Consider the following 115343-nt stretch of genomic DNA (forward strand, 5'->3'; position numbering starts at 1 on the left):
TGCACCCACCACCCGGTGGCCTGCGGGACCAACTGAACACGGAACGAAATCACCTGGGCTCAATTCCGGGTGGTCTCGTCATCGGGGACCGCTCACGCCCACAGCAGGCGCCTCTTGACAGGTCAACAACTAGTTGGTTGAATGCCAGCAGCCCTTCCCCTGGTCCGCGAGGGTGCTCGCGCCGACCAGGAGCTACATATGGAACGATTTCCGGGGAAACATGACGGGTTGAGACGCGATGTCCCCGCCTTATCTGTTCGGGCATCCAACGGCGGAAAGTGTGACACAGTTCTACGAAAGACCGGATAGCCCCACCGACTATCGCAAGTTCTAGAAATCTCACAGCCTTCGTATGAGCTGACGATTCGGCAAATTCTCGCGAACCGACCTGTATCAGTACAGTCCCGGGACCGGCTGATAACGCGCATACAAAACCGAACGTAGCATCGGCTATACAATTTTCGATCCTACAATTGCCAATAACGGCGAAACAGGACCCTTATGCCTACAGGAGAATCGCGATGACTCAAAGCCGAGGGAAGGCGTCCCTGGGTCAGAGTATTCGCCGAGTAATGCGGCGTCCGGTAACGATCCGTTCCCGTGTGCTTGCGATCGCGCTCGTGCCGGCCGTGACACTTCTGGTCGGCGGTGCCGGATTTGTCGGTCTGCAAATCGACGAAGGCCTTGCGGCGCGTCGTTGGTCTGAGAGGGTGAGCCTCCAGATCGATCTGACCCTCGATTTAATCGCCGATGTGCAAGCAGAGCGCATCGCCAGTCTTCGGGCTCTCGTCGGCGATGCGGAAGCCCTGGCTACACTTCCAGCCCGACGGATGGAGACGGATGCCAAACTGCTGAAGATCAGTGAAGTAGCTGATCTTCTCACAGAGTTGAATCCGGCCGCGATGGAGTCGGCGCGTATTTTCGGAGCCCTGATGAGTCAGATATCGACTCTCAGACGTACCGTCGACAGCGGGCAAGCCACCAGCACAGATGTCGACGACTTCTATACCCGGCTCGTCGGCACCGCACCAATAGGCATCGTCGACACGGCCAAGAGTTCGCCACAAGGCCGCACTGCCGCCGACGAGATCGTTGTTGCCGACCTGATTCGTGCGGCTGATCTCCATTCGCGTGCGGTCGGCCGCGCGTGGGTGGCGCTGACGAGCGACGTAACGATGACACCGGCCGATCGTCAGCTGTACGCACGTCTGGTCGGAGCGTTCCACAGCCGACTCGATGCGGCTGTGGAACAGGTCTCCGACGTCGACAAGGCGCGATTCGACAAGCTCGTCCTGAGCAAAGAATGGCGCGCGATGACGGCAGCCGAGGACTCCTTGACGCTGGTCGGACGGCTTCCTATCGAGTTCGGCGAGTGGTTGCGGGTCCAGGAAATTGTGAGCGCGGAGCTTCAAGCGTTGGTACGGAGTCACTTCCGCAACTCGGAGCAGGTCGCGAAGGAGTCTGCCGAGGCTCAGCTCCGCAGAAGTATCGTGGTGGGCGCCGGCGTGCTGCTCATGGCTCTGGCCACATCTGTTGTCGCGATACGACTCGCCAACCGACTCATTCGTCGCCTGCGCGCTTTGCGTGCCAGAACCGTGGAGATGACGGAAATGACCCTTCCGTCCATCGTGGAGCGACTGGACGACGGGCAAGCGGTGGACGTCGATGCCGAACTTGCACTGGCAGATGACGGTGCGGACGAAATCGGCGATGTTGCGCGAGCTTTCAACAACGCGCAGCGCATGGCCATCGCAGCCGCTGCGGCCGAGGTCCGCACGCGAAGCGGCGTCAACCGAGTCTTCTCGGATATCGCACGGCGGAGCCAAATCGTCGTCCACCAACAACTCAAGGTGTTGGATGTAGCGGAAGCCAAGCAGAACGATCCCGAACATCTCGAGTTGTTGTTCCAACTCGATCATCTCGCGACTCGTGCTCGGCGCAATGCCGAAAACCTGCTGATTCTCGGTGGTGGTCAACCGGGGCGGAGGTGGCGCCAACCGGTTTCGGTGGAGGAAATCGTTAGGAGCGCCATCTCCGAGACCAAGGACTTCACCCGGGTAAGCGCAGTGCGCTTGCCGGAAGTCCATGTGGCCGGGGCCGCGGTGGCTGACCTCATTCACCTGCTGGCCGAACTCATCGACAACGCGACCGCCTTCTCACCGCCTGATTCCCCGGTGACGGTGCGGGGAAATCTCGTCGGCAAAGGTCTGGTGATCGAGGTCGAGGATCAAGGGCTGGGTATCCGATTCGAGGAGCGCGAGCGCCTCAATCAAGTTCTTCGTGAACCGTCGGGCTTCCAGCAGATGGCGTTGACTGGGCATCGCAATCTCGGGTTGTTCGTCGTTGGCCACCTGGCTGGACGGCATGGTATCGGTGTCAACCTACTGGAGTCCGCCTATGGCGGAGTCAAAGCGATCGCGCTGCTCGCAGATACCCTGCTTGTTCATGGCGGGGGAGGTATGTCTGATATACCTGACAGCCCCAGTAGCCTCAGCCGCAGTGACCCCTTTACTCCTCAGCTCGCTGTCGATCACGTACCGCAGTGGACCGAAATCGGCGAGAAAAGCAATGGAGCGGCTCCGCCTTTCGAGGTGCAGCGAACGGACTCGCTTCTGCCTTCTCCGCCGATTACTGCCCGCCAGGAGATCGGCCGCGCGGTCAGGGCGGCGCCTGCGTTGGGGAAAACCCCGCTTCCTCGACGCGAGCGCTTGACCCACCTCGCTCCGCAGCTGCGACTCACGGACAACAGTGCGGAAGCCGAGGCTCCATCGCGCGGCGCAGCACGCGGTCGTAGCGCCGATGAAGTGCGTAATTCGATGACTGCGTTCCAGAGTGGAACTCGGCAGGGGCGCGGCTCGGGTCGCGGTCCGACGTAGGAATATGGATGGTCGTGATAATGAAGGAAGAGTCCGGATTCGGGTCGACGAGACGCCAGCTCGATTGGCTGCTCAACGATCTCCTCGAGAGGTTGCCCGACGCTGAGAACGCGATCGTGCTGTCAGCAGACGGGCTTGTTATGGCTCGATCCAAGGATTTAGCCCGGGAGGAATCAGAGCATCTTGCGGCCATGTCTTCCGCGCTGGGGAGCCTGGCCCGCGGGGTCGGCGAACAGTTCGGCAAAGGGTCTGCGCAACAGACCGTCGTCGAACTCGAGTATGGCTATCTGGTAGTGACCGAAGCGGGAGAAAACGCCTGCCTGGCGTTGCTGGCTTCGGAGCGTGCGGACCTCGGCCTTGTGGCCTACGAGATGAACGTGATCGTCGGCAAAGTCGGCGCCAGCCTATCTGCCGATCCGCGGCCGACAATGGGATATGCGTCGGGGCGCTGATACGCCATGCCGAACAACCCATGGACCGATGACGAGTGGATCGATGATGAGCCAGGTCCGCTGGTACGACCTTTCGCTGTCACCCGCGGCAGGGCCGGACGAAACCTGTACGACCTCGACATCCTGACTCTGGTCGTCGCGATTCGTCCGGAGGGCGACGCGGCCGGCTTGGACTCGGAATGTGCCAGGATCCTTCGAATGTGCCAAGGCAGGCCACTGTCGATCGCTGAAATATCCGCTGAGTTGAAGCTCTTGATGGCGGCAGTGAAGGTTCTCGTCAGCGACTTGATTATGTCGGGACACGTGATATTCAGATCCCCCACGAAATATGTCGGCCGTCCCGACATACAGCTACTGCAGGCGGTACTCGATGGCGTTCGAAAAATCTGACGAACTCGGCATTTCGGAGTTGCGCGATATCGAAGTGATTAAACTTCTTGTCGCAGGCGGATTCGGCGTAGGAAAGACAACTTTCGTCAGTACGATTAGTGAGATCACGCCACTGCGGACTGAAGAGCGCCTATCCGATATCGGGTCCACCGTGGATGACCTCACCGGTGTAGAGGGCAAGAAGACGACAACGGTCGCCCTGGACTTCGGGAGAATTACACTCAGTCCGCGCGTCGTGCTTTACCTATTCGGGACCCCGGGCCAGAATCGGTTCTGGTTCCTGTGGCGTGAATTGTCTGTCGGTGCACTCGGTGCGGTTGTGCTGGCCGACACGCGGAGGATGCAGGACAGCTTCGCGGCAGTGGACTTCTTTGAATCCCGAGACATCCCGTTCATCGTCGCGGTCAACTGCTTCGATGGCGCGGAGATTTATGACGAAGACGAAGTCCGCGCTGCGTTGGACATCGGCTCGTATGTTCCTGTTCAACTCTGTGATGTGCGGAATCGTGATTCTGCCAAGCTGGTCCTGGTCCGCTTGATCGAGCATCTGATGGTCCAGACGACCAGGGGCACTACGAGTGCCTGGTAACCAAAGTATCCAAGCGTTCCCACCGTGACCGCGAGTTGTTCCTGTCCGACCTGTCGAAGGTGGCACCGGTGCTGTCGCAGGATGCTTCGGCTCACGGCGGGGCCGACCACTGCTCCGCTGCCGCGGAGCTGGCTCCCCACCGCGACGAGGTAAAGCGAGGCAATGGATCTCGGCGATCGCGTCCTGAGCCCGGCGCTTCGGGCGGAAACCATACGACATCACCCAATCCAGGAGTTCCACGTAAGCCAACGCTTTCCGGGTGCGCGCTGCTATCCAGGCCAGATCCGCCAGGTTCGAGCTGGTGGCTCTCTTGAGGGGCTTTTAGCCGCTGGTTCCTCACGTACACCTTTCCGTCTTGCTTGCCGGACCCGGGCCATCTGGCAGTACTGGCCCGTCCCGTCGTTGTCGGGACTGCTTCCACCCGCACCCGTCATCCCACGAGCCGAGCTTTCCTCAGCTGCAACCGGTCGGCTGCGACCGACCAGCGGCGGCGTCCTTCCACGCAGTAGGGTTCAGGAACACCTCGTGGCGCTCGATATCGGTGCACCACAGTTCATTGAGACGAGCGACGGTGAACGCGCGGTTCACCAAGTCCGCCGGCGTGGCGGCACCCAGCAGCGGGTGACCGCGGCGTTTGCGTTTGGGCAGGCCAAAGAGCCCTGCTCGGACATGAGGGCGCCAGCTTGTGGTTCACGATCATTTCGCACTCGGCCAGCAGCGCGGCCTTGATCCGCCGTTTTCCATAACTTCCGCGTGATTGCGTGTGAATCCGGGAGATCTCGTCGGCGACCACGATCCTGCGGATTCCCCTGTTGGACAACGGCTGGTGCCGCTGGCGCAAGAATGCGGACCTGTGCATACCGGCGACTCGGCATGCTGACCGGCCGGAATGTCCGAGTGCGATCAGCCCTTCGACGCCCGCGATCCGCCTTTTGGGAATACCACCGCTTGCGGGTCGAACAATTCGTACGCGTCGCGTGTGAGTTTCAGTTCGGCTTCCAACGCCGCTATCCGCTTCTTCGCTGAGGCCAGCTCGTCGGCCTCCACGCTCGGCACGCCTTCTCGAACTCATGCATCGACGAGAACCTGCGCCTTCCAGCGGAACAATGTGGCAGGTGAAATCCCTGTTTCGGCTGCTATTACAGCGACAGGTCCACCGGCTCGCGGCCGAGCACACACCTGCCGACGCATCGACGGCGTAAAGGATTTCGGCATCGTGACCAACTCCGGGTCAGTCTGCTCCAACTCTCACAACCGCGGTCCCTCAGCGGGGGCCAGATCAGCAGTGGGTGCGTGACTTCAGCAGGTATGAGACAGCTCCCGATGCCTCACTCCGTAGCTGGTCTTTGGCGATGTTGCGCCGAGTTCGGGTGCAAACGCTCGGCGCCGTCAGTGAAGGACACCTGGCGGCGACGGCGTGGGGCCAGCATTCAGGCGCCGAGAATCCGTTCCACCCAGTGCGCCCGGGTGCGGCGGGAGATATCAGAGACCGAGGCATCGGGGGAGAGGAACTCGTAGCCGCGATGGCAGCCTCTCCAGATGTGGACCTCCGCCGATACTCCGCTTGCCCAGAGCAAAGAACCATAGGCTACGGCCTCGTCGCGAAAGGTTTCGGCGTCGCCGGCGTCGATGTACGTCTGAGGCAACCCTGACAAGTCGGTTGCCCGCGCCGGCACCGTGCTCACGGTCATACCGCCGCCGTGGGCCTGGTACATCGCCGGCCGTCCGGACTGCTGAGCATCGCTTGGGTCGTCTTCTGACGAGCCGTTGGTAGATCGCCCGGACGTGAGTGACCGGTTCGTTCTCGATTTTGCCGGGTCAGTGGCCCACGACGGGGCACTTCGACGAGTCGCCGCCTCCATCGTGGATGCGATCGGACACCCCCACCGCAGGTAACATCTGCACTGCCGCCATGACTTCACGGGCATGGTCGATCGCAAACTGCCGGATGACCGGATTCGTTGCGACGATGTAGTCCCCTCTCAGCAGACCCTCGACCGCGAGTCGGGCGACTTCGTCCGTGTCCTGGACGTACGGCTCGATGGCCTGGGCGATTTCGGAGTTACCGTTCAAGAGTTCCTGGACCTTCTCCGTACGCACCCAGCTCGGCGTCACGAGAGTGACGGTGACGCCTGTGCCCTCGAAGTCTCGCCGGGCCGTGTCGACCAAACCCAGAGTCGCGTACTTCGAGATGGTGTACGCACTCACGGGAACGACATGCGGTGGAACGCCGAGCGAGTGCTCCGAACCCACGATGAGCAGGCGGGCCGGTTTGCCCTGTGCGGATGTCTCGATGAGGGCAGGGCCGAAGGTGTGCACGGTGACGAACGACCCGTAGACGAGCACGTCGAACAGGCCGCGTGTCACGCTCAGGTCGTGCTCCCAGACCTTTCCGCCTGCACCGGCCCCCATGACATTGGCGACCGCGATGGTCACCGGCCCGAAAGTACTGGTGGCCACCCGCAGCACTTCCTGTAGTTCGGTTGCGTCGCGTACATCCGCGTGAACGAATGCGGCATTTCCTCCGGCCGCGGTGATCGCTGCGGCGGTCGCCTGTCCGGCATCGTCATCGATATCGGTGACCACGACACCGATACCGCGAGATCCGAGTTCGAGCGCGATTCCCTTACCGACGCCGCTGCCAGCGCCGGTGATGATCGCGACTTCGTTGTTCAGCTCACTCACTTTTCGACTCCTTCGATCCGTGAGACTGGAAGAGAACGGATCTGGTTCATGAACGTAGATAAGCCGCGCGCCGGGTTCGATTCGATCTCGACGATATCGGCGAAGCGGGTGACTGCCCAGAACCCCCCGTTCGCTGTTCCGTGTTCAGTCGCTTGCCAGTGCAGGCCGGGCAGTTGGCGGATCCGCGCGAAACCTTCGTGTGGCACGCTTGGTGCGAACGTCGCAGGGTCGGTCAGATCCAGCAACTGCCGGGTTTCGAGAATGGGGGTCACCGGTTCCTCCTTGAACGGTTCTATCTGCGATCGTGTGCCGCCTGCGAAGACTGTATGCCAACTAGTCAGTTGAGATCAAGGCCGCAACGGGGGTGGGCTGGGGCCAGCTACTGTGGCTCGGGCGTGTTATGGCCACAAACGGGCTGGCCGGAGCAACGCGGTCACGGAGCATGAGGTGGCGGGATCTTCGCGAGGTTCGAATCGACTGCCTCGACGGCGCTGGTCGCACAAACCGCCGCGGTACCTGTTTCGAGCGGGTGAGCGAATTTTGCCTGCGGGCGAAATCCCGGAGGTAATCGCGGAACGTGTATCGTCGCTCTACGGGTGCAGTGCTTCGAGAATGTGATCGAGGAGGGCGTGCCACCCCTGCGCGAATTCGGGATCCTGCACGTTTCGGCCGACGATTATGTCGGTGACCTGCGGCAAGATGGCGGGCGCGGTGGTGAGCAGCACGATGAGCAGCCCGAAATAGTCAGCGGCCATGTTCGTCGGGAGCCTTCCGGCGGATTGTTCAGCCTTGACCACAGCGACGATCTTCTGCAGATCGGCCGCGCGACGCGGTCCGATGGGGAAGTCGGAACTGTGCTCGTTCGCGTACTCCTGACCTTCCCACACCAAATGGGCGACTCCCTCGCTCGCCTTGACGCTTCGGTCGATCGCAGCGTGGCAGATCTCGGACAGAGTCGAGGTAGGGAACATCGCCCATAGACCAGCGGCGTCGTCGTTCGACTTCTCGAGAACGGCCCGGGCAAGCTCCACCTTGCTGGGGTAGTAGTAATAGATGACCTGCTTCTTCACTCCCGCGAGGCGCGCGATGGACTCCATCCGTGCGCCAGCGAATCCGGCGCGCGCCAGCTCGGTGGACGCAGCCGCCAGGATTCGCTCCCGCGTAGTGCGCGCCGGCGCACCGTCGCTCGCTTGTGCTGTATCCATCGGCAATTACTCTAGAACACGGCTTCGAGCACAGAACAGCCAACACACTCGGCGCCGCGTGGTAGGGAAGCGTCCGTCCGCCGTTCCTCCCGACTGTCCCGTACATCTGACCGGGTGGCTCGGTGGCCCATCGGCCGATACGTTGTGCGTCGACTGCGCAGGGCAGGCCGCAGCGCTGCGGTTCACTCAGTCCAGGCCCAGCCAGACCGACTTGGTCTCCGTGTACTCCAAGAGCGCATCAGGACCGATCTCCCGGCCGATTCCGCTGTGCTTAACCCCGCCAAAGGGAACGTTGGTGCTGAATGCGCGCCACGTATTGATCCAGACGACGCCGGATTCCAGCCGCTTGGCCGCCCTGTGTGCCCGGGACACGTCCCTGGTCCACATCCCCGCGACAAGACCGTACGGGGACTCGTTGGCAATGCGAACCGCTTCGTCTTCGTCGTCGAACCGGATGACGGCGCCGACGGGTCCGAATATTTCCTCGCGCCTGATGCGAGATTGTGAGTCGGGTGTCGCATAGAGCGTCGGCTCAACAAAGCGGCCTGTTGTCACGCCGCTGATCTGCTCACCTCGACGCCCGCCAACGAGAAGCTCGCTCCCTTCTTCTTCGGCGAGATCGAGGTAGCCTGTCACCTTTTCGTACTGCGGACGTGACGCCAAGGGGCCGATGGCCGAGGTAGGTTCGAGCGGATCGCCGATCCTCACCTCCGGGATCAGCGTGCGGAGCCTGTCGATCACCTCGTCATACACGGAGCTGTGAACGAGGAGCCGCGATCCGGCATTGCACGCTTGTCCGGTGCCTGCGGTGATACCGGTGACCAGCGATGCCGTGGCGCGATCGAGGTCGGCGTCGGCGAAGACGATCTGCGCGCCCTTACCGCCGAGTTCCAGTGTCGTTCGGAGGAAACGTGCCGCGGCACGCTGGGCAATGACGGCACCGGTGCTCGTCGAGCCGGTGAAAGCGATCTTGTCGATGCCCGGACTGTCCACCAGTGCCGCGCCGGTCGGCGCTGCCCCGGTGACGACATTGAGCACTCCGGCGGGCAGTCCGGCCTCGAGGCCGAGTTTCGCCAAGAACAATGTCGAAACCGGTGTTACCTCTGAGGGTTTGACGACGATCGTGTTGCCCGCAGCGAGGGCCGGGAACAGTTTCCAGGAGAGCAACCCGAGCGGGTTGTTCCATGGGGCGATGGCTGCTACGACGCCGATAGGTTGGCGCACCGTCCATGCTTCATGGTTCGGCATGAACGGCTCGATCGTCGAGCCGACCGGCCCGAGGGCAAGGTGACCGAAGTAGTCCGCGGTCTGCGGGAGCGACCCGGTCGCGGCGCGCATCTCGGTGATGGTCTTGCCGTTCTCGTGCACCTGAAGGCGCGCGAGTGTTTCGGAGTTCTCGTCGATGAGTTGCGCCCAGCGCGAGAGGACAGCGCTGCGGGCGAGGGCGGGAATCCGGCTCCATGTGGCGAACGCGTCGCGCGCGGCGGCGACCGCGTGGGCGACATCATCCGCTGAGGCGACGGGAATGTGTCCCCATTCCTCGTCGTCATACGGGTCGAAGCAACGGAAGGACTCGCCGCACGACGCCTGCACCCAGCTCTCACCGATCAGCATGTCGAAGCACTGTTCGGGGTCGATCTCGGCGAATCGGCGGGGCGGTGTTTTCGTGTCAGTCATCGTCGACCATTCTCCAGGGTGCTCAGCGGGCGTATTAGCATCGGCGCAATACTAACCAACTGGTTAGCGAAAGTCCAAAATCGGCGAGGGCGGCGTGTTTCGCCACTGCAAAGGTTCTATTGTTCGTATTGACCAACTAGCTGGTTAACGTATGATGACCTTAATGCGGTGCGACCGGGGCGACCGGGGCACGTACGGGGACAATTCGGTGGCCGACGGCCGCCAGGAAGGGTTAAGCAGGTGACGGCAATATCCAACGGCAAGAGCACGGAGACGAATGCGCCTGAGCGCTGGGCGGTGATCGCTGACGGCGACGATCGTTCGGCGCGCGGACGTGCATGGTTGCCGGAAACCGGACCCGTCTCGTGAGCGCGAGCCAGCCTCTCGCTGGGGTTCGGGTAGTCGAGACGGGTTCATCGATCGCACTCGCGATGTGTGCGAAGTATCTTGCCGAATTGGGCGCGGAGGTCAGCCTCTACCGGTCGGGCCGCGGCAACGCGGGACAGCGAGCGGCCGACTGGCCGGTGCATCTCTCCGCCTACCTGGACAACGCGAAGTCGGAAACCGTAGCGGAGACTCTCGACCTCGCGGGAATCGACATCCTGCTCGAGGACGGATCTGGCGCACCATCGTCCGACCGTCTGCCGTCGCTCATCGTGGGCAGAGTGACCGAGCTGGGCGGACACGGACCACAGGCGCGATGGCAAGGTGGTGAGCTTATCGCTCAAGCCGCATCCGGGCTGCTGGCGGTGATCGGCGACAGCAAGAAGGCGCCCCTCTCGCTCGGTGGTCATCAACTCGCCTACTCTGCGGGATTGGCCCTGTTCACCGGACTGATGATCGCACTGCGCCACCGGGCTGCGACGGGGGTCGGCCAACAGGTCGAGACCTCGCTTCTCGAAACGGCAGCGTACATCGAGTGGAAAGGGCGGGTGTATACCCAGACTGGAGGCGATCTTGCCCGCGGAGATCTGTCGGGCCCCTTCGTCTCCCGCTGTTCCGATGGCCCCTTCGGCTTCTACTACCGGCCGGCCGACTGGCCCGCGGTGGTAGCGGTCCTCGGCTCCGATCGGCTGGACGCGCCGCAGTTCGCAACGCATGCTCTGCGTCTCCGGAATCATGACGAGCTCTGTCGAGTCATCAATGAACTGTGCGAATCCACCACCCGCGACGAGCTGTATCACCGGCTGCAAGCAGCAGGTGTGCCAGCTGGACCGGTCTATGACGCGCACGATCTGCTGTATTGCGAGCAGTACAGCGAGCGCGGGTTCATCGTGCCAGTGCCCGGCGGCGAGACGGGAGCGCGGCAGCCGGCGCTGCCGGTGCGGTTCAATGACCAGCGACCGCAGCGGCCAGCGGCGTAGCTACCTGATCGCGTCGAGACCACACAACAGAACGGAATACGATATGGGACAGCAACCCGACGACCGGTTCTGGTCGGACTCGCGGACGGCCGGGCATGCGAATGATGTCGGCACCCAGGGGGTCGGCTACGACATCCCGATGTCGTCGGCGTGCCGGGACATCCTATGACCGCGGCTCTCGAGGGTGTCCGCGTGCTCGATCTGGGCATAATCACCGCCGGCGCCGCGACATCCCAGGTGTTCGCCGACTTCGGGGCCGACGTCATCAAGGTCGAATCCACCACGTACACCGACCCGTTCCGGAACTGGTCACAGATCTCGGCGGCAGGCTCGCAAGACCTGAACCAAAGCCCGCCGTTCTGGAGCGTCAACCGGAACAAGCGGGGGGTGGCCATCGACCTGAAAAAGCCTCAGGGGCGTGACCTCTTTCTTGCCCTCGCTGCCGAGGCCGACATCGTGGTGGAGAACTTTCGCCGCGGAGTGCTCGAACGGCTCGGCATCGGATTCGACACTCTGAAGACTATCAATCCGACCATCATCCTGCTGTCGCTCAGCAGCCAGGGGACCAGCGGGCCGGACAAGAACTACATTTCGTTCGGCTCTCCCCTTGAGGGGCTCGGCGGTGGGATGGCCATCACCGGGTACGCCGCCGGCGACCCGACCTGGACGAGCAACAACGTCAACTTCCCCGACCAACTCGTGTCGATCCTCGCCCCCGGTATGGCACTGGCGGCCCTGCACGACCGGGCCCGCACCCGCGAAGCTGTCCATATCGATCTGGCGCAACGAGAAGCGGTGACCAGTGTGGTGGGGGAGACCCTGCTCCAGGCCAGCTCCAGTGGAGAGATTGCCGAACCGAAGGGTAATCGGCACGATTGGTTTGCTCCGCAGGGGGTCTATCCGGCGGCGGGCGAGGACCAGTGGGTCGCGATCTCGGTGCGCAGCGATGAGCAGTGGGCCAGCTTAGTCGAGATTCTCGAACTGGCGCCCGATCTGACCGCCATTCCGGCGGCGTCGCGGCGAGAGCGGCACGATGACCTCGATCTCGTTCTGGCGGAGCGGACCGCTTCCTTCGATAAGCGGGTACTTGCCAGGGCGCTGCAAAAGGCCGGCGTCGCCGCAGCCGCTGTGCTGACCTCGGCGGAGGTGCTCGACCACGAGCAACTGACCGCTTTGGGCTTCGCTCAGGAAGCGCCCGGTGACCCGATCATTCAGCGGGGCTTCGTGGTACGCATGTCGGAGACGCCAGCCGCAGTGGTGCGAAGGGCGCCCCGCCTGGGCGAGCACACGGCCGAAGTGCTGCGGCAGGTGCTCCACCGGAGCGACGACGAACTCGCGGGTCTGGAGACGAGTGGCGTCGTCTTCACCGACGGCCCACAGTCTGTCGGCGCGAAAGACTAGGCGCCACATCGAATGGGCAGGAGGAATGCGGGACGCGGCGCTGATGGGACAGTGAACGCCGTTCCATCCGAGACTTCCAAGATCAGGACCGATCGACGTGCCCGCATTCTCCGCATCGCCGCCGAGGAATTCTCCCGCCGCGGCCGCGCGGCCGTCCGAGTCGACGAAATCGCTCGCCGGGCGAAGGTCAACAAAGCTCTCATCTACTACTACTACGACTCGAAAAACGCACTATTCACCGCTGTGCTGGAGTGGATGGTCGAGCAGAGCGCCCCGCTCTGGGGGACCGTGCAGCAGGCGCGACTTCGAGACGGCATCAAGAGGCTCCTCGACGGCCCGGAAGACAACGGCGTAGATTTCCGGCGGCTACTCGTCTGGGAAGGGCTCGAACATGGGAGTCCCGACGTCAACGAGGTCGATATCGTTCTGCAACAACGGCGAACACGCGCTTACCAGGTCGAGGTTGATTTGATCCGTCGCGCACAGAGCAACGGCGAACTGGACGAAGGTGTCGATGCCGAGGCGCTGGCCCTGACGGTGACCCTACTAGCGATGAGCAGCCGGATTTTCCCCCAAGTGGTGACTATGATCACCGGCCTCGACGCGGACAGCCCCCAATATAAGGCGAAGGTGGAGTCGTTCGTCGCCTACCTCCTGGACCGTTGCGGCAAGGGGCCCGAGGTCTGACCATGCGTCCGGATCTCGTCGATGTTTCGGGGCTGAGCCGGGCGACGAAGCGGCGGACGCCGCACGATCAGGAGGAGAAGTGACGGACGCCAAGTAATGCCGGATCTCGACCGGGGACAGGTGCGTATCGTGACCTTGGGGCTCGGCCCAGCGTCGCCGGATGACGCTGGGCATGTCCAGCAGATCGCCCAACACCTCGACATCGCCGTAGTTTTGGTCATCCGGCGGCTCGAGCTCGGTGCGGGGGACAGGCGCCTCAGCGTTCCTTGCTGGGGCGCGGGGCGAGCCCAGAGCTGTTTTCCTGCGTGGAGGAGGGCTGCAAGCTCACACCGGGGAGGGGGTTCTTCTGCGGAGAACATTCCAGCTCTGGTGGTCGACCTTCCCGGCCACGGCGAATCCGTTGGTGCCGGAACCGACAGCACCGGCAAAGCGTGTCTGATGTGGGCGCGGGTAAAGGGCGAAACGGAAACGCGCTATGTCCGACGAGACTTACATGTTCCGGCCCGCGTTCATCGGCCCCTTACCCGGGACCAAGGCGAGGTCCAAGACCCTACGTCGCATTGTATAGGGTGGTCAGGCCGTTGTATCCGCTGTTGCGACGGTGCATATCCGGTCACGTCACGACCAGTGCAACTGGGGCGGGCCACGCTTGCCGTGGCCAAAGCCGACGCCCCGGAGCGGGTACTGGACACCGTCGCCATCAACACTGCCGCAGGCTCCTGATACTGGCACTGTGGATCGGCCGTGGGGGCCGCCGGTTCGTTGCACCATCTTCTTGAGGTGCCCGTATTGCGAGGGAGCCATGGGGGTCGACGGGTGGTCCCGTCGACCGCCACGGCTCGGGCTCGGCGGTTGCTCCCTGTGTGGTGCGGCCTATCCGGTCAGAGTGGGCTCTTGCTGAGGATGGCTCCAGAACCGAGGTTCATCAGGCCGCTCGCCACGGCGACGTGATCAGCCTTCTTTATCTGGCGCTTTCCAGCGCGTCCCTGCACCTGCAAGGCGGCTTCGACCCAGTGCCCCATTCCGTGCAGGCGGCCCTCGCTCAGGTTTCCGCCGAACGTGTTGATCGGAAATTCACCGTCGATCTCCATCCGCCCGTTCTGGATGAATTCGAAGGCCTCGCCCTTCCCGCAGAAGCCCAGTCCTTCCAGCCAGAAGTAGACGTCGGGAGCCCATCCGTCGTAGAGCATCGCAGCATCGATATCGCTCGGGCGCAGTCCGGATGTGCTCCACAGACTTTCGCCGATGGTTTCCGCGGTGTGCTCCATCTGCTCGAACATCCGAGGACCGATACCGCTGACGAGACCGCTGATCGATCTGGGCTCGATCCCCTTCTTGATGCCGGATTGTCCGAGGCCGGTGATGTAGGCCGGTGGATTCGGCAGATCCTTCGCGCGGTCGGCCGTGGTCATGATGATGGCGGCCACTCCATCGACCGGAATGTCGCAGTCGAACAGACACATCGGGTCGGCGATCATCCGCGCGCTCATGTACTCGTCGAACGTCAGCGGAGTGTCGCGGAAGTGGGCGTTGGGATTGAGATTGGCGCCCTTGCGCTGGGCTACCGCGAGAGTCGCGAGATGCTCGCGCTTCGCGCCGTACAGCTTCATGTATCGCATATAGGCCGGTGCGAACTCGGCGATCGCGCTCGCCTTGCCGTATGGAAGCGTGTAGGCGAGGTTCCCCTGCGCCTCGAGGTCGTTGTGCATGGGCTGGTAGCTACCCCCGGCTGCGAACGACATCGCTCGCCACACCACTGCGTAATTACACCGGTTGTGGGCCAAGGCGTGGGCGGCCTGCTCGATGGCTGTACTCACGTTGCCGGTCTGGGTCTCGGCCCACCACCGGACGTTGTCGAAGCCGAGGTTGTGCACCAGCCACGCCATGCTGATGAATTTCGTGCCATCAGTGGGTCCCTCGGGGTACGCCGGAAATGTCGCGGCGCCGTCGACATCTTCCGGCCGGATGCCTGCGTCTTCGATGGCGGTCAGCACGGCATCCTTGGCGAGGAGGCCGAGGGGCCGCGTGAGGTAGCGCCCCACCTGGGAGTGCCCGACGCCGATGATGGCGACGGGATTGTCAGGACTGAACATCGTCGGCTCCTTGCAAGCGAAACTGCAGCAGAACCTCGCTACCGCATGGTTCGAAGTCGGCAACCACTGGTTGGCCGATCTCCAGCGACTCGAAGTCGTATTCGCCGAGGAGGTTGGTCACGAGGATCAGCGAGGGCTGCTCCTCGATGGCAACCGAAACCAGCACGTAGGGCACGTGATCCTTGAAGGCGGTGACCCAGGTCTGGTGTACTGCCGTGAAGGAGTAGATCGTGCCGCGCCCCGAGATCTCGGCCCAGTCGAACTCTTCGCTGTGGCACTGCAGGCACATCATCTTCCGCCGCTGGCTGAGCCAGCCGCACGCGACGCAGCGCGAAAGTACTACACGATGCTCGCGGAGTGCGTCCCAGTAGGGCCTGTCTGCTTCGGTGGGGATCGGGATCGGCTTCTCAAGGCTTGCTGTCATGCGTTGCCACGCTCTCATAAGGGTCGGATAAGTCGTCGGTCTGTGCGGGCGTAGTTATTTAGTGGCAGATTAACTAACTAGTTGATTGTTAGTCAACCCACGCCTGTCGGGAAGGTATCTGCGCCGGTGTGGAGCCTTCTGGAAGGGCTTCGTGATTTGACAATTAGCCAACCAGTTGGTCAAGATTGGTTGGCCTCTCGGCCTTCGTTGTCACTGACGCGCTTGGATCCGAGTCGCTGATCGAGGGCTTCGGCAGACGGCACGGGGCCCGCCCAGCACGATAGGAGAGATCTGATGTCGGAGATCGATCAGTCATCGCCTCCGGGAGTCAGTACCGAGCGCGAAGGCCCGATCCTGGTCGTCCGAATCGATCGGGAGAAGGTGGCCAACGCGCTCGATCCGGATTCGATGGTGTTGCTGCGCCAAGCACTCGAAGAGTTCCGTGACGACAGCTCGCTCGCGGTCGCGATCGTGACTGGAGCTGGGCAGCGCGCGTTCTGCGCGGGATCGGACCTGGGTCGCACTCCGCCTGCCGGGAGACCTTTCGCCGCCGCCCTGCTGGCGCCATGGGAGGAGGGGGTCGGCGATGGAGGATATGTCCGGGCCATCACCTTGAGCGAGGTCGCCGCCGGTAAGCCGCTGATCGCAGCGGTCAACGGTCACGCGGCGGGTGGAGGGCTGGAGATCGCCTTGGACTGTGATCTACGGATCGCCTCCACCACGGCGACCTTCTCGCTCCCGGAAGCTCGCTGGGCCAGCATCCCGGCCGTCGGCGGGCTGTCCCATCTGCTACGAGCGATCCCGCCGGCTGTGGCGATGAAGATGCTGTTGACCGGGCATCGGATCGATGCCCACGAGGCGCTACGCCTCGGGTTGGTCAGCGATCTACACGAGCCGGATGAACTCTTGGACGCCGCACTCGAGCTGGCACGCCGGATCGCGGCGAACGGCCCCCTTTCGATTCGTGCCATCACGCAGCTGGCCCGGCGCAGCTATGAGGTCCCGCTCAGTCAGGCGATTGCCATGGAACAGGCGATGTGGGGCCTGCTGCGGGACACCAGTGACCGTGCCGAGGGCCGCCGGGCCTTCAGCGAACGACGTGACCCCTCATACGGAGGCGAGTAGATGCCCATCGAAACCGACTCGGCGGCTAAGGTCGTCGCCGAAAACTTCTTCACCCACGACGAAACCGGGGTGCGGTTGCGCATCACCGAATGCCAGGACTGCGCCAGTCGCTGGTTCCCACCGGTCGCGATCTGTTCGCAGTGTGCCGGAGCGAATGTGGTCGTCATCGAGAGCGGGACAACCGGGGTGGCGTACGCCTCGACTGTGGTGAGGGTTGGACCGCCCGGATTTCCGGCGCCGTATGTCCTCAGCTACGTGGACATCGATGGCGTGCGGTTGCTCGCCCACACCGAGGCGCCAGAGGCGCTGGAGCCGGGCTCCCCGGTGGAGCTGGCGGTGGGAGAGATCGGGAACGCCGATGGGCGCCCGCTCGTGTCCTATGTAGTTCGCCCGCACCGCGACGGTGCCAAAGTCAGCTCGGAAGGTGATCGGTCATGAGAAACGTTCATATCGCCGGTGCCGCGGTGCATCCGTTTGGGAAGCACAAGAATACTTCGGCAACCGACCTCGGTGTCTCAGCGGCCGCGATGCTTCTCGCTGACACAGGCGTGGCACCGGAAGCGATCCAGGCCGGCTTCGTCGGCTCTGTGTACGGCGGCTCTCTCATCGCGCAGCGGGTTCTGCAGCGGGTGGGGGTGTCCGGCCCGCCGGTCTTCACCGTCGAGAATGCCTGCGCCAGCGGCGGATCGGCCGTCCACCTCGCGTGGCAGGGGGTGGCGGCTGGCCAGTACGACTGCGTGCTGGTGGTCGGCGTGGACAACCTGTCCGCATTCGGCGGCGGGACGCTCCCGCTCACCACCGCCGATATCGAGATCGACCAGGGCGTCGTCATGCCGGCGACCTACGCCATGCGCGCGCAGCGCTACCTGTACGAGACCGGAGCGACCGTCGCAGACCTGACCAATGTGGCGGTGAAGAATCGCGGTAACGGCGCACGCAATCCTCGCGCGCACCTCCGCGCGGCGGTCACGGCTGAGGACGTCGACCAGTCGCGCCCCATCGCCGACCCACTCAACCTGTTCCACTGCTGCCCCAACAGCGATGGCGCCGCGGCGCTGCTGCTGTGCAGCGACGAGTTCGCCAAGGACCTGGGCCGGCCGACGACGAGGATCAGGGCCAGTGTGGTTCGCTCAGGTAGTTTCCACACCACCTTCCGCGACATGGCCTGGCCGGACATCACCGAACGCACCGTCACGGCAGCCTACGAGATGTCGGGAATCACTCCCGCTGACCTCGACCTGGTCGAGTTGCACGACGCGTTCGCGGTCGCGGAATTCCTGCACGCCGAGGCTCTAGGTCTAGCGGAACGGGGCACAGCATACCGGGCGGTCGCGGACGGAGAATTCGCTCTCGACGGCCGGGTGGCGGTCAGCCCGAGCGGCGGTCTGCTCTCCCGGGGGCACCCGGTCGGTGCCACCGGCGTGAGTCAGCTGGCCGAGAGCCACTGGCAGCTCACCGGAACCGCGGGAGATCTGCAGGTTTCCGGTGCGGAGGTCGCACTGACCCATACGACCGGCGGTGGGATCTTCGGCGTCGACAACGGTGCCTGCTCCGTCCACATCATCACCGCGGAGGCGTGACATGCCTGTCGTACTGATCGGATCAGAGCCGACACCGCTCACCGATGCCGTTCTCGCGCAACTTCAGGACTCCGGATGGCAGGTCGCCGCAGACGAGGACAGCCCGGTCGATGCGGTTGTGGTGGATGCGGGGCTCCTCGGTGGCGGCAAGGTGAACGGGGACGCCGTGGCAGAGCTGCTCGCCGGTGTGCGGCGATGGCAGTTCCGCGCCGGTGAGGCGGGTGGTGGCGCAATTGTCGTCGTGAGCAGCCGAGATCAACTCGGCAGTGCTGATCGGGTCGAGGCCGCGGCTGTCGCCGGTGCCCTGGCGTCCGCCGTGCGGAGCTTGGCGCTGAAACTGGCACCGCAGCAAATCCGGGTGAACCTGATCGCACCCGGTGACCCGGCCGCAGGGGATGTGCGGAGCCTCCTGCCGAAGCCTGTTGCGGTCGAGGATGTCGCCGCCACCGCCGCCTTTCTGGCGGATCCGCGCAGCAGCTACATCACCGGCCAGATCCTCTTCTGCTGCGGTGGCTCCAGTCTGCTGTCCAGCCTGAGCGTCTGAGGAGATCACTGTGAAGCTCGAAGGAAAGACCGCCATCGTGACCGGTGCGGCACAAGGGATCGGACTTGCGATCGCTGCGGAACTCGCTGCGCAAGGCGCGGCGGTCACGATCGCCGACAGGTCCGTTGAGAGTGCCGAGCACGCGGCGGCGGAGCTTACCGCTGCGGGCTTGACGGCTTCCGCCGTCGCCGCCGACATCACCTCCGCCGATGCCGCCGAGGCCATGGTGGCGGAAAGCGAAGCGCGCTACGGGCCGCTGGACATCCTCGTGAACAATGCGGGCATCAGCATCAACAGCTCGATCAGGAAGCTGACGGACGAAGTCTGGAATCGCACCCTCGCGGTCAACCTGACCGGGGTGATGAACTGCTCGCGCGCGGCCGCCCGGGTGATGGCCGACCGTCGATCTGGACGGATTGTCAACATCTCCTCCCGCGCGTGGCTCGGCTGGTTCGGGCAGTCGGCGTATTCGGCGTCGAAGGGCGGCGTGGTCTCGTTCACGCGGTCCCTGGCTATCGAGCTGTCCCGATTCGGGATCACCGTCAACGCGATCGCACCCGGATTGATTGACACACCTCTGATCCGTAACGAGTCGCCGGAAGTCATGAAGCGGCTTCTCGCCGCCCAGCCGACCGGTGTGATCGGCACTCCCGAGGATGTCGCCTGGGCCGTATCGTACTTCGTCGGGCCTGCCGGCGGATCGACCACCGGCCAGCTTCTGTACGTGTGCGGTGGAAAGAGCCTGTACAACCGGCCGTCTTGAGCCGAAGCTGTTGATCGCGGCCGGCCGCCGATTCGGCCCCGCCTATAGGGAGCCCCTGGATCGGGTCCGAGGCAGAAGCGCGCTCGGCGCAGGCATGCGCAGTGGCGTCGGCCCGGCGACCGCCCAGCGGCGGTGATCATCGTCCAGGCGGTCACGGGCTCGTCGGTGAGTCCGTTGCGGGAGACGGCGCTCGCCTTACGACATCGTCCACGACCAGCCGGGAGGGCAGGTGTGCTCGGGCCAGGACGTCGTCGAGCCCGTTCAGGTCCCAGGTGACCCCTGTACTAGCTTGGGTTTTAACTAGTACGGCGTGGTCGGGTCCCGGCTGGAGTTGGTCCTCTGGCATTGCCTGCGGTACCGAGATGCACGTTCGTGGCGAGGAGCGGGCCGCTGGTTTCGCTTTCCTGCTGGGCGGCCCAGCCAGGGGGCGGGAGGGTTTCGGTGCAGCGGCCGGACAGGCGATGTTCGGACGGAAGTGCCGAAACCCCCGCCGGACGCGTGCGCGTGTGAGTCGTTGTGCAGCAACAGGTTTCTCCCACGGCCGCCGCGAGTCCGCGGGCCAGGCTCAGTGGGGTGTAGGCGGCCAGAAGCAGCCAGGTCCACCTCCCGGGGCAGGCGGTCGACATCGAGCCGGATCACGGTGCCCTCGATCACTGGTAGTTCCCGGGCCGCAGCGATCCAGGACGAGCGGTGGGTCAGCCGGGGATGCAGCCGGTCCATGATCGTGCGTGCGCGGGCCCGTAGAGCCTGGTCTCGGTAAAGGTTTCGGTGGCGGGTTCGCCCCAGGTCGATTGGTCACCGAACGCGAACTCCCCACCATGGCGCGGCGGGCGGCTGGTGGTGCCGGGCAACCACGGGGGTGCGGGCCGGCGCAGGACACGGTCCGAGCGCATCCGGGCGAGCACCCGCACCGGCAGATCCGACAGCAGGAACGCCAACCGGGCCCGTCGTAGCCGGCATCGCCGACGATCCAGATGTCGGGATCGTCGGACCGCCACCGTCCGGCGGCGATCAGATTTCCGACCACCGTCCGCAGTTGGGCCGCGGTCACATCGGCGGCATCGTCACCGCGGCCGACCTGGAGCGCCCGGCTGGCCGGCCCGACATCGCCGAGGTCGCGGCCGGCCTCCATCACATCCCGGTCGAGCCGGCACAGCGGCAGGACCGCACCGCGGTCCGCACCCGTGCGCGCTACCCCCAGATCCACGCATTGCCGGCCGACCGCGAGACCATCCGCGGCATCGTTATCCGGCTCGGGCTGGCCCGCGGCACGGTCCGCCGGTTCGCCCGCGCGGAGTCACCGCAGGAGTTGCTGGTCAACAACCGCACCGGCTATCGAACCGGACTGCTCGAAGAATTCAAGCCCTACCTGCATCAACGCTGGAACGAGGGCTGCACCAACGCCGCGCGGCTGTTCGAAGAGATCCGATCACGAGGCTACCGAGGCCGAGCCAGCCAGATTCGCGCCTACCTGCAGCCGTTCCGGACCATCGCACACATCCCGGCGCCACCGCCGAAACCACCCACGGTCCGGAAGGTCAGCGCATGGATCATGACTCATCCAGCCAATATCGATCCCGATGACCAACGTCGCCTCGCCGCGATCCTGGAGGCCAGTCCCGAGCTGGAATCGCTCGCTGCCCATGTCCGCGCGTTCGCCACGATCATGACCCAGCGGCGCGGCCGGGAACTCGAAAACTGGATGACCAGTGTCGATGCCGATGACCGCCCGGCCTTGCACTCGTTCGTCCGCGGCTTACGCACCGATCAGGACGCGGTCACCGCAGGCCTCACCACCCGCTGGAGCAGCGGGACGGTCGAAGGGCACGTCAACCGAATCAAGATGCTCAAACGCCAAATGTTCGGCCGCGCCAAACCGACCTGCTCCGGAAGCGAATCCTGTTGAGCCACTGAACAACACGACGCCGAATTAACGCAATCGGCACGCGACCTGCACCGGTAAACCCTGGGACGCCATGGTGGCTGTGGCCGCGTATCGCCTTTTGGGTCGCCTCCCAGTTCTTTCAGCAGCTCACGAGCCGTTCAGGATCGCGAGCTCATGCTCGAGTTCCCGGATCCGCCGTTTGGCGGTGGACAGTTCGGCTTGCTCGGCGCGACATGCGCCGGGTAGCTGGCCGGTGTCGATCAGTTCTTGCTTGCGCCAGACATAGATCGTTTGGTCACTGATGCCGAGATCGGCGGCAACCTGCTCGACCGATCGACCTGCAACGACCAGATCCAGAACCTTGCGGCGGAACTCTTCGGGATAACGCCTGGGCACGAACGAGTTTCCTTCGACGGTGTCGTGACCAAGAAAGTCAACCAAACCGACTCCGAAAAACCCGAGGAACATCACGGTGCGCACGAAACCCGGGGAGCTTCAAAGTGAGCACTTCGACCTTGATGACGTCGGCGCCGAAGTAGGCGAACACCTGCGAGGACGCGGCTCCCCGCGGTGATGATGCCGAGATCGAGCACACGAAGCCCGGATAGTGGACCGTCATCGGCGATCCGCCAATCGGGGATTCGTCGCTGCTCGGGTCGCAGCGAGGAAGGAGGTCGACCAGGAACCGTGCAGCAAAGCGTCATCCCACTCCATATGCTGCTCAGCGCGGATCGACTTCTTCGCGACATCTAGCGTGAGCGCATCGTACTGCGCAACCTTGGCCGCCAGTTCTTCTGCCCGGGCGAGTACCTGCTCCGGCGCGACAACCTCGTTCACCAGTCCGATTTCGAGCGCCTTCGCCGCGTCGATGCGCTCGCCGGTGAAAATCATCATGGATACGTGCTTGGGCGCGATGCGCTGGACTGTGCTCGGACCCGCCAGCGATGCGTAGACCCCGAGAGCTATCTCCGGAATACCGAAAGTTGCTGTAGCGGAAGCGATCGCGAGGTCTGCGTTGTTCACCAAGGTCAGGCCACCGCCCAGGGCGTAGCCGTTGACGGCCGCAATAATCACTGCGGGATGCTCGGTGATCGCCTGCTGGGTCCCCATCCACGAGGTGGGCGCCTTCGCTGTCGCGGGGATCTCCGGCGAAGTGTCCCGCAGGTCTGCACCGGCGCAGAAGCTGATCTCACCTGCTCCGGTGATCACGATCGCCTTGGCGCCCTTTGCCCGTGCTTCCTCAAGTCTTTCCTGGATCTGTATCTGTGCGATCCGGTCGACGGCGTTGCGTTTTTCGGGGCGATTGATGGTCAGGACGGCATATCCGCTGTCCTTGACGTCTAGGAGAATGCGAGGTTCCTCGGGAATGGTCATGAGTTCGTCATCCTCATTCAGCTACGTTGGTCGGGCGCCGTTGAAGCACACCGGCAGGGCGGGTTGACGTGCGTCGTCGCCGGGCAAGGGCACGATGAACTCACGTCTGAGGACCGGAACTGGCTTGGGTCGCTCAGTCGGGAACAGTCGATGAAGAGTCTGCTGGTGAAGGTCCGGCGTGCCGTCCGAATGGCGGATGCCTCGACGATCTCGGGCGGTGACGGCTCATCGTTCGTACGGGCACGAATCTGTCGTTCACTACAGCGCCCTTGATGGCCACCGCGACCCGTGTCGGTGGACCTACGTAGGCGAATTTGCTCGTGAGTCCTTCGCCACCGCCGACCTCGTCGATCTGGCGCGCCTCCGATGTCCCGAAAGCTGCCGTCACACACTCCTCCAGTGGGGCGCGATCCTCGGTCGGGAAGTCGTTGTTCGATGACGAGGGCCTTGCTGGTGCTACCGCGATAGATCGTGCCTCGAGTGCGTAACTTCATCGCCGTCACCGCAGCTTGGACGGCTGGTGCGTAACTGACGTGATCATCCGACTCCTTCGTCTTCGACTGGGCTAGCCGAGTTTGCACTAACTAGTTGATCGAGACTGTCGCCAACCATGCGTGGAATGATGCCGATCGTGTGCACGTCGGCGCGGTATCCGCCGAACGGGTGGCGATGCCTGTCGAGCACTGGGTAATAGTCAGATCACTTTGTATATCAACCATATGGTTAATATTATCGGCCAAAGTGCTGACAAACGCAGCGCAGTTGAATATCCTGCCAGTCGGTAACAACCTATTGGGATGTAGTGAGTTCACTCACCGGTTCAAGCAGGTACCCGACCTTGCCACCCCGTATACGGGCGGCGAACCCTGCTGCTGCAGAAAGTACTGTCCCGCAACGTGCCGGAGCGACCTGGTCGCGGGTTCCGCGCCACGGGATACGCCAGTAACGCGGTGCGGTGCAGCTTGTCGTACCCACACGGGTAGTCATAACCCCTTTCGGTGATCAGGGTTCGGATCCTGCGCCGCGGCCGACCGCCCAGCCGGCGCACGACGTCGAATAGCGGCGGCAACGTCATATGATCGACACACGACAGCGCGCCGATCATTGGTTACCGCACGTCAGAACCTGGGCTGGGCGCCAGGGCTCGGGCCGGTATCTGCGCCCATTTTCGCGCGGACGTGCGAGGAGTCGGCGATGACCAGTCGAAGTCGATCAGCCCGGCGGCGTTGCGCCGGTCGAGCATGACTGATGTAGCCGGTCGAAGACTCCGGCGTTGTGCCGGTCGGATCGGATCCACCAGCCGTCCGACACCAGTGGCCACCCGTTGCCGTTGAAGCACACGGTTGACGCGCTGCACCGCGCGTCAGCGCGAAATGACTGCGAGTCACTCGCCTTCCGACTCGGTCACCGTCCGGACCGGGTCTCCTGCGTGCGACACCGCGAACATAGCGGCGTCGAGTGCGGTGTCGAACGGGACGCCATGAGCCTGGGCATGGGCGTGCGCGGCTGCCAGCGCCGCGAAGGCGGCCGCAACCAGGGCGGTCGCACTCAAACCGGTGATCGCGCCGTTGCTGCGTTTCTCGATCTGCTCGACGACCAGGTTCTGTCCGCGTTGCAACCGTTCGAGTTGCCCGGCACGCAGTGTTTCGGAAGCACTGATGACACGATCCATCTCCGCGGCGCGTTTCGCGAGCTCGGGGTCGGAGATGTACTCGACAACGCCGTCGAACATCCGTCGCAGAGAGACCCATACGGGCTCGTCGGGAGGGCGGGCGGCGATCGCTGCCGCGAACTGCTCGCCCTGCCGATCGTATTTGCCGAGCACGAGAGCGTCTTTACTCGCGAAATAGCGGAAGAAGGTGCGCTTCGACATGCCTGCCGCTGCGGCGATCTGGTCGATAGTCACCGCTTCGTAGCCGCATTCGGCGAACAGATCCTGCGCACGGTCGAGCAGTTCGGATGTCACCACGCGCCGCGTCCTCTGGCGGATCGACTCGACCTGCCGCGGGGTGTGTGCGCTCATAAGCCGAGTGTAATCGAGTAGCCCTAATGGCACTAAGTGACATCTTTGACGTACAGTGACGTTGCATCTATTCCATTCATAGGAGTTCCGCATGAGTAAGACCTGGTTCATCACTGGCGCGAGCCGCGGCTTCGGTAAAGAGTTCGCCCACAGCGCCCTCGGTCGCGGCGATCGCGTCGCGGCCACCACACGGAAGGAAACAGACATCGAGGATCTGGTCTCGCAGTACGGCCAAGCCGTACTACCGCTAACCCTCGATGTCACCGACCGCCAGGCTGTTGCCGCGGCGGTCACCGAAACGGTTGACACCTTCGGGGGCATCGACGTCGTCGTCAACAATGCCGGGTATGGGCTTTTCGGCGCCGTCGAAGAGATCACAGAGCAGCAGTTGCGAGATCAACTGGAGGTCAATCTCTTCGGCGTGCTGCATGTGACTCAGGCCGTGTTGCCGATCCTGCGTGAACAGAACTCCGGCCACATCATCCAGATCTCGACCATCGGCGGCATCGCGGCCTTCCCAACCCTCGGCGGGTATCACGCGTCGAAATGGGCACTGGAGGGGCTCTCGGAATCACTGGCGCAGGAGGTAGCTGGGTTCGGCATCAAGGTCACCCTGATCGAACCCGGCGGATACAGCACCGACTGGGGCGGCAGCAGCGCAGTTCACGCTCAGCCTCAGGCCCAGTACGACCAGGTGAGGCAGGCAATGTACGCGGCCTCAAGTTCTGCGATTCAAGGCAATCCGGTTGCCGTCGGTCCCGCCATCTTGAAGATCGTCGATGCGGACGAGCCGCCGCTGAGGGTGTTCTTCGGCGAACAGCCGACCCTACTCGCCCCCCACGTCTACCAGCAGCGCCTGGCTGAGTGGGAGCAGTGGAAGCAACTGTCCATCGAGGCGCAGGGGACACCAGCCCGGTAATCTCGCATCGGGCGAGCGGTTCGCCCCCAGCCGTTGCCAGAAGAGGACGCGAGCACAGTGAGTGAGATCCACCGGATCCACATCGCCATGTCGGCGCTTCTCGCCGCACTACTCACTGCAACCGGTGCGGGAAGCTGGCCGGCGCCACCGCATCGCACGCGATCCGGGAGAGTCTCCACCACGGCCCGATGCTCTGGAAACTCGTCGACGTCTTCGGAGGGTGTGTCGCTGCGGCGCTAGCAGCAGACATCTGAGTCCGTCCGCTCGGCCTGGTTGGCGCACTCCGAGCGCTCGCGCTGATAGCTGGAGCTATCGCAATCCGCCTTCGAGCAGGCGGGGAGCATGTCAAGACCGGTGTCGCCGCCGACGCGGCGGTAGATTTTCTCACCGCCGCCGCTGCCGCCGTCGTCCTCTGGATTACGAGTTCGGGCCGACTCCCGATCGCTGCGAGCGGGCTGCCGCTCCGCGCTTCACCACCGCCGGTCGCCAAAATGGACCAGGTGGCCCTCGCGTGGGTCGTGTCCGGATCGAGGAGGCGACCCGGACACAGTCCGCCTACACGTCAGCCACGATGCGGCGCCGATCCGAAACACCATGTCGGACCCACCTCCTACCCACCGCGGCCGATCCGGGTGACCCTTGACAGTTGATCATCCAGTTGGTTGAGTACAAGCGCCGACCCTGACTCGCAGGGCGATCGTGTCGAAGAGGACCGGAAAATGGATCGATTCGTGGTGGAGCACCAGCCTGACGGAGACCAGACCGAAGTGACTCGAAAGGTGGTTACTACGTTCTTCCGGGCATTCATCGACGGCGACTACGATCTCTTCGCCCAAGTTGCGTCGCCCGACATGAGGCAGTGGGTGCTCGGAGACTTCTGGTGGAGCGGATTCCACGACATCGAGGAAGCGAAGGTTGTCCGCGATGCCTGGGTTGGCGGCCTGAAAGACGGGGGTGCCGATTTGAAGGTCGAACTCCTCTCGGTTCTGGCTGACGGCAATCGCGCGTCGGTCGAGAACAGGATCACCGCCACCTGGCATGACGGTCGACCGTACGAGAGTCTCTGCCAAATCAGCTTGGATGTTGCCGACGGCAAGGTCGTGGGCTACCGCGAGTACTTCGATACCGCTTACGAAGCCAAGTTCCGCCAGGCCGAGCGACCGGCAGGTTAGCCCCAAGGCCACTTAGTTTGGTGTGCTGCCGGGTTGTCAATCCGGCAGCATGCGCACGCTGATCCGGGTGTTGTAGATCGTCCGGTCGACCACGCCTTTCGCGCGGTGTTTGGAGATGGCACGTTTGACCACGCGGGGACTGCTTCGGTGCCGGCGAGCGGGTAGCGGGTTGTCGCGCACGGCACGCCCGATCACGCCGACGAGGTCGACAGTCGCGTCGGCGACGATCCCGGCGGCATGGACGAGTTGATCACGGGCAGTGTGCAGGGCGACGGTGAAACTGCCCCGGTCCGCGACCATGCCCGGAGTGACCAGCGCGGTGTCGGCGATCGCGGTGCGTAAGGCTTGATAGGTGATCAGCAGCGCGTAGACCTCCTGAGCGACACCGTCGGGAGTACGCGCCCGAAGCACCCGGCCGCCCAGGGTCGACGATTTCAGCTCGAAATAGCTGGTTTCGATCTCCCACCGCCGGTGATAGAGGTCCACCAATTCCGCTGCGGGATAACGTTTCTCATCGGTGAGTGTGGTGATCATCCGGTAACGGCCGGTGCGGCGGACACCGCCGTCGCCGTCACGAACCACTATCTCGGCATCGACCACCCGCATCAGCACTGGGCCCACACGCGCCAGCCACGACCCGTCGGACAACCGCCCGACCGGCGGGAGTCGGCGGTCGGCACGGCACCGGATCAGCAGGTCCGCCCGGGTCCCGGAGATCTGCTCGATCAACGCGGCGGCAGGGAAGTTCCGGTCGGCCAGCAACAGCATCCCCGGTTTCAGGCAGTCCAGCAACCGAGGCGCCCAGCTCGTTCCCCGACCCGATACGAGCCGAACACGGCGTCGATGACCGTGCGCGTGCCACACGCCACGACAGTCAACAGCCGCACCATCGGATACCCGGCCGCCGCGTCGGGCCGGGCCGGTTGCCGGCCGAACACGCGCGAATTGCTCGCGGTGTCCGCACGAACAACGTGGTGCCGTCGATCGCGCACACCAGCAAGCCGCGCCACCGAATCCCGCCCGCACCAGGCCCGGCCACCAGCTCGAACAACAAGCGCAGCGCGCCGCTGCCGACCCGCCGCAACGCTTGCGACACCGCCGAGGTGCTCGGCGCGGCCACCACCGGACCGGCCAGGCCGCTGCCCAGCCGCGCCCACACCTGCCGGTAACCGATCTGTTCGAACAACGCACCCGCCAGCAGCAGATACACCGCCACCCGTGACGGCAGCAGCCGCACCCGCTCCTGGACCGCGCCCGCGGCATCGACCAAGTCGAACGACACGATCTGGGTCAACTCACCGAGATGCCCCTGAACAAACACCCCCTCACCGACCCGTGAACCGGGATCGATGCCCTCACCCACCACCCATTGACAACACGCCACACACCCAAACTAAGCGGCCTTGAGGTTAGCCCTCCCCCGTCGCAACGAGCTCAACGCGGTGCTTTTCCTGGTCTCCGACGAGGCGCGCTACATAACCGGAGTCGCGTTGCCAGTGGATGGTGGTTTCGCGATCAAGTGATTGCAGGGTACGCACCGTAGTACGACAGCTGAGAACGCGCGGCGGCGACGGGAGAGCGCGTGCCACAGACTCCGCAGATTTTCCGCATCCGTGCCCGGCTTTCCCTTCTCCGCAGCGGAAGGCTTCCCGCTGCTCACCTCCACCTGCGTCGACCAGTCCATTGCCGGCGAACCGGTCGTGCGGGCAGACCCTGCCGCCTGGGCGGTTCGCCGGTCATTTCGGCGGAACCCGGCTTCGATATGCCCCCGAGGGGTCCTACTGGGTCAGCGGCGGGGCAGAAGCACTGAATTCTTCTGGCTTCGAGAGGCGGGCCGGGTCGACGGAGATCGCGCCATCGAAAATTCGCCGCGCGGTCCGGATCACCTCGGCCTTGACGATCTCGGGGGCCGGGTCGGGTCCCGTGGAGACCGCCTGTATCGAGACGACACCACTCGGATGGCCGATTCGATACGGATCGGGAGCACCCTCGATGACATCCGAGACGACCGACCCAGGCAGGGAAGCTGCTACTCCTGTCGCCATCGTGCCTGTAATTGGGATCGAGCTGTGCACTTTTCCGATCGCCGTGCAACGGACGTGGAGATCGGCATCGGAAGCCGACCGACGACCAACCCCGCCGATCAAATCCCAGTCGGCGCTCTTGCCGATGAGTAGGACAGCCGGAGTGATCGGCGAGTCGATACCGAACTCTTTCCCGATCTCTGCGCGGAAGGCATCGACCACCCCGAGCCGATCGGCCTGACTCTCCAGAACGTGTGGGTCGGCCGAAGCCGACAGCCCGAACTGCTCCGCATGCACGAACACGAAGAGTCCCGTCATGTCGATGACGGAGTACTCCACAGGTCCCAATCCGGGCACGTACCGGCTATCCCGTCTGCGGCCGGTAGGTAGCAACTTGCCAGTGATGGCGCCGCCGGCCCCTTTGAAGTCGAGGGCAACAGGCGAGCCGGAAGATGGCACCCCATCGACAACAGCATCACCGCTAGTCCTGGGGAGGCCGCCATCCGTCTCCACGCGCGCCGTATAGATCTTGCCTGTGTTGGTGTTGTGCACTCTGACCATCGTGGACGCACCGGTAGCCGCGACGTAGCCCTCTTCGATCGCGAAGGGCCCTATAGCCGAACTGATGTTCCCACAGAGGATCGTCCAGTCGACGTAGGCGGCGTCTACGCCGACTTGAGCGAATGTGTAGTCGACGTCCGCTCCTGGAACACTCGGCGGGCCGACGAACGCGAATTTGCTGGTCAGCATATTGGCTCCGCCTATCCCATCGATTTGGCGAGGATCGGGAGAGCCGAAGGCCGCGAGCAGCCACTCCTGGAGCAGCGTTCGATCCTGCGTCGGCAGGTCTCGTGTGTGGACGATCATCGCCTTGCTCGTCCCACCTCGATACAGTGTGGCTTTGGTTCGCAATTGCATCGGCACCCCTGACGCCTATGAAGTAGTGAAGTGAATTATACATCAACCAGTTGGTGACTAGTACGCGGGGTGCGATTTGCAGGACCCGCCGGCTTCACGCTGTGGATGGTTCGTCGAACTGCGAACCCGCGCAAATTTTGCGTTTGCCGCTGCGTCCACAACGCACCGGACGGGCTGTCGACCGAGGGTGGAGTCCGGCTTCTCTGAGCGGATTATAGGCGGGTAGATAATTCAGGAGCAGTATTCCGCTGGACCCAGCTGGCGCATGAGTGGTAACACGAAAGACTCCATATCCTGAGCGTGCTCGTCGCTGGATGGATCGAGGCCGGTCACCATCGCGACGACCTGAGGTAAGAACGTTTGCTCATAGTCGCCAGCGTAAACGCGATAGTGAGCATCTCGGATCAATTCGTGCAGCCAAATCACCGGCGGTTTGCAGATTGACTCGACTGCATCGTGCGATCTCGTCCATTCTGACCGCCGCTTCGCCCTAGTCGGCGAGGTCCTCGGCCGCCACCCGGGGAATCCTTTCATTGCGGGGGCTTGGTCTTCGTCCGGCCTAGAACTGGGAGCAATCCACGGTGCTAGAAATTGGAGCCGTGTCCCGTCGGCACGCACTTGGTCCCATTCTGCGACGCCGGGCAACCTGGCGATCCGTTCGATCGAACTACCTGAGCGAGGCAGGCGTGGGTCGCGACTCCTGGTAACGTTGGCGCGGGCACACGTTCTTCGCGGTGCCGGCCGGGCGGCCAGCATAGTTTGGTTCCGCCCCGTGGAACTCAAGAGCAGTAGGCGGCCTTCGTCGCCAGTTCCTCCGCTCTGGGCGAGCACTTGCTCCGGTGCGGCGACTTCTTTCACACCGATCTCCAGCGCCCCAACGGTGTCGATACGTTCCCGGTGAACACCACCGTGGCCGCACACTCAGGTGCGATGGCCGCATTCTGCCCGGCCCCGCTGAGGTAGCGCATGCGCCGACGGTGACTTCCGGAGTGTCGATAGGCGGCTAAGCCCGAGGGACCGATGTGAGGTCAACTGTTCGGTTGAATCAAAAGGGTAACTACCGTCTGAACAGGACCTATTGGAGGCATTGTTGCCTTATCTGACCAGTTGGCATACAGTCCCAGTGCGGCGAAGCGCTGCGTTCGTTCGGCCATCGGCTCAAGGAGGATTCGATGCTGCATTCCGCATTCGAACTTGAGATGCCTGAACCCGCCGATCTGCGCAGGGCGACCCGACACGGTCGCGGTCTGGACCGAGGCTGCCCGTTGAGCAGTCGGCCGGTGACCCGACCTCCGCGGCGACGTTCAGCGCAGGCTTCGCGGACCCGCCGACCTCGCTACTCGACTCTCGGATTAACCGTAAGTCGCGGTCGATGGTCGAGATCGGCGCGAACGTCATCCATCCGGTCGGCTGTCCGCGAAGCTGTCGGTGACCTCGATCGGCAGTCGTCCGGCGTGGTGACCAGCGCGCCTCACTGGGGCCTCCCCGGTCGGAGCCGAAGCGTCACTGCGATGGACCGAACACGTTTCACTGTCCTATCGACCCCTTGTACGAAACCGGCGTCGGCTCGTCGCAGCCAGGGCCTAGAAAGGAATAACTCAATGGTCGACATTACCTTTGTTCAGCCCGATGGCACGCGGCAGACAGTGCATGGCGAAGAGGGTTGCAACATCATGAAATTGGCGACCGCCAATCTGGTGTCGGGAATCATCGGTGAGTGCGGCGGAGACCTGACCTGCGCGACCTGCCATGTTTTCGTCGACAGCGAATGGACGGAACGGCTCTCGGTGCGGACGGCCGACGAGGAGGACATGCTCGAGGCCACCTCGGAGGAGCCGACGGAAGCAAGCCGTCTCGCTTGTCAGATCAAATGCACGCAGGAACTTCATGGCCTCGTTCTCCATGTTCCCGAGACGCAGCGTTAGGACACGAGGAAACGTATGACCACGGATTCTCAGTTGTCGAGCGCGCCCGGTGTCGTCATCGTCGGCGGCGGACATGCTGGTGGCGAACTTGCGGCCGCCCTTCGCCAGGGTGGTTACGACCGAGCGATCACCATGATCGGAAGGGAAGACCATCTTCCGTATACCCGGCCCCCACTGTCCAAGGCGTACCTGCGCGGTGAGTCTCGGATAGAAGATCTGTACCTGCGGCCGAGAAGTTTCTACGCGGACCACCGAATCGAGGTGCTGACCGGCCGCGCGGCGACCGCAATCAATCGCCCGGCCAAGACGGTCGTCGTCGACGACGGGCGCGTGGTGCGGTACGACAAGCTCGTGCTTGCGACCGGAGGAAGTCCGCGCAGGATCGTCGACGCCGCTCTCAGCGGCGCGCCGAATGTCCACTACGTTCGCACAATCACCGACATCGATCGGCTGCGTGAAACGCTCGTTCCGAATAGGCGCTTTGTAGTTATCGGTGGAGGGTATGTCGGTCTGGAAGTCGCGGCCGTCCTGCGCCAGATCGGTATGCGCGTGACGGTAATCGAAACGGCGCCGAGGCTGCTCGCGCGGGTGACCGTCCCAGAGGTGTCCGAGTTCTTTCGGCGGGTGCATGTGGAGGAGGGCGTCGACGTCCGACTGTCCGTTCGGCCCGAGAGTTTCCAGCACGACGAATCGGGTCGTATCACGCGAGTGACACTCGATGACGGAACCGAAGCAGAGGTTGACGAGCTGCTGATCGGTATCGGCATTACGCCACACGACGAACTCGCACGCGACGCCGGCCTCGCCGTCGACAACGGCGTGCTCGTCGACGCACACTGTTCTACCGAAGATCCGGACGTCTACGCGATCGGCGACGTTGCTCGCCATCCGTGTTCCGAGCATGGTGGCCTCCGTCGGTTGGAGTCGATGCCCAACGCGGTGGCGCATGCGCGCCTGGTCGCTGACCACATCACGGGTGTTGAGGATGCCCACTCCGACGTGCCGTGGTTCTGGAGCGACCAGTACAACGTGAAACTCCAGGCCGTGGGGCTGTTTACCGGATGCGATGACGTCGTGGTCCGAGGAGACAGCACCGTCGGTAGGAAGTTCGCTGCCTTCTACCTCAAGGACGGTGCTATTCGCGCTGCAGATGTCATATGCAGCCCCGCTGAGTTCGCGGCGGCCAAGAAACTGGTCGCCGCTCGCGTGACCGTTTCTAAGGATCTGCTCCGAAATCTCGGATTGCCCCTGAAGTCCTTGGTTGCCGGAACAGTCCCGCAGCGGTGACTACTTCGGCGCCGGTCTGCTGTCGGGCATCGAGCGAAACCACTGGCGTGCTGGCGCTTTCGGCGGCAGATGGCTGACCGGATAACGAATGCAGACACCCGATCCAAGACAGTAGGCGCAAATGACCATCACTCCTTCGAAGCTTGTGGATACCGACCGTGGCCGTTTCCCAGAGTTTTCGAGTGAAAAACGGTACGAGATGCTCATCGGAGACGACTGGGTGTCGTCGGCGACCGGGGAGACGTTCCGCTGCTTCGATCCTTTCGACGACGTTGAATGGGGCTATTTTCCTGTGGCCGGGGAACGTGAGGTGGCTGAGGCGGAGTACGGACTTTCGCACAGGAGTGCGACTTGCGGACCGCTTCTCTGTCGAATCCGGTAACATCCCTTGTCAGCGACGTTCCTGACGGGTACTTGTGAAATCGCTCTGATTGTTCACGATCCAGATGCGCCACTACCTAATGGATTCACGCATTGGTTGAGGTACGGACTAGCCCCGATTTCGTGGAACATCTCGCAACCCGAGACCTTGTCGCGCCGGAATCAGCGACTTCGGTATGCCAGGTTAGGTTGGCCCGCTGCCTCCGCCTGGAGCCGGCGATCACCACTAACATCCGAGTGTATGCACTCAAAGGTAAGGGAGAGAGAGAACCGTCTCGCGGTGAGTTTTTAGCCCGATGTGGCAACCGGGTCATCGGCCAGGCGCGAATTGTCGGCGTCTACTCGCGATAGCGCATCGGATACACCGCTCTCGAAAGATCTTTTGACCGGCATTTCTTCATCGCGCTGCCGAATACTCGGAGCTAGAGACCCTGTGTCTCGATAATATTCTCCGACCACCAGACTAACAAGCGTAGTAGTTTGCAATCAAACCCATGCTTCATGGGTCTCGTATCGAACAACTTATTGACTCAACTGAACGGTTGGCATAGAGTGTGACCATGGCCACTCGGCCACAGGTCGGATTTAAGGAGTAATCAGTGACCGCCACTGTCGACACCGTCAATATTCCCAATCTTACGGACCCCGAGACGTTCGTTCCTGGTGTACCTTTCGATGCGTTCGCATCGATCAGGGAGATGTCCGGTTTGTACTGGCAGCCCGCTGCCATCGGCACGGTTCACGGAGGGTTTTGGGTAGTCACCCGCTTCGCTGACATTCTCGAAGCGGAAGCAAACCCAGCGGTCTTCTCGTCGCAACGAGGGCCGTCGTGGCCGATGTCCAACAATCCGGTGTCGACCGACCTGTCCGTAAACCCGCTCTATAATCACCTAGTGGCTATGGATCCGCCTCGTCATAGTAGGGTCCGCCGCGTAGCTGCGGCCGCCTTCGGGCCTCGGGTTGTGAAGAACTTCGAGCCGTGGGTGCGGGAGATCGTGACGGAGGTGCTCGATCATGTTGACGGGCTGGGTCATTTCGACTACGTGACCGAAATAGCGCAGACCATTCCCTCGGCCGTTATCGCGCAAATTCAGGGAGTGCCGCGCAACGAACGACAATTTGTCGTCGATAAAACCGTCGCGACCTTTGCAGCGCATGCGTCCGGCGACTACGAAGAGGTAATGAGAAACGTCCGCGAGGTGGAAGACTATTACCGTACACAGCTGGTGCCGCAGAAGCTTCACGATCCGCAGGACGATATGACTACGGTCATTTTGCACGCGTACGAGCGCGGCGATGTGTCCGAAGGTGAGATGTACGACTTCCTCAATCTTCTTCAGACTGCCGGATACGAGACGACGCACACTGCGATCGGTCAGTCGATGCGAATGATTCTCGACGACGCGGAAGTGGCGGAGAGAACCCTCCGAGGCATTGAGGAGCTTGGGGCAGATAAGGTGGTGGACGAGTTCCTCCGGCTTATCAGCCCACCTATGTATATGACTCGTTCCGCAACGCAGGACACCGAGTTGGGTGGACAAATGATTCGTAAGGACGACGTACTAAATCTCTATTTCATCGCAGCTAACCGTGACCCGGCTGTGTTCGACGAACCAGACAGATTCGATCCGTGGCGAAAGGAGACCGCGACGCTGGCTTTCGGCAGCGGGCCTCATCGCTGTATCGGAAGTGCTCTCGCGAAACTTGAAATGCGAATTCTGTTCGAGGAAATGATCAAGCGTGGTTTCAAGCTTGAACCGAATGGTAAGCCAAAGCGTGGATGGTCTGTGTTCATCAATCAGCTAAACTCGCTGCCGGTCGCACGTGTTCGAGACGCTCGATGAGTGATCTGTAGGGCGATGTCGCAATATTGACCGGTGTCGGTCGAGGTCTCGCGCTGGAGTTGGGACCGTGTGGCGGATCTGTGGTCGTGAACTGACTTAGACGACGAAGCGGAAAATGGAAGGGCAGCCGCCATTGATAATTCCGATGGCAGAAGGGGTTGCTGCACGGATGGGTGACATCGATCTGGCTTGCCGTGAGGTGGGCCTGGAAGGATGTTCATCGTGCCCAAGCCCTACCCCAGGAGTTTCGTGAGGATGTGGCCCGGGTCGCTCGTCAGCGTGAGGACGGGGTGACCTTGGATCAGATCGCCGCGGATTTCGGGATTCATCCGATGACATTGTCGAACCGGATGCGCCAAGCTGACATCGGTGCGGGTGGCAAACCCGGAACCAGCAGTGGCGAGTCGGCCGAACTGCGGGAATTGCGGCGCCGCAACCGCCTGCTCATGCAGGAGAACGAGGTCCTGCGCCGGGCGGCGGCGTATCTGTCGCAAGCCCAGTTGCCGGAAAAAGATCTACCCGCTCGTGAAAGAGCTCGCCGCCGACGGGATTCCTGTCGTGGTGACGTGCTGGGTATTGAAGCGCGCCCGCCAACCGTACTACCGGTGGCTGGTCCGACCGGTCACCCCGACCGAGATCGTGCAGGCCTACCGAGCCGACGCCCTGTTCGATGCCCACCGCGACGACCCGGAGTTCGGATACCGGTTCCTGGCCGATGAAGCCGCAGCGGCGGGTGAGCCGATGGCCACGCGGACCGCATGGCGGATTTGCTCGACGAACAGGTGGTGGAGTGTGTTCGGCAAGCCACGCCGTGGGAAGTGCAGCGGACCGGGCCCGCCGGTCCATGACGATCTCGTCCACCGCAAATTCACCGCGGATCGGCCGAACATGTTGTGGCTCAGCAATATTTCCGAGCATCGGACCGCTTGGATTCCAGCAGTCGTCGCAGCGGTTCGGATTACGAGGTACCCAGTGGAGCATTGAGCCGTTCGGTGGGTGTTTGCCAGGCGAGGCATTTGCGGGGTCGGTTGTTGAGTTCGTCGGCGACGGCTTGCAGTGCGGTCGGGTGTGGACTTTGAGGTCGCTGCCGCGTGGGCAGTATTGGCGTAGGAGCCCGTTCGTGTTGTCGTTGCTGCTGCGCTGCCATGGAGAGCCCGGTTCGCAGAAGTCGCGATGCCCGAACGGGTTGGTGCGCCGATGACCAGATCGCCTTCCCAATGTCCCAGCACTGCGCGGGATTCGACGTCGGGTGGACGTGTGGTGATCAGCGTCATCGGCTCGACGAAACGCGGCCGACGGATGGCGGGGGCGCGGTGAGGCTCTGCGGCGGACGCGTCCGCGACGTAACTGTCGAGCGAGTTCGCGTTTCAACTCGCCGTGGGCGTGGACGGTAGATGCCCTGGTAGATCGTCTCGGTGCATACGCGCATCCGCAGATCGGTCGGGAAGTCGATGACCAGGCGGTTGCTGATCTGCTACGGCGACTACTTCGACTGCAGTTTCTTTCGATCCATACAACCGTGCGTTCACCGACAGCTTCGTTTCCCGCGGCCGCAACCTGCGCGCGACCGAGGCTCGGTGCGCTGAGTGCGGCAGATCCCCGCGCCGAGGTCGTGTTGCGGCGTAACTCGCGACTGATGGTCGAAGGTGAGCGACCCAGTTCGGCGGCGATCGCGCGGATCGAGATCCCGGTGCGGTGCAGATCACGCAGTTGTTCGCGCTCCAACAGGCTCGGATACCGCGGATGAATGACCTTCTCGACTCGATCGAGGTCGACCCCCACCCAACGGTGGCGGTGCGCGGTGAATTCACATCTGCCAGTATCGGTTCCGGATATCGAACCACCCGACCGTCGGGGTAGACACGGCCCCGATGGATGACCGTGATGCCCTTGTCCCAGTTCGCCGCCGAACGCTTGTCGGCGCCGACCCGCTGGGCCGCCTGCGCACGAGTCAACCCCTCGGCGCGCAATCGCAGGAACTCCTCCCGACGCGGCGGCACCCGCCGCGCCTCGCTGGTGAAAATCCCGGCCTGGTGAGCCCACATGTAACACGTGACCCTGGTGAATCCGAGCTCACGCGCGACCGCCGACACGTTGCCGCGTTCGGCCAGCAACCGAAAGAACTCGGCCTTCTCCTGCGCAGAATACGGGCGTGGACTACCGCGACGCATCACCAACCCGCTCTTACGCACCACGTATACGCCGCACCTGGATGCACCCCGCCGCGACCGCCGCGGCCCTGACATTGCCTCCACGATCGAGCAGATCGAAGAACAACTCCCGCTACGCCTTCGAATACTTCGGACCAGCCAACGCCGCGACCTCCAGAGGTGTTGCGACGATCATGGGAATCCAAGCACCGCGGAATCCGTGGTCATCGAGTTGACGACCCGGCCCAGCACATACGTCACCAACTGCTCGGTGGCCAACAACACCTTGATCAAGAGCAATGCCATCGGAGAAGTCAGGTCTATGGCCCACCGCACCTGGTCAGCGGCCTGGCCGCTACGAGCGATCAGCGCCTCGATCGCGACCTGATCGTTGCCGAACTTATGACTGAACAGCGTCTTTCCGGTCTCGTCGACTGCGCAGGCATGATGCGCGGTCTTGCCGACGTCGATCCCCGACCCATATCTGAGGGCGAGTTGTCACCCACATGCTCCTGACCATCGAAGTGATTGCGCCCGTGGACAACCCCGCCGGCAGGTCCCTAAACAGCGACGATCTGCAGCAGCTCTCAATCAGCGGCCGGAGAGTCCAGGTCGGTAGGGCGGCATATCACAATGAAGCCACAACGACAACATCCAGCACATCAGCCACACCCCACCGGCCCAGGCATCCGAAGACCGGCTCCGGACCCTTATCAACTTAGGGTCCAGCAATGCCCTTCAGTGTCCCTTTCAGCCCTGACCAGGGCCACAACGACTCTAAACCAGACGGCTCAATCACTGGGGACAGGCCATCACTACATCGTGCAGCAGCCCCAAAGTACACCCAGCGGCAGAGGGATGAGTTCTTCCGGCTGCTCGGCCAGGGGCGGGACGGTCCTTGCGGCGGCGAAAGCGGTGGGACATCGGTGGAGATGCCGGTTACAACTGGCTGCGCAATACCGGCCTGACAATGCAGCGGGCGACGCCGCGCACCTTAGTTCGCAGGCGTCGCGTGTGAGTTTCAGTTCGGCTTCCAACGCCGCTATCCGCTTCTTCGCTGAGGCCAGCTCGTCGGCCTCCACGCTCGGCACGCCTTCTCGAACTCATGCATCGACGAGAACCTGCGCCTTCCAGCGGAACAATGTGGCAGGTGAAATCCCTGTTTCGGCTGCTATTACAGCGACAGGTCCACCGGCTCGCAGCCGAGCACACACCTGCCGACGCATCGACGGCGTAAAGGATTTCGGCACCGAGACCTCCTGCGGGTCAGTCTGCTCCAACTCTCACAACCGCAACCGCCCTAACATCTATGCCGATCTACTGCCCGATCAGTCCTGAGAAGTTTCGTTGGGTCCCAAGTGATGCATAAGATCCAACAAGAAGGACTTCATCCGCTCTTCGTATTCCTTGCTGGTTGGATCGAGACCGGTCACCATCTCGACAACCTGAGGCAGAAGTGTTTTGCTTAGGGTCACCAGAGTGAAAGCGATGGTGAGCATCTCGGCATCGATCTGCGAGTCCAGATCACCGGTGGCCTGCGCACGACGAAACAAATCGGCCATATTGGAGTATGCCTTCGTCCTACGGCTCTGGAGGACGATGCTCTTGCTCCCTTTTAACTTGCCGTATTCGATGCCTTCCCAGGCGAGAAGTCTAGACCATTCGATGCCGTCGTCCTGTCTTGCCGACAGCAAACGGCGAACCCCGTCGAAGAGTTCGGACTTCGCCAAGTCCTCCCACAGGCCGACATTCGTTTCAACCATTCGCTGAAGCACTGCGGTATAGAGATTTGCCTTTGAGTCGAAGTAGTAGTATAGGAGCTGCTTGTTGACCTGGCTTAGGCGTGCGATCTCGTCCATTCTGGCCGCTGCCTCACCCTTGTTGGCGAACTCTTCGACCGCTGCCTGCAGGATTCGCTCCCTGCGGTTGGCTTGCCCGTCGTCCGGCTGTATTTTCGGGGCGTTCACGTCCCTAGCGTAACCGGGCCGCCGTGTCCGGATGTGTCGTGGGTCATCGAGTCCGATAACTCGGATGCTTCCTGCAGCCATGTGATTGACACCGATCGGGGCAGGCACCCGAGCCAGACCGTTTGCATGCTGTGCAGTCGTGTAAACCCATCCGTTGTGGTCGTCCTGAGGTTCCTTCGCTTCCTTGGAGGGCTCTGAACATGGTCCGATAGGACCAGGAAGGAGCCCCGCGTGGCAGCACCGAAGAAATACCCGGACGAGTTGAAGGCCGAGCGGTCCGGCTGTATCTGGAGTCGGACCCGAAACCGACGATCCGCAAACTCGCCCAGCAGCTGGGCGTACATCACGAGGCGCTGCGGAACTGGATCCGCCAAGCCGACACCGGCCGACGCCCCGAACCTCCGGCGACTGATCTGGCCGAGGAGAACAAGCGGCTGCGTAAGCAGGTGGCCGAGTTGGAGCGGGTGAACGACATCCTGCGTTCTGCGAGTGCGTATTTCGCCTCGGAGCTCGGCCAGACCCGGAGGTGATCGTGCGGTTCGTCAAGGACAGCCAGCACTCGGTCGAGCTCGTATTGCGGGTGCTGGGTATCGCTTCGTCGACCTATTACCGGTGGTGTAAACGCCTCGACGAGCCTTCGGCTCGGCAGATCCAAGTCACAAGTGTCGATGATGGCCCGCGATCTGGACGCGCAGGTCGAAGCGTTCCTCAGCCGGCCCCTGGACCAAGGGCCTTACACGTTCGTCGCCGCGGACGCCTTGGTGTCGAAGGTCCGCGAGAACGGGCGCGTGGTCAATGTCCACGCCCTGATCGCCACCGGCGTCAACGCCGACGGCTACCGCGAGCCTTCGTCGCACCTCGATACAGCAAACGCGCAGGTGACCCGTTACTCGCAGCACTCGATGAAGACGTGGACCGAGAACAGCTGCTGTCTCGGCTCAACATCGTTGGTCGCACCATGACCGATCTGGCCCGACGCATTGGACTCGAACATGTCGAGGACGGAGTACGCCTTGACCTTGCGAACCTGACTGTAGTAACTGACACGAGCGATGGGCCATTGCCACTACAACGCATCGGCAGTGCGGCGAACTGGACCGGATATCATCTAGCGACACACCTCGCCCTCCATCGATACTTCGTCGAGAATGATCGACCTGTACCGCGATTTCTGATGATCGACCAGCCCACTCAGGCTTTCTACCCATCAGATATCGCTAGAAATGCTGGGGCGGCCGAGGATGCGGATCGGCAGGCTGTGCCGGCCATGTTCCTAGTAATGCGCGACGTAGTTGACGAATTGTCTCCACGAATGCAGATAATTGTGAGCGACCATGTCAACCTCGTTGATGAACGATGGTTTCAAGACGCCGTGAGACACTAGCGGCGCGCCGAGGCGTACGACTCGTGCCAGCGGACTGGATCGAGGCTAGCAAAAAGCAAGCGAATTCATCAACTGATCAGGCTCAAGGTGAATAATCACACCACATGAGACGATTGAAGAATGTCGCAGTGAGCAGTGCAATGGTCCTGGTGTAGTCTCGACCACTCCTGGCGAATAGAAATACGATGCCGGTGAAGAGAAATCCGGCTAGCACTCCTGCCAGTTGAGAGTGCGTTGCGGCCGACGTGATGACGCTCCACCCGTGCATGATGCAATCCTGGTCTGTCACGGCACCAAGAATCGGTCCTACGCGCAACCTGTAGCAGATGAGTAGTCTGAGAAAAATCAATGGGTCTGTACGGAGATGTACCCAGTGTCGACCGTTCTCTGGTGCGCGGAACGGCTCGATCGGGATGCGCCTGCGGGAGTACCCCCAGCACGGGCACCGGCATCACCGCCGACGGCGCCGGTGGTCAGCCCGGCGGCGTCCTCGAGGCCAAGCTGCTCGACCAGTCGCCACAAGGTTTTCGAGGGTCCGCCGCGTGCCGCGCGAGAAAGCGGCGCCTACGCCGCCAGCCGCCACTGACGCGCTGCCTCGAACGGGCAATTGGCAACGTCCATGGCCCGCCAACTCGGCGGGGTTGTTGTTCCCCCTCGGCCGAGCTGCAGTCGTGTTTGTCGTCGGAAGCGGTCGCCGACCGGGCGATCAACCTGACCTCGATCAGATCCCGCCGCCGTGCTGCGTCTGGGCGCCGGTTGGAGCGCGGCCGCGTGGTGGCTATACCGCCTATGCGGGCATCGCTTTCTCCAGGTCGTCGATGGTGCCGGACATGATCGTGCGGACGTTGTCATTGATGTGCTCGATCGGCCAGTCCCACCAGGCGAGGGCCAGCAGGCGATCGATGTCATACGCGCTGTAGCGGTGGCGGATGAGTTTGGCCGGATTGCCGCCGACGATGCCGTAATCCGGGACGTCGGCAGTCACCACGGAGCCGGCGCCGACGATCGCGCCGTGACCGATCCGTACTCCGGGCATCACCGTGACGCCGTATCCGATCCACACGTCGTTGCCGACCACGGTGTCGCCGCGATTCGGCAGGTCCATGAGCAGATCGACATGCTGCGACCACGCGCCGCCCATGGTGGGGAACGGGAAGGTCGACGGTCCGTCCATACGATGGTTGGCGCTGTTCATGATGAACCGCACGCCCGTGGCCAAGGCGCAGAACTTGCCGATGATCAGCTTCTCCGGACCGTAGTGGTATAGGACATTGCGGGTTTCGAAGGTGGTGGGGTCGTCCGGGTCGTCGTAGTAGGAGTACTCGCCGACCTCGATCAGCGGCGAGGTGACCAGGGGTTTCAGCAGTACCACGCGCGGCTGTCCGGGCATCGGATGCAGCACGGTGGGTGCGGTGACCGGGGGCTGTTCGAGCATGCGGAATCCGTTCTGTCAGTGAGTGATCGAAGGTGGTGGTCGATGATCGAAAATCAGGCCGAGGCCAGTGCGCGCATATCGAGCCCGGCACCACGCCAGCGGTCTCGGAGCCGGCGATCGTGGCTGACCACGACCAACGCACCTTGATAGTCGGCCAGGGCGGCTTCCAACTCCTCGACGAGTCCGGGCGAGAGGTGGTTGGTGGGCTCGTCCAGGAGCAACAGCTCCGATGGTTCGCTGACCAGTCGTGCCAGTTCGAGCCGCTGCCGCTGCCCGGTGGACAGATTCTCCACCCGGTTCGTGAGCTGGGCGCGTGTGAACAGGCCCAGTGACAGCAGGCGTTCGGTGTGATCGCCGGGCTGCCCCGAACGGCCCTGGGCGAAGGCGGACAACAAGGTCTGACCGGGTATGGGGGGAGGCGGTTCTTGAGCGAGATAACCGACTCGGCCGCGCCGCAGAACCGTGCCACAGTCAGGCGTGAGCTCGTCTGCCAGCACCCGCAACAGAGTGGACTTGCCCGCGCCGTTCGGGCCGGTGATCAGCAGCCGTTCTCCCGAGGACACCCGCACACTCGTGGGTGAGAGCCTGCCGTCCACCGCAATTTCGGTGGCATCCAGGACGACCCCGTGCGCGCTTCCCGCAGGGGGAACCGCCCTGAACTGCAACGGTTCCGGCGGTAGCGGTACCGGATCGGCCAGTAGCCGCCGCAGGCGTTCCTCGGCATTGCGGACCCGGCCTGCCAGCGACTGCTGCACCCGGCCACCTGCCCGGTCGTAGGCCATCTTGTTGTGGTCCTTCATCGGGCGCCCCGGTGCGACCCGCCGTGCCGTGGTGGCGATGGTTTCGCGCAGTTGGTCGGCCTCGTTCTGCCAGCGCAGATGGGTCTGGACCCGGCGTTGCCGAGCCGCCTCGCGTTCGGCGAGGTAGCCGCCGTATCCGTTGCCGTGGCGCACGACGCATCGTCGATCGGAATCCACTTCGAGCAGCGTGGTCGCTACCCGCTCGAGGAAGGTGCGGTCGTGGGAGACGGTGACCGTGGTGCCGCGCCGAGTCCGCAGGTAGTCCTCCAACCAGGTCAACGCGTCGTCGTCGAGATGGTTGGTCGGCTCGTCCAGCAACAGAACCTCGGGTGCCGCGGCAAGCAGGGCTGCCAAGCGCAGGCGGACCTGCTCCCCGCCGGACAGTGCACCGACCGCTCGATCACGCGGAACCACCCCCAGTCCGAGACCGTGCAGGGCTCGCTCCACCCGGGCATCGGCATCGTAACCGCCGCGCAGCTCGAAAACCGTTGCCAGTTCGGCATATTCGCCCAGGCGGGACTCGTCGCCGGTAGACATCTCCATTTCGAGATGGCGCATCCGATCCTCGATCCAGCGCAGCTCGTGCAACGACCGGTCGATGATCTGCTGGACGCTCAGATTCGTCGGGAGTTGCTCGTCCTGAGCGAAATAGCCGAGGCCACCCTCGGCGTGCACAACGACCTCGCCCTGATCGGGCTGCTCGCATCCGGCGAACAGGCGCAGCAGCGTGCTCTTACCGGACCCGTTCTCCCCGATGATCCCGGTGCGTTCACCTGCGCCGAGCGAACAGGTGACTGCATCGAGAACCGTGCGGCCGTTGAAGGACTTGCTGACCGCGAGTGCGGTGATCTGAGTGGGCACGAACTACCTCCGAAGCATTCGAGGACGACACGATCACGGGCGACCGCTGAGCCTGGTGAACACTTCGAATGAGCATTGGCGACCTCACTAGTGCGACTGATGTTGCGTTAGGATGATTGCATATCATGTCCCGCCGAGCAACCGGATAGCCCTATGACCCCTGTCGCAGATAGCGCCGCCTCGCCGCGGTCGCGCCCGGGCGGCCGCACGGCCCGCATTCGCGCCCAGGTCCTCGCAGCCGTTGAGGCGGAACTGACCGAAAACGGCTACGACGCACTGACCGTCGATACCGTCGCTGCCCGCGCGGGCGTGCACCGCACCACCGTGTATCGCCGCTGGCGCGATGTAGGTGGCCTGATCGCCGATGTGTTCGCCGCCGCGAGCGATCTGGATTGGCATCCGCCCAACACCGGTTCACTGTGCGGTGATCTCACGGAAGTGAACCGCGAGATCCAGGATTCGTTCACCGAGCACTCGTCGATTGCGATGGCGCTGATCGCGGTATCTTTCCGCTCGGAGGACGCGGCGCGAGCACTGCGGCAACTGTGGGAGGACCGCTACACACAGTGCGAGATCATCGTGGAGCGGGCGATCGGGCGCGGTGAGATCCCGGCCGAAACCGATGCGCGGGCACTGCTTGTCGCGGCTACAGCGCCGGTATATCACCAGTTGGTGCTGTTGCGCACTCCGGCAGACGCCGGTTTTCCGCAGCATGCGGCCGCGGCGGCGATACTGGCCGCACAGGCCGGTGCTTTCGAATCGCTGATGGCGGAAGCTAATACTGTTGGAACACGCAGTAGATAGAAGGCCCGGTCGGTCCGATGCCCTGAAACCCCGTTCGCCCGAGCGACATGTCGGCCAGTTGGCTGCGCAGCCGCCACGGTGCTCCGGCTCCCCAACCACCGCTGCCGGCCACCAGCGAAGTCGAACGCCACGAACCGCACCCAAGACAAGAGCCATGCGCATCAGCCCCGGCCCGGCCGCCGAGCCGACATTGCGCCAACAACCTGGCAGGAACCCGACACCATCCTCTGCCACCTATCCGACGCACTCCTGCGCAGGACTCGTTCCCTGCGTCAGGTCAACTGGCAACGGACATCGATAATGGCTGACCAGGCGAATCACGACCCGGGGTGGTAGGCGCGGAACCGTGAAAATCCGTCGACGACAAACACATCGGTAACTACGGTTCGGGCTCATGGAACCTGTTTCGCGAACACCGGTCCCGTGGGACGCCGTTCGCCTGCGTCCACTACGGATATCGGACGAGCACGTCGTCCGGGCGGCGCATCAGGCGATGTCCGACGACGGCTTTTCGTTCGCCTTGGGACTGGCCCAGGACGTGGCATGGTCGCAGTATGTGTCCACACTCGAGGACCAGCGGCAGGGGTTCAATCTGCCTGACGGTATCGTCGCCGCCACGTATCTGGTGGCCATGGCACGCGACCAGGTCATAGGTCGCACGGCGATCCGGCACACCCTCAACGACTCGTTACGCCGCAGGGGTGGTCACATCGGCTATGGCGTCCTTTCTCTGGGGGTCGCCTGGGAGTGAGGCCCGGCTCTAAGAAAGTTTGTGCAGCTCAGCGGCTTTCGTAGGGACTGTAGCAAATCACGACAGGTGTGGTGCTGGGATCTGCAGAGTGGCGAGTTCTAGCTAGTTGCGCTCCCGTGAAGGGGCGAACTCGGAACTCCTCGATGTCCTTCCTTCGGGATCGGCACGGGCACGCCGGTCGTCGTGAGGAAGGATGGGCCGACAGGGTCGAGAATGGCGCGTGGGCGACGTGCGGTAAGCAGTCGCTCAGTCTGGCTGGTCTGCAATAGCTTTCGCTCGCGGGGTGTTCCATGGGCCTGTATTCTGATCTCGCTTCAGGTCGCCGCTCGCGAACCGCCTTGGGGGGATCGGTGGATATCACTGTCCGGGTTGATGCACCAACGATTCCGCAGGAGCTGACGTCACTGTGGCAATGGCTTGTGGCCGAGGATGAGTTACGCGGTCGAATACGGGTGGTCGGCTCAGTCCCCGAGCCTGGAACGCTGGGCGCGATCACCGACACCCTCATCGTCGCAGTCGGAACGGGCGGTGCAGCCACGGTTGCCGTGCGAGCGTTGTCGTCGGCGTTGATCGTCTGGCTGCAACACCGATCCGGTGATGTCTCGGTGAAGGTGGTTAGGTCCGACGGCTCCACACTCGAGTACAGCGCGACCAACGTGCACGCCATGTCGCTACCGCAAATCGAGGCCGCTGCAACGGATTTGGAGCGCGCATTGGGTCCCATCGATGAGCCCGAGTGAGACGGCCGAGTCCAGAATTCCGGCGCTGGGGCTGAGTTCGCCGGGCACCCGGGTACTGCTTGTCGGGTGTGGCAGTTTTGTTGACGGCTCGGCGCTGCCGGACGTGCCGTCGGCGGCCGCCACGATCACCGATTTGGCGCACGCGCTGACCGGCCGGTGCGGAGTTCGCCCGCAGAACGTGACGACCGTCATCGACCCGCCGGATCCGATGTGCGTGGACACGGCGTTGGTGGAAGCAGCGCAGCAGGCCAGCGATGTTCTGGTGTTCTACTACGTCGGCCACGGCCTGCTCAGCGCTGGCAACAGTCTGTATTTGGCCACGCAGGCGACCCAGAATCTGACTGAACTGCGGTACAAGGCTTTTCCGTTCCAGGCAGTCCGTGAGATTGTCGGCGACTGTCGCGCGCGCTCGATCGTGGTGGTCATGGACTGTTGTTTCGCCGGGCGCGCCCGCGGCTCGGTCGCTGCAACGCCCACGGAGGCGTTGCAGCTGGCAACGACCGGTGGCGCATATCTGCTGACGGCGGCCTCAGCGACGCAACAGGCGCTCGCCCCGGTGGGCGCACGCCACACCGCGTTCACCGGGGCGCTGCTGAAGTTGCTCGACGACGGTGATGCGGCCGAGCCGGCCATGATCACCCTGGACGGCGCCTACCGACATCTCCAACGGCTGCTGCCCCGACACAACATTCCCGCGCCGCGCCGCCACACCAGCGGTAATACCGGCGAATTGATCCTGGCTCGCAACCCGGCTACTCCGGTTGCCATCCCCCGCGCCCGTATCTCGGGCAGCGACGAGAGTGGCGTCGGTGACGCACCGTGCCCATACCGGGGGCTGGATGCCTACACGGCTCAGGATGCCCGGTACTTCCACGGCCGGGCCGACCTGGCCGCTGAAATCCTCGACGAGCTCGCCGATTTCACCGCCAGCGATGGCCCAGTGATGATGGTCGGCGTGTCCGGGGTCGGCAAGTCGTCGTTGCTGCAGGCCGGGCTGCTACCGGCTATCGGCCGCGGAGAGCTGCCAGTCCCCGGCTCGCAACGGTGGCCGCACCTGAGTATGACCCCGGGCGAACATCCGGTCGCAACGCTCGCGGCTCGCCTGCGCGGCCACCACGATCAAGATGCTCTTGCCGCAGAACTCCGCACGGATGCGACTCAGCTCGGCACAATCATCACCGAAACGATCCGGGACTTGGCCCCCGAGGGTCCGGCCCGACGTCTGTTGCTGGTGATCGACCAGTTCGAGGAGCTTTTCACCGCCTGCACCGACGAGGAGGAACGCCAGACGTTCGTCACGGCCGTATGCGCGGCTGCGGGGTCGGCGGCGGTGGTGATCGTGTGCCTACGGGCCGATTTCTACCCACACTGTCTGGCCTATCCATCGTTGTTCGACGCCCTCAAAAACCGGCAGATTCCGGTCACCGCAATGCCCACCGAACAGCTGCGGATGGCGGTCGAGGAACCGGCCCGTATAGCGGGGCTGGCACTCGAAGCGGGGTTGACCGATCGACTGCTGCACGACGCCGCTGGTGGCCGCGACCCAGCCGCCGCCAGCCTGCCGCTGTTGTCGTATGCGCTGCAGTTGACCTGGGCCCGACGCGAGAATTCGCTGCTTACCCTCGCCGGTTACCAGGCCACCGGCGGGATCTGGGACGCGGTCACCCGCCAAGCCGACCTCGCCTACGACGGCCTCACCCCACACCAACAGCGCGCCGCCCGGACCCTGCTGCTGCGCATGGTGCACATCGGAACCGACACCGACGACACTTGCCGCACGGTCGACCTCACCGCCCTGACCGCCGAATTTCTCGGCGACACCGCGGCTTTCGACGCCGTTCGCGACGCCCTTGCCGCCCGCCGGCTGATCACCGTGGATGACAACGCGGTCGCGCGCCTGTCCCACGACGCGCTGCTACGCGCATGGACTCGGCTGCGTCGCTGGATCGACGAAGACCGCAACGGTCTGCTGCTGCGACAGCAACTCGCCGACGATGCCCGACAATGGCGCGACAGCGACCGCGATCCCTCTCGCCTGTACCGTGGTGCTCGTTTGGCCAGTGTCGAGGCCCACATCGGACACGCCCGGCTCGGCACCGTGACCACCGAATTCCTTACCGCATCACGGATGGAACGCCACCGGCTGCACCGGCGGTCCGTCATCACGCGCTCCGTCCTCGCCGTGCTACTGGTGGTCGCGGTCACCGTTTCGGTCGTAGCCACCATCGGATTCCGCGCTGCGACCACCGCCCAACACCGGGCCGACGCCAGTGCCCGCCGCGCCGTGGTAGAGAAGCTCCGTTCGCAGGCCGCCGCGATGCTGGCTCAAGATCAGCCTGGCGGCGATATCCGCGCCATCAAGCAGGTCCTCGCCGCCCACGCTCTCAGCCCCGACCCGGAATCCGTCGACGCGATGATCGACACCCGCTACCGCCGCCGATACCTGCAGAAGGTCATACCAACATCTGGTGTGGTTCACGGAGTCGCCATCAGCCCAGACGGCACCCGCATCGCCTCCGGGGGAGACCTCAGCATCCGGCTGTGGGACACGCGGACGGGACGTCAGATCGATCCCCCTCTGACCGGTCATACCGCCGAAGTGACGAGTGTGGCGTTCAGCCACGATGGCGCTCTGCTGGTCTCCGCAAGCCGTGACAACACCGTGCGGATCTGGAATACCGGCACAGGCCGCCAAATCGGTGAGCCGTTCAGCGGACACACCGCCTGGGTGAACAGCGTCGCCTTCAGCCCGGACGACACCTGCATCGCCTCTGGAAGCGATGACGGCACAATCAGGATCTGGGATGCGAGCACCGGCCATCAGATCGGGCCGCCTATCGCCGGGCAAGCCGGCTCGGTGAACAGCATCGCGTTCAGCCCCGATGGCACCCACGTCGCTGCGGGCAACGCGGACGGCTCGGTGAGTATCTGGGACAGTCGAACCGGCGAACGCCTCCAGGTCGTTTCAGCAACGGCCGAAGGCTCCGTGGAGACTGTCGCATTCGGTCCGGACGGGATGCGCATTGCTTCCGGGGACGATGACGGTACGGTCCGGATTTGGGACGCGAGCACCGGGAGCCAGATGGGGCCGCCCCTCGGCGGTGACCTCGGTACCGTGTTCGGTGTCGCCTTCAGCCCGGACGGCAACTACCTGGCCTCGGGAAGCTCGGACAGTACCGTCCGGGTCTGGGATCCCCGGACCGGCCAAGCGATCGGCAGCCCCCTCACCGGCGACACCGCCGGCGTCTTCAGCGTCGCGTTCAGCCCCGACGGCACCCACATCGCCTCCGGAAGCTGGGACAGCACCATCCGGATCTGGGACCTCCCCATTGTCCAGCAACTCGATCAGCCCATCCCCGGAGAAGTCGACGCTGTGGCTACCGTGGCTTTCAGCCCTGACGGCACCCGCCTCGCCACCGGCAACGCCGACAACGGAGTATGGCTGTGGGACCCCCACACCGGCCACCCCTTAGATCAACTGAACGACAATCCCGACATACCCGGCCCAGTAAACAGCCTAGATTTCACCCGAGACGGCAAGCGCATCGTGTCCGGCAGCGCTGACACCACTATCCGCGTGTGGGACATCCACACACGTCGAGAGATCGGCCCACCCCTCACCGGACACGACGACAAGGTGAGCAGCGTCGTGTTCAGCCCCGACGACACCCGCATCGCCTCCGGAAGCTGGGACCGCACCATCCGCACATGGGATGCACGCACCGGCCAAGAAATCGGCCCACAGATGACCGGGCACACCGACCGGGTATACAGCGTCGCGTTCAGCCCCGACGGCACTCGCCTAGCCTCCGCCAGCGGGGACAGAACCGTCCGGATATGGGACGCTCAGACAGGTCAGCAACTCGGCGCACCGCTGAAAGGCCATACCGGTCCGGTACTCTCAGTGGCCTTCAGCCCGGACGGCACCCGCATCGCCTCTTCCTCGAGCGACGACACCATCCGGATCTGGGACACCCGCACCGGTCAGCAGATAGGCCCACCACTAACCGGACACAACGGCTTCGTGAGAACGGTCACGTTCAGCCCAGACGGCTTCTACCTCGCCTCCGGCGGAGCCGATCACACCGTACGGCTGTGGGACGCACACACCGGCCGTCAACTCGGTCCACCACTGACCGGGGACGCGGCGCCGCTCTGGGGCGTCGCATTCAACCCCGACACGACCTTACTCGCCACCGCAGGGGGAGCAGACGGGCAAGTCAGACTCTGGCCGATATACCGACCGGCCCCCGAAGGTCTGTGCACCATCTTGACATCCAACATTACCCCCGGTGAGTGGAACGACTGGGTCTCACCCGACATCCCCTACATCAAACTGTGCCCCAACCTTCCCGGCTGACCTCGCCGGTGAGCACGGTTTGCGTACTCAGCTACGCACCGGTCGCGGTCATCACCGAAGGGAGTACGACCAATTCCGCTGCATACCAGCGAACAAAGCCATCACATCACCGTGCCCGCTGAAGAGGACTTCGGAGATCACTGAAGAGGGCTCGAAAACTCACATTCTTCCTAACGTCGGCATCGTGTAGTGCATTGTTATCGGGCGCCTGGGATCCGACTTGCTGCTGAGAACGCTGTGGAACTCACCGCGATGCTCGACTTGCTCGGAGACCGGCTGGCTGCTGCCGACCCGGCGGTCAGATCCTCGTTCGCGCACTTCGCCCAAGACTCTGAGGATTCCTCGAGCACCTGCGAATCGACCTGAACCGGTCCGGATCCTGCTCGGCGTCGCTCCCGGGGACGAGTTGATCTAGTTCTGATGCGCGGGCACCAGCTCCGCGACCTCACTGTCGCTGAACTGGTGCCTACGCGGTCAGTGCCATTTGTTCATGTTGGCGAACAGTTCCCGGTTCGCGGCGCGGGCTGCGTCCAGTTCCTGGTCACGGTCGTCCAGTTGGGCCCGCAGCTCGACGATCTGCTGCTCCAATGTGGTGATCTGCCGTTGAAGCTGATCGATGTCGGCGGGAGCCCCCAATCCCGACTTCCTCCATGCCTCGGCGCCGAGCATCTCGGAAAGCTTCCGCTCCAACTGTTTGTTGTGGCCGGCCAGCCGGGCGATGCGGGCCTGGGCGTTGGCGAGATCGGCCCGCAGCGACGCCACGGTCACGGGCGGCGTGTTGCCGTCGGCCGGCGGCGGGGTTGCTTGGGTGGTGTGGATCTGGGCGAGCAGGTCCGGGTGGCGGTAGAGGAAGCTGCGGTCGACACCCGCAGCGCGAGCGATTGCCGAGGCGCTGATCTCGCTGCCGTCCGTGCGGGCGGTGTTGAGCGCCTTGATGACTCGCTGCCTGCGGCGGGCGGAGTCGGCCTGGCGACCTTGGATCATGGTGTTTGCCATGGGGTTATGCGCTCCTGTCCGGGCGGATATCGGGAAAGGGCTGCCGGATGCGTGGCAATCCGAGACCGACGACGCTGTTGCGGGCCCGGCGCACTACGTCGACGGCTTCTTCGATGTGGGTCCGGTCCTCGGTGGACAGCTCGTCGATGTCGGCCTTGATTTTGGCGATCAGGCGCCGGATGCGGGTGATCTCCTCATCCGAGGGCATCGCCTCGGCTCTGGCCCAGTCGTCAGCTGCGGCAAAGGCACTGCGCAGCCGTTCGCGGCTGCGCAGCAGGTCCGCCAGATAGGCTTCCAGGTCCGGCAGATACGAGACGTCGGTGGAAAAGTGGGTGCAGCCGACGCATCTGAAGCGGACCGGGCAGTCGTCACCGCCGGCAGCGACGTTGGTGGGTTCGCTGCAGGTGCCGTATGGGACGGTGTCCGGGACTTCCGGGGCGAATTCGTCTCGAGCGGCATGCCGGATTCAGTGGACACACGCGATCTCGTCACCCTGCCGTATCCGACCCGCTTCGGTCTGTTCCGAGCCGCAGCGACTCCTGCTCCTTTTCTGTGGATCCGCAACCGGATGGTGGTCATCCGCTGGCACGAGTCCGACGGGCGCCGACGCACTCTGCTGTTCGAGCCCAGCGATCACGAGCTGGGGCGCAATACCCCCTACTTCGCTGGGTTGTCGGCCCAGATGCCGGATCGAGTGGTCGATGCGATGCTCCCGATCCACGGCACAGTCGCGGCGCACCTCGCCGGGTTGTCCATCCGTCCCGACGAGGTCGACTATCTGATGTTCGACCACCTCCACACCCAGGACCTGCGACGGTGGGTCGGCACCACCGCGCCGCAAGCCGATCTCGGAACTGACGCGCTCACACCGTTCTTCCCAAACGCGAAAGTCATCGTTCAACGCGAGGAGCTCAGCGCGATGGCAGCGCTGCACCCACTGCAGGTCCCCTGGTACCAGCCCGACACCTTCGCCGACGTGTCACCCGATGCCTTCATACCCATCGACGGCGATGTCTTGTTGGGGCCTGGCGTCGCAGTGCTCAAGACCCCCGGCCACGTGTTCGGAAACCAATCGCTGGTGTTGAACACATCCACCGGCATCTGGGCCAGCAGCGAAAACGCCATTGCCGTCGAATGCTTGGTGCCCGAACACAGCTCCATCCTGGGCCTGCGCCGGTGGTCGAACAAGTGGTCACAGGAGGTGGTACTCAACGCCAACACGATCGAAACGACCGCAGCGCAATATAATTCGCTCATTCTGGAGAAGTCGATCGTCGATCGATCCACCCGCGATTCACGCTTTCCTCAGTTCTTCCCCTCCAGCGAACTCGTCGCGCACTGGACCAGCCCAGGGACGAAGCCGACGTTCAGTCACGGTGCAATCCAGCACTGACCTCCTCCGGGCAGCAGGGCGACGGCAACCCGTTCCACTGGATCGCCTTCGTCACTGCTGTCCCCGGCCGTCCTGCCAGGTACTTTGCCGGCCACAATCGAGCGGAGGTCGGCGGCGCGGAACCGTTTGGACGCCACTGCCCATCGCAGGGCGGCGACCAGTGCCTGTTCGCCGTGAGCGGCGGCGATGGCGAGCTCTCCAGCTCGCCCGCCAGGCGGCTGTTGCCGTGGGCCGCCGCTCCGACCAGAAATGCTTCGGCGTCCTCGCCGAGAGCGCAGAACTTATGCCCGACAGTGGTTTTCGGACGCGGACGACGACTCGGCGCGGGCTGGGGGCCAGCGTTGTGGGCATCGAGAATCGATGCCTCGCCGGGCGCGATGGGTTCGTGCTCGACGACGATGACCCCGGTCGCGCACTTGAACACCACCAGCGCGCTGCGATCGACCAGATTGGAGTCTGACGCGATAGCTTCGAAGTTCACAAACATATCGACCAACTCGTTGATCTGCGCGTGGGTGATGCTCCTTCGCTTCGAGCCGTGCGGTCTGCGCATCAGCGTCGAATGATCTCGCGCGTCGATGAGGACAACCTTGCCCCGCTGATCGGCGGTCTTGCAGTTGGTAAGCGTCCAGAGGTAGGTGGGGATCGCTGTGTTGTAGAGAAGACCGTCCGGCAGGGCCACTATGGATTCCAGCCAGTCGTTCTCGATCACATATCGCCGGATGTTCGACTCGCCGCTGCCAGCGCCGCCCCGTCGCATCGCTGACTCGCTGAACAGGGCAATGATTCGGCTGCCTGTCGGTTTCATCTTCGACAGCATGTGCTGCAGGAAGAGCAGGGAGCTGTCGGACATAGATGGCAGGCCGGCGCCGAAGCGGCCTTCCATGCCGAGCGCCTCGTGATGGCCCTGGTGTGTCGGCGCGTGGCTCGGGCGAACCCTCATTTCTACGACTTGATGTTCGGCCTTTCCACGCGCTCTACGTATCGCCCGATGGGAGAGTCGGATCTTCGGCTCAGCGGGCGTTCGCCCGCCTTTCGGGATTCTTACGCTCATATGCTGGCAGCGTCGGCACGTCTTGTGGACTCCGGACGGATCGAACCTCGAGAACCCGCTGTGGTCACAGCGCAGCTGTGGAGTTTTGTCCACGGCTACATCACCCTGGAGCTGGCCGAGCACTTCGCTGATTTCGATGACGCGGTGTCGGAGGTGATGCTACCGATGGGCGTGAATCTCACCGTTGGACTGGGCGATGAGCGAGACCGCGCCACAGCGTCGCACGCTGTGGCGTTGCGTGGATACGAGTCGAGGTTGGAAATGGGCGAACGTGGGGGCGTCGGCTGAGTCGGTCTCTGCGATATCTGTCATGCGGCACAACCGGGTGTGGGCTGACGACAGGCAACGTCGTCGAAATCTGCCTACCGCTCGGTGAACGCTCCCCTGGCCTGGCCCTGATCGGTTTCGTGGTGGTCGACTACGCCCATCGCTATGGCGAGGCGGCGGGAAAGATCGCCGGATGGTTGACTGCCAGCGTATCAATGCACGAGACCATGTGTGGTGGAGGGAGCGTCGAGCGCATCGGTGAAACACTGAAGATGCTGATCACCGGGGAAACAACGGCAAGCTGTCAATGTATGGGCTCAGGACATCCTTGACGGTTTGTCATCAAGAGATTCTTGACGCTCGTCGGGTTTGACACCGGCGCCGGTGACGTGGAATCGGGTGATGGGCTTGCTGCTTCGTCGCGGGCGGACAGCGATCTCTTCCTCGCCGTGCAGGATGCGCAGGTGGGTGTCCTCGATGATGACGGTGACGATCTTGCCGCGGTGACGCGGGTCGAGCTTGATGCCCTGGCCGGCGACCATGATGCGGCCGCTGGCGTGGACTTTGCGTTGTGCGCGAAGCGATCCCGCGGGTAGCGGTGGTGGCGGCAGTGGCGTGGTTGGTGTGCGAGCACCGAGAAGGCGGCCAATCCGGTCGCGGCTTATCGGGCAGGGCCAGGTGCCGATCAAGGCGTTGTCAGCGACGGCGTGCAGCAGATGGCCGTCCAGCCGCAGGGTGACTCGCCTTCCGGCCCAAGCGAATCCGACGAGATGGTCGATCCCGCCGATGCCGACCAAGCCGTCCTTGTTGACAGACCGGTCGATCTCGACGACTTGGCCGGGTTCGACGACGGCGACACCGTTGACGCGACGCAACGCCGGTCGCGCGGGTGCGGGGCCGGCTGGTCTGGCACCTCGCATGGTGAGGTAAGTGAGGTCTTCTGGCAGCAGCCGGGAGCCGAGGGTGCGGATAACGTGGCCGTCGCAGCTGATGTGGATGCTGCGCAGGTCGGCCCAGACGGTGACCATGCGACCGGCCATGCTCGCGTGCAGCGACACGGTCTGGCTGCGAACCGACAGGTTGCCGGTGGGCGGCACGCGTAGTTCGAACTCGACTGCGGCGCCGTTGCCGGTGGAGTGCGGCGGAGGCTCGATCACACCGATGACCAGCGGCGACGACTCCTGCGAAGGTTCCCCGAATGATGCCGGGTCGGTGGGGTCGATGCGGGTCGGTCCGTTGGGGCGGAACAGACTTGCCGGGACTGCCATGTCCAGCGCCTGGTGTGGACGTCGATGGTTATAGGCGGCGATCCATCCGTCGACGGCCTCCTGGGCGGCGGTGATCGATTCGAAAGGGGCCACGTGGTCGAGGAATTCGGTGCGTAGGGTCTTGTGGAACCGTTCGATCTTGCCTGTCGTGGTCGGTGAGCGCGGTTTGGTCAGTCGCTGTTTGATGCCGTTGTCGCGGCAGATCTTCTCGAACAACACCTCCACCGGCAGCGGTTTGACGTATCGGCCGGTGAACTGACCTCCGTTGTCGCTCAACACTTCCGAGGGCACCCCGTAACGGCGCATCGCCGCGGTGAACGCCTCACCAACCTGTCGACCCGACGGCTTGGCCAGCACGGTGGCGATCACGATGAAGCGGGAGTGGTCGTCGATGCCGGTCAGCAGCTTGCATTCACGGCCATCGGCCAACGGCACTCCACCGACGATGTCGAGCTGCCACAGATGCATCGGTGTCTGCCGCTGCCACCGCTTGTATTTGCGTTTGTGGTGCTGGGCCTGCGGATCGATCATCCCGTTGCGTATCAGCACCCGATGCACCGTCGCCCGCGACGGCACCCGCGCCAGGTCGTGCCCGGCAAGTTCGTGACTGATCCGGCGCGCACCCCACCGCGGATTCTCGCGCCGCAATCGGCAGACCAATGCCTCGACCTCGGCGCTGACCTTCGACGGACTCGAATGCGGCCGTCGGGACCGATCGACAAGCCCTGCCGTCCCCTCAGAGGTGAACCGCCGCCGCCAGGTGTCCAGCGACTGCCGCGTCGTGCCGTATCGGGCCGCGACCTCACCGATCGGTGAACCACCCAGCACCTCGCACACCGCCCGATACCGGTACTCCGCTACCGCCTGCTGATCCACACCCGATTCCGTCCGCTGCGTCGACAAAGCCGAGCGGAACAAGACCATCGATCACGCCGAAACGTCAAGCGTCTCTTGAGAACAAACCGTCAAGCGTGTCCTGAGCCCTTACACCGACACAAGCTGATACCCGCGATCTGGGGCTACCGGTGGCGTGACGATCGGCGCCGCGGTGACTCGTAGTCGCGCTCCGCGTGGATCCGTCTACCACCACTTTCCCGATGGGCTAGCGCAAATCCTCTCGGTCACCCATGATGCGGTCGAAGTGCCCTTCGGCCGGTCCGTTGCGCCGAGGAAGAGTCAGACCGACGGTGGGGGCCGAAGTCGCGCTTCTACGAGGTCACCGAGTACGAACTGCGTCGGATCACACCGTATGCCGTCGTTGAATTCTCTTCCAACCGTGAGCATCTCGGCATCGCAGGTCTGCTGGGGAAGTAATAGTCCAGCTTCGCGCCAGCTCCTTGGATTGGCACGACGTCATCATTGGCCAGAGCGGAAGGGGTTTCGAACTCCCGAGCATCCTTGGCATGGCGCGTCCTTGCGGGCACCGGTGAGGAGGTCGTGATCTATCCGTGTCTGAATTGGGCGATCGGCAGGAGGCGCCGAGTCTGGACTACTCCATCCTCGGCGACGAGACCGACGGCACCTATGCCGAGTTGGTCGCGGTCCCGCAGGCCAATCTATTTCCGAAACCGAGAGCCATCTGTGGCGGTCAGGGCACTGTTGGGTGTGGTCGACCGCCAGGGCAACTCAGGTAGGTCCGCCACGCGTCGAGTTCGAGATCGAACAGGCCCCGGGCGACCTCGTCGCGGCCGTTGGTGTACTCATCCATGATCTGCAGCCGTTGGAGGACGCCGAGCACGGCGTTACCGAGTGCGATAGCGGTGGTCGAGGAATCGAGGTCTGTGCGGATCGACCCGTCGTGCTTGCCTTGGTGTAGCAGTTCGACAGGGAGGAGGAGTTGATCGGCATACAACTCCCCGAATTCGGCGCGCTGCTCGGTGGTGAGTCCGGTGTGCCGGAAGGTGAAGTCGAAGTAGCTGAGGAATCGGATGAGTTCGGGGTGCTCGGTGGCGGTGTCGAAGAGGGATCGGAAACCGGTGAGCAGCTGGTCCAAGCCGTTGAGGTCGTCGAGTTGCTCGCTCTCGGCGTGCGCGCGCAGCCTGCCGACGACGACACGGTGCGTGTGTATCATGGCCGCACTCAAGGTCGGAAAGTGCTTGTAGAAAGTTCGCCTGCTCATCCCCGCACGGGCCGCGATCTCGGCGATCGTGATCGAAGCGTCCGTCTCGGCGACCAGGGTGAGCGTGGCTTGGGCAACCTCGGCACGCTGCTGATCGCGAAAGACGTCCCAATACTTGCGCGAGTCGGCGTCGGTATCCATCGCGCCAGGTTAGACCCTGATGTACGCCGTCCCGGCGCTCGGCAACCTCCACATCGAAACTCCCTGGGGAAGCTCACGATCGTCGAGTAAAGCCCGGACACCGACCGGTACGTCGACCGTGATCGTCCAACCGTCGCCTTGCCTGCGCCAGGCACTGCCGAGGCGGCCGAACGGTGTCATCGTGGACGCGGCGACGGAGTCGAGGCGGGCATCGAGTACCGGCTTGATCTTCACCTCGGCCCATCCTGGGGCAATACGGCGAAGTCCGGCGAGGTTCTCGTACAGCCAGCGCGCGACGGCACCCAGGGCGTAGTGGTTTTGGGAGCCGTGGGCCTTCCCGTCGTAGCTGCCTTGCCACGTTTCGAGCATGGTCGTCGCACCGGTGTCGACCTGTCCGAGCCAGGAGGGAGGCTTCCGCTGCAGCAACAGATCCATCGCCAGCTCGTTGTAGCCACAATCCGACAGGCAGGTGAGCAGCAGGCCCGTGGACAGGAAGCCGGTGGAGAGCCTGGTGCCATTGCCCCGAACCAGTTCGGCGAGGCGAGCGGCCCCGGGCCGGCGGGACTCCACCGGCAGCAGATCGAACATGAGCGGGCGGACGAGCTTGGCCTGACTGACGACGTGCGGAAGACCCTCCGAATCCAGAAACTCGGTGCGGTAGACGTCGCGGACGTCGAGCCAGAGCTGTTGGAGTTTCTCGGCCTGTTCCGTCTTTCCGAGGATGCGCGCGGTCTGGGCGAGCAGGTGCGCGGAATTCGCGAAGTACGCGGTGGCCACTTCTGCGTCGGGATGGGTGGAATTCTTCAGGAAGGCTTCCACCGAAGGGCCCTCGGCGCCGGGCTCGGTTCCCGGTTCGAGCCATTCACCCCAGTGGAAACCGGTATCGATGACGAACTTTTCGTGGGGCAAGGAGGGGCCGGTGCGGTCCGGGTGGCGATTGTCGGCGGCGCGGCGGCGGCAGAACTCGACCCATGCGACCATGGCGTCCCAGTTCTCGTCGAGAACCCCGGTGCGCCCGTAGTGCTGGTACAGAGTCCAGGGAACGAGAACGATCGCGTCGCCCCAACCGGCTGCGCCCTTGCCGGGGTATATGCCTTCGGTCTCCGGCCTGATCGGTGTGTCGCGTGGTATGCGATCGAGGACGGCGCCATCCGGATCCTGCTGGAGTGCGACGTCGCGCAGCCAGTCCTCGAAGAAGAGCCGAGCGTCGGCGAGCAGGGCCGCGGTGGGTGCGAAGACCTGTGCGTCGCCGGTCCAGCCCGAGCGCTCGCGTGTCGGATCGTCGGTTGGGATGTCGGTGAAGTTGCCGCGCATGCTCCACCGGATGTTCTCGTGCAAACGTTCTAGTTCTGGGGCGGAGCTGTGAAATTCGCCGTAGTACTCGAGGTCGGCACCGATCACGAGCGCCGTCACGCGGTGAATTCGGTCTGCGGTGATTCCGTCGATCTCGGCGTACCGGAAGCCGTGCAGGGTGAAACGGGGTTCGAAGACTTCCTCGGGTGCGCCGCCAAGGATGTAACGGTCGATCGGATCGATGCGTGGCAACATGCCACCGCTCATATCGAGGTAGTCCATCTCCAGGTGCCCGTCCGTGCGCAGCACTTCGCTGTGGGCGACGCTGATCTCCTGACCGCGGTCGCCGGACACGACGAGCCGAGTGACGCCGACGATGTTTTGCCCGAAGTCGACGACGACGCGCCCTGCGGGGCGTAGCTGGTTACCTCGCTCTGGGCTGCTGGCTCGGACAGGTCGATCCGCCCGGTGGTTTGCCGGGCGTCGATGCGTACGCCCTCCTGCGGGTCCGCTGTTACCAGCGGACCGTAGCGGCCGTGCCAGCTCGTATCGGTACCGACAGCGACGACGGTGCCGTCGACGCATTCGATCTCCAGTAACGCCAAGCCGGCCGGCTGGTTGCCGTAGACGGCGCGGGCGGATTCGGCGCTGTTGCGGCCTCGGTAACGCCCTTCCGCTACCACCAGCTCCACGGCGTTCTCTCCGGCGGTTACCGCGGCGGTGATGTCGTAGGTGCGGTACTCGACGCGGTGATCCAGTGCCGTGAACCGGGGGGAGATGCTGTTCCCGGTCACATCCGACTCGTTGACGGACAGGCCGTACCAACCCAGGGCGGTGACGTAGGCGCGGGCTCGCGCGGCGGGCGCCGGCAGCGTGAACCGGCGACATAGATATTGGACCCGGGTCGGCTCGGACGGTGACTGCGCAACCTCCATCCCGATCCACTGTGCCAGGCGCGTCAGATCTTGTCCGATACCGGTTTCGAACGTGGCCGGTGCACTCCATACCAGCTCGGGGTGGCCGCCGACCCCCACGCCGACACGCCAGCGGTACCGGGTTCGGGGTGCCAGCAGCGGCCCGGCGTAATGCACGGCGGGAACATCGGGAGGCGACCATTGCCCCACCCATATCGGTGCGGAACTGTCCGCATCACGTGTGAGTTCGATTGTCGCGGAGTCGATCCGGGTGTCACTGTCGGCATCGGCGATGCGCCAGGAGAACTCGGGCGGTGTGTCGATGGTCAAAGGGGATTCGAGGCCCGAGGTTCGCAGATGTTCGACGGTGATAGTCATCAGAGGAAAGTCCTGTTCCAGGTTCGCCCGAGAGAAGGTGTGCAGCTTTTCAGGCGGGGGTATACAGAGTGTTACCCCTTTGAGATTAGCGTGAACCGGTAGGAAAGCAAGAGGTCGTCGCGGCCGCTGTCGGTAACCCACAGTGAAGCGCTGGTTGAAATGGCGGAGGGATTCGATCTCGTCGTCGACCACGGCTGCGGCGAAGTCCTCATAGGAGGTGTGGACGCGGCCGTCGAGTAACCACCGGGTGGTACCGCCCGGCCCGGTAGGAACCGATGCGTTCGCCTGGTGCGAAGGTTTCGCGTGGAATGGGAACGCTCGTTCGCTGCCCCCGTACGGAGCCGGCCCTTCCCGTGGCATTGGCGGCCCTGGCTGCTCACGCGCGACGAGGCGGTAGGTTGCGGCGGGGTGTACACCGCATACGCCACGATCGGTCGGTGGCTCTCACCGCCCCCGTTTGACTTGGTTGAACGGCACGTCACGGTCGGCGGCGTATTCCCGCGGCATTCCCAGCACGCGTTCGCTGATGATGTTGCGAGCCATTTCGGTGCTTCCGCCGCCGAGGCTGGAGGCGTTGCGGAACAGATAATCGATGCCGATCCGGCCGATGCCTGGGCCGTCGGGGCCCCCGGTCGCCGCGGCCGCGCCCGCGATCGTCATCGCGGAATCTACTTGCGACCATACGGTTTCGGCACTGAACAGGCGCACAATGGAACCCGCGGCGGGTGGCATCGCTCCAGAAGCAATGGCGCGCGAGACGTGGGCGATGAGTTGATTGCGAACTACGTTGATCGCCCGGGCCGCGCCGATGTCTTCGCGCGCCCGGGGATCGTCGAGTCGTCCGGTGGCGCGGGCCAACTCGACCAGTGTGGTGGCCTCGCCGCCGAGATGGGGACCATCTCCGCTGGTGTAGATCGAGGTTCCGCCCATCGCGGCCCGCTCGTGCACCAGCAGCCGCGAGGCCGCCGCCCAGCCTTCGCCGACCTCCCCGATCACCGTGTCCGCGGACAAGCGGACGTCGTCGAAGAACTCCTGGCAGAACTCGGTCGACCCGGTTACCTGCTTGATCCGCTGGATAGTGACGCCGGGCGCGGTGACCGGGACGAGAAACAGCGTCAGCCCGTTGTGCTTGGGCACGTCCCAGTCGGTGCGCGCCAGGCACAGTCCATAGTCGGCTGCGTACGCGCCGGAACTCCAGATCTTGGAGCCGTTGAGGACCCAGTCCTCGCCGTCGCGGTCCGCACGAGTGGTCAGCCCCGCTAGATCCGAGCCGCCACGCGGCTCGGACAGGAACTGGACCAGGATCTCCTCCCCGCGCAGCACGGCCGGCAGGTGGGCGTGCTTCTGCTCCTCGGTTCCCAGCTCGAGCAGGGTGGCCGCGCAGATCGCGAGGGTCGGCATGTTGAGTGCCAACGGCATTTCGTAGCCGAGCGATTCCTCGGTGAATGCGCGCTGATGGGCGGGCGTGAGTCCTTGACCACCATAGGCTTTCGGAAAGCAGATGCCGGCGAAACCGCCGTCGAAGAGCAACCGCTGTAGCTGGCGGGCACGAACCCATTCCTCGTCGTCGGGCACCGCTAGATGGGTCCGCGTCGCGGGCCGGAGGTGCCCCTTCAGCCAGCGCCGGGCGCGGTCGCGGAAACTGCCGACAGGTTCGAGGGCCGAGGACTCGACAGCGGAAGGTTCTGGATAGGTCGTCATGTGGCGCTCCGGACGAGTAGATCGGCGATGCGGCGATGGTGTTCGGTGATAGTGCGGTAGCGAGCCTCGCCGAAGGCACCCTCTTCGGCAGTCAGGTTCCGGTCCATTGCGTCGTAACGATCCACACGCGGGCCCGCATGTGAGTTCGCCGTTGGGGGTGGTTCGACCTCTCCCACAACGGTTACCTCACAGCGGTCCACGCACTCCGTTCAGCTCACATCGATGGCCCACTCCGGACAGGATTGGGCCGCCACGCGCACCGCCTCCTCATGTTCTAACGGAACGTCGGATCGCTGGACCTCGGCGTAGCCGTCGTCGTTGAGGGCGAACATCGGCGGGCAAAGCGCCGTGCAGACGCCGTGGCCTCCGCAGCGGTCGGGATCGACGGAAACTTTCATCACTGTCCTCCGTTGCCGGTATAGGTGAGACGGCAGATGGTGGATTGGCGCAGACAACCGTCGGCGAGTACCACTCGGGCACAGAAGATGTCGGCCGGAACCCACGTTCGGCGCAAGAGTGGCTGATGTGTGTCCGGACTGTTCTATGCCTCGACCAGCGTTCGGTTTCGGCTGCTGTGCGTGTGGACGGCAGCCCTGCGCGTGACGAATGGAGGGTCTGCATGCGCCGAGAAGGCTGAGGCAGCTTCACACTCGTCACGTCGCGCAGGTTGGACGAACTACTTCAGTGTGCTGCCGGCGTCGACGGTTACGGGTAACCCGGTGACGTAACGGGCCTCGTCGGAGGCCAGGAACAGCACCGCATTGCTGATGTCGATCGGTTCGACCCAGCCGATCGGCAGCACATGCATGAATTGGGCGACCGGGGCGAAGTCGTCAGGACCCGGGTTTTCGAGATCCGGGCGGAACAACTTCATTGTGCCCTCGTTCATGAACATCGGCGTATTGACGTTGGTCGGGCACACCGAGTTGACCCGAATGGAATGTTGGCCGAGTTCGACGGCGAACGTTCGCATGAGGCCGATCACCCCGTGTTTGGCGGCGATGTAGTGACCGGTATTCGCGTAGGCCTTGAGTCCGCCTACCGAGCTGGTCAGGATGATCGAACCGCCGCGCCCGCCCGACAACAAGTGGGGCACACCGGCTTTCACCGTCTTCCAGACCCCCGACAGGTTGATGTCGATCATGGTGTTCCAGTCCTGCTCGCTGGTTTTGTCCAGCGTCGCACCACCGTTGCCGATGCCCGCGTTGGCGACGATGATATCCAGCCGGCCCAGCTGCTCCACGCCGCTGTCGACGACGCCCTTCAGCGCGTCGAAATCGCGGACGTCGACCTCGGCCGTGACGACGCGCCGGCCGAGACCTTTCACCAGATCCGCGGTCTCGGCCAGATCCTCCGGCGTGGACGCCGCGATTTGCTTACTGCCGCTGACCGGCTTGCAGACATCGATCGCGATGATGTCGGCGCCTTCCTGCGCCAGCCGCACCGCGTGGCTGCGGCCCTGACCACGCGCCGCACCAGTAATGAAGGCGACTTTGCTTTCGACCCGCCCGGCCATATACCACCTCGTTCTTCGCAGCTCGAGCACCGGAATGCTCGATATTCACCCGATCAGCTAATGCTGTTCGACTGTTCAAACACTGTGCTCCGAAAGGGTCGCGCTGTCAATGCCTGGTCGCCGGTGAAGGACCCGTCATCGCGGCGCTCGGCCGGGGCTGATTCTGTCGCTGCGACGATTGGCGATCGCGGGTCAATGCCTGAATATGACCTGTTCTGGCCTGATTTGGCACCTGTCGGAGTAGCGGACTACCTCGAGTTGCCAGCCATGTTCTGAGAGATCTCCTGCGGCTTACAAGTCCTTGACCGGCTATCTCAAATCGTGATAGGCATAGGCAGTCTGAATTTGTGCGATCGAACAGCATTCGAGTTCGATACGTGCCGCCGACAAGACGGGGCCATCGACCGGCCCCGCGAACAATCGCGACCGGCCGCCACTCCCGTCCTCCTGCCACGAAAGGCGACCAACAGATGACCGACCTGGCATCAGTCGATTACTTCTCCGATGCGGATATCGCCCAAGATCCTTACGAGTACTTGGCCTACCTGCGGAGCCTGAACCCGGTGTTTCGGGAACCGCGCTACGGCGTCGTGGTGGTTACCGGGTATCAGGAGGCCATCGAGGCGTTCCGGAACACGGACGCTTATTCGGCTGCGGTTTCGATAGGCGGGCCGTTCCCGCCCCTGCCGTTCGTGCCCGAAGGCGATGACATCAGCGCTCAGATCGCCGAACACCGTCACAAGTTCCCGATCTTCGAGCACATGGTCACCATGGATCCGCCGGACCACACGCGTACGCGCTCGCTACTGAGCAAGTTGCTGACGCCGAAACGGCTGAAGGAAAACGAAGACTATATGTGGCGGCTGACCGATCGTCAGCTCGATGAGTTCATCGCGAACGGCCGCTGTGAGTTCCTGGCAGAGTACGCCAAACCCTTTGCCACACTAGCCATTGCCGACCTGCTCGGCGTCCCCGACAGCGATCGCGACAAGTTCCGCGCCACCTTGGCCGGGCATAAGAAGCCGGGTAGCCGAGTGGGTGCACTGGACCACGAACCAGTGGGTACCAACCCGCTGGAGTGGTTGGACGAGACATTCGGCGCCTACATCAGCGACCGTCGACGCGCCCCCCGCGAGGACATCTTGAGTGTCCTCGCCTCCACAACCTATCCGGATGGGTCGATACCCGAGATAATCGAGCTCGTCCGCCCAGCGACCTTCCTCTTCGCCGCCGGTCAGGAAACGGTCACCAAGCTGCTCAGCGCGGCGGTGCGGGTGCTGGGCGAGCGACCCGACCTGCAGCGGAAGGTTCGGGAGGACCGTAGCCTGATCGGTAGTTTCATCGAAGAGTCGTTGCGGACGGAGAGCCCGACGAAGGTGGATTTCCGGTTGGCGCGTAAGACGACTCGGCTAGGTGATGTCGATATACCCGCCGGAACTGTGGTGATGCTGTGCATCGGCGCCGCCAATCGCGATCCCCGCAAGTTCGAGAGCCCCGACGAGTTTCAGCTCGATCGACGCAACGCTCGCGAGCACATCGCGTTCGGCCGCGGTATTCACACATGCGCCGGCGCACCGCTGGCCCGGGTCGAGGGACAGGTCACCCTGAACCGGCTGCTGGATCGGGTGCGTGACATCGCCATAGATGAGGATGCGCACGGTCCTGCCGGTCATCACCATTACGAGTATGAGCCGACCTTCCTGCTGCGCGGGCTGCGGAAACTGCACATCACCTTCACACCGGGGCAGTGAGCGGGCCTGCGGTAGGGAATGAAGCCGAGCCACGCGTTCTGGAACTGCCGCTTCGTCCGGAGAATGTAGTGGCAATACGGGTCGTATTCACGCTTGCCCATGCGGTGAATTCGGCATCGGGATCAGCGGTTATCGGTAGCGGCGGCTGACAATGTCAAACGAACTGTTTCGTTACCATGGCGGTGTGGCATACGACTCGGCGGCGACCAAGGTGCGGATTCTCGATGCCGCGACAACGGAGTTCGCCGAATACGGCGTCGCCGGCGCGCGGGTCGACCGAATCGCGGCCAATGCCCAGGCCAACAAACGAGCGTTATACGACTACTACGGCGATAAGAAGGCGCTATTCGCGGCGGTGCTGGAACGCTCGATGACCGAGCTTGCCGCAGCCGTGCCCCTCGATGACACCGACCTCGGCGGCTATGCCGCGAAGTTGTTCGACTACCATCGCGCACACCCCGAAGCGTTGCGGTTATTGCTATGGGAGGCAATGGAATTAGGTGATGCCCTCGTTCCGGAAGAACCGGCGCGTACCGAGCATTACCAGGACAAGGTTCTGGCTGCACAGGTCGCTATGAGGTCCGAACAGGGCGATTCCCGGGAGTTGATCTTCTTGACTCTCGGCCTGGTGGGCTGGAGCCTGGCCATGCCGCAGCTGCGGCGGATGATCTTCGGGGCGGACCATTCGGTCGATCAATTGCGTCCCGTCATCGCGGGAGCCGCCCGCGCCCTTACCGACCACTTCGGTGGAGGCGAGTCGTCCCGAACCGCTCGTTCGGTCGATTGATTCGTCAGGAACAGCCGACGCACGGGTCATGTGGGGCGTTGGGGGTGTATGGACCTGCGGCGCTGTCCGGCTGCCCAATGATACGGTCGAACCATGTCCACCCGCAGGCGAGGCGCGAAGGACTCGGCGACCCGGCGCGTACTGCTCGACGCTACCGCTCGGATCATGACCGAGGAGGGCTACGCGGCCGCGACGACGCGCCGCGTAGCCGCCGTGGCGGGCGTGAAACCGGCACTGGTGCACTACTACTTCCCGACCTTGGAAGACCTGTTTCTCGCGGTCCTCAACGAAGGCACCGAGGCCAACTTCAAGCGCCACTGGCAGGCACTGACCTCGGCACGGCCGCTGCATGCGCTGTGGGAGCTGGCCAGGGATCCGCGGGGCAACACCCTGATGCAGGAATTCATCGCACTGGCCAACCACCGAAAGGCGATTCGCAACGATCTCGAGGCTTATGCCCGGCGTTACCGCGAAATTCAGGTCACCGCTTTCACATTCATCCTGCGCGAGCGCAAAGTCGACACCGAGAAGATCACTCCGCTGACGTTGTCGATTCTGCTGTCGAGTCTGCCGCGAATCCTCGTGACGGAAACCAACTTCGGTTTCACCCTGGGGCACGACGAGATGTTCGCACTCGTCGACCATTATCTGGACATCCTGGAGCCGCCGACCGCCTCGGCTGAGGATCAGGCCGATGACCGTTCCATATCCGATGTTTCGTGAATCGGCCGGTCCGTCGCGGACAGCGGCTGTGTCGACCCCCCACGCCGTACGGCGATGATCTCGGCGCCGATCGCTACCGCGACCTCCTCAGGGGTCCGTCCGCCTAATTCCAATCCTATCGGTGAGTGCAGCGCGGCCAACTCCTGGTCGGTGAGCCCGGCCGCGCGCAAACGTGAACGTCGGTCGGCATCGGCACGGCGCGAGCCCATCGCGCCGACGTATCCGACCGGGAGCCGCAGCGCCAATTGCAGCGCGGGAATGTCGAATTTCGGATCGTGGGTCAGCATGCACACCACTGTGCGGGAATCGACCTGGGTGCGAGCGAGATACCGATGCGGCCAGTCCACCACGATCTCATCGGCTTCAGGGAACCGAGTCGGCGTCGTGAAGACCGATCGTGCATCGCATACGGTGACCCGGTAGCCGAGCACTCGCCCGATCCGGCACAGGGCCGTGGTGAAATCGGTTGCCCCGCAGACGATCATCCGTGGCGGCGGTGCATAGGAGTCCACGAACACCGTGACTTCCCGTTCGCCACAACCGATCACCCGCATCCCGGTGATGCCGAGATCGAGCATCGCCCGCACCTCGGTCACCACACCAGCATCGGGCTCGCTGCTGTCCGGCCCGGCGAATGTCCAGTCCGGGCCGACCGCCCGCAACTCGGCCGTGTTCACGTCCCGCACCAGCGCCACCGGCTCGGTCGAACACAGTGCCTTCGCCATAGTGTCGTGATCGCGTAAACCGACGGGATGGACGAACACCTCCACCGTGCCGCCGCAGGTCAATCCGACGGCGAAAGCGTCGGAATCGTTGTAGCCGAAGGACTCTCGGGTCGGCGCGCCTGAGCGCAGCACCTGTTGGCATAGGTCGTACACGGCACCTTCCACACAGCCGCCCGAGATGCTGCCGAGGACGGCACCATCGGCGTTTACGGCCATAGTCGCGCCGGGTGGCCGCGGCGAACTTCCGCTCACGTTGATCACGGTTGCGATGGCGTAATCGGCTCGCTGGGCGTGCCATCGGAGCAGTTCTGCCGACAGTTCGCGCATGTCCACCTTTCGTTGTGCGTATACCGGTGAGCCGTACGGCGCCGACCGTGATGATCGTCGCCGGGCGGGACAGCACCCGAGTCCAGTCCGTTGTGGAAATTACATTCTCATCTACAAGAGTGAGGCTCTCGAAGATGTCATACGTCAATATTGACAGGTCGGCGAGCGTGATGCTAGACAGTTGGACAGCACGCACTCGACGCTGCGATAGGCAATTTGACAGGTTCGAGTGCAGCAATGCTGGTTGATTGCCCAATATCGACGGAGTGGAGGTGACTGGTGCGCACCGTTGAGACAGGCGCCGACACCTATGCCGGTACCCGGGTCCCTCGGATCGAGGATCCGCGGCTACTGACGGGCGCCGGGTCGTTTGTCGACGACGTGTCACGTCCAGGCATGCTGCACGCCTGCTTCGTACGCAGCCCGCTTGCCCGGGCACGGATCACCGCGGTCGATATTGCCGAAGCGCTTGCGTTGGATGGGGTTTACGCTGTTTTCCTGGCGGCGGACCTGAATCCCAGCGTGCACGATCAGTCGTACCTGATCGACGGCCCGTATCTGCCGGCCTTGAATTGGCCGCCGCTGGCCGAGGACGAGGTGCGGTTCGTCGGAGATCCGGTCGCGCTGGTTGTCGCATCTGATCGGTACATCGCCGAAGATGCGGTGGAACTGGTCGTCGTCGACTACGAGCCAATGCCCGCCGTGGTCGACTACATGATGGCGGAGGAATCCGACGCGCTCGTGCACTCGCGGTTTCCGCGGAATATCGCGGGACAACTGACAGGTCGGTCAGCCGAAGAGTTGGTGCCGCTGTTCGAGGAGGCGGCGCATGTGGTGCGGCAGACCATCTACCAGCAGGCCTATGTACCCGTGCCTATGGAGACCAGGGGAGTGGTCGCCGAGTGGTCGGCACCGACGGCGGAGATGACGATCTGGAGCTCCACCCAAGCGCCACACGAGGTGCGCGGCTTCTGCGCGCGGCTGCTCGGCATCGACGAGCATCGCGTACGAGTTATCGTGCGCGACACCGGCGGCGGCTTCGGGCAGAAGGTAGTGGTCCAACGTGAGGATATCTGTGTCCTGCTCGCCGCGACCAAGGTGTCGGTCGCGCTGAAATGGATCGAGGATCGGCAGGAACATCTGATCTCGGCGGGGATGGCACGCCAGGATCACGGCGAGGCCCGAATGGCTTTCGATCAGGACGGAACAATTCTCGCCGCCGATCTCGACTACGTACAGAATGTCGGGGCCTATCCGGTGCCGTCGCCGATCACGGGCGCCGCTGTCGTCGGGATGTTGTTCCCCGGCCCGTATCGAGTGCCTGCGGCAACGTTCTCTACGAAACTGCTGTACTCCAACACTGTTGGCCGAGTTGCCTACCGCGGGCCTTGGCAATTCGAATCGATGGCACGGGAGGTTCTGCTGGATACCGCGGCTCGCCGGCTCGGCATCGACCCGGTTGAGCTGCGCCGCCGAAATATGCTGCATCGAGAGGACTTACCGCTGGTCAACCCATGCGGCATGCAGTACACCGACGTCACGCCGCGAGAGACCTTCGAGCAGGCGCTCGACATGCTCGATTACCCCGCTTTTCGCCGCGAGCAGGAGCTGGCCCGTGTCCAGGGCCGCTATCTCGGTGTCGGCACCTGCACCTACCTGGAACCGACTGCGGCGTCGACGCCGTACCACGGCACCGAAGGCGCGACAATCCGAATCGAGCCTTCCGGCAAGGTGAACGTGTACCTCGCCGGTGGGTCTTCGGGAAACAGCCTCGAGACCACGGCGATCCAGTTGGCCGCCGACGCGCTCGGTGTGGACATCGCCGACGTCCATACCATCCAGGGCGATACGGCCCTTACACCGTTCGGTGCCGGTACCGGCGGCAGCCGCTCCGGCTCGATGATGGCCGGGGCGATCGCGGAAACGGCATCTGTGCTTCGAGATCGGATTCTGGCCATCGCGGCGCATCGTCTGGGGGCCGCGATCGATGACGTGGAATTCACCCGTGGGCGAGCCACTGTGCGTGGGATGCCGAGCGCTGAATTGTCGTTGACCGACATCGCCCACATCGCTTACTTCCAGCCGGATTCGTTGCCGCCCGGTGTGCCCCCAGGACTGGAATACAGCGGCCGCTATCGGGCACAGAGCGCGATGATCTGGGCCAACGCAACGCACCTGTGCACGTGCGAGGTGGATATCGAGACCGGAAAGGTTACATTGCTGCGCTATATCGTCAGCGAGGACTGCGGTCCGATGATCAACCCCAATGTGGTGGAGGGGCAGATCTACGGCGGCACGGTGCAGGGCATCGGGGGCGCACTCTACGAGCACCTCGCCTACGACGACAGCGGAAACCCTGTCACCACAACGTTCATGGACTATCTGATACCGACTGCTACCGAGGTGCCGGTCATCGAACTCGCCCATATCGAGACCCCGGGGCCTGGACCGGGCGGCTACAAGGGCGTCGGCGAGGGCGGCGCGATCGGCTCGGCACCCGCCGTGGTCAACGCGGTCGCCGACGCCCTGGCCCCGTTCGGGGTGGAAATTTCCCGGTTGCCACTGACTCCTGCCGCGATTGTCGCGATGGTCGACGACGCTCGAGTTGGGAGCGTGTCGGCATGAAACCCGCACCGTTCGAATACCATGCGCCGACCGCTGTGCAAGAGGCCGTCGAGCTATTGGCCGAACTCGGAGACGGTGCCAAGGCGATCGCCGGGGGACAGAGCCTGATGCCGATGCTGGCTCTGCGTCTGGCGGTGTTCGACCACCTCGTCGACCTGCGCCGACTGGATGTACTACGCGGCATCGAGCGGCGTGGCGATTCGGTTTGGATCGGTTCTGGGACAACGCATTCCACTGTCGGTAAATCGGCGGAGATCCGCCGGTCGGTTCCGTTGTTGGCGCGCGCCACCCCGCTGATCGGGCACTTCCAGATCCGCAACCGAGGCACGATTGGGGGATCGATGGCCCATGCCGATGCGGCGGCCGAGTATCCGGCGGTGGCATTGACGCTCGACGCGCAGTTCGAGGCGCGGTCACCGCGCGGACAGCGGACCATTCCCGCCGCCGAATTCTTCACCGGGATATGGAGTACCGATCTGGCCGAGGACGAATTGCTGACCGGCATCGTCCTCCCGGTGCGACAGGGCAGGTGCGGCTTCGCGATCGAGGAATTCGCCCGCCGCAGCGGTGATTTCGCGATGGCGGGCGCCACCGTCGCGGTGCGACTGGACGCGGATTCGGCCATCGACCGGTGCGCGATCGGGTTGTTCGGCCTAGGCCCGACGGCTGTTCGCGCAGGTGCTGTCGAGGCCGAGCTGATCGGCCGCGCCGCGATCGAGCCCGAGGCAGAAGAGGTGGGTCGGACCGCAGTGGCGGGACTGGATTCGGTGCCATCCGATCTGCACGGATCGGCGGACTATCGCCGGCGCGTAGGAGCGGCAATGGTAGCGCGCGCCTGGCGGCGCGCAGTAATGGAGGCTGTCAATGACTGACGTCGAGATTCAGTTGCGGGTCAACGGGATTCAGCGCCGAAAACGTGTGCCGCCCCGGCGCACACTCGCCGACTTCCTCCGGGTCGACTGTGGGTTGACCGGCACTCATCTCGGTTGCGAGCACGGGGTGTGTGGAGCGTGTACGGTGCTGCTCGATGGCGACGCGGTCCGGGCCTGTCTGGTATTCGCGGTGCAGGCCGACGGTTCCGAGGTCACGACCGTGGAAGGACTGGCCACGCCCACCGGGGAACTGTCGCCCGTACAAACCGCGTTCCGTGATCACCATGGTCTCCAATGTGGTTTCTGTACACCAGGTTTCGTCGTAACCGTCACCGCCTTTCTGCGCGACAATCCCGAACCTACCGACGAGGAGATCCGAGACGCGCTCTCCGGAAACCTCTGCCGCTGCACCGGATATCAGGGAATTATGAAGGCCGTCCGAGCGGCGGCGGAAAAGAGCAGCGCTGTGAAGGATCCCGCATGAAGCTCGAAAACACGTTCAGTATTCCCGTTCCGGTGGCGGACGCCTGGGATGTGTTGCTCGACATCGAGCGGATCGCGCCCTGTGTGCCGGGGGCGGTGCTCACCGGCAAGGGCGCTGACGGTTACAACGGCAAGATCAAGGTCAAACTCGGTCCTGTCGGTCTGGCCTATACCGGCGTCATCAAGTTCCGGTCGACCGACGAGACGACCCGGGTCGCGGTGCTCGAGGGGGGTGGCCGCGAGGCTCGCGGCAACGGGACCGCGCAGGCCGTGATCACCTGCCGACTGACTGAATCCGGCGGTGCAACATCCGTATTCGTGGAGACCGATCTCGCAATTACCGGGAAACCCGCGCAATTCGGGCGGGGCACCCTTGCCGAAGTAGCCGCGACGCTCATCGGGCAGTTCGCCACAAATCTCGCCGAGGAAATTACTGCGGCCCCTGGCCCGACGCCGACAGCTGCATCGGAATCCGCAGTGTTGTCAGACGATCACATTTCGGCCGACTCTGTGAAGCCGACAACCACCGACGGCCCGGCGAGTACGGTCACTCCGCCACGTAGGTCCGCCGAACCGATCGACCTGCTCGAGGCGGCTGGTATGGGCAACCTGAAGCGATACGGTCCACCGGCCGCGGCGGCCGTGCTGCTGGCGATTCTTCTGTTGCTACAGCGACGCCGACACAAAAGCTGAAAGACGGCCCCCGACACCGACAAAGAGAATTCATTCTGGAGGACTGACGATGCGCATCGGATTCATCGGACTCGGCAGTCAGGGCGGTCCCATGGCCCGCCGTATCGCGGAAGCGGGCTACCAGACCACGCTGTGGGCGCGTCGATCGCAGACGCTGGCCGAGTTCGCCGATACCGGCGCGACAGTGGCACCGTCGCCGGCTGCGCTCGCCGCGGACAGTGATCTTGTCTGCCTGTGCGTGGTCGGCGACGCCGATGTCGCAGAGGTGGTCGACGGCGCGGAGGGTGTGCTGGCCGGGCTGGCAAGCGGTGGCATGCTCGCGGTGCACAGCACGGTGCACCCCGACACCTGCCGCGAGCTCGCGAAGAAGGCTGCTGCCCAGGGCGTTTCAGTGGTGGACGCGCCGGTCAGTGGCGGCGGCCAGGCCGCTGCGGCGGGGAGGTTGCTGGTGATGGTCGGTGGTGAGGCAGGTGTCGTCGAGCGATGCCGTCCGGTGTTCGACACCTACGCCGGCCACGTTGTCCATCTCGGCGAGTTGGGCGCCGGGCAGGTCGCGAAGCTGCTCAACAATCTGCTGTTCACTGCCAACCTCGCCACTGCGGCCACGGCGTTCGATCTCGGCCGCGCCCTTGGGGTAGACCCGGCGCTGCTGGGTGAGGTCATCGCCCATGGCACCGGGAACAGCTTCGCCCTGGGAACCATCGCGCCGCTAGGCGGGAGTCTGCAACAGTTGGCGATCCATGCGAGCGATTTGCTGCGCAAGGATGTGGGGCTGGTGACAGCTCTCGCCGTCCGAGCCGACGCTCCGCAGGGTCTGGTTCTCACCGCAGCCGAAACGACACTCGCGCTGATGGATGAACTTCGCTGACGGCCGACCCAACTCCTCCGAGGCGCCCTCAGCGCTCAGCAGGAACGAGATCGCCGAAACTGTCTCCACCCGGATAGAGTGCGCAGCTGCGAAACCGTTCGGTGGGCGTGACCGCTTCGACCGAGGCGGTAGCGGCCGCGAGCGCCCGCGCCTTGAATGTTCGCGCGGCAGCGCTGAGGCGATGCTGGACCGAATCAATCCGACCACTGATGTCTCTGGGGTACACCTCGCCCCAGAGAGCTACTTGATCGATCAGTACGTGGTCGAAGATATCGACCAGGCCGTCATGGATCCGCGTATCCCCAGCGCAGAAGTCGGCGTCGATGGCGATGGCCTGCGGCAACGGGCTGCGCACCGGCGACGTCAACGACTCTTCAAAGTCGACGACCCGTACTCCGAGGATATCCAGCGGCCGCGTGTTCGCGTGATCGGCGACCATGGCGGTCACATCCCATCCGGCCATCGCCCGATCGAAGAGCCAGCCGCCCACGGATCGCACGACCTCGGTAACTCCTGGCGCGATCACCACCAGTTGATATCGCTGACGGTGCTTTCGTGCCTCGGCCGCAGCACGAGACAGCGGGTGCGCTTGCATGACTCTGGAGGAAGTCGGATCAACGGGTCGAGCAGCCATCGGTTTCCATCTCGTCGAGCGAAGAGGTAATCGGCACGGCCCTGTTGCCGCGTCGACTAGAGCGGTCGCCTGTACCGACGGTCTTCGGAAGGCGGTTGCTTCGTAGCTGATCGGGGGAGTGCGGCGGTATCCGGTCGGCAGCACGACGAATACAAATTTCAGCCGGGCATTCGAGTTGCCCGTGCGGCCGTTCTGGGAAACTTCCGAACAAGTGTTCCCGGCTGGACCCGAATTCGTTTTTCGATCGCTACCGATACACCCTAAGCAGGGATGTCGACCTGTGACAAGGGTCTCACGAATATTTTGTCGGCGGGTTCATGAACGGGCGCTTACACACTGCGGCGTTGTATGTCCAGCGCAGACTTTTCGTTCCCGGGGAAGCGATCAATTTATGTCACGCGCATAGAAAATCGCCGATTGCCGCTCGCAATCGGTGACACTAATTCGCCATATGTAGCTTTCTCCGGCAGCGGAACGTCACGTTTCCGCCGCCGGAGATGATTCAGCTATGCCCCGTTGACCGGCTGGGTGTAGGTCTTTCCGTCGATCGTCGTTGTCATGGTGCCGGTGGCCTGGAACCTGCTCTGTAGCGCCGCGGGTGACAGCGTGAAGCCTTCGGGTTCGCTGGTGACCTTGGTGCCCTGGTGTCGACCGGACACCTGGAGGTTCTCGTGCCAGGTGATCGCCGAGATGTCGACGTCGGACCCGCGTTCCACGCTTTCGGTGCCATTGATGGTGGCGTTGGAGTCGTCGCTGAAGTCGGTGTAGGTGACCTCGATCTTCGAGATCCGCACTTTCGACGGATTTTCGGTGATCACCACCTTCGCTTCGCCGCCCTTCTCGCCCGCGAGCGTATAGGTGCCGCCGGGCAGGTGCGGAAGGGCTGGCAGCTCGTTACCGGGGTGGTAGTCCAAGCCCCAAGCGACCTCGGGCATGGGCCCCACGGTTGGTGGCGGGGTCGGCTCGAATCCGTCGAAGCGCGCGATCATCACCCGGCTGTGCCGACCGCCCGGCTCGCTGGATGCCGGGCAGGGCAGCGGGTTGCCGCCACCGCAGGCCGGTGCGGTGACCAGGTTCTCCGCCCATACCGCCGCGGTGCTGTCGGCCAGCCAAGAGGGGTCTGCGGCGGCATTCCAATTCGGGTCGCCACCGGCATCGAGGTCCACGCTGCGTCCGGAGTCGGCGTCGACCAGATACGGATGGAAGAACCGGCGATCTCCGTTGTTGCGGATACCCGAGACGTGGCCGGTGGTCGGCAACTGGTCGGTCAGCGGCGGAATACCTTGCAGGCCGGAGATGAAATCCAGCCGGCCGGAACCGATCACCTGTTCCGACAGGAAATGTTTGCCATCGGGCGAGGTGTAGGCCGGGTCGGTGTACATCGCGTGCCGGGTCAGCGGACGCGACCTACCGGTAGCGTTGTCGGTCGCCCACATGTCGACACTGTCGGATTCGTACATCTGGATACCGAGAGCGGACTTCCCGTCGGCACTCCAGCCCCGGAACTCGCCGATCATCCCGGCGGGGTTGAACTTCAGCTTGCCGCCGTCGACCGTGTAGGGCTGGAACTTGGGGTCCGGGTTGCCAAGTACCCGCACGTCGTCGAGGGCGTAGCGGCTGTTCGCCTGATCGAAACGCAGTGTGCCCACGAATGCGTACTCGGCCAGGACATCCTGGGACGGCGGTATATAGCTGAAGCCCATGTGCTTGTCGTCGGGATTCAGGCGTGGCTCCCGCAGCGGCCCTGGCTTGCCGGACCCATCGTTCCAGTACAGGGGATAGGCATGCAGCTGCTCAGGTGTGCACTTGTCGTCCGCGAACTCGTACTGGCCACAGTCGATGACGGCGGCACCGGCCAGGGCCCGCTTACCGTCGTGGAAACCGTTGATCGGATAGGTGTAGTCCTTGTTGTCACTGAAGTCGACCGGATAGGGCACGCCGCAGGTCAGGCACTTCCAACCGTCGCCGTTGGGAAAGGTTTTGCCATCGGTGTGCACCAGCAGCACCTGCGGGCCGCCGTAGGTGCTGCCCGGACCCGAAGCTGGCGCACCGGCGAATACCGCACCGACGAGCGCGTAATCGCTCGACGGCCAGTATGTGCCCACTGCGCCCAGCGCGCCCCAGCCCGGACTGACACAACCGGTGCCGTGCGGATTGAGTGCCTGTGTGCACGATCCGGTATCGGTGGACGGCGCTGTCGGCGGCACCGGTAGCTCCTTGACATCGGCCTTCACGTGTAACCGGTCTTCCGGGTCTACGGTGACCACGTTCCCCGGCGACGGGGGATTCGCCCACGCCGGCTGCCAGGAAGAGCACACCGTCACAATCAACAGGACGATGACTGGGCTGCGCCACCATCCCCGAGTCGACCGGGTGTGACGGACCTGAGTTGGATCACCCATATAAAACCTGCCTTTGATAATGCATTGCTACCATCGGCGATAACGCGATTCTCAACCAGGGTAGGCGAGGTTCCGTGGTTTCGGAGGCGCTTTGAAATGTATCGGTGCCGATGTATACGCGACAATATATCGTTACCGATTGATGGCTCGCCGCTATGCTGGCCGTGTGGACGGCAGACGGCTTCATCGACTTGGCAGGTATCTGATCGAACTCGCACGCCAGGTCGGTCTGGAATCCGCCGATGAGCTTCCCCCGGAGGGCGAGATTGCCGTGCTGAGCGATGTCCTCGACAATCCGGGTAGTTCGGTTCGTGAGATCACCGAACGAACCGGCTTCTCCCAGGCGCATGTGTCCGAGTGCATCGCGCGCCTGGTCGACGACGCGTTGCTCGCAACCGACATCGACCCGAACGATCGCCGCCGCACGCTCGTCTATCCGACCGATGTGCTGTTCAAGGCCATCGCTCGCCGAACCGCACCGCGTATGGACGACGCTCTGGTGACCGCGCTCGGGGATCCGGTCGCAGCCCGGCGGGCGAGTACGCTGCTCGCCGAACTCGCCGATCTCCTGCTCTCGGATCAGGGTGACACGGCGTAATGGCGCAGGCTACTGGGGGTGAGGTCGGCGAACCAACTGGATGTGCTACCCGAGAGCTGACGCAATCAACTCGTCTGTGCGCCGACGTAGTTCGGCGCGGATAGCCGGATCGTATGCCTGCTCGTTGGCGCGGGATTGTTTCTGACCATTGAAGTAGGCGCCGGTGGGAACGTCGTCGGTGACCAGCCGCAGCACAGCGGCGCCGCCCTGTTCGACGGTGCTCAGTGGCGAGCCGCCGAACTCACGCACCATCGTGGTGTTCATAAACGTGGCAGGGTGTACTGCCGTCACGGTGACACCGGAGGAGCGCAGTTGCTCGGCAAGATCGAAGGTGAACATGATCTCGGCGAGCTTGCCGCGTCGGTAGGCTGCGGACCCGTCGTAATCGTGCTCGAAGTTCAGGTCACCGAAGTCGAGCGGTTCCTGCCCGATCGAAGCGATATTGACCACTCGTGACGGGGCGGAGGAGGTCAGCAGCGGCAGCGACTGCCGGGTGAGCCGATAAACCGCGAGATAGTTGACCGCTAAGCGCAGTTCGAAACCATCGATGCTGACTTGTCGCGGTGCACCCGGAGCACCGAATCCGACACCGGCGTTGTTGATCAGCACGTCGAGCCGGTCAGCCCGGCGACGCACCTGCTCGGCCAGCTGGTCGACCTCCCGCAACGACGACAAGTCGGCGAGGAGAACCTCCGGGTCCGGGCCGCCCGCCGCGCGGATCTCCGCGCGTACCTGCTGCGCCCGCTCCCTATCGCGTCCGTGCACGAGAACTCGCGCCTTGGACTGGGCCAGCCGCAGTGCCAGATGTCGCCCGAGACCGTCGGTGGAACCGGTGATCAGCACGGTCTGTTCGGTCATTTCGACTCCTTGACTTACCGGGGCGTCTGTCGACAGCGCACGCTCGACGGAAGTTCGCCGATAACTTCCGCTCGAAGCTGAGGCGAATACAACGAACTAGATAGTTCGAAGCGTACGCTTGCCGATGTGCTTGTCAAACGACCCGGGCTCGCGCGAATCAGCCGGTATCTCGGGACGAGCGCGGCCCAAGCTCTGGCCGAGCAGTCGGGCACCGGCCGTAGCTTTCTCCGGCGCCCGTAGCTCGCGGTCAGCTCATTCCGATTCGGATGTTCTTGACCTGAAGGAATTCGTAGAGCCCGTCGAGCCCGCCGGTGCGACCGTGGCCGCTCTGCTTGTAACCGCCGTAAGGTCCCTGCGGTGAGATATCGCTGAGTTGATTGATCCAGATGGAGCCGGCTTGTAGTTGCCGCGCGACCCGATGCGCCCGGGTCAGGTTGGTGGTCTGGATAAATGCGTTCAACCCGTAGGGGCTGTCGTTGGCGATCCGGATGGCCTCTGCCTCGTCGGTGAACTTGATTACCGACACCACCGGTCCGAAGGTTTCGATCTGTGCCAGCGCCGAGCGGTTGTCGACGTTGCCGAAGACTGTGGGCTGAATGTAATAGCCCTCGGCCAGGTCTCCGCCGATGCGCTTGCCGCCGGTGATCAGCTCGCCGGCCTTATCGTTAACGGCCCGATCGATGACGCCGAGGATGCGATCGGCGTCTCCCGCACTGACCACCGGTCCGAACATGACCGTGGGATCGAAGGGATCGCCGACTTTCGCGGCCTCGATCACGGCGACGAATTTCTCCATGAAGGGGTCGTATATGGACTCGTGCACGAGGATGCGGCTCCCGCAGGCGCAACTCTGCCCGGACTGCACAATGGGACCTTGAAATGCGGCCAGCTGCGCGGCGGCGTCGAGGTCCGCGTCCTGGAATACGAGGTTGGCCGACTTGCCGCCCAGCTCGGTGACCACTGGCGTGAGGTTCACCGCGGCGGCGGCGAGGATCTTGCGGGCAGTCTCACCGCCGCCGGTGAAGTGGATCTTGCGCACGCGTGGGTGCCGCACCAGGGCGTCGCCGCCCTCGGCCCGCGTGGGTGTGACGTTGACCAGACCAGGCGGCAATCCCACTTGCGCGCACAAATCACCGAACCGCAGGGCGGCGAAGGGGGCCAGTTCCGACGGTTTCAACACCACGGCATTGCCGGCCGCCAGCGCGGGAGCGACACCCGACGCGGCGACGACCATGGAACCGTTCCACGGGGCGATTACGCCGACAACGCCGTAAGGCTCGCGTTCGATGAGGTTAAGGTCGGGAGAGCCGGCCACCGGCGTGCTGAGACCATGCGGCTTGTCGACGTATCCCGCGAAGTGTCGCAGGAAGCGCTCGAGCAGAATCGTGTTGATGGCCAGCGACATCGGCACCGCATAGTCATGGATGTTGAGCCGGTTGAGATCGGCCATGTTCTCTTGCACGGCATCGGCGAGGTCGATCAGCAGATCGCGTCGTTTGTCGGCGGTGAACGATATCCATTCCCGGTGCGCGTTCCAGGCGGAGTCGACCGCCTGGTCGATCTCTGCGGGACCGGCCAACTGAACCGTCGCATTAGGCCGGCCGGTAGCCGGGTAGATGTGTTCGTGGGTGCCCCCGGACGAGTGGTCGAGCCGGTCTCCTCCGATGACCAACCCACCCCGCAGGAGGTCCTCGGATGGTTGGCGGGTGTGGGTAGTTGTAGGCATTTGTGCTCCTATGGCGTCTTTCCGCTTTCGGTCTCCCATTCCGCCAGGACACGCGGCTTCTGTTCCGCGATCACCTGGTTGAGGTGGCTGGCTTTCGGCCAGCCGTAGTAGGCGGCGAAATGCAGTGCGAATTCGTCCATTTCGACGAAGGACAGGTCCCGGCTCTTCAGCGCGGCATACACATGCGACATGATCGGGTACGGCGCGTCTTGGAACGCTACGCATGCGACGGTGATCAATCGGCGCTCTTTCATGCCGAGGCCGGGCCGCAGCCACATCTCGCCGAATACGAAGTTGAGGATTCCCGCGCCCTGGTACGGGTTGTTCCGGTCCGGAAAGTAGGGCAGGCAGTTGACGTCCATGAACGACTGCTCGCCGCGGGCCAGCCGAGCTTCCGGATCACTGGGGGTCTCGAGCGGAAGCAGCGGTTCCGGAGGCGGAACTTCTTGTCCGCGTTCGCGATTGATGCGCTCCCACTGCTGGTCGACGATCATGTTGAGTCGGGACGCTTTGGGCCAGCCGGCGTAGACCGCGAAATGCAGTACCGCTTCGCGAATTTCGGTGATGGATATGTCGCCGCTGTTGAGGGCCGCATAGACATGGTCGATGATCGGTTGCTCGGCGTCTGCGTCCGCGACACAGGACAGTGTGATGAAACGCCGTTCACGCCGGGTAAGTCCGGGGCGCGTCCAGATCTCGGCGAACACGAAGTCGACCAGGCCGTTGGCGATCGCCGGGCTGGTATCGTCCGGGGCCGGGAAGGTCATCACCTCGCCGAATTCGTGCTTGCCGCGCTTCGAGCGTGCCAGGCTGGTGTTGTCCACCGTTTCGGTTGTCATGAATTCCGCCTTCTGAGTCGGTAGTCCGTGCGCGCGCCACGACCGATGTCCGTGCGCGCGCCACAGTGCGACACTTATTTGAGGGTGACGCCGGCGTCGACCTTGAACTCCAGGCCGGTCACATACCGGCCCTCATCCGAGATCAGGTACAGCACGGCGTTGCTGATATCGAGTGCGTCGATCAACGGGACGGGGAGTGCATTGCCGAACAACGGCGCCAGATCCGCCCGAACCTCGGTGAGAAGTGCGAACAGTGATGCGGGATTCATTCCGGTCGCGACACCGGTCGGGTGCACCGTATTGACGCGAATATTCTGTGCCGCAAGCTCATTGGCAAGAGCCTTGCTCAGGCCGACGACACCGAGCTTGGACGCGGTGTACGGAATGTGCAGCGGGGTGCCCTTGATGGCAGCCGCCGAGCTGATATTGACAATGCTGCCGCCGCGCTCGACCAGGTGTGGCAGTGCCGCCGCGCACGTATTCCAGGTCCCGATCAGGTTGGTATCGACCACGGTCCGCCAGTGCTCGGCAGTCGTGGTATCCCATGTGCCTGCGGTCAGCACGCCGGCATTGGCTACCACGGCATCCAGCCCGCCCAGTTCGCCCACGCCCTCGTCGACGGCCTTTGCGAGTGCGGCCGCATCGCGTATGTCCACGATCTTGGTCACGACGCGGCGGTTCAGTTTTTCGACCAGACGGGCCGTTTCGGCGAGGTCCTCAGGGGAGGACAGCGGGTATTCGATATCCGGAAGCGACCGGCAGATATCCACCAGGATGAGATCGGCGCCCTCTTCGGCGAGCCGGACCGCGTGGCTGCGACCCATGCCACGTGCGGCGCCGGTGATCAGGACACGCTTGCCGGCCACCCGGCCGGTCGGCTGCGCACCATCTGTCATGTCGTCCCCGCTCACAGCTTGTTGCAGAAGCCGGCATCGACCGGCAAGGTCACGCCGGTGATGTATTTGGCCTCGTCGGACGCCAGGAAGGCGATCGCGGCGCTGATGTCCTCCGGCTCGATCAGCGCGACCGGCATCGGATTCATGAGATGCGGGCCGCCATCAGGATTGTTCGCCGCCCACTCCATCATCTGCGGGTTGACGGCCATCATGGTGTTCACCGCCGTCGGGTGCACCGTGTTGACCCGAATATTGTGTGGTGCCAAGTTGTTTGCCAAGCATCGCATGATGCCGACGATGCCGTGTTTGGATGCCGCATAGCCCAAGCCGCCACCTTCGTTGCCGCCCATGCCGACCAGACCGGCGGTGGAACTGGTCAAAATGATGGAACCGCCGCGCTCGCCGGCGATGAGGTGGGGTATCGCGGCGCGGGTCGCGTGGAACGTGCCGGAGAGGTTCACGCCGACCACATCGGCCCACTGTTCGAGCTCGGTCTCGATCGGCACCGCCTCGAGCGACAGCGGAGCGATGCCGGCATTGGCGCAGACGATGTCCAGGCGGCCGAGTTCGGCGACGCCGGCATCCAGCGCGTCGCGCACCTGGTAGAAGTCGCGCACATCGGCGACCGAACCGATCATCCGGCGACCCTTGGCCTCGACGAGCGCGATGGTCTCGTCGAGCTCCTCGCGGCTTGCCATGGGGTAGGCGTTGGAGGGGATGTCGGCGCAGATGTCCACGCCGATGATGTCAGCTCCCTCAGTAGCCAGTCGCACGGCGTGGCTTCGGCCCTGCCCTCGCGCTACGCCGGTGATGAAGGCGACTTTGCCATCTAACGAACCCATCGATCCTCGCTTCGAAGCCGAACGATCCGCGCCATGGTCGCCGACATCGGCGATAGCGCAGTTATCCTCATGCGCAAATCAAGTGCGTGAGCAGTGGTAATCTGATTACCACTTTCGGAGAGTAGCACCTCTGCGGCGGTGTGGGAAGGAGTTGCGTTGGTCGTGAAGCGCGCTGATGAGAGCGTGGGTGAGACACCGGGCGGAGCGTCCGACCGCATTCACGGAGCCGTCATAGAGCTGCTCGAGTCCGAGGGCTACGAGGCCCTGCAGGTGCGGGAAGTGGCACGGCATGCTCGAGTGTCGCTTGCGAAGATCTACAAGCTCTACGGCACTCGCGATCAGCTGATCTGCGCGGGGCTCGAAGCGTGGATGGACGAGAATCGGTATGCCGGTTTGGACGGGTTGGCAATCGGTGGTGACCGGTCGCTCTATACCGGCTTAGCAAGACTGCTGCGCAGCATATTCGAACCGTGGGAAGAGCACCCAGCCCTGCTCGAGGCCTACTTTCGGGCGCGTTCGGCGCCGGGGGGCGAGAGGTTGATCCGCCGCGGGTTCGATGCCGTCGTTCCCGCTGCGATGGTCGTGCTGGCCGGTGTCGACACCGATTTCGTTCGCGACCTGGAGTCGATCCTGTCCAGCCTGGTTTATGGCCTGCTCGGCCGCTTCGCATGCGGCGAGATCGATGTGCCGGCGATCGTGGCGACGGTCGATCGCACTGTGTTCTGGTTGGTTTCGGGCTACGAGGCCACCGCTCGCGGGCCGATGCGCTCGGGCCCCGCGGGGGATGGACAGTCGAGTGGTAATTCTGTTATCAATATCTAGAAATCACATTCTCTGCCGCTTGCCGAGTGACCCTGTGATCGTCTTGCTCCCAATATTTGCGAGACGCGAGGCGGTCACCCCGCCGCGAAGACTCTACCGAGCGAGGCATTCATGGAACCGAATCCGTTTCCGCATCAGCCGATCGACTCGCCTGCGACGTCGTATCGCGTGGTCCAGTGGGCCACCGGCGATGTCGGGGCGCGCACGTTGCGCGAGGTGATCAAGCACCCGAATCTGACCCTGGCCGGGTTGTATGTGCACTCGCCGGAGAAGGTCGGGCGCGATGCCGGTGAGTTGTGCGGGTTGGGGCCGAGCGGAGTACGCGCCACCGGGAGTGCAGACGAGATCCTCGGCCTCCGCGCCGACTGTGTGCTGTACACACCGTTGCTCTGCGATCTCGATATCGTGTGCCGATTGCTGGAATCGGGTGCCAATATCGTCACCACCTGTGGCGAATTCCATCGGCCTGCGAGTATGGATCCGGCTGTTCGCGCCAGGGTGGAGGCCGCCTGCAGGACCGGTAACTCCTCGATTCACAGCACCGGAAGCAGCCCCGGGTTCATCACCGAGGCGGTCCCACTCGTGTTGTCCTCGATTCAGCGAGAACTGCGCAACATAACGATCAACGAATACGCGGATATGTCCCAACGCGAGACGCCGGCAATGGTGTTCGACATCATGGGCTTCGGCCTTCCGCCCGCCGAATTCGACAAGGGGCGCGCCGACAACCTGCGCCATGCCTTCGGCCCCTCGCTGCAGGTGGTCGCCGACGCGATCGGTCGGCCTTTGGATGTCCTCGACGCCATCGCAGAGGTCGCAGTGGCCCGGCAGCGGACGGAAATCGAGTCGGGCACGCTGGAGGCGGGCACAGTTGCGGCGCAACGGATCACTATATCCGGGAAACATCGGGGTAGTACGCTGCTGCGTTTCCGCGCGAACTGGTACTGCACAACCGATATCGATGCCGACTGGGACCTGCGTCCCACCGGATGGCGCGTGACCGTCGACGGCGACGCCCCCCTGGACATCGATATGCGCTTCCCGTTCCCACTGACGCAGATGAATGAGATCTCGCCGGCCTACACCGCCAACCGGCCGGTGAATGCGATCCCATATGTCTGCGCGGCGCCCGCCGGAATCCGGACATCCGTTGAATTGCCTGGTATCACACCGACATTCGCGTCGGCGTGAAATGTCACCCCTATGACCGTCCGCACATCATGGGACCGAGCGCGGACGGTCATCAGGGGTGTCAGCGTGGCTCCGGTGTCTCCTTGTGGAAGTGGCCGTCCTTCATGATGTAGTGCAGCCTGTCGCGCTGCTGGAGGACAGTGATATCGGCGAGTGGGTCGCCGTCCACCAGCAGCAGGTCGGCAAGATATCCGGCCTGCACCTTTCCGAGTTCGGTTGGGCGCTGCATGATCTCGCCGCCGAGCGCGGTAGCGGCGAGGATCGCTTCCATCGGCGTGTAGTCGAAGCGCTCGACGAAATGCTGCAGGTCGCGGGCGTAGGTGCCATGTGGCGTCCACGCGAATCCGTAGTCACCGCCGGGCAGCACGCGGATTCCGCGCGTATGCATTTCGGTGATGACCGCGGTAGCCATCTCCAGTTCCCGCTTGTACCCGGCTGCTTCGGCGGCCTGGGTAGCCGAAGTCCGCTGCCTCGTAGAGGGTGGCGATGAGCCAGTTGACGCCCGGGGCGACGAAGATCCAGTCTTTGGCGGATTCGAGGAGATCCATGCCCTCCTCGTCGGTGAAGCTGGCGTGGTAGACGATGTCGACGCCGTGCCGCACACACATTTTCACGCTTTCGGCACTGCGCACGTGCGCGCACACCCGCTTACCGCGCCGGTGGGCCTCGGTGACGGCGGCGGCCACCTCCTCATCGGACATGTAGGTGTCCTCGGCGTGCCGGGTGCCGGTGATTTCCTCACCGGTCATGGAGAGTTTGATCTGGTCGACACCGATATCGACCAGCTTGCGCACGGTTTTGCGCATCTCCTCGGGGCCGTCGGCGAACCAGGTGATCCCCTTGACCAATGCGCCTCCGGTGACCGCCGGATAAGGAGACATATCACCGTGGCGGGCGCGTCGAGTGTGCAGCTATATGGTGTTCGTGACTCGCTGACGGCCGACCGCCCCGGTGCCCTGGCCCGCCTCGCTGAGATCGGCTACCGATACGTCGAGCCGTTCGCGCTCGGATTCTGGAACACCCCAACCGGCGAACTACATGGCAACGCCCGCGCACTGCGTGCCGATCTGGACGCCGCCGGGCTTGCCGTGAGCACGGTGCACGCCGCCATCCCCGCGGGTGGCCAAGACGCCGTCGTCGAGGTGTGCCGCATCCTGGAGACCGACACCGTCATCGTTGCGATCCCGCTGCTTGTCGAAGGATTCGACGGCGAGGTATTCGAGAACAGGGACGAGCTGGGGTCCTTCGCTCGGCGCATGAACGAAGTCGCGTACGAACTGGCCGGCCACGGCATCCGGCTCGGCTATCACAACCACAACTTCGAATGGGCCGAATTGCCTGGTGGCGACCTGGGTTTCGACGTGCTGTGGGAACTGCTGGACCCGATGGTCGTCGCCGAGTTCGATGTGTATTGGGCCGTGTCGGCCGGTCAGGATCCCGCTGAGATCCTCGCCCGTCTCGGTGAGCGTGTCGTCGCTCTGCACTTGAAGGATGGTCCGGGCAGGCCGGACGACCCGATGCGGCCGAAGCCGCAGATCCCGATCGGCACCGGTGTTGTCGATGTGCCGGCTGCGTTGCGAGCGGCCCCGCACGCCCGATGGCACATCACCGAGATCGACGCCACTGAGTCGGACCCGTTCGAACTTCTGGCCACCAACCGCCGCACGCTGATCGATGGTGGCCTAACCGCCCCATGACAGCCCGCTGTGGGCACGGATTCGGTGGGTGATCAATGGCAGAGTCGGCCGTCGTCTCCCCGATAGCCGACCAGCCGGGCTGACGGCCAGCGCCCGTCCCGAACTGCGGCGCGAACCAGGCGAGCGAGTAGTCGAGCGATATTCTCGGCTGCCGCGCTGGAACGGCTTGATCGGGACATAATGAGGACTATCCGACGCTGGATCTGCGGAGCGTGCAATGGCGCTGCACTGACCGATTGAGCCGCAAGCTCATCAGTGAAGGCGACTGGCGGCAGAATTGTCCACCCACACCCGGCGGCGACCAGATGCTTGCGCATGCGCAGCGAATCGGTGGTCAGCGCGATCCGGAAACCCGCGTCGACTCCGGCGATGATGTGCTCGAAGGAGTCTCGCAGGGCGCTGCCGACAGGCGCCATCACAATGGGATGATCGGCGATATCGCGCAGCGCGACAGGTACATCCGCACGCAGCCGAGCTTCCGGCGGGGCGACCACCCACAATGGTTCGGTCGCCAACGGGGTACCCGGCGGCGCTGCCACACCGGGATTCTCCGCAATCACAGACACATCTAGTTCCCCGTCTTCGGCCCGGCGTCGCAACTGCGCGGAATCGCCGACAACCACCTTTAGTCCGAACTCGGGGTACTCGCGCAATGCGGCCGATGCCATTGGCACTCCGATAGCGTCGGCAACGCTCTCGAGCAGTCCTACCGTGACTATTTCGCCGGGTATACCCGGCAGCGGCGTGATCTCGGCACGCGCCCGCCCGAGCTCGTCCAACGCGGACCTGCTGTGTTCGGCCATCACGTGCCCGGCGGCCGTAAGTGCCATGCCGTTGCGCGTTCGCTCGAACAATGCGACTGCGAGCTCCTGCTCCAGCGCTTGGATCTGTCGGGTCACCGAGGACTGCGTCAGGTGCAGCAAGTCCGCCGCCTTTGTCACACTGCCGAGCTCGGCCACTGTCACAAAGGCAGTCAACTGCTTGATATCCATGGCAATTCGCCAAAGCCTCGTACTCGGATCCGGAGATCGACCTGGCATGCGCCTCACATGCTGTGCGAATGACCAAAATTTGTATCTCGATATGGATAGCACTAGGGGAAATCTAAGTCAATAGGAGGTGCTAGCTAGTGCTTCGTAGAAGCGACCGGGTCGATCGCCCGTGTCGGTCGGCGTATCGATATATTGTTCGATCGACCAAAAGCCGGTGTTGACGAGTGTTTGCGGATGCGTAAACCGCATCGACATATCGAACAGTCACATAGTGATGGAAATGTCATTCTCCTGTGTTGATAATGATGATCCGGAAGGCCGGAGGGGGAGCACAGCAGTCCGCGCTCGATGCGGACGAAGGGAGATAACAAGCCCATGGCAACACCGCCTATCGATGTCGCTCGTCCTGACGAGGTCGACACCGGACGACTCGAGGGTGTCTCGCAACTGCGAGTAGTCCTGATCATTCTCGCGATCGTCGCGGCCACCGAGGTCGGCACGTTCTACTTCACCTTCATATCCATGGCCGCGCGCTATGTCGGCGCGTCGTTCCCTGAGCAAAGTGCAGGTCAGCTGACCTGGCTGTCCACTCTTTACGCGATCGTGGGCGGGGCGCTCGTGCCGGTGATCGGAAAGTTGTCCGACCGGATAGGTAAGAAGAAAGTCATTCTGGCCTGCCTGGTCGTCGCCGTCGTAGGAAGCGTTATCGACGCGGCCACATCGTCGTGGGCGCTGATGCTTCTGGGACGTGGCCTGCAGGCGGTCGCGTTCCCCTGCATTTTCGTCTCCTACGGTCTGATCAGGGATCTGGTCCCGCGACGCAACCTCAACATGGCGATCGCTTTGGCCGGCGGTGGCACCGGCATCGGTGCGGTACTGGGGCCCATCGCGGGCGGAGTACTCACCGATCACTACAGCTGGCGGTCGCTGTTCTGGTTCTGCGTGGTCTGGAGCGTGGTCACGATGATCCCGCTCGCGCTGTTCGTCCCGGAGACCAAACTGCGTGTGCGACACCGCATCGACATGATCGGCGCCGTGTTGCTGGGCGCCGGAGTCGCCGGTGTGCTGATCTTCCTCAGCCAGGGCGGCTCATGGGGATGGACGGCCACACCGTCGCTGCTCTGGTTGATCGGCGGCATCATGTTGCTGGTGTTCTTCTACGGCTGGGAACGAGTTGCCTCGGAGCCGATCATGGATCCGAAGCTGCTGCATACACCACGATTCCTGGGCATCATGCTGGCCGCGTTCCTGTCGGTGGGCGTCATGCAGGGCCTGGGCTACTTGGTCAGCTATCTGGCAGAGACGCCCGGCGGTGCGGCCGGTGACGCGGTCAAAAAGCAGATCATCGACGGCGCGGCCCAAAACGCGGCTGCGCAGGCGTCCCAGCAGACGCACATGCAGATCTCCCCATCGATGGTGGAGAACTATTTCTCGGTGGAGGGAGTACTGCCCGGTCTCAATATGACCCTGCTGCAATTCACCGTTCAGGTCTCGATCGCGATGACGGTGATGTGGGTGATCGTGGCGCCACTGTGCGGCTGGCTGTCCACCCGCTACGGACTGCGCCGACCCTATATCGTCTCGACAGTCTGCTTCATCATCGCACCGATACTGCTCGCGCTGTTCCACTCGAATGCGTGGCAGCTCGCCCTGATCTTCCTGATCGCCGGTGTCGGCGCGGGCGCCTACCTGGGAACTCTGCCGAACATGGTGGTGGAGTCGGTGCCGCAGGACCAGCAAGGCATCAGCGCCGGCATGTACGGGGCGTTCAACAGCTTCGGCACCGCCGCTGCGACCGCTGCGACCGCTGCGATCATGTCCGCGCACCCACTGATTCTGCACATCAATGCGCCCGGGCACGTCGAAGCCATGAAACTGAACACCGGACCGATGGCGCAGCTACCCGCCGAAGCCGCGTACACGAATTCCTTCTACATGTTCGCGGCCGCCTCGGTGCTGGCGTTCGTGTTGGCGCTGTTCATGCGGAAGTTCAATCGGCCCGCAACTGGTGGCATGGTCGACTGAGCGCGCGGAGTGCGGCGGCCAGATGGGTGGGTGCCGCACTCCGCAGACCGGAGGACGGTACAGACGCTAATGTGGCTGGATTCTTCTGTGATGCAACACGAGTCGTGACCGGTCCACGGTGACTCGACTCGCGGAGGTTGGTTCCGCTCCCCCTCGGTCCCGAGGACTTCGTGCTGCGAGCTGACCTGATCCGGCGACCGGCGGGTTCGAGGTCTGATCGCCGCGAGTGCGGCGTCCACCCGGGCGCCGCCCTTCTTCTCTGCTCGCCTCGTGCGGCTGGGCGCGAAGCGATTCGCGTGCTGGTCGCACGGCGCCAACCGAATGCGAGGTCGACTAGGGCTCGCACCAGGTCCGGCTCAGCGCCACGGTGGAGGCGATCCGCACCGGCCTGATGCAATCCTGACACCACCGTGCGACCCGATCGATCTGCGCATCGCGCGGCCGCCCGGCCGACCGCTGGCAGTGCGCAACAGCGTTCCGGATTCAGCGACATGCCTTGCAGCGCCGATCAGTCAATTGCCGTTGCCGTTGCCGTGGGCGTAGCGCCCGCGCTCGCGGTCGATGGGTCGCGCGACCCAACCGTGTCCAGATCGACGGCGCTCCACCCGAGCGAGAGTGTGGCCGCGTCCAGCGGTGATCTGCGCGACGTTGGCCAGCGCTTCGGTGGGCAGCCCGGTCGCCCGGTCGCGGTGCAGATAGCCCTGATGCACGGCCTCGGCGCCGGCGAAGTTCGGTGAGTCGGGGAACTCGGCGCCGATTCGCTGGCCGCCGAACGCCTCGGTGGCGGGATCAATGCCGTGGCCGAGCCGCGGGTTCACGCGGCTCCGCGCGCCGGGCCGGTCCGCGCCGAACATGGTCACCGGATCGCGCCACGAAGCGGCGACATAGACATTCTCCACGCCGATGCCGAATTCTTCGGCATGGCGAACCGGGCCCGCTCCTGGTGAGCCCGAGAGGGTTATCGAGCCGACCAGGCCCGCGAGCCTGCCGTACCTGCCCGCATAGCATGTCGTCACCGAACCGTAGCTGTGCCCGTAGATGCGGTTGACGAGCTGGTCGGGGGCCGCGGTTCCGGCAAGATGTCTGGTGGCGTGGAATGCCGCGATGTCGCATAGCAACCGATGGCCGCCGACGCGTGCGCGTTCTCGGAAGGCGGCTTTCGCGAATCCGGTGTTCACCGGCCCGGTCGGCGCGTCGTATCCGATCCAGATGATCGACGCCAGCTCGAGTGACGGATCGACGCGCAGTGTCTCCTCGTACAGGTTGCGCAGCGGCTTGAACTGGTAGGCCAGCGAGGAAGAGGTCGTATTCGTCCCGGGCACATGCCAGTTCACCGTGTGCGCGGTGTCCACATTGCCGAGCGCGACGACGGCCTTGCCCTTGCCGTGGAAGGCGGTGGAGTCGTAGGACAGCAGATGCACCGGAGGACTGCCCGGTGTCTCGGTGGCCTGCCGGTCCAACTGTCGCAGGTGATTTCGGATATGGATCAGGTTGCTGAACTGTTTTCGCTCGGCGGCGCTGAGTCCGGTCCGGGTCCAGTCGAGCATTCCCACGCCGACCGGCTTGCGGGCGACGAACTCGTCCAGATCGCGGCGGATCGACAGCCGGTTGGCGTGGTCGCGGACCGTGGCGGGAAGACCGTCGGCGTTACCGATCCGATGCGGGTAGACCTGAATGAGCGCCCGTTGCGTGCTGCTCAGTCGACCCGGTTCGTCCGGGTTGCGCAGCGAATTCCACCACTGACCGTTCTCGGTCGCACGGCGTTGTGCGGCGTCCGCGAACAGGTGATCTCCCGGACGCTGCAACATATCCGCGTTGTCGAAGCCGCCCGCACGGAGCGCCTCGTCGGCCAGCCGCCGCTGTTCGGCATCGAAACCGTGATCCACGGGCAACGAGCGCCAGCGGTTGACCGCGTCGGCGTGCACAGAATCGGTGCCGTTGTTGTCTGGACGTCCCGGCTGCACGGGGTCCGGCCGGTCCATCCAGCCCAAGACCGCGTCCAGACATTCGTCCGCCGTATACGTCTGGGCCGCTGGGTAATTCGCTTGCTGCGCTGCGGCAGGGCGGGGCAATCCGCTCTTGTCGAAACCGTACGTGTCTACAGCGGACATTCCGGCACCTGACGCGATCCGGCCCGCGACGTGGCGGACGATGTCGACCGCACGCAAAGCGCGCACGGAATCGTCGGGTTCGAAGGTGTCGGGCGACGTCGCCGGTCCGAAGCGGTTGACCAGGAGTCGGCGCTCGGCGGCCGTGAGCTGGTCGAGTGCCGTATGCAGGTCAGCGGTATTCGCCGCGGCCAGCGCGGTGGCCAACATCGTCTGCGACCGGTTGTGTTCGACCGCAAGGGCCAGCACCCATCGACGAGCCGCGATCAGCGCCATGCTGCGAATCATCGGTGTATTCGCTCCCGCTCGCAGTCGGCTCAGCGCTGCCCGATGCTCCGGGCTGAGCCCGTGCACAGCGTGTTCCATCTGCTCTTGGCTCGCCCCGGCCAGCAGTGCTCGCGGATCCGGCTGGTCGGCGCTCGTCAAGGCGGCGTACATGGCTGCCCGGAAACGCTCGGACTCGGATGTCGTGGAAGGCAGGACGGCAGGACGGCTCGGCGCCACTCGCCGATTTCTGAGCTTGCGGCGGACACTCGCCAGGTGCGCCCGCACATCGCGCACCGAAAGATCGAGTGCCACCGCTATCTCGTTGTGCGTCATGCCCTGTCGCACTCGAGCGAATATTTCGGTCTCGCAGGCGGTGAGCGGGACCAGGCCCGGCGGGTTGTCGGCGGGACCCTCGGGGATCAGGTGCGATGGTTGTTTGCGGAGTCGGTCGTCGAGGTGCGGCTCGTCTATCGCCTCCCGCGACCAAGGCGTCGTCTGGCCAGGTACAGGGCGTCGTGCTGGCTGGTCCTGTTCGTATGGTCTGCTGCCGATCCAGCCGCCCGGCTTCGGACTCCCCCGGCCTGGTTCCGAATCGCCGCCGCTTCGCGCATGTGGTCGACCCGGCTCCGCACTCTTCGTGGTCCACGGTGTCCGCGATACCGGGTTCTTTTCGCTTTCGATCACATCTGCGGATCCACGCGGGGCGTCCGACTGCGAATCGTGCTCATGTGGCCTGCTACCGATCAGGCCACGCCGACGTCCCGAAGCCGGTGGGTCATCCTGCGGCGGGAGATCGACCTCGAGGTCGGGCGTGACCCGCGGTGGCCGCTTGGTGGTGACGTACTCATGAATCACCCACTGCGGCGAACCGACCGCCACCCCATGAATGTCCGCCTCCGCGAACCCGACAGCAAGCGCCTCCTCATCGTTGAATACGGTCTTGGCTTCATTGCCGAAGGCGTACTCCGGCAGCCGGGCGAACCAGGTCCACCAGGGCTCGTCGACCAAGCCGAGCCTCGACAACTGTGAATAGGTCTGCCCCAGCACCTGTCGCAGGTTCTCCGAGAGCCCCTCCTTGGCATCGATCGCATGGATGAATTCGTGGACGGCATCGTGGTGGAATGGTCTGTCGCCGATCGGATTGATCCCGCCTTCACGCGATCGGATGCCCAATTCGACAAACAACTCCGGCCTGGCCGCATGGTGCAGGCTGAAATGAATCCGTTGGGTTCGACCCGCCGCCGCTACGCGATCTACATGCCAAGACGTTCTGGCACTGGCTTTCAGATCGCCGAGGTAATCGATCCGGAATTCCCGGATATTGGTCCGGCCAGGGAACCTGGTGAACATCTCGTCCAGCCCACCGAGGATCTCCTCGACGACATGGGCGCGCACATGCGGATGGTCGAACCCCACCATCGTGAGATACGGATACTTCAGGTTGAACACCTCGACCAACCGCGCCTTGGCTTCCGCATCGTCATCGCCCCATTCGTCGTTGAGCCCCGCACGATGCAACATTTCCCACGGGGTGGCCACGGCGTGCCGTTCGATCTGTGCCAGCGCTGCCAAGTACCCGCTGTGGATGTCGAGCAGCACATCTCGGTGTTTCTCGGGAGCCGGATAGCTTTCGATCCATGATTCGAGGTTGGTCACCCGCTCACGAATGTCCTCGACCGCCCACCTCGGCAGGGCGTTGTCCAACCACACGTCACGGCCATCGATACGTTTTACGAACTTCGCCGCGAACACACCGGTCGGCGCGTCGACGTCGGATCGGGCGCGCCCGCCCATCACGTGGTCATAAGGGTCGATACTCCACTCTCGCCCGGTCCGATTCGTCCTGGTCACTGCATCGAACAGGCCGAGTAGTACCGCCGAGGACGAGTCCAGGATCTCCGGAGGCAAGACATCGAACTCGTGCCCGGGCCGCCCGTGGGGCGTGAGTTCCCGATAAACGCGGTCGTCATCCAGGTTCAGCATCGCGTGGGCGACCGGAGCGCCCATGACAGCGGCGGCCTTGGCCTGCAACACCTGGATGTCCGCTTTTAGCGGATCGGAATATTTCTCCGCGAACACCCGCAAGCCGTTGCGGAACGTTACCTCCTCGACCCGCAGCCCCGGCGCATCCTCGACCACGAACCGTTCCGCGATACCGGACTCCAGACCCGCAAGGACCGACTCCTCGAACCCGGGACCAGCAAATGCACGCTCACCAGGCGAAACCTCGAACGGCCTGCTGCCGACGAAACCGCTCTCACCCTCACCCCCCACCGGTCGGCTGCCAATGAGGCCACCCGGGTTCGGGCTGCCCTCGCCCGGCTCGGCATGAGGTACCGGCAGCTGATCCTGCTCCGCCACCACCTCGGCCCCCGGAGTGAGCGTGGCCGGACCCCGCTCGCTCGCGGTCACCTCGCCCGATCTGCCCGGATCGAACGCATCGCGCAGCCGCGCAACAGCATCGGCGAAAATCTCATCCGCGGTCGCGACCGGTAACGCCACGCGTCGAGCAACCTCGGCCAAGGGCACGCCCTCGACCAGATGCGGCATCACCAACCGCTCAGCGGTATCAGGATCAGCCATATCAGCAAGCGCGGCACGAACTATCGTCGCGAAATCGGTATCGGAAGGCCCGGTGGAAGCCGCCGGATCGACCACTTCACGATGCGACCCGTCAGTGCCCGCGATCGCGGCGTCCAGGTGCGGGGTGGGCCGAGTCAGAATCGTCCGTGCCAGCATGACATCGGCCATTTTCAGTCTTGTCGCGCGGGCAATCTCTGTGTTGTCGAGAGTCGCACCCGCGGCGACCATTCGGTCGATCTGTGCTTTTACGGCAATGACTTTCCGCAGAGTGTGGTTGTTCAGATCCGGGAACCGATGCTTGTGGCGGTATCGCAGAATTGTTCTGGTACCGCTGGCCCACGCGTGCGGGGCGAACGACGTCGCGGGGACGTGGTCATCGATCGCGCTCAGAATTCCCACCCACGCGGCCTGTCCCGCCTCGTCTCGGGTATCCGGAGACTCACGAAGCGCCAACGCATTCCGAACCCACGCGAACCTCTTGCCGATCTCGTCCCGGACCTGCCTCTCCTCCGGCGAACCCACGCTGCTCACGACATATCGATCGAACAGATCTACTTCATATCGATCACCGGACGGCCCGAAACGACCCCGATCGTAGAATCGCTCGACAGCCTCCAGCAATACCTCACCACCGACACCCAACGCCGCACAGAGCTGCCGAAACTTCCTCAACCGCGGACGAAACCGGTTGTTTTCGATCTGGGAAATGGAGTCCCGCGGCATCCGCGCTCGACGCGCGAGTTCGCCCGCCGACATACCTGCGTCATTGCGCAGCGCGGCAATCCAGCTTCCGGGGAACCCGGGGTCGTGCGCGGCTGGTTCGATATCGAGATTGATTTCGGAATAGAAGTGACCGGTGGCGGCCCGCAGCAGTTCATCACCGACCCCAAGTACATCGCAGATTCGCCGGAATACCGCGAACCTCGGCCTGTTCCTGCCTGATTCGATCCGGTAGAGATGGCCCGCACCGGAACCGATCGCCTTCGCGACCTCGCTCTGGGACATGTCCCGGTCATGTCGCAGCGCCACGAACCAACTGCCGGGCGACGCGGGATCGTGCGCGGCGGGGTCGCTATCGAGATTGAGATCCCGATAGAAATGGCGGGCGGCAGCGGCGAGTACTTCCGGCGCAACTCCCAGTGCTCGGCAGATGCGCAAGAAGTCGAACGAATTCGGAGTGTGTCCACCCTCGATTCGGCTGACCGATGTTTCCGGTATGCCCGCGATCCGGTCCAACTCGGCCCGAGACATGTCCTGGTCATAGCGCAGCGCCGCAATCCAACTTCCGGGCAACCCAGGGTCGTGCGCGGCGGGGTCGAGGTCGAACTCGATGTCCCGATAGAACGCGCGAACCGCCTCCGCCAGCGCTTGCTGCTCTACCCCCAGAGCTCGCGCGATCCGCAAGAAGAGACCAGGACGCAGACGCTCCCGGTTGTTCTCGTAGACGCCGATGCGTACGGGGTCCACACCGACCGCGTGTGCGAGGACCGACTGGGTCATACCCTTACTGATACGAACAGCGCGCACCCAGTCACCAGGCAACCGATGGGCAGCTACACCGGTATCCAGCGGAACATCCGAATAGAACTGTCGGACAGCGTCGTTCAGTGCGTCGTCGTCGAGTCCGAGTGCTCGGCAGATCCGTAGAAAGGAGCCGATCCTCGGCTTCCGCTGCCCGCTCTCGATAGTGGACAGTGCGCTGTTCGCCAGGCCCGCCGCTTGTGTGAGCTGTTTCCGCGTCATCCCCCGCTCGAGCCGCAACGCCTTGATCCACGCACCCCGCGCAGCATCCGAGCGCGAATCGTCCTCATGCGGTCTGCTGCCGATCAGATCACTCGGACCTCCACCTGCACCCCCGGTCTGTCGGCCGTCGGTGCCATCCGGTTCGGCATCGCTGCCGCGTACTGTCGGCTGATCCGGCTCAGCCTCGCTCTGGTTACTCGGATCCTGTTCGCGCGCGGTCACCTCGGCAGAACCATGCGGATCGAACGCATAACGCAGCCGCGCGACACACTGGGCGAGAACCTCTCTCGCCGACGCGACCGTCAACCCCAACCGCGCGGCCACGTCGGCCAACGGCTCACCCTCCACCAGATGCAGCATCACCAACCGCTCAGCGGTATCAGGTTCAGCCAAATCCGCCAGCGCCGCGCGAACTGTCGTCGCGAAATCGGTATCGGAAAACCCGGTATCGGCAGCCGGATCGGCTACGTCTCGACTCAGCTCGCCATCTTTGCCCTGGACCGGCGCATTCAAATGCGCGGTGGGCCGAGCCAGAATCGTCCGCACCAACACGACATCGGCCACCGGGTAACCCACCGCGCGCGCAATCGCCGCATCGTCGTAAACCTCGCCCGCGGCAACCATCCGGTCGATCTGCGCTCTTACTGTGCTGACTTTCTTCAGGGTGGGATTGTCGAGATCCGGGAACGCGCGCGCGAGATGGTATCGGAGAATTGCTCTCCGACCGCCGCCCCAGGCATGGGCGGCGAACGACGCGGAGGGGACATGGCTGTCGATCGCGCTCAGAATTCCCATCCACGCGGCCTGCACCGCCTCATCGCGGATATCTGGAGATTCACGACGCGCCAACGCAGCCGGAACCCACGCAACCGTGGCGCAAATCTCGTCCCGGATCGTCTTCTCCTCAGCTGAACCCACCCGGCTGACCACATATCGATGGAAAAGAGCTTCTTCCTCCCGGTTACCGGAACGCTCATAGCGACCCGCATAGAATTGCTCGACCGCCTCCAGCAACACATCACCACCCACACCCAACGCCCCACAGAGCTGCCGCAATCTCCGCACCGGCGGAAAACGCGTTCCGAGTTCGACGGCGGAAATGTACGGTTGGGACATCCGCGCTCGACGCGCAACCTCTTTCTGCGTCACCCCGCGCTCGAGTCGCAACTCCTTGATCCAACCACCCAGCAATGTGTGCGGAGGGGGATTGATCTCGAGGCCCGGATCGAAGTGGCGGGTGGCGGCCCGCACGAGTTCTTCACCGGGTAACGCGGGATCGTGCGCGGCGGGGTCGAGGTCGAGATCCCGATAGAAATGGCGAGCAGCGGCGGCGAGTACTTCCGGCGCAACTTCCAGCGCCCGGCAGATCTGACGGAAGACCACCCAGTTCGGGGTCTGTCCACGCTCGATTCGACCGACCGATTGTTTCGGTATGCCCGCGGTCCGGGCCAGCTCGGCCTGAGATATGTCCCGGTCATAGCGCAGCGCCGCAATCCAACTTCCGGGCAACCCAGGGTCGTGCGCGGCGGGGTCGAGGTCGAACTCGATGTCCCGATAGAACGCGCGAACCGCCTCCGCCAGCGATTGCTGCCCTACCCCCAGAACTCGCGCAATCCGCAAGAACCGACCAGGCAGCGGGTACACGCCATTCTCTATTTCGGTGACGCTCGTCGGTGCTATATCGACTGCGCGTGCGAGATCCGCCCTGGTCATGCCCTTGCTGTTACGAAGAGCCGTCACCCAGCCACCCAGCGACGTATGGACAGCCGCATCGGTGTTCAGCGGTACATCCGAATAGAACTGCCGGACAGCGTCGGCCACTGCATCGTCATCGAGCCCGAGTGCCCGGCAGATCTGGTGAAAGTTGCGCAGCTGCGGCCTCGATTTCCCGCTCTCGATAAGAGACAGCGCGCTATTCGCCAAGCCCGCCGCTTGCGCGAGCTGTACCTGCGTCATCCCCCGCTCGAGCCGCTCGGATTTGATCCACGCACCCCGCAAAGCATCCGTCTGCCGATCAGGCTCTTCATGTGGTTTGCTGCCGATCAGATCACCCGGACGACCGGAGGCGGGCGGATCCGCCTGGGGCGCAAGATCGACCTCGAGATCCGGTGTGATCTGCGGCGAATGCTTGGTGGTCACGTACTCACGGATCGCCCACTGTGGCGTACCGACCGGCACGCCATGTATGTACGCTTCGGCAAACCCGACAGCGAGCGCCTCCACGTCGTCGAGTTCCGTCTTGGCATCATCGGTGAAGGCGTAGCTCGGCAGCCGCGCCAGCCACGTCTGCCTGGACTCTTCGATCAGGCCAGCGCTCCAAAGCTGTTCCCAGATCTCATCCAGCACCCGCCACAGGTTCGCCGACAGCCGCTGCCCGCGGTCCTCGATCGCGTGGACATCCATCGCGTGCACGAACTCGTGTACCGCGGCGTAGCGAAAAGGCCGGTCACCAACCGGATTGAACCCGTGTCGAAGGTTCCGGATACCGAGTTCGACAGTCGATTCCGGCCTGACCGCGTCATACAGGTTGAACACGATCTTCTTGGTGCGACCTCGCGCTACCGGGTCCCAATTCGGGTATGTGATGGCGTTGGCTTCCCAGTAACCGAGGTAATCGATCCGTAGTTCGCGGATGTTGGTCCGGTTGGGGAACCTGGTCAACATCTCATCGAGCCCACCGAGGATCTCCGCGACGACATCGGCGGTCACATCCGGATGGTCGAACCCAGCCATCGTGAAATGCGGATACTTCAACGCGAACGTCTCGACCAACCGCGCCTTGGCCTGCGCCGCCGCATCGAGCCCCGCCCGCGGCAGCATCTCGCTCGGGGTCGGCACGACGTGTCGTTCGATCTGCGCCAACGCCGCCAAGTACCCGCTATAGATATCGAGCAACCCATCGAGGTATGGCCTCGGGGCCTCGAGACTGTCGATCCATGATTCGAGGTTGGTCACCAGCTCACGAATGTGCGCAACCGCCCACCTCGACAACGCGTGATCCAGCCACACCTCACGGCCATCGATACGCTCGACGAACTTCGCCGCGAACATACCGGCTGGCGTAGCGTCGGGGTCGGATCGGGCGCGTCCGCCCATCACCTCGCCGTCCGGGCGCACACTCCAGTCGCGCAGCGTACGGAACGTCCTGGTCACCGCGTCGAACAGGCCGAGCCGCATGGCCGAGGGCGAGTCCAGAATGTGTGTGGTCACGACGTCGATGCTGTCGCCGAGCGTTCCGGGGGTGATTTCTCGATAGACGGGGCCACCGGATCTGCGCTGAAAGGTATGAGCGACCGGAGCGTTCATGATGGCGGCGACTTTGCCCTGCAATATCTGCACAAGCGCCTCCATCGGAGCAGCGTACGTCTCCTCCAGCACCCGCAGGCCATTGCGGCACGTCAGCAACTCGATCCGCACTCCCGGCGCTTGCTCCACCGAAACACGTTCCGCAATCCCGGATTCCAGTCCAGCCAGCGCCAGTTCCTCGAACTCGGGACCAGCGAACGCACGTTCACCAGGCGAATCCTCGAACGGCCTGCTACCGATCAGTCCACCAGGACCGCCCGAGTCCGGATGATTTGGATGCGGTGGGAGATCGATCTCGAGATCCGGCGTGACTTGGGGTGGACGCCCCGTGGTGACGTAGTCATGGATCGCCCACTGGGGTGACCCGGCCGCCGCGCCGTGGATGTCGGCCTCAGCGAATCCGACAGCGAGGGCTTCCGCGTCGTCGAGTACCGTCTCGGCTTCGTTGACGAAGGCGTATCTCGGCAGTCGAGTGAGCCAGGTCCACCAGGACTCGTCGATGAGGCCGTGGTTCGCCAGTTGTCCCCAGGTTTGTGACAGTGTCTTTTGCAGGTTCTCCGACAGACCCTCCACTGCATCGATCGCGTGCACGAACTCGTGCACGGCGTTGTGGCGAAATGGCCTGTCGCCGACCGGGTTCAATCCGAATTCGAGAAACCGGATTCCGCGTTTGACGGTCTGTGCCGGGTTGGCCGCATCGCGCAGGCTGAACCGCATACTCGAGGTTCGGCCCGCCGCTGTGGGTTCCGTGTAGTTGTGGGTTCTGGGGCTGCTGGCTTCCCAGTCGGTGTAGTCGATCCGCAGTTCGCGGATATTGGTTCGGTCCGGGAACCTGATGAACATCTCATGCAACCCATCGAGGATTTCCTCGACGACATGAGTGGGCACGTCGGGATGATCGAACCCCACCACCGCGACGTGCGGATAGTTCAGAGTGAACACCTCGACCAACCGCGCCTTGGCCTGCGCTTCCGCATCAAGCCCGGCGCGATGCACTCGCTCACCGAAGGTATGCACGGCGTGCCGCTCGACCTGTGTCAGCGCTGCCTCGTACCCCGCGTGGATATCGAGTAGAGCCGTTCGGTGTTCCTGGGGCATCGGAAAATTCGAGATCCACGTATTCAGGTGCGACACCTGCTCCCGGATGGGCGCGATGTCCCACGTCGGCATGGCATGGTCCAACCACACCGCGCGACCGTCGATATACCGCACGAACAACGATGCGAACACACCGATCTGCCCGGCATGGACATCGGATCCGGAACGTCCGCCCATCACATCGTTGTCGGCCACACTCCACTCACGCGCCGTCCGGCGAATTCCGGTCACCGCATCGAACAAACCGAGCCGCAGCGCCGCGTCCGAGCCCAGCACCTCCGGGTCCACAACCTCGACGGTGTCCCCGAGCCGCCCAGGGGTGAGTTCCCGATAAACGCGGTCGTCCTCCAGGTTCAACATCGCGTGGGCGACCGGAGCACCCATCACGATGGCGACCTTGGTCCGCAACACCTGCACCAGCGCGTCGATCGGATCGGCATAAGTCTCCATGAACACCCGCACGCCATTGCCGAACGTCAGCTCCTCGACCTGCACCCCCAGCCTGTCCTCCACCACGAACCGTTCCGCAACACCGGATTCCAGGCCCGCCTGCACCAACTCCTCGAACCCAGGACCAGCAAACGCACGCTCACCAGGCGAATCCTCGAACGGCCTGCTGCCGATCAGCCCACCCGGACCTCCGTTCCGGCCGGTCGCCGGTCGGTTGCCGAATCGCTCGTCGTCCCCGGGGCGCGACCGTGCGCCGCTGTCATCGGCAGATGCTCTGCCGGTCGTCAGCGGGTCCGGTGACGGTGCGAACTCGATGCGGGTACCGCCGATAACGGCCTCCGGCTGCAGGGCCGTCGACAACGGCGCCCCGAACACGGCACTCAGCCGGTTTCCCGCGACGCCGTGGTATTGCCTGGTGCGATGCCGGTAGCGCTCATATGCCGATTCCGATACCCCTTCCGTCGGACGCGCTCCGATCAGGCCGTGCGGGAAATCCTCGCCACGCACACCTGTCGATTCGCCATCGACCAGCGGGCGCTCCGGGCCGTCGGGTCCGAGGCCGATACCGAATCCCTTGTCCCACTTGCCCACCCAGCCGGACGGGTCGAACGGCGGCCAGTCGCGGGTGCGGGCGGCTCGTGCCGCGGCACCCGGCTCGACGCCGGGTGGATTGACCTGGTTCAGGTCGATCTGCACAAGACGGTCGTCGCCATCGTTGCGGACCAGCACCAGATCCACGCCGCCGCCGTGGTCACGCGCCGGGTTCTCGACGGCCAGCAGGGCGAACGCACCCGGTCGGTGTGCCAGATGCGTCGCGACGTCTGCTGGCCTATCGAACACCGCCGACCAGTCGGCGCCCACCCTGGCCGCGAATTCTTCGCCGGGCGCACCGACGGGGAAATCAGGACCGACCAGGTGGACCGGGTGGTCCGGTATCAAATATTTGACCAGCCACAGCATTTCGGACACGGTGTCGCGGCGGTCGCCTTCCAGAAGACGGACCAGCGGACTTTCATCCGCGGCGGAATCGACCACCCTGTCGCGGTAGAACGCCCGCGTGGCGGTGATGTCGGTCAGGTCTGCCAGCCTTCGATGCTCGGCGGCCGGGCTGGTTTCGCTGGACACGAAGATCACGAGGGCTCGGCGGTGCCCCGGTCCGAACTGCCGGTCCGAGGTGAAGTCGTCGACGACCCGATCAACGTCGGCGTCGAGCAGATCGCCGGTGCCCGTATCCATGACGTGCCGATCGGTGATGTCGTCGACGTCCGGTACCAGATCCGGGTCCCCCACGGTGAGCACCAGGTATCCGGTGTCCGGGTCGAATGCCCACAGATACACCTCGGGTTGCCCGGGCATCCGATCGGCGCGCTCGTCGGCACGGGTCAGTACGGCGCCGATGGTCTCGAGGTAGGCCAGTCGCCGCCGTCCGGTTTCGTCCACGTTCTCCCAGCTGTCGCGCAGCCGCGCCACCTCTTGGGCGTGCCGAAAACGGCAGGCGCGGTTGCGCCACCGCGCTGGGATTCCCGGCAGCCGCGAGGTCAGGTCGTGCCGTTGTCGCACGAGTGCCACCCGCTGTGGCCAATCCGCGCGGAGAAATGCTGCGGACGAGGTGTCATGGCTTGCCCCGTCGGCGATCACCGATCTGAACCGGCTGCGGACCTGCTCGTCCCTGCGACGCCGCGCCCGGTCCTGATCGTCGGGCATTCGGCGCTTCGCGTCGACGTGAACGGTCTCCAGGTTCTCCGACCGAACTCGGGTGCTGCCTGAATCATCTTGTTCGACAACGGGTTTCAGTCGTTGGATATCGTATCCGGTGCCGCGGAGCTCGCTGCGCAGGTCGAGGTTGTGCAGCAACATGTCGGTCACCGCGTCGTCGTGCCAGCCGTCCTCGGCTATCACGACGACAGTGTGTCCGGGCAGCAGGACGGTGTTCGGTGTCACCTGCCACGCACCGGGATTGCGGCGCACCACGTCGGCGGCGACCGTGGCGATGGCGGAGTGGTCGCGTGCATCCTGTTCGGCCCACCATTGCGGGACCCACGTGGCCAACCGCTCGATCTTCGCGAGCTGTATCTCGACCTGCGCGCGTCTGCGCGACCAGTCGGCGGGTTTCTCGGTGGTGCTCGGACGCGACATTTGGCGGTCTATCTCCGCGCTTTCCAGCGCAGCCTCTTCGCGCAGGTAAGCGATCTCGGACGACCAGCCCGCTCGATCCAACATCTCCGGAAGGCTGATCCCCATGAGGCGTGCCCCGAGGCGGCAGCGCATCTCCCACAGGCGGCTCGGCCGTACGAACGTCAACACGACTTGCTCGTAGTAGCCGGGGTCGCCAACCGCGTGGTGGATAAGGACCTCGGTAAATCCTCTGCGGCACGCCATCTTTCCGGTGAACGTGGCGCGCGCCGCGTCCTCGGGTGACAGTTTTTCCCGGATGCCCGCATTGAACGTGACGAGATTGTCGCCGAGCATCTTGTTGTTCTGGACCCAGAAACCCTCGATTCCGTGGACGATGTCGCCGACCTCGTCCCACCCCTCGGCGAACATCACCCCGCCACGCGGCGTGCCTTCGGCGGCCACAATGGTGTAGCGCATGATTCCGGCGCGGTTGACCTCGTTCGATATGCCGACGTAGACCCCTCTGTTGTTGACGCTGTCGACAACCTCGTAGGAGTTCCGATACTCGTCGACCGGCGCGTAGTCGACCAGCCATTCCATCAGCTGGTACATGGTGCGCGCATGCCAGATTCCGAAGCCCTCGTTCTCGAACTCGGCGCCGAGTTCGACGAACCGACGCCATAGGGGCAGGAGTTCGGCGAACGGCTCATCGCCGACCAGGCGGAGTGCGACCTCGCCGACCGTCGAGAAGTGCTCGGCAAGCGGACCCAGCCGGGATGCCAACCACCGGAAATCGGGGCTATTGCCTTGCGCTGCCCACCTTCTCGCATCGGCGGTGACCAGGTCGGGGATCGTCACTGCGAACTCGTGCCACAGTCCCCGGTGCTCTCTCGCGTCCGCCGTAGGCGTGCTGTCGTACGGGCGGCTGCCGACATGGTCATCCGGTGCCGCTGCATCATCGGTGTCGGCCGTCATACTTTTTGCGAGTTTCCGCGCGTTGGCCGTGGTTGCTGCTGCCTCGTGGAGGCGGGCGAGGGTATCGGGGAGGGGGAGGCTCGTCTTGGTCCACTTGCCTTGGATGTTGTGGATGAGCTGACGAGTGGCGGTGGCGGCGGCACTATCGATGGCTGCGCGAATGCTGGCTCGGCCGACGAATTCCCTGGCCTGCTGCTCGGCCTGCTCGGGTGTCAGGTCCACCAAAGCGGTCCGGCGCTGCCTTTGAAAGGCTGCTTCTTGTTTTTGTCGATATTCCTGGTAGCACGACATGACGAATCGTTTCGCGTCCCGTGCGGTATCTGGACTCGATTCGACTCGGTTTATCCAGGAGAATGCGTGCTGCAGCTTCCGCGCGTTGGCCGTATTCGCTTCTGCCAGATAAAGATCGGCGAGCGTGCCGGGAAGACCGACCTTTACGCGTTCGGCATACTGAGCCATATCGCTGACGAGTTCGGCGGCCCTGCGAGCGGCGGCGTCATCGATGGCACGGCGCGCCTCAGCACTGCCCACGTATTCGCTACTGGCCTGCTCGGCCTCCTCGGACGTCATCCCGAGTTCGTTCACCAGGGCAGTCGAGCGCTGTTCCTGTAGTGCCGCTTCCTCATGCTGTCGGTATTCCTCGTAGCACCTCGTCACGAAACGCCGTGCGTCCCGCGTGATCTCGGGACTGCTTCGGAAGCTGTCGACCACGGCGAGGGCCAGGCGAAGGGCCTCCGGCGCGGCCGAGGTCTCGTGTTCCTGCCTGGTTTCGAATGCGGGCTCGGCCGGGTCGGGGCTCTCGTGCGGGCGGCTGCCGATGCGGGCGGGTTCGGCCAACCGGGAGATGTCCGACTTGCCGGGCGTATCCGCGTCGGTCCGCGACGGCAGATTGACCGGCCAGCCCGGCGGTATCGAGTTGATTTCCCGCACCAGTTCCGCACTGACCTCGGCCTCCTGGGATCGGGACGGGGTATTGGCGGCGGGTGCGTCGCGGTGCGATCTGGCGACGAGGTTGCCCCCGACGTCGAACTCGATGGTTTCGAATCTGCGTTTGTCGGCGGGCAGTTTGCCGATGAACTTTTGTTGCTCTAGCCGCCAGGTGTCGAACGGCACGGCCTTGTCCAGCAGCGTGCGGCGGTCACGGAGGTCTTTCGGGCCGTAGTCGGTGCCGGTGTCGCCGTCTCGGGAGGCCGCGAGGTCGACCACGACCAGTTTCGGGGCCTTCCCCGGCTCGCTGTCGTTGACCACCAGCACCATGTGGTCGTCGGCGTCGGCGATGCCCGTGGCTTTGGCCTTGGCCGGGGTGTCTTTCCATTTGTAGACCAGGACGGTGATGCCTCCCGGCCGAGCTCTCAGCGATTCGGCCATGCCGTCCAGCGATCCGGCATTCTCGAGCGGGGCACCGAACACGTTCTCGACCGCATCGCGGCCGTGGCCTGCCAGTGTGCTGGACGGCATCTCGATGTCGCGTCCGCTCAACACCCGCATACCGGTCACGGCGTTGTTGACGCAACTGTTGGGGCTACGGCGGTGGATCCGCACGACCAAGTCGAGCAGGGCCGCGGTGGCCAGATAGTGCGATGCCGCGGCGATAACGTCCTCGGCTACCGGATTCTCGGCTACCCGGTCCACCGAAACGGGGTTCGCCGAGATGGGGGCGGCATCGTTGTGGGAGGCTTCGTCGCTGTTGGCCGACTCGGGGGTGCCCTCGGCGGACATGTGGTGGTCGACCGCTTCGCCCAGGATCTCGCGGGCTAGGGCGGGGGTGATATCGGAGGCGGGATAACCCAGTGCCTGCGCGAGGTTGGTTCTGGCTTCGGTCAGCCCGGGGTCGATCGTGCGCATACCTTCGGCGCCTTCGATGGCCTCGGTGCCCCAGCCGAGTTTCCCGGCCAGACGATCTCGCTGCGGCACCAACTGGTCCAGCGCTTGCTCGTCGGTGAGACCCGCGTACTGCTCAACCGTTCCGGGTGCGGTCGCCTCGACCTGCTGCCGCAACACCTCCACCGCGGCGGGCGGCAGGCCCGTCCGTTCCAGCAGACTGCCAAGCGGGTCGTCAGCGCCGTCCTGTTCGAGTGCGGCGACAGTTGCGGCCGGGATCCCAAGCAACCCGGCCAGCCGTGCGGCCGGGCCAGGCGAGTAGTCCGGCTGACCGATCTGACCGATGTCCGTACTGCCCTGGTAGCGGAACGCCTCGGCGGCGGCGAGAACGGCGGCCGGATTGTCGGTGAGGTAGGCGTGGTGGCGGATGAAGTCGGCGGTGGCGTGGCGGAGAGCACGTTCTTGCAGTCCGGGCACCAGCGAGCGGAGATTGTGGTCGGCCTCGACCAGGTTGTGGTGGTTTTCCGGGGTGGGGTCGGCGCGGTGGGCTTCGGCGACTTGTTCGTAGCGGACCGCCGCCTCGCGTACCCCGTGCAGGTGCATGGCCTTGCGGATCAGCGCGTCCTGCGGCGACATCAGCGCCTGCGCGGACCCACGGTCCCCGTTGCGGGCGGTGCGGTTCTTGGCCTGCTCGTGGATGTAGGAATGCTCGGGGACTTCGGTCATCCATACGAACATGCCGCCCTTGGCCTGCACCGCCTCTGACACCGCGATATCGACACCGCGCTGTCCCTGCCGGTTGATCACCAGGATCTTGCCCTGCTCACCGGCGGCATCGAAGATCTTCTGCAGCTGGCCTTCCCACTCCGCGCCCCACCCGGCGATCCGGTCGGCGTCGACCGCCTCGATCGCCTCTCTCGGCACCCCCTGGCGCACCAACGCCCGCACCTGCCTGTCGACCAGGTCGTTGCGATGACACAAGATTTCCTGGGACCTGCCCCGGCCTCCCTGCCACACTCTGTGCGCGCCTTCGGCGATAGCGCTCAGCTTGGCGCGGGTGTTCGCCACAACCTCGGGGGCGCCCTCCATCAACCGCTGCTCCCGTGCCCGGTCGACCTGGTGCGCTTCTTCCAAACCGTAGATCTTTTCCAGCACAGGGTTGAGGTCCGCGAGCGTGCCCGAGGCACCGGTGACCTCATCGAAGAACCGGTCCTCCGCTCGATCGCCTGTGCGATAGATTTCGACCGCGTTGATGGTCTTGGCCGAGTCGGCGTCGGCGCGCACCACGATCTGATGCTGCTCGGCGCTCATCCTGATGGCCTCGGCCGCCCGGATCTCCTTGGCCTCGACGGCCTGCGCCAGGCTCGCCTTACCCTGCTCGGCACTCCACCGTGATTCGCTCGAGGTCGTCGGGTTGCGTTGCAGACCGTGTTCGCCCTGATCGATGATGACGATCTTGCCCGCATCCATCACGTAGTGGGTGCTCTTGCGGCAGGTGAACTCGGCGGCAGCAGCCGTCTCGACCCGCGACAACCCCAACCCTGCCAACCACTGTTTCCCGCCAGGAAGCTGCTCGACCTTCTCCCGTCCCCCCGGCGTCAATTCCGCTCGGCCGTCGTACCAGTGTTCGATCTCAGGAGTTCCGTCGGGATAAAGGCCGACTTCTTCGGTGATCCGCGTGAGGCCGAAATCCTCATGCGACAGCGCCCCTTTCGCCAGCGCCTCGGCGAGGAAATCGTGCGCGGCGAGCACTTCGCGTGCCGTCGCCGCTGGCGCGGCCTGCTCCACGCCTTCCGACCGGAGGAACTGCCTCTCACCACGGTCGATGATGCCGTCCATCTCATCGATCAACGCCTGGCGCGGCGGCCGGTGACCGGCATTGCACAGATGCCCGACCGTTTCGCCGGAGGCCACTACGACCGCAGGGCGACCGGCGGTAACCGGCCCGAAACCCCGCTGCTGGTCGGCACGGAACACGTCGATCCCGAAATCGGTCAAAAGCTGTCGATACCTGGTGAATTCGCGGTGGGCCAGCCCGTCGGTCGTGGTCACCAGAAGACAATCACCGTGACGCACCGCCCGCTGCATCGCCGCCGCCATGAACATCAGCGACTTGCCTTCGCCCGGCTTCATCTCCACTGGACGCTTGTCGAGCGCGTACAACCCCTCCGCCTGCTCGACCCGCAATACCATCCCCCCTGGCACAGCGTCGCTGATCGTGCCGCGCCGGATGATCTCCGCCGTCGCGATCATCGACTTCCGCGCGTCGGTGTCGAACAATCCGGCCTTCAACACCTCGTCGGGAAGGTTGCACAGCCGCAGCTGCTCCGGAACCCGATCACCAGAACTGGCGTGGAAATCGGCCAACAACTCCACCGCATGGTCACGCGCGCTCGGCGGGGGCGAACCGGCACTGTCGACCGAATCCGCAGCCGGTCCGGCCGACACGTCACCAGTCGCATCAGCCAGAACGCTCCGCTCCGCCGTGAGAGAGTGCTCCTCGCTCCCCGGCAACCGATGTTCACCGGCAGCAGGCGTTTCGGGCCCGTCGCCGGTACCCGGGGCCGGGCGGGCGTCAACCGCATGGCGGGCTTCATCTCCCGCGGCATGCACCTTCCCGGTGTTGCCTTGCTCGTGATTCCCCGGTGATCGGTGTTCGGCGGGTGTTTCAGGCCCGGCGCCGACCTGACGGACCGGGGTGTTCGTCGAAACCTTCGGCGGCGCAGACGTTTCCGCTCCGGCCTCGATCGGCCGCGGCGCTGTCGGACTCGTGCGGGCAACCGATTCGCCCCGCTGCGGACCGCCCACCGGCGCACCCGTCTCCGAACGCCCCGCCGACCCGGCCGCGGTGTCGACCTGTGCACGCCCAGTCGCCTCGCTGTGGGGCATCGAGCTCGATACCGCGGGCGACCGCGTTTCGGCGGACTTGACCGGCGCGGTGTTTCCGTGCGCTCCGGCCGCGGGCTCTTCACCTCGCGCGCCTGCGGCAGCCACCGAATCCGGAACCGCGCCCCATGCCGCCTTCGCAGCCTCCCATGCTTGCTTCGATTCCGCGGACACCTCGACCGGCGGGAGAGCTGCGGCGTCCTCGCTGCGCATGGCCGCGGGCAGGTCGGGCCGGGTGAATGCCCCACCGCCGTCGATCATTGCCCCCGTCGGCGCAGCCGATCCGGGGCGAGCGAGGGCGTGCGCATGTACGACCCCAGCGAATCCACCGTTGAGCAACGGTGCCAGCACATGATCGAAATGGTCCGGCCAGCCGGTCACCAACGCCGCCGCACCCAAGCCCGCCACTGCGCCCGCAGTTCCGTGTACCAACCCGAGTGCCAAGCGGCTGCCCTCGATCCGCGGAAGCACCTTCGGCGCGACCCGGCCCGCGACCATGCCGCCCAGCGCACCACCAGCACCCGCCAAGGCCGCGACTTTGATCGATGTCAGGTCGATTCCCGTCGGATTCTCGCCGTCCGGCCCGATGACGGCGAGGGTTCGATCACCGGAAACGACCTGCAGCGCCTGCACGCCCGCGTCGACACCCACCGGCAGTGCGGCGGCCTTTGCCAACGTGACGGGCAACTGCAGCGGCCCCAGCGCCGAGAGCCGGGCGGCCGTCTTCGTCGCGCCCGCCCGGAACGCCTGCTCCAGGCCGGCGCGCATCACCGCGACCCTGCCGCGCCCCTCGACCAACATCGACTCCACCACCGGCGCTGCCGCCACTTCCCCGGCAGGACCAGCCGCGGCCGCACCGGACAGCACACCGAAGATGCGCCACGCCAACTCGATCCCGAAGACGAACATCACACACAGCGTCTTCTCCGCATCGTTGGCGGCCGCCTGCACCTGATCGGCCAAGGCCAGCGCGTCGTCACCGAGCCTGGCCGCCCCGTCCCGGTGCGAACCCAATGTCTCGCGCAGCCGTTCGCCGAGGACTCCCACCGAATCCTCGTGTGCCAGCAGCTCTTTCGCATCCTCCGAGCGATCACTCAGCGCAGCTGCCTGCGCACGGAACTCCGCAGCCATCCGACGCATCCCGGAAATATCGGCACGCGGCAACTCTCCGCCGAACACCACCATCTCGATCGGACGCCGCACTGGGGCGGGCAAACCCTCGAACGAGTTCCGCAGCTGCACAACCGGGTTCAGCGCTAACGAATCGTCCACCGGCGCCGCCTACCCCGGCCGCGAGGCCGCGTCGACCAGCACCGCATGCAGTGTCTTCGCTTGGATACCCGCCTCATTCCCGCGCAGCACTACCTCGGAGAACGCGGCGCCGAAGGCTCGGCTCACGTCGAAACCGCCTGGGCCCGTGGCATGCCCGGTCAACGCGGCACGCCAGTGCTGGTAACCGCGCACCACCTCGGCGAGTGTGCGGTGTCGCCCCGGCTCCCGACGCAGGTACTCCGCGAGCAGGACGCGCTGCGCCCGCCTGCGCGCGACACCACCACCGGCGTCGTCGAGCGCCCGGCCGAACTCACGTAACGTGGCCGCATAGATACCCAGGTCGGTATCGGTCTCCGGGGTTCCGGCAACTTTCGTCGGCTCCTGGGCGGTCCGCTGGTCGAGAGTGATCGAGCGAGCTGCACCCCGGGAGTCGCGCGGTTCGGAACTCCACCGCACCACGCCCGATTCGGCGCCGAGTTCGGCTACCGCGACGACATCCAGGACGATCACCGGGTATTCGGTCAGCACCCGGTCCACCGCGGCCACGAACTCCCGCACCACCGACACCTGCAGCCCGGGTGTATCGAATCCGGCCACACGCACACCGTGCTGCTCGGCCAATCTGCGCGCCAGCCACCCGACCATGGGGTCGGCAACCGGTCGCCCCGCGGAACCGCGCCGATCACGCCCGCGCTGCGATTCGTCGGTGGGCTTGTTCGATCGCGGCGGGGAACCGTACCGAGGGCTGGCGGGACTCGATTGTGCACCCGCAGGCGAGCCGGATGTCGGGGACCGTTGCCCGGTCCACGGGGTGTCTCGCCGCCCCGCATCGGTCGCTGACCACGGTCCGGACACCGTGCCCGGAAAGCGGGCCGCGTTCCGGATGGCGGCCGGGGGCGACGACCACGAGGACGGGGGCGACACCGTGGCGGCCGAGGGTCGGCGACCGGAGTCATCGGAAGGGTTGCCGGGTCTCCCACTGGCCTCTCGGCCTGCCCGATCCGATCCCTGGCCGGTCCGATCCGAAGAATCCTGACGCCGCGGACCGTCCTGGGGTGTGGACCGTTCCGTGGCGGCCTCGGGCGACCGCCGCTCGCCGGGCTCGGATCGTTCGGTGGGCTGGGCACGATCCGTGGGATACGCCTGGCCTCCCGCTACCGAAGAGGTCGCCGCCGGATCGGATGAGTGCGCGTCGGCGATCACTGGCGTGCCGACGCGGCCATCCGGCCGCTGCGGGGCAGGCTGCCCGATGCTCGGGTCGATGTCCTCGGCTGTAGCGGCTACCCGGCTGGCAAGGTAGGCGTCCTGCGCCTCGAATTGGCTTGTGGCGTCGATGATTCCGGCGGCGGTGCCGTGCAGGCTCTCCGCCATTGCCCGTACACCGGCCAGCAACTGATCGGCGTGCGGCTTGAATTCCTTGGCGAACGCGAGGCCGATATCGTCGTCGCCCCAGCTGCCTTCGGACTGTGCCAGGCAATCCCGCAAGGCCGCATAGGTATGCCCGACCCGGTCACCGAGTTCGGCCAGCCGCGCTCCCCGATTTCGCAGACTGTCCGGATCCAGCCGAACTTCGCCGATCACGTCCCACCCCGTCGGTCAGACTCGGCCGCTGCTACGCGTCCGGAACCGTCGCTCGAATTCCGTTACGAATACCGACAGCGGCACCGAAGACGTCGAGCGCTCGACTACGCCATCGTCAGCGACATAGAAAACCGCACGGTCCAAAGCCATTTCACCGTCCGGCACCGGCGAACGCACCAACCAGCCCACGCTGATGCGATCGGCCCGCAACGCCGACACCGAGTATCCGGTGGTGTCGTAACTCCGCTGGCGAATGTGATCGCGAACCAGATCGAGCGCATCCGCTTCGCGGATCCCGGCGACCTGATCGGCAACCAGATCCGCGAGCATCAACTGGAATAGTCCGCCGTCGATATCGACTCCATCGCCATCCCCGATGGCCTGCACCATCGCCTCGCGGGTCACCGCGCCCGCCTGCGCCGCCGACACCAACAGCTCGGCGGATTCCGGCCGGTCACCCAGCAGGCTGCCGACAACTCCGGCAACCGTCGAGACCGTCCACACCGCGGGCAGTGCCGGTGCGCACTCCGGTATCGGCGCGGATTCGCCGCGATACCATCGACCGGACTCCCACCAGTAACAAAACGACAGCAACCCGGTTATCGCACGCGGATTGAGCACCGGGTCCGCAACCCAATCCGGCGCTCCCGCAAATAATTTCGGCATCGGGCCGCCCCCGTTGTACGCGGCGTCCAAAACTGGCGCATCCCACACCCCGCCCGACAGCACCGCCCGATCACCGGGCAGCAGCGTCAATGTCGAGCCGCTGCGTCCCGCACTTTCGAAGATGCCAACCGACGGTCCGATCCGCGGCCCCCGTGTCGATCCGACCGCCACGAAAGCCGCGGCCAGTACCGCCCACCGGGCCCACAACACCGCCAGCTCCGGCAGCTCGCCATCCACGGCCAGCGCCCGCACACCCGCCCGCCGGTCCGCACGTATCCCGTCGACGGCGGCCTGCGGCGGCCTCGACTGAGGTTCACCGCGCCCGATATAAGCCGCCAACCACACCGGCAACCGAGCGCGCGGATAGCGTTCCAAGTCAGCCAGATAGGCATCCGGTGCGAACAACTGCTCACCGGGGAACGGCTCCTCCGCGCCTTGATCGACGACGACTTCCACCGTGTCCGCGTCGATACGCAGGAGCAACCGCCACCACGGCCCGCATTCCGAACTCGCGGACAGCCGCCGATGCCGACGCACCGTCTCCCACACCGCATCTGACACCTGATGCCGGGTCGACCGGCTGCCATCGTCGACCATCAGCAGCGCCGATTCGGCGACCACGGTCATCGCGAACCACGCCTCCAACCGTCGCCACCCGGGCGGGGCAAGCTCGCGAAGCTCATCCGCGATCCGATCGGCCAACGCCGCGAGATCCTCTAGCCCGTCGGGATCGCCCCACAACGGTTGACCCACGTGTTCTCCCTTCGGAACCCCCGCCCGCGCATGATGCCAGCCACGTCAACATGTGTGACTGTGGTACCAAATCGCATTCACACCAGTTGATACCCCGATTGCACCATGCCTCTCATTGTCTGTCAACGGTTGTCAAGCGATAATGGTTGGGAACCATTCCAGTTGACGGAAAGGCGATCGGTGGACCAAGACGAAACTCCCTCGACGTTGGCGTCGAAATTGACCCATCTGTTCGACGTCGTACGCAGGCCCGACGGTCGCGAGTTCAGCAACGAGGAGGTCGCCTCCGCTATCGCCCGCGATCAGGAGGTGAAGATGTCGGGCTCCTATGTCTGGTACTTACGCACCGGTCAACGAGACAATCCCACCTTCCGGCACCTGAGCGCCCTTGCCCGATTCTTCGGAGTTCCCCCGGCCTACTTCTTCGACGACGAAACCAGTCGCGAGGTCGACGCCGAACTCGGTCTGCTGGCCGCCATGCGCGACGCGGGCGTACGCGATGTGGCGCTACGAGCAGCCGGATTGTCCGCCGAAAGCCTGGCCGCGGTCACCGACGTCATCAACCGTTTCCGCCGATTGGAGCGACTGCCCGCAGGCCGACCCGCCGACGAGTGACTGCCGCGCGGACCCGAGGAGGCGGCAAAATCGTGAAGTGTCAGACCACAATCGGGTTGTCGGGAGCCATGTTGCCGACGGGCTCGACGGCGGTGAAAACCGGAATCGCGCGCGAGGCCGCCAAGTAGGGGGTGCCCTCGGTATATCCCGTGCCACTGGCGCCGCCGAGCATGCGGACCGCAAGTCGATAGTGAGTGGTGCGCCAGCGGAGTAGAGCGGCCGAGAAGTCCGCCATCACGTCCGCCAGCCGCGCCAGTTCGGATCCGGCGATGTCGCCCGAGCGGCTCGCACCGGTGAAGGCATCGTCGAGCGTGCATTCCTGACCGGCGAGAACCCGGTCGCGAACCTCGGGCACCGAGTGGTACGCGGGTGACTCGACCCGCTCGGCATCCGGACGCCGACACAGCGACTCGACGAGCTTGTAGCTTCGCGACTGGATCGCGCTGGCGCCCTCGGTGAACTGACGAAAAGTCCGGAAGGACTCGATCTGCATCGTGGCAAGCATCGAGAACAGCGGTGCCGCCTCGCGCAGCGCAGTGGTCGAGTTGCTGATGAAGTGGACTGCTCGGCTCACATCGCTGGCGGCCAGCGCTGCCACAGCGCCACGCAGGTGCATGGCCAGAAGCGTGAAGGTTGTCTCGAAGGTCTGCAGCACCCGAAGAAACAGGTACTCGTCGTGGATGGTGTAGACCGGCAGGATGCTCAGCTGGAGCACGCGCCGCTCGGCAAAGGACATATCGGCGTGCACGAGGGCACTGACTTGCCGCGCGCGGTCGGCTGGCTCGTCGTCGGTCGATCCGCGGTCCAATGCCAAGCGCGCCAGCGCTGGCCGGATCGCACGCAATCCATGCCGAATCCGCTTGTCGAGCACACTCCGTGGCGGGCGCATCGTCGGCAGCAGTGTGGCTCGGTCATGCATCGCGGCCAGTTCGAAGGCCAGAACATCCGCGAGCAGCTGCACAGTGCGCCGATCACACCGAGACCGCGCGAAAAGCGCCTGCTCTATCGGATCATCGATGACGGGCAATTCGAGCAGCCGCAGCGCCAGGTAAGTCTGGTAACTATATCGATTGTCCAGTTTATCCAGCGCGCAGTCCAGAAATGCGGCAAGGACTCGTACCGGTGGCCAAGGACCACCGAGCCGGGGCAGTATCGCGCGGGCCTGGTCGAGCAGTTGCAACGTGTCGGTGGGCACGAAGTGCTTGCCGACACTGTGATATCCGCCGAGGACTTCGTCGTAGGGGAATCGCTCAGCGGCTGGCTCGCATAGCCACGACATGAGTTCAGCGGTGGACATCAGAGCCTTCCTATCTTGCAAAAGAAAATTCAGAACGTGCGCCGGATTTCGCGCAGGGCTGCGCATAGAGCGGTGATGTCCTCGACATTGCTGTAATAGTGAAATGACACCCGTACCACGTCGTGACGTGGGCTGACCGCAATGTTGTGTCCGGCCAGTTGGCGACCCAGTCCGGTGGGGTCGCGGTCGATAATTCCTATATGTGCTCCACGGCGCTCGGGCGGGACGGCGCACACACGCTCACCTTGTGCGCTCAATTGCTCGCGAGCCAGTTCGCCCAGGCGCGATACATGATTGCGAACAAGTGCGAGATCCAGCTCACCGACAAGCTGTAGCCCTGCCACGGCGGCATAGCATGCCGGTATCGCCGGTGTACCGGTTTCGAATCGAGTCGCCGATGCCGGGAAATCCAATTGGAGGGAGTTGAAGGCATACGGGTCGACTCGCCCGAACCAGCCTGTCGAAGTCGGATTGTGGTCGCAATATTCAGGCGTGCGGGCGTAGAGGAAAGCGAGGCCGGGCAAGCCGAGTA

General features: G+C 64.2%; 89 protein-coding genes and 6 pseudogenes (1 of these 95 running past the window's edge). 45 read left to right on the forward strand and 50 right to left on the reverse strand.

Going from position 1 to position 115343, the window contains the following annotated elements; translation table 11 throughout:
* Window positions 1–602 precede the first annotated feature (602 nt).
* The 4 genes from ACZ60G_RS35755 to ACZ60G_RS35770 are packed head-to-tail and all read left to right on the forward strand — an operon-like array spanning window position 603 to window position 4307.
* Window positions 603–2876 carry a sensor histidine kinase gene (locus ACZ60G_RS35755; protein ID WP_465815898.1) on the forward strand — a complete coding sequence of 758 codons (2274 nt, stop codon included), beginning with the start codon at window positions 603–605 and terminating at the stop codon, window positions 2874–2876.
* A gap of 20 nt (window positions 2877–2896) precedes the next feature.
* On the forward strand, window positions 2897–3328 hold the full coding sequence (locus tag ACZ60G_RS35760) for a roadblock/LC7 domain-containing protein (RefSeq protein ID WP_465815900.1): 432 nt from the start codon (window positions 2897–2899) through the stop codon (window positions 3326–3328).
* Window positions 3329–3334: 6 nt separating this feature from the next.
* A complete protein-coding gene (locus ACZ60G_RS35765; RefSeq protein ID WP_465815902.1) occupies window positions 3335–3718 on the forward strand; it encodes a DUF742 domain-containing protein in 384 nt (127 codons plus the stop codon).
* The gene (locus tag ACZ60G_RS35770) at window positions 3699–4307 is read left to right on the forward strand and encodes a GTP-binding protein (protein ID WP_465815903.1); all 609 of its coding nucleotides are present in this window, start codon (window positions 3699–3701) and stop codon (window positions 4305–4307) included. Before ACZ60G_RS35765 ends, ACZ60G_RS35770 begins: the two co-directional genes overlap by 20 nt.
* A 553-nt stretch (window positions 4308–4860) precedes the next feature.
* On the opposite strand, the gene ACZ60G_RS35775 is transcribed toward ACZ60G_RS35770, so the two are convergent.
* The 8 genes from ACZ60G_RS35775 to ACZ60G_RS35810 all read right to left on the reverse strand — a co-directional run bounded on the left by ACZ60G_RS35775 (window position 4861) and on the right by ACZ60G_RS35810 (window position 9874).
* Window positions 4861–5166, reverse strand: a complete 306-nt coding sequence (locus ACZ60G_RS35775) for an IS3 family transposase (protein WP_465815905.1) — start codon at window positions 5164–5166, stop codon at window positions 4861–4863.
* A gap of 44 nt (window positions 5167–5210) precedes the next feature.
* On the reverse strand, window positions 5211–5354 hold the full coding sequence (locus tag ACZ60G_RS35780) for a hypothetical protein (RefSeq protein ID WP_465815907.1): 144 nt from the start codon (window positions 5352–5354) through the stop codon (window positions 5211–5213).
* Between the two features lie 21 nt (window positions 5355–5375).
* Window positions 5376–5522, reverse strand: a complete 147-nt coding sequence (locus ACZ60G_RS35785; RefSeq protein WP_465816059.1) for a transposase — start codon at window positions 5520–5522, stop codon at window positions 5376–5378.
* 215 nt (window positions 5523–5737) lie between these two features.
* Window positions 5738–5998 carry an alpha/beta hydrolase gene (locus ACZ60G_RS35790; RefSeq protein ID WP_465815908.1) on the reverse strand — a complete coding sequence of 87 codons (261 nt, stop codon included), beginning with the start codon at window positions 5996–5998 and terminating at the stop codon, window positions 5738–5740.
* 127 nt (window positions 5999–6125) lie between these two features.
* On the reverse strand, window positions 6126–6992 hold the full coding sequence (locus tag ACZ60G_RS35795) for an SDR family NAD(P)-dependent oxidoreductase (RefSeq protein ID WP_465815910.1): 867 nt from the start codon (window positions 6990–6992) through the stop codon (window positions 6126–6128).
* Window positions 6989–7264, reverse strand: a complete 276-nt coding sequence (locus ACZ60G_RS35800; RefSeq protein WP_465815912.1) for a hypothetical protein — start codon at window positions 7262–7264, stop codon at window positions 6989–6991. The genes ACZ60G_RS35795 and ACZ60G_RS35800 overlap by 4 nt, the downstream gene beginning before the upstream one ends.
* Before the next feature lie 318 nt (window positions 7265–7582).
* Window positions 7583–8197 (reverse strand): TetR/AcrR family transcriptional regulator, encoded by a 615-nt coding sequence (locus ACZ60G_RS35805; RefSeq protein ID WP_465815914.1) that lies wholly within the window; start codon window positions 8195–8197, stop codon window positions 7583–7585.
* Window positions 8198–8383: 186 nt separating this feature from the next.
* On the reverse strand, window positions 8384–9874 hold the full coding sequence (locus ACZ60G_RS35810) for an aldehyde dehydrogenase family protein (protein WP_465815915.1): 1491 nt from the start codon (window positions 9872–9874) through the stop codon (window positions 8384–8386).
* A 431-nt stretch (window positions 9875–10305) separates the two neighbouring features.
* On the opposite strand from ACZ60G_RS35810, the gene ACZ60G_RS35815 reads away from it, so the two are divergent.
* From ACZ60G_RS35815 to ACZ60G_RS35825, 3 genes are all read left to right on the forward strand, one after another.
* Window positions 10306–11238, forward strand: coding sequence for a CoA transferase (locus tag ACZ60G_RS35815; RefSeq protein ID WP_465815917.1), 933 nt, complete (start codon window positions 10306–10308; stop codon window positions 11236–11238).
* A gap of 165 nt (window positions 11239–11403) precedes the next feature.
* Window positions 11404–12639, forward strand: coding sequence for a CaiB/BaiF CoA transferase family protein (locus ACZ60G_RS35820; RefSeq protein ID WP_465815919.1), 1236 nt, complete (start codon window positions 11404–11406; stop codon window positions 12637–12639).
* A 51-nt stretch (window positions 12640–12690) separates the two neighbouring features.
* Window positions 12691–13326, forward strand: coding sequence for a TetR/AcrR family transcriptional regulator (locus ACZ60G_RS35825; RefSeq protein WP_465815921.1), 636 nt, complete (start codon window positions 12691–12693; stop codon window positions 13324–13326).
* An 881-nt stretch (window positions 13327–14207) separates the two neighbouring features.
* On the opposite strand, the gene ACZ60G_RS35830 is transcribed toward ACZ60G_RS35825, so the two are convergent.
* On the reverse strand, window positions 14208–15419 hold the full coding sequence (locus ACZ60G_RS35830; RefSeq protein ID WP_465815923.1) for a thiolase C-terminal domain-containing protein: 1212 nt from the start codon (window positions 15417–15419) through the stop codon (window positions 14208–14210).
* The gene (locus tag ACZ60G_RS35835) at window positions 15406–15861 is read right to left on the reverse strand and encodes a Zn-ribbon domain-containing OB-fold protein (RefSeq protein ID WP_465815925.1); all 456 of its coding nucleotides are present in this window, start codon (window positions 15859–15861) and stop codon (window positions 15406–15408) included. The genes ACZ60G_RS35830 and ACZ60G_RS35835 overlap by 14 nt, the downstream gene beginning before the upstream one ends.
* A 276-nt stretch (window positions 15862–16137) precedes the next feature.
* On the opposite strand from ACZ60G_RS35835, the gene ACZ60G_RS35840 reads away from it, so the two are divergent.
* The 5 genes from ACZ60G_RS35840 to ACZ60G_RS35860 are packed head-to-tail and all read left to right on the forward strand — an operon-like array spanning window position 16138 to window position 19855.
* Entirely contained in the window at window positions 16138–16968 is an 831-nt protein-coding gene (locus tag ACZ60G_RS35840) for an enoyl-CoA hydratase/isomerase family protein (RefSeq protein ID WP_465815927.1), read from the forward strand.
* Window positions 16969–17406: a Zn-ribbon domain-containing OB-fold protein gene (locus tag ACZ60G_RS35845; protein ID WP_465815929.1), complete on the forward strand. Its 438-nt coding sequence runs from the start codon at window positions 16969–16971 to the stop codon at window positions 17404–17406.
* Window positions 17403–18548: a thiolase family protein gene (locus ACZ60G_RS35850; RefSeq protein ID WP_364404154.1), complete on the forward strand. Its 1146-nt coding sequence runs from the start codon at window positions 17403–17405 to the stop codon at window positions 18546–18548. Before ACZ60G_RS35845 ends, ACZ60G_RS35850 begins: the two co-directional genes overlap by 4 nt.
* Window position 18549: 1 nt before the next feature.
* Complete coding sequence (locus tag ACZ60G_RS35855) at window positions 18550–19092, forward strand: SDR family oxidoreductase (RefSeq protein WP_465815931.1); 543 nt, start codon at window positions 18550–18552, stop codon at window positions 19090–19092.
* 10 nt (window positions 19093–19102) lie between these two features.
* Complete coding sequence (locus tag ACZ60G_RS35860) at window positions 19103–19855, forward strand: SDR family NAD(P)-dependent oxidoreductase (protein WP_465815933.1); 753 nt, start codon at window positions 19103–19105, stop codon at window positions 19853–19855.
* A gap of 695 nt (window positions 19856–20550) precedes the next feature.
* Here ACZ60G_RS35860 and ACZ60G_RS35865 read toward each other — a convergent pair.
* A complete protein-coding gene (locus ACZ60G_RS35865) occupies window positions 20551–20793 on the reverse strand; it encodes a transposase (RefSeq protein ID WP_465815935.1) in 243 nt (80 codons plus the stop codon).
* A 98-nt stretch (window positions 20794–20891) separates the two neighbouring features.
* Between ACZ60G_RS35865 and ACZ60G_RS35870 the strand changes: the two genes are divergently transcribed.
* Window positions 20892–21761, forward strand: coding sequence for a transposase (locus tag ACZ60G_RS35870; protein ID WP_465815937.1), 870 nt, complete (start codon window positions 20892–20894; stop codon window positions 21759–21761).
* Window positions 21762–21887: 126 nt separating this feature from the next.
* Here ACZ60G_RS35870 and ACZ60G_RS35875 read toward each other — a convergent pair whose 3' ends face one another.
* From ACZ60G_RS35875 to ACZ60G_RS35885, 3 genes are all read right to left on the reverse strand, one after another.
* The gene (locus ACZ60G_RS35875; RefSeq protein WP_465815939.1) at window positions 21888–22220 is read right to left on the reverse strand and encodes a transposase; all 333 of its coding nucleotides are present in this window, start codon (window positions 22218–22220) and stop codon (window positions 21888–21890) included.
* A 135-nt stretch (window positions 22221–22355) separates the two neighbouring features.
* Complete coding sequence (locus ACZ60G_RS35880) at window positions 22356–23114, reverse strand: enoyl-CoA hydratase/isomerase family protein (protein ID WP_465815941.1); 759 nt, start codon at window positions 23112–23114, stop codon at window positions 22356–22358.
* 1384 nt (window positions 23115–24498) lie between these two features.
* Window positions 24499–25137, reverse strand: a complete 639-nt coding sequence (locus ACZ60G_RS35885; protein ID WP_465815943.1) for a TetR family transcriptional regulator — start codon at window positions 25135–25137, stop codon at window positions 24499–24501.
* Window positions 25138–25228: 91 nt separating this feature from the next.
* Between ACZ60G_RS35885 and ACZ60G_RS35890 the strand changes: the two genes are divergently transcribed.
* Both ACZ60G_RS35890 and ACZ60G_RS35895 read left to right on the forward strand, forming a co-directional pair.
* Window positions 25229–26056 (forward strand): SDR family oxidoreductase, encoded by an 828-nt coding sequence (locus tag ACZ60G_RS35890; RefSeq protein WP_465815945.1) that lies wholly within the window; start codon window positions 25229–25231, stop codon window positions 26054–26056.
* 719 nt (window positions 26057–26775) lie between these two features.
* Window positions 26776–27228 carry a nuclear transport factor 2 family protein gene (locus ACZ60G_RS35895; protein ID WP_465815946.1) on the forward strand — a complete coding sequence of 151 codons (453 nt, stop codon included), beginning with the start codon at window positions 26776–26778 and terminating at the stop codon, window positions 27226–27228.
* A gap of 36 nt (window positions 27229–27264) precedes the next feature.
* On the opposite strand, the gene ACZ60G_RS35900 is transcribed toward ACZ60G_RS35895, so the two are convergent.
* Together ACZ60G_RS35900 and ACZ60G_RS35905 are read right to left on the reverse strand one after the other, a co-directional pair.
* Window positions 27265–28092, reverse strand: coding sequence for a transposase (locus tag ACZ60G_RS35900; protein ID WP_465815948.1), 828 nt, complete (start codon window positions 28090–28092; stop codon window positions 27265–27267).
* A gap of 10 nt (window positions 28093–28102) precedes the next feature.
* A complete protein-coding gene (locus ACZ60G_RS35905) occupies window positions 28103–28549 on the reverse strand; it encodes a transposase domain-containing protein (RefSeq protein ID WP_465815950.1) in 447 nt (148 codons plus the stop codon).
* A 115-nt stretch (window positions 28550–28664) separates the two neighbouring features.
* On the opposite strand from ACZ60G_RS35905, the pseudogene ACZ60G_RS35910 reads away from it, so the two are divergent.
* A pseudogene (locus ACZ60G_RS35910) lies at window positions 28665–28751 on the forward strand (SDR family oxidoreductase); the annotation flags it as partial.
* Between the two features lie 255 nt (window positions 28752–29006).
* Here ACZ60G_RS35910 and ACZ60G_RS35915 read toward each other — a convergent pair.
* Window positions 29007–30170: a PrpF domain-containing protein gene (locus tag ACZ60G_RS35915; protein ID WP_465815952.1), complete on the reverse strand. Its 1164-nt coding sequence runs from the start codon at window positions 30168–30170 to the stop codon at window positions 29007–29009.
* Between the two features lie 1601 nt (window positions 30171–31771).
* On the opposite strand from ACZ60G_RS35915, the gene ACZ60G_RS35920 reads away from it, so the two are divergent.
* The 5 genes from ACZ60G_RS35920 to ACZ60G_RS35940 all read left to right on the forward strand — a co-directional run bounded on the left by ACZ60G_RS35920 (window position 31772) and on the right by ACZ60G_RS35940 (window position 36591).
* On the forward strand, window positions 31772–32095 hold the full coding sequence (locus tag ACZ60G_RS35920) for a 2Fe-2S iron-sulfur cluster-binding protein (protein ID WP_465815953.1): 324 nt from the start codon (window positions 31772–31774) through the stop codon (window positions 32093–32095).
* Between the two features lie 15 nt (window positions 32096–32110).
* Window positions 32111–33382, forward strand: a complete 1272-nt coding sequence (locus ACZ60G_RS35925) for an NAD(P)/FAD-dependent oxidoreductase (protein ID WP_465815955.1) — start codon at window positions 32111–32113, stop codon at window positions 33380–33382.
* 388 nt (window positions 33383–33770) lie between these two features.
* Window positions 33771–34055: a hypothetical protein gene (locus ACZ60G_RS35930; RefSeq protein ID WP_465815957.1), complete on the forward strand. Its 285-nt coding sequence runs from the start codon at window positions 33771–33773 to the stop codon at window positions 34053–34055.
* 307 nt (window positions 34056–34362) lie between these two features.
* Window positions 34363–35607: a cytochrome P450 gene (locus ACZ60G_RS35935; RefSeq protein WP_465815959.1), complete on the forward strand. Its 1245-nt coding sequence runs from the start codon at window positions 34363–34365 to the stop codon at window positions 35605–35607.
* 525 nt (window positions 35608–36132) lie between these two features.
* A complete protein-coding gene (locus ACZ60G_RS35940) occupies window positions 36133–36591 on the forward strand; it encodes a hypothetical protein (protein ID WP_465815961.1) in 459 nt (152 codons plus the stop codon).
* Here the strand turns inward: ACZ60G_RS35940 and ACZ60G_RS35945 are convergent.
* Window positions 36566–37389: pseudogene (locus ACZ60G_RS35945) on the reverse strand (transposase). The gene ACZ60G_RS35940 and the pseudogene ACZ60G_RS35945 overlap by 26 nt on opposite strands.
* A 102-nt stretch (window positions 37390–37491) precedes the next feature.
* On the opposite strand from ACZ60G_RS35945, the gene ACZ60G_RS35950 reads away from it, so the two are divergent.
* Entirely contained in the window at window positions 37492–37644 is a 153-nt protein-coding gene (locus ACZ60G_RS35950) for a hypothetical protein (RefSeq protein WP_465815963.1), read from the forward strand.
* 321 nt (window positions 37645–37965) lie between these two features.
* Here ACZ60G_RS35950 and ACZ60G_RS35955 read toward each other — a convergent pair.
* The 3 genes and pseudogenes from ACZ60G_RS35955 to ACZ60G_RS35965 all read right to left on the reverse strand — a co-directional run.
* A pseudogene (locus tag ACZ60G_RS35955) lies at window positions 37966–38228 on the reverse strand (IS110 family transposase); the annotation flags it as partial.
* Between the two features lie 632 nt (window positions 38229–38860).
* The gene (locus ACZ60G_RS35960; RefSeq protein ID WP_465816061.1) at window positions 38861–39007 is read right to left on the reverse strand and encodes a transposase; all 147 of its coding nucleotides are present in this window, start codon (window positions 39005–39007) and stop codon (window positions 38861–38863) included.
* A gap of 78 nt (window positions 39008–39085) precedes the next feature.
* Window positions 39086–39724, reverse strand: a complete 639-nt coding sequence (locus ACZ60G_RS35965; protein ID WP_465815965.1) for a TetR/AcrR family transcriptional regulator — start codon at window positions 39722–39724, stop codon at window positions 39086–39088.
* A gap of 248 nt (window positions 39725–39972) precedes the next feature.
* On the opposite strand from ACZ60G_RS35965, the gene ACZ60G_RS35970 reads away from it, so the two are divergent.
* From ACZ60G_RS35970 to ACZ60G_RS35980, 3 genes and pseudogenes are all read left to right on the forward strand, one after another.
* Window positions 39973–40254 (forward strand): transposase, encoded by a 282-nt coding sequence (locus tag ACZ60G_RS35970; protein ID WP_465816062.1) that lies wholly within the window; start codon window positions 39973–39975, stop codon window positions 40252–40254.
* Between the two features lie 120 nt (window positions 40255–40374).
* Window positions 40375–40569 (forward strand): annotated as a pseudogene (locus tag ACZ60G_RS35975) (transposase); the annotation flags it as partial.
* Between the two features lie 65 nt (window positions 40570–40634).
* Window positions 40635–41108: a DUF3732 domain-containing protein gene (locus tag ACZ60G_RS35980; protein ID WP_465815967.1), complete on the forward strand. Its 474-nt coding sequence runs from the start codon at window positions 40635–40637 to the stop codon at window positions 41106–41108.
* A gap of 787 nt (window positions 41109–41895) precedes the next feature.
* On the opposite strand, the gene ACZ60G_RS35985 is transcribed toward ACZ60G_RS35980, so the two are convergent.
* Both ACZ60G_RS35985 and abc-f read right to left on the reverse strand, forming a co-directional pair.
* Window positions 41896–42543, reverse strand: a complete 648-nt coding sequence (locus tag ACZ60G_RS35985; protein ID WP_465815969.1) for a CatB-related O-acetyltransferase — start codon at window positions 42541–42543, stop codon at window positions 41896–41898.
* Between the two features lie 53 nt (window positions 42544–42596).
* Entirely contained in the window at window positions 42597–44204 is a 1608-nt protein-coding gene (gene abc-f / locus ACZ60G_RS35990; protein WP_465815971.1) for a ribosomal protection-like ABC-F family protein, read from the reverse strand.
* A gap of 153 nt (window positions 44205–44357) precedes the next feature.
* Between abc-f and ACZ60G_RS35995 the strand changes: the two genes are divergently transcribed.
* The 4 genes from ACZ60G_RS35995 to ACZ60G_RS36010 all read left to right on the forward strand — a co-directional run bounded on the left by ACZ60G_RS35995 (window position 44358) and on the right by ACZ60G_RS36010 (window position 50859).
* Window positions 44358–45008 carry a TetR/AcrR family transcriptional regulator gene (locus ACZ60G_RS35995; RefSeq protein ID WP_465815973.1) on the forward strand — a complete coding sequence of 217 codons (651 nt, stop codon included), beginning with the start codon at window positions 44358–44360 and terminating at the stop codon, window positions 45006–45008.
* A 394-nt stretch (window positions 45009–45402) separates the two neighbouring features.
* Window positions 45403–45759, forward strand: a complete 357-nt coding sequence (locus tag ACZ60G_RS36000) for a GNAT family N-acetyltransferase (RefSeq protein ID WP_465815975.1) — start codon at window positions 45403–45405, stop codon at window positions 45757–45759.
* A gap of 350 nt (window positions 45760–46109) precedes the next feature.
* Window positions 46110–46499 (forward strand): effector-associated constant component EACC1, encoded by a 390-nt coding sequence (locus ACZ60G_RS36005; protein ID WP_465815977.1) that lies wholly within the window; start codon window positions 46110–46112, stop codon window positions 46497–46499.
* Entirely contained in the window at window positions 46486–50859 is a 4374-nt protein-coding gene (locus ACZ60G_RS36010; RefSeq protein WP_465815978.1) for a caspase, EACC1-associated type, read from the forward strand. Before ACZ60G_RS36005 ends, ACZ60G_RS36010 begins: the two co-directional genes overlap by 14 nt.
* A 474-nt stretch (window positions 50860–51333) precedes the next feature.
* Here ACZ60G_RS36010 and ACZ60G_RS36015 read toward each other — a convergent pair whose 3' ends face one another.
* The gene (locus ACZ60G_RS36015; RefSeq protein ID WP_465815980.1) at window positions 51334–51855 is read right to left on the reverse strand and encodes a DUF6262 family protein; all 522 of its coding nucleotides are present in this window, start codon (window positions 51853–51855) and stop codon (window positions 51334–51336) included.
* A gap of 4 nt (window positions 51856–51859) precedes the next feature.
* On the reverse strand, window positions 51860–52063 hold the full coding sequence (locus ACZ60G_RS36020) for a hypothetical protein (protein ID WP_465815982.1): 204 nt from the start codon (window positions 52061–52063) through the stop codon (window positions 51860–51862).
* A 249-nt stretch (window positions 52064–52312) separates the two neighbouring features.
* Here ACZ60G_RS36020 and ACZ60G_RS36025 point away from each other — a divergent pair, with 249 nt between their 5' ends.
* A complete protein-coding gene (locus tag ACZ60G_RS36025; protein ID WP_465815984.1) occupies window positions 52313–53248 on the forward strand; it encodes an MBL fold metallo-hydrolase in 936 nt (311 codons plus the stop codon).
* Between the two features lie 56 nt (window positions 53249–53304).
* Here the strand turns inward: ACZ60G_RS36025 and ACZ60G_RS36030 are convergent.
* Both ACZ60G_RS36030 and ACZ60G_RS36035 read right to left on the reverse strand, forming a co-directional pair.
* Window positions 53305–53696, reverse strand: a pseudogene (locus tag ACZ60G_RS36030) (IS21 family transposase); the annotation flags it as partial.
* 51 nt (window positions 53697–53747) lie between these two features.
* Window positions 53748–54191, reverse strand: a pseudogene (locus ACZ60G_RS36035) (HsdM family class I SAM-dependent methyltransferase); the annotation flags it as partial.
* Here ACZ60G_RS36035 and ACZ60G_RS36040 point away from each other — a divergent pair.
* Window positions 54150–54590, forward strand: coding sequence for a TetR-like C-terminal domain-containing protein (locus tag ACZ60G_RS36040; protein ID WP_465816064.1), 441 nt, complete (start codon window positions 54150–54152; stop codon window positions 54588–54590). The pseudogene ACZ60G_RS36035 and the gene ACZ60G_RS36040 sit on opposite strands and share 42 nt — an antisense overlap.
* A 296-nt stretch (window positions 54591–54886) precedes the next feature.
* Here ACZ60G_RS36040 and ACZ60G_RS36045 read toward each other — a convergent pair whose 3' ends face one another.
* The 7 genes from ACZ60G_RS36045 to ACZ60G_RS36075 all read right to left on the reverse strand — a co-directional run bounded on the left by ACZ60G_RS36045 (window position 54887) and on the right by ACZ60G_RS36075 (window position 63899).
* Window positions 54887–56713: an IS481 family transposase gene (locus ACZ60G_RS36045; RefSeq protein WP_465815985.1), complete on the reverse strand. Its 1827-nt coding sequence runs from the start codon at window positions 56711–56713 to the stop codon at window positions 54887–54889.
* Between the two features lie 712 nt (window positions 56714–57425).
* Window positions 57426–58097, reverse strand: a complete 672-nt coding sequence (locus tag ACZ60G_RS36050; RefSeq protein ID WP_465815987.1) for a TetR/AcrR family transcriptional regulator — start codon at window positions 58095–58097, stop codon at window positions 57426–57428.
* Window positions 58098–58106: 9 nt separating this feature from the next.
* Window positions 58107–59744: a family 78 glycoside hydrolase catalytic domain gene (locus ACZ60G_RS36055; RefSeq protein WP_465815988.1), complete on the reverse strand. Its 1638-nt coding sequence runs from the start codon at window positions 59742–59744 to the stop codon at window positions 58107–58109.
* Complete coding sequence (locus tag ACZ60G_RS36060) at window positions 59654–60682, reverse strand: alpha-L-rhamnosidase N-terminal domain-containing protein (RefSeq protein ID WP_465815990.1); 1029 nt, start codon at window positions 60680–60682, stop codon at window positions 59654–59656. Before ACZ60G_RS36060 ends, ACZ60G_RS36055 begins: the two co-directional genes overlap by 91 nt.
* 444 nt (window positions 60683–61126) lie before the next feature.
* A complete protein-coding gene (locus tag ACZ60G_RS36065; RefSeq protein ID WP_465815992.1) occupies window positions 61127–62383 on the reverse strand; it encodes an acyl-CoA dehydrogenase family protein in 1257 nt (418 codons plus the stop codon).
* A gap of 209 nt (window positions 62384–62592) precedes the next feature.
* Window positions 62593–62781 (reverse strand): ferredoxin, encoded by a 189-nt coding sequence (locus ACZ60G_RS36070; protein ID WP_465815994.1) that lies wholly within the window; start codon window positions 62779–62781, stop codon window positions 62593–62595.
* A 278-nt stretch (window positions 62782–63059) separates the two neighbouring features.
* The gene (locus ACZ60G_RS36075; RefSeq protein WP_465815996.1) at window positions 63060–63899 is read right to left on the reverse strand and encodes a mycofactocin-coupled SDR family oxidoreductase; all 840 of its coding nucleotides are present in this window, start codon (window positions 63897–63899) and stop codon (window positions 63060–63062) included.
* A gap of 470 nt (window positions 63900–64369) precedes the next feature.
* Between ACZ60G_RS36075 and ACZ60G_RS36080 the strand changes: the two genes are divergently transcribed.
* The 3 genes from ACZ60G_RS36080 (at window position 64370) to ACZ60G_RS36090 (ending at window position 67160) form a co-directional block, all read left to right on the forward strand.
* Window positions 64370–65650, forward strand: a complete 1281-nt coding sequence (locus ACZ60G_RS36080) for a cytochrome P450 (protein WP_465815998.1) — start codon at window positions 64370–64372, stop codon at window positions 65648–65650.
* Between the two features lie 184 nt (window positions 65651–65834).
* Window positions 65835–66437, forward strand: coding sequence for a TetR family transcriptional regulator (locus ACZ60G_RS36085; RefSeq protein WP_465816000.1), 603 nt, complete (start codon window positions 65835–65837; stop codon window positions 66435–66437).
* A 93-nt stretch (window positions 66438–66530) separates the two neighbouring features.
* A complete protein-coding gene (locus ACZ60G_RS36090) occupies window positions 66531–67160 on the forward strand; it encodes a TetR family transcriptional regulator (protein ID WP_465816002.1) in 630 nt (209 codons plus the stop codon).
* Here the strand turns inward: ACZ60G_RS36090 and ACZ60G_RS36095 are convergent.
* The gene (locus ACZ60G_RS36095; RefSeq protein ID WP_465816004.1) at window positions 67124–68212 is read right to left on the reverse strand and encodes an XdhC family protein; all 1089 of its coding nucleotides are present in this window, start codon (window positions 68210–68212) and stop codon (window positions 67124–67126) included. The genes ACZ60G_RS36090 and ACZ60G_RS36095 overlap by 37 nt on opposite strands.
* 279 nt (window positions 68213–68491) lie before the next feature.
* On the opposite strand from ACZ60G_RS36095, the gene ACZ60G_RS36100 reads away from it, so the two are divergent.
* The 5 genes from ACZ60G_RS36100 to ACZ60G_RS36120 are packed head-to-tail and all read left to right on the forward strand — an operon-like array spanning window position 68492 to window position 73753.
* Complete coding sequence (locus tag ACZ60G_RS36100) at window positions 68492–70837, forward strand: xanthine dehydrogenase family protein molybdopterin-binding subunit (RefSeq protein ID WP_465816006.1); 2346 nt, start codon at window positions 68492–68494, stop codon at window positions 70835–70837.
* Window positions 70834–71709 (forward strand): FAD binding domain-containing protein, encoded by an 876-nt coding sequence (locus ACZ60G_RS36105; RefSeq protein WP_465816007.1) that lies wholly within the window; start codon window positions 70834–70836, stop codon window positions 71707–71709. Before ACZ60G_RS36100 ends, ACZ60G_RS36105 begins: the two co-directional genes overlap by 4 nt.
* Window positions 71702–72193, forward strand: coding sequence for a (2Fe-2S)-binding protein (locus ACZ60G_RS36110; RefSeq protein WP_465816009.1), 492 nt, complete (start codon window positions 71702–71704; stop codon window positions 72191–72193). Before ACZ60G_RS36105 ends, ACZ60G_RS36110 begins: the two co-directional genes overlap by 8 nt.
* Complete coding sequence (locus ACZ60G_RS36115; RefSeq protein ID WP_465816011.1) at window positions 72190–72885, forward strand: SRPBCC family protein; 696 nt, start codon at window positions 72190–72192, stop codon at window positions 72883–72885. Before ACZ60G_RS36110 ends, ACZ60G_RS36115 begins: the two co-directional genes overlap by 4 nt.
* 49 nt (window positions 72886–72934) lie before the next feature.
* A complete protein-coding gene (locus ACZ60G_RS36120) occupies window positions 72935–73753 on the forward strand; it encodes an NAD(P)-dependent oxidoreductase (protein ID WP_465816013.1) in 819 nt (272 codons plus the stop codon).
* A 28-nt stretch (window positions 73754–73781) separates the two neighbouring features.
* Here ACZ60G_RS36120 and ACZ60G_RS36125 read toward each other — a convergent pair whose 3' ends face one another.
* The gene (locus ACZ60G_RS36125) at window positions 73782–74216 is read right to left on the reverse strand and encodes a hypothetical protein (protein WP_465816014.1); all 435 of its coding nucleotides are present in this window, start codon (window positions 74214–74216) and stop codon (window positions 73782–73784) included.
* A 677-nt stretch (window positions 74217–74893) separates the two neighbouring features.
* Complete coding sequence (locus ACZ60G_RS36130; protein WP_465816016.1) at window positions 74894–76594, reverse strand: hypothetical protein; 1701 nt, start codon at window positions 76592–76594, stop codon at window positions 74894–74896.
* Between the two features lie 361 nt (window positions 76595–76955).
* On the opposite strand from ACZ60G_RS36130, the gene ACZ60G_RS36135 reads away from it, so the two are divergent.
* Window positions 76956–77387, forward strand: coding sequence for a winged helix DNA-binding protein (locus ACZ60G_RS36135; RefSeq protein ID WP_465816018.1), 432 nt, complete (start codon window positions 76956–76958; stop codon window positions 77385–77387).
* A gap of 45 nt (window positions 77388–77432) precedes the next feature.
* On the opposite strand, the gene ACZ60G_RS36140 is transcribed toward ACZ60G_RS36135, so the two are convergent.
* From ACZ60G_RS36140 to ACZ60G_RS36160, 5 genes are all read right to left on the reverse strand, one after another.
* The gene (locus ACZ60G_RS36140) at window positions 77433–78245 is read right to left on the reverse strand and encodes an SDR family NAD(P)-dependent oxidoreductase (RefSeq protein WP_465816020.1); all 813 of its coding nucleotides are present in this window, start codon (window positions 78243–78245) and stop codon (window positions 77433–77435) included.
* A 247-nt stretch (window positions 78246–78492) separates the two neighbouring features.
* The gene (locus ACZ60G_RS36145; RefSeq protein WP_465816021.1) at window positions 78493–79971 is read right to left on the reverse strand and encodes an aldehyde dehydrogenase family protein; all 1479 of its coding nucleotides are present in this window, start codon (window positions 79969–79971) and stop codon (window positions 78493–78495) included.
* Window positions 79972–79979: 8 nt separating this feature from the next.
* The gene (locus tag ACZ60G_RS36150; RefSeq protein WP_465816023.1) at window positions 79980–80810 is read right to left on the reverse strand and encodes a carboxymuconolactone decarboxylase family protein; all 831 of its coding nucleotides are present in this window, start codon (window positions 80808–80810) and stop codon (window positions 79980–79982) included.
* 74 nt (window positions 80811–80884) lie between these two features.
* Complete coding sequence (locus tag ACZ60G_RS36155; RefSeq protein ID WP_465816025.1) at window positions 80885–81706, reverse strand: mycofactocin-coupled SDR family oxidoreductase; 822 nt, start codon at window positions 81704–81706, stop codon at window positions 80885–80887.
* An 11-nt stretch (window positions 81707–81717) separates the two neighbouring features.
* Window positions 81718–82548 (reverse strand): mycofactocin-coupled SDR family oxidoreductase, encoded by an 831-nt coding sequence (locus tag ACZ60G_RS36160; protein ID WP_465816027.1) that lies wholly within the window; start codon window positions 82546–82548, stop codon window positions 81718–81720.
* Between the two features lie 162 nt (window positions 82549–82710).
* Here ACZ60G_RS36160 and ACZ60G_RS36165 point away from each other — a divergent pair, with 162 nt between their 5' ends.
* Complete coding sequence (locus ACZ60G_RS36165; RefSeq protein ID WP_465816028.1) at window positions 82711–83370, forward strand: TetR family transcriptional regulator; 660 nt, start codon at window positions 82711–82713, stop codon at window positions 83368–83370.
* Between the two features lie 111 nt (window positions 83371–83481).
* Window positions 83482–84561, forward strand: a complete 1080-nt coding sequence (locus ACZ60G_RS36170; RefSeq protein WP_465816030.1) for an NAD(P)H-dependent amine dehydrogenase family protein — start codon at window positions 83482–83484, stop codon at window positions 84559–84561.
* A gap of 61 nt (window positions 84562–84622) precedes the next feature.
* Here the strand turns inward: ACZ60G_RS36170 and ACZ60G_RS36175 are convergent, their stop codons facing one another.
* Both ACZ60G_RS36175 and ACZ60G_RS36180 read right to left on the reverse strand, forming a co-directional pair.
* Window positions 84623–84949, reverse strand: a complete 327-nt coding sequence (locus ACZ60G_RS36175; RefSeq protein WP_465816032.1) for an amidohydrolase family protein — start codon at window positions 84947–84949, stop codon at window positions 84623–84625.
* Window positions 84912–85442: an amidohydrolase family protein gene (locus ACZ60G_RS36180; protein ID WP_465816034.1), complete on the reverse strand. Its 531-nt coding sequence runs from the start codon at window positions 85440–85442 to the stop codon at window positions 84912–84914. The genes ACZ60G_RS36175 and ACZ60G_RS36180 overlap by 38 nt, the downstream gene beginning before the upstream one ends.
* 6 nt (window positions 85443–85448) lie before the next feature.
* Here ACZ60G_RS36180 and ACZ60G_RS36185 point away from each other — a divergent pair, with 6 nt between their 5' ends.
* Entirely contained in the window at window positions 85449–86258 is an 810-nt protein-coding gene (locus ACZ60G_RS36185) for a sugar phosphate isomerase/epimerase family protein (protein ID WP_465816036.1), read from the forward strand.
* 32 nt (window positions 86259–86290) lie between these two features.
* Here the strand turns inward: ACZ60G_RS36185 and ACZ60G_RS36190 are convergent, their stop codons facing one another.
* Window positions 86291–87250 (reverse strand): LysR family transcriptional regulator, encoded by a 960-nt coding sequence (locus ACZ60G_RS36190; protein WP_465816038.1) that lies wholly within the window; start codon window positions 87248–87250, stop codon window positions 86291–86293.
* Window positions 87251–87625: 375 nt separating this feature from the next.
* Here ACZ60G_RS36190 and ACZ60G_RS36195 point away from each other — a divergent pair, with 375 nt between their 5' ends.
* Window positions 87626–89275, forward strand: a complete 1650-nt coding sequence (locus ACZ60G_RS36195) for an MFS transporter (RefSeq protein WP_465816039.1) — start codon at window positions 87626–87628, stop codon at window positions 89273–89275.
* A 512-nt stretch (window positions 89276–89787) separates the two neighbouring features.
* Here the strand turns inward: ACZ60G_RS36195 and ACZ60G_RS36200 are convergent.
* Genes ACZ60G_RS36200 through ACZ60G_RS36210 form a run of 3 tightly spaced genes read right to left on the reverse strand, consistent with a single transcriptional unit; the run spans window position 89788 to window position 112899 of the window.
* Window positions 89788–109899: a helix-turn-helix domain-containing protein gene (locus ACZ60G_RS36200; protein WP_465816041.1), complete on the reverse strand. Its 20112-nt coding sequence runs from the start codon at window positions 109897–109899 to the stop codon at window positions 89788–89790.
* 9 nt (window positions 109900–109908) lie between these two features.
* Window positions 109909–111480: a hypothetical protein gene (locus tag ACZ60G_RS36205; RefSeq protein WP_465816043.1), complete on the reverse strand. Its 1572-nt coding sequence runs from the start codon at window positions 111478–111480 to the stop codon at window positions 109909–109911.
* A 15-nt stretch (window positions 111481–111495) separates the two neighbouring features.
* A complete protein-coding gene (locus ACZ60G_RS36210) occupies window positions 111496–112899 on the reverse strand; it encodes a hypothetical protein (protein ID WP_465816045.1) in 1404 nt (467 codons plus the stop codon).
* A 180-nt stretch (window positions 112900–113079) separates the two neighbouring features.
* On the opposite strand from ACZ60G_RS36210, the gene ACZ60G_RS36215 reads away from it, so the two are divergent.
* Window positions 113080–113514: a helix-turn-helix domain-containing protein gene (locus ACZ60G_RS36215; RefSeq protein WP_465816047.1), complete on the forward strand. Its 435-nt coding sequence runs from the start codon at window positions 113080–113082 to the stop codon at window positions 113512–113514.
* 40 nt (window positions 113515–113554) lie between these two features.
* On the opposite strand, the gene ACZ60G_RS36220 is transcribed toward ACZ60G_RS36215, so the two are convergent.
* Together ACZ60G_RS36220 and ACZ60G_RS36225 are read right to left on the reverse strand one after the other, a co-directional pair.
* The gene (locus tag ACZ60G_RS36220; protein ID WP_465816048.1) at window positions 113555–114811 is read right to left on the reverse strand and encodes a tryptophan 2,3-dioxygenase; all 1257 of its coding nucleotides are present in this window, start codon (window positions 114809–114811) and stop codon (window positions 113555–113557) included.
* A gap of 29 nt (window positions 114812–114840) precedes the next feature.
* A protein-coding gene (locus ACZ60G_RS36225) for an aminotransferase class V-fold PLP-dependent enzyme (protein ID WP_465816050.1) crosses the window boundary here: on the reverse strand, window positions 114841–115343 show its 3' portion. 499 nt of this gene lie beyond the right edge of the window; 503 of the gene's 1002 nt are visible here — the last part of the coding sequence; its start codon lies beyond the right edge, outside the window; it ends in the stop codon at window positions 114841–114843.

Source organism: Nocardia sp. NPDC102475, assembly GCF_055584605.1.

Coding starts and splice junctions, on each gene's coding strand:
- ACZ60G_RS35775 (WP_465815905.1), bottom strand. CDS start 5,166: ATGCACAGGTCCGCATTCTTGCGCCAGCGGCACCAGCCGTTGTCCAAC.
- ACZ60G_RS36050 (WP_465815987.1), bottom strand. CDS start 58,097: ATGGATACCGACGCCGACTCGCGCAAGTATTGGGACGTCTTTCGCGAT.
- ACZ60G_RS36180 (WP_465816034.1), bottom strand. CDS start 85,442: ATGTCTCCTTATCCGGCGGTCACCGGAGGCGCATTGGTCAAGGGGATC.
- ACZ60G_RS35915 (WP_465815952.1), bottom strand. CDS start 30,170: ATGCAATTGCGAACCAAAGCCACACTGTATCGAGGTGGGACGAGCAAG.
- ACZ60G_RS36025 (WP_465815984.1), top strand. CDS start 52,313: ATGCCGGATTCAGTGGACACACGCGATCTCGTCACCCTGCCGTATCCG.
- ACZ60G_RS36115 (WP_465816011.1), top strand. CDS start 72,190: ATGAAGCTCGAAAACACGTTCAGTATTCCCGTTCCGGTGGCGGACGCC.
- ACZ60G_RS35815 (WP_465815917.1), top strand. CDS start 10,306: ATGTGTGCGAAGTATCTTGCCGAATTGGGCGCGGAGGTCAGCCTCTAC.
- ACZ60G_RS35785 (WP_465816059.1), bottom strand. CDS start 5,522: ATGCCGAAATCCTTTACGCCGTCGATGCGTCGGCAGGTGTGTGCTCGG.
- ACZ60G_RS36150 (WP_465816023.1), bottom strand. CDS start 80,810: ATGACAACCGAAACGGTGGACAACACCAGCCTGGCACGCTCGAAGCGC.
- ACZ60G_RS36105 (WP_465816007.1), top strand. CDS start 70,834: ATGAAACCCGCACCGTTCGAATACCATGCGCCGACCGCTGTGCAAGAG.
- ACZ60G_RS35845 (WP_465815929.1), top strand. CDS start 16,969: ATGCCCATCGAAACCGACTCGGCGGCTAAGGTCGTCGCCGAAAACTTC.
- ACZ60G_RS36120 (WP_465816013.1), top strand. CDS start 72,935: ATGCGCATCGGATTCATCGGACTCGGCAGTCAGGGCGGTCCCATGGCC.
- ACZ60G_RS35810 (WP_465815915.1), bottom strand. CDS start 9,874: ATGACTGACACGAAAACACCGCCCCGCCGATTCGCCGAGATCGACCCC.
- ACZ60G_RS35950 (WP_465815963.1), top strand. CDS start 37,492: ATGCCCTTGTCCCAGTTCGCCGCCGAACGCTTGTCGGCGCCGACCCGC.
- ACZ60G_RS36040 (WP_465816064.1), top strand. CDS start 54,150: ATGGCCCTGGTGTGTCGGCGCGTGGCTCGGGCGAACCCTCATTTCTAC.
- ACZ60G_RS36060 (WP_465815990.1), bottom strand. CDS start 60,682: ATGACTATCACCGTCGAACATCTGCGAACCTCGGGCCTCGAATCCCCT.
- ACZ60G_RS35840 (WP_465815927.1), top strand. CDS start 16,138: ATGTCGGAGATCGATCAGTCATCGCCTCCGGGAGTCAGTACCGAGCGC.
- ACZ60G_RS36110 (WP_465816009.1), top strand. CDS start 71,702: ATGACTGACGTCGAGATTCAGTTGCGGGTCAACGGGATTCAGCGCCGA.
- ACZ60G_RS35855 (WP_465815931.1), top strand. CDS start 18,550: ATGCCTGTCGTACTGATCGGATCAGAGCCGACACCGCTCACCGATGCC.
- ACZ60G_RS36015 (WP_465815980.1), bottom strand. CDS start 51,855: ATGGCAAACACCATGATCCAAGGTCGCCAGGCCGACTCCGCCCGCCGC.
- ACZ60G_RS36190 (WP_465816038.1), bottom strand. CDS start 87,250: ATGGATATCAAGCAGTTGACTGCCTTTGTGACAGTGGCCGAGCTCGGC.
- ACZ60G_RS35920 (WP_465815953.1), top strand. CDS start 31,772: ATGGTCGACATTACCTTTGTTCAGCCCGATGGCACGCGGCAGACAGTG.
- ACZ60G_RS35835 (WP_465815925.1), bottom strand. CDS start 15,861: ATGAGAGCGTGGCAACGCATGACAGCAAGCCTTGAGAAGCCGATCCCG.
- ACZ60G_RS36010 (WP_465815978.1), top strand. CDS start 46,486: ATGAGCCCGAGTGAGACGGCCGAGTCCAGAATTCCGGCGCTGGGGCTG.
- ACZ60G_RS36170 (WP_465816030.1), top strand. CDS start 83,482: ATGGAACCGAATCCGTTTCCGCATCAGCCGATCGACTCGCCTGCGACG.
- ACZ60G_RS36070 (WP_465815994.1), bottom strand. CDS start 62,781: ATGAAAGTTTCCGTCGATCCCGACCGCTGCGGAGGCCACGGCGTCTGC.
- ACZ60G_RS35880 (WP_465815941.1), bottom strand. CDS start 23,114: ATGACCATTCCCGAGGAACCTCGCATTCTCCTAGACGTCAAGGACAGC.
- ACZ60G_RS35885 (WP_465815943.1), bottom strand. CDS start 25,137: ATGAGCGCACACACCCCGCGGCAGGTCGAGTCGATCCGCCAGAGGACG.
- ACZ60G_RS36000 (WP_465815975.1), top strand. CDS start 45,403: ATGGAACCTGTTTCGCGAACACCGGTCCCGTGGGACGCCGTTCGCCTG.
- ACZ60G_RS36220 (WP_465816048.1), bottom strand. CDS start 114,811: ATGTCCACCGCTGAACTCATGTCGTGGCTATGCGAGCCAGCCGCTGAG.
- ACZ60G_RS35770 (WP_465815903.1), top strand. CDS start 3,699: ATGGCGTTCGAAAAATCTGACGAACTCGGCATTTCGGAGTTGCGCGAT.
- ACZ60G_RS36065 (WP_465815992.1), bottom strand. CDS start 62,383: ATGACGACCTATCCAGAACCTTCCGCTGTCGAGTCCTCGGCCCTCGAA.
- ACZ60G_RS35790 (WP_465815908.1), bottom strand. CDS start 5,998: ATGACCGTGAGCACGGTGCCGGCGCGGGCAACCGACTTGTCAGGGTTG.
- ACZ60G_RS35890 (WP_465815945.1), top strand. CDS start 25,229: ATGAGTAAGACCTGGTTCATCACTGGCGCGAGCCGCGGCTTCGGTAAA.
- ACZ60G_RS36095 (WP_465816004.1), bottom strand. CDS start 68,212: ATGCGCGAACTGTCGGCAGAACTGCTCCGATGGCACGCCCAGCGAGCC.
- ACZ60G_RS36160 (WP_465816027.1), bottom strand. CDS start 82,548: ATGGGTTCGTTAGATGGCAAAGTCGCCTTCATCACCGGCGTAGCGCGA.
- ACZ60G_RS35895 (WP_465815946.1), top strand. CDS start 26,776: ATGGATCGATTCGTGGTGGAGCACCAGCCTGACGGAGACCAGACCGAA.
- ACZ60G_RS35760 (WP_465815900.1), top strand. CDS start 2,897: ATGAAGGAAGAGTCCGGATTCGGGTCGACGAGACGCCAGCTCGATTGG.
- ACZ60G_RS35765 (WP_465815902.1), top strand. CDS start 3,335: ATGCCGAACAACCCATGGACCGATGACGAGTGGATCGATGATGAGCCA.
- ACZ60G_RS36175 (WP_465816032.1), bottom strand. CDS start 84,949: ATGCATACGCGCGGAATCCGCGTGCTGCCCGGCGGTGACTACGGATTC.
- ACZ60G_RS36020 (WP_465815982.1), bottom strand. CDS start 52,063: ATGCCCTCGGATGAGGAGATCACCCGCATCCGGCGCCTGATCGCCAAA.
- ACZ60G_RS35850 (WP_364404154.1), top strand. CDS start 17,403: ATGAGAAACGTTCATATCGCCGGTGCCGCGGTGCATCCGTTTGGGAAG.
- ACZ60G_RS36075 (WP_465815996.1), bottom strand. CDS start 63,899: ATGGCCGGGCGGGTCGAAAGCAAAGTCGCCTTCATTACTGGTGCGGCG.
- ACZ60G_RS35820 (WP_465815919.1), top strand. CDS start 11,404: ATGACCGCGGCTCTCGAGGGTGTCCGCGTGCTCGATCTGGGCATAATC.
- ACZ60G_RS35995 (WP_465815973.1), top strand. CDS start 44,358: ATGACCCCTGTCGCAGATAGCGCCGCCTCGCCGCGGTCGCGCCCGGGC.
- ACZ60G_RS36140 (WP_465816020.1), bottom strand. CDS start 78,245: ATGACCGAACAGACCGTGCTGATCACCGGTTCCACCGACGGTCTCGGG.
- ACZ60G_RS36195 (WP_465816039.1), top strand. CDS start 87,626: ATGGCAACACCGCCTATCGATGTCGCTCGTCCTGACGAGGTCGACACC.
- ACZ60G_RS35925 (WP_465815955.1), top strand. CDS start 32,111: ATGACCACGGATTCTCAGTTGTCGAGCGCGCCCGGTGTCGTCATCGTC.
- ACZ60G_RS35830 (WP_465815923.1), bottom strand. CDS start 15,419: ATGTTCAGTCCTGACAATCCCGTCGCCATCATCGGCGTCGGGCACTCC.
- ACZ60G_RS36155 (WP_465816025.1), bottom strand. CDS start 81,706: ATGACAGATGGTGCGCAGCCGACCGGCCGGGTGGCCGGCAAGCGTGTC.
- ACZ60G_RS36125 (WP_465816014.1), bottom strand. CDS start 74,216: ATGGCCGGATGGGATGTGACCGCCATGGTCGCCGATCACGCGAACACG.
- ACZ60G_RS36145 (WP_465816021.1), bottom strand. CDS start 79,971: ATGCCTACAACTACCCACACCCGCCAACCATCCGAGGACCTCCTGCGG.
- ACZ60G_RS36080 (WP_465815998.1), top strand. CDS start 64,370: ATGACCGACCTGGCATCAGTCGATTACTTCTCCGATGCGGATATCGCC.
- ACZ60G_RS35985 (WP_465815969.1), bottom strand. CDS start 42,543: ATGCTCGAACAGCCCCCGGTCACCGCACCCACCGTGCTGCATCCGATG.
- ACZ60G_RS36090 (WP_465816002.1), top strand. CDS start 66,531: ATGTCCACCCGCAGGCGAGGCGCGAAGGACTCGGCGACCCGGCGCGTA.
- ACZ60G_RS35805 (WP_465815914.1), bottom strand. CDS start 8,197: ATGGATACAGCACAAGCGAGCGACGGTGCGCCGGCGCGCACTACGCGG.